Genomic DNA, 115343 nt, shown 5'->3' on the forward strand with positions numbered 1-115343 from the left:
GGTAAGCGTCCAGCACTTGGCGGGACTTTTTGCAGTCGGCGTAATGACGACCGGCACAGATCAAGACGCGCATGATCCTATTCCTTGTAATGCACGGTGGCGGCCGGGCGACGGCCACCGTTTAAACGGCGGGGGAACTCAGTACCACTGCTTGAAGCGGCGGATGTAGAGGGTTTTCATCAGTTGGGCCACGCAGCAATAGCTGAGCAGCGTGCCGACCAGCCACGGGAAGTACGCCAGCGGCAGCGGTTGCAGGCCTACCAGGGCGCCCAGGGGCGAGAACGGTACGTAGATGCCCAGCGCAATCACCACGCCGGTCATCATCAGCACCGGCCATGCCGCCGTGCTCTGGAAGAACGGAATCTTGCGGGTGCGCAGCATATGCACCACCAGGGTTTGCGAAAGCAGGCCCTCGATAAACCAGCCGGACTGGAACAGGGTCTGCATTTCCACGCTGTTGGCGGCGAACACGTACCACATCAGGGCAAAGGTGGTGATGTCGAAGATCGACGAGGTCGGCCCGATCCAGATCATGAAGCGGCCGATGTTCCTGGCGTCCCACTTGCGCGGTTTGGCCAGGTACTCCTTGTCCATCTTGTCCCACGGCAGGGCCAGCTGGGAGATGTCGTACATCAGGTTCTGCAACAGCAGATGGATCGACAGCATCGGCAGGAACGGGATGAATGCACTGGCCACCAGCACCGAAAACACGTTGCCGAAGTTGGAGCTGGCGGTCATGTTCAGGTACTTCATGATATTGCCGAAGGTTTCGCGGCCTTTGAGCACGCCTTCTTCCAGCACCATCAGGCTTTTCTCGAGCAGGATGATGTCGGCCGATTCCTTGGCGATGTCCGTGCCACTGTCCACCGAGATACCCACGTCGGCATCCCGCAATGCCGGTGCGTCGTTGATGCCGTCGCCGAGGAAGCCGACGGTGTGGCCGTTGGCTTGCAGGGCCTTGAGCACCCGGGATTTCTGCAGCGGCGTGAGCTTGGCAAATACCGTGCGTTCTTCCACATGGCGCGCCAGGGTGGCGTCGTCCATAAGCTCGATCTCCACCCCCAGCAGCGGCCGGCCTGGCTCGAGGCCGACCTGGCGGCAGATCTTGCTGGTGACCACGGCGTTGTCGCCGGTGAGGACTTTGACCGCCACGCCGATCTGCTGCAGGGCTGCAATCGCCGGGCCGGCGGTTTCCTTGGGCGGATCGAGGAAGGTCAGGAAGCCCTGGATCACCAGGTTGCGCTCATCGGCGGTGGTGTACTGCTGGCGGGCCAGGGCCTTGGGAATGTTGCGGGTGGCAACCACCAACACGCGGAAGCCGTCTTCGTTGTAGTCATTGGTGATCGCCAGCAACTCCTCGCGGCGGCGCTCATCCAGAGGCACTGCACTGCCGGCCTCCATCACGTGGGTGGCAATGTCCAGCATCTCCTCGACGGCGCCTTTGCACACCAGCAGGTGGTCGTGGGCAGCGTCCTTGACCACGATGGACAGGCGACGGCGTACAAAGTCGAACGGCAATTCATCGACCTTGCTGTAGGCAAACGGCAGCTGGAACCTGGGGTTCTGCTCCGAGAACTGCACCACGGCTTGGTCCATCAGGTTTTTCATGCCGCTCTGGTGGTAGCTGTTGAGCCAGGCCAGGGACAGCACCGCATCATCGCGCTGGCCGAAGGCGTTGATGTGATGCTCGAGGATGATCTTGTCCTGGGTCAGGGTGCCGGTCTTGTCGGTGCACAGCACGTCCATCGAGCCGAAGTTCTGGATCGCGTTGAGGCGCTTGACCACTACTTTGCGCTTGGCCATCGCCGTGGCGCCCTTGGCCAGGTTGGCGCTGACGATCATCGGCAGCATTTCCGGGGTCAGGCCCACGGCGACCGCCAGGGCGAACAAAAATGCATCGCCCCAGTCGCCCTTGGAGAAGCCGTTGAGGAAGAACACGATCGGCACCATCACCAGCATGAAGCGGATCAGCAGCCAGCTGACGCTGTTTACCCCGCGATCGAATGCAGTCTGTACCCGGGAGCCGACAATCGCCTTGGCCAGGGAGCCAAAGTAGGTGCGCGGCCCGGTCGCCACCACCACGGCTTTGGCGCGGCCGCTGACCACATTGGTGCCCATGAAGCAGATGTTCGGCAGGTCGAGCAGGTTGCCCTGGTCGGCGGCGACCGGCCCGGCGGATTTTTGCGTGACGTCGCCGAGGGTGTCGTACTTCTCCACCGGCAAGGCTTCGCCGGTGAGCACCGCCTGGCTGATAAACAGGTCCCGGGACTCGATCAGGCGGATGTCGGCAGGGATCATGTCACCGGCCGACAACTGCACGATATCGCCGGCCACCAGCTCGCGCATCGGCACTTCGCGCAGGGTGGGCTGGCTGCCCACTTGCTCACGGCGCAGCACCGTGGCAGTGGTGCGGACCATGGCTTTCAAGGCTTCGGCGGACTTGGCCGAACGGTGCTCCTGCCAGAAGCGCAGCAGGCTGCTGAGCAGGACCATGGTCATGATGATGACGACCTTGGTGGGGTCGGCTTCTTCACCGTCCTGCATCGGCAGCCAGCAGTCGGTGAAAAAGCTGATGCCGCCCAGGGTCAGCAACACGTAGATGAACGGGTTGTTCAGGGCCTGCAGGAATTGCACGATGGCGTGAGGCGGTTTGTCATGGGCCACTTCGTTGTGGCCTTCCCGTTGCAGGCGGGCAGTGGCGTCCAGTTCGGTCAGGCCATCCTGGGTGGCGCGTACGTTGGCCAAGGTGGCCGACAGGCCGTTGTGGGCTTCGCGGGCGGCACGCATCGACAGTTTGGTGTCGCTGGCGGTGCCGGTTTTCTTCTGCAGTGGCGTGTTTTTTACGGCGCTCATTGTCTGTGCTCCTGTCGCCAATTCTCGACAAAACATACCCGGTACTTACCTGAATACAGGCGAGCGAAAGCATGCCGAGTCGCTGACTTCGCGATCGGTTTAAATAAGGTGCTTGGATAACTTCTACTGGCGCGTTAGTTATAAGGCGCGCAGCGAACTACAACTGGAAAGTTTCATAAAGAACTCCAGGGACTTAATCAGGAAGTTATTGTTTCAGCGGGATTGAACGGCGCGGACGCTCAGCACTATCCCAGGCTGAAAAGCGGCGGTCTCTGCGGGTCTTTGGGGGAGGGGGCAACGCCGGGCGTGCGTCGTGGCAGAAAAACCACGTGGGCATGGCAACGCTTGGCTCGCAAGGCTGCGGCCAGTGTGGGTACATCGGGCAAAGCAAGGGTTGAGAAGGTCATAACACACCTCGGGACCGGACGGGCGACCGGCGAGGCAGTGACGGCGGAGCATCAAGCTCCAGCGCAGCTTACCGGACCGGGGAGGCGAGTCCTGTCATGTTCTGGATTGGGCGCCCGATGCCCGCCAGGGCGGTGCTCGGACAGCGACTAGATACTGTGTCCATTGGCTTCTTTTGTGAGGGTTAAAAAAGGCCCCAGTTGCGGGCAGGGGCAATCTACTCAGGCAGTTACAAAATGTCAACGCATGATTAATTAAATAGCCCGGCGTTCAGAGTTCATTCAGACAAGAGGCACTCGAAAGTTACCCGATATATAACTTCATACGCCCTGTGCGGCGAGAACGGCCAGATAGATCAAGACCAAACCGCAGGCGCCATAACTGATGCGTTGCCACATGGGCGATGCGTTCTTGCGCAGCAGGTTCACCAGTGCGGCGATCAGAAAGCATGACAGCACCGAAGCCAGCATGAAGCCGGCGAAAAACATCAGCGTCTGCCCATGGCTGGGCGTGGCGCCGACGATGCCTGACAGCGCGCTGCCCAGTGCCCCCCAGTAGACGATGTTTTTCGGGTTGGCCAGGGAAATCGCCGCGCCCACGGCCAGCGCGTTTTGCCGAGTACTGGCCGGCGCATCATCGGCTTCGGGCAAGTGCCAGGCGTCGATCAGGCTGCGTACGCCCAGCCACGCCAGGTACAGCGCGCAAATGATTGTCAGCGGCACGCGCACGGCGTCATGCTGGATCAACAGTGCGATGCCGGTGAGGCCGATCACCGCCCACACGGCATCGCCTACCAGCGAGCCAAACTGCACCAGCAAGGCGGGTGTGAAACCGTGGAGCAAGCCTCGGCGCAGGGTCTCCGCCAGCACCGCGCCGGGGGAGAGGCAAAACACAAAGCCGAATACCAGTGCGTAAAAAAAGATCGTCAGCATGCCCGCGTCCTTTCAGGAAAGTGCGAGAGCATACGCTGGCAGAGGGATGGGAATCCATATCGCCGCAGCGGATCCATCCAGCCGTTAGGAGGTGGTCATTTCCAGCAGCGCTATGCGCTCGAGTTCGACCTTCAGCTCGCCAGGGCTGAGGCGGGCAAAGGGCAGGGCGAAAAACGCCCGGCAACGGCTGGCGATGGTCTCCAGCGTGGCATCGAATGCCGCCTGGATGCTGGCCTGGTCACCTTGAACCTCCGAGGGATCTGACAAGCCCCAATGCGCCTTCACCGCCGGCCCGAAATACACCGGGCAGGCTTCCCCCGCCGCCTTGTCGCAGACGGTAATGACCACATCCGGCGGGCTGCCTTCAAACGCGTCATTGCCCTTGCTGTACAAGCCTAAGGTGCTGATGCCCGCTGCCTGCAACGTGCTCAGGCTGCGCGGCAGGACCTGGCCCTTGGGGAAGCTGCCGGAGCTGACCGCGGTAAAACCCTGCGGGGCCAGGTGGTTGAACATCGCTTCGGACAAGATGCTGCGACAGCTGTTGGCGGTGCACATGAACAGGACTTTCATTGCGGTTTCTCCGTTAGATGCTCAGGCGCAACGCGAGGGCGGCGAGGGTGATCAGCAGCACCGGCAAGGTCAGCACAATCCCGACCTTGAAGTAGTAGCCCCAGGTGATGGTGATGCCCTTGCGCGCCAGGATATGCAGCCACAACAGGGTAGCCAGACTGCCGATAGGGGTGATTTTCGGGCCCAGGTCGCTGCCGATCACGTTGGCGTAGATCATCGCGTCCTTGACCACGCCCACGGCATGGCTGGATTCGATGGACAGCGCGCCGATCAATACCGTCGGCAGGTTATTCATCGCCGAGGACAACAAGGCCGTCAGCACGCCGGTGCCCATGGCCGCACCCCACACGCCGTAAGTGGCAAAGGTATCGAGCCAGGTCGCCAGGTAGGTGGTGAGGCCGGCGTTACGCAAGCCGTAGACCACCAGGTACATCCCCAGGGAAAAGATCACGATCTGCCACGGGGCTTCCTTCAGCACCTTGCGCGTGGAGATCTTGTGGCCCTTGGCGGCGATCACCAGCAGGAGCACGGCGCACACCGCGGAAATCGCGCTGATGGGAATGCCCAGGGGTTCCAGGGCAAAGCAACCGATCAGCAGGATGCCGAGCACCCACCAACCGGCGCGGAAGGTGGCGCGGTCGTGGATCGCGCTGGCGGGGTCTGCCAGGTCGGCGGGGTCGTAGGTCTGCGGAATATCGCGGCGAAAGAACCACAGCAGCACCGCCAGGGTGGCGGCGACACTGACGACGTTGACCGGCACCATGACCGCGGCATATTCGTTGAAGCCGATCTTGAAATAGTCCGCCGAGACGATATTCACCAGGTTCGACACCACCAGCGGCAGGCTCGCCGTATCAGCGATAAACCCCGCGCCCATCACAAACGCCAGGGTCGCCGCCGGGGAAAAGCGCAGCGCCAGCAGCATCGACATCACGATGGGGGTGAGGATCAGCGCCGCGCCGTCGTTGGCAAACAGCGCCGACACCAGGGCGCCGAGCAGCACCATATAGGCAAACAAGCGCCGGCCACGCCCGCGCCCCCAGCGCGCCACATGCAGTGCCGTCCAGGCAAAGAACCCGGCTTCGTCCAACAGCAGGCTGATGATGATCAGTGCGACAAACGTCCCGGTGGCATTCCAGATGATGTGCCAGACCGCCGGGATATCCGCCAGGCTGATCACGCCACAGGCCAGGGCCAGGATCGCGCCCATCGTGGCGCTCCAGCCCACTCCGAGACCCTTGGGCTGCCAGATGACCAGGACGATGGTGAAGATAAAAATGGCGACTGCGACAAGCATGAATTAACGCTCCGGTGGCTCAGCAGCAGGTGCTGGCTCGTTGTGGTCTGTCGCCCATGGCATCCAGACGCTGTGTGTCGTTGTGCAGCCATGGCTGGTTGGCTTGCAGGGTGACGTCCAGCACCTGGCTCACCCAATCGGGCAGTGCCGGGTTGACGCGGTAGTAGATCCATTGGCCCTGGCGACGATCCAGCAGCACACCGCAACTGCGCAGTTGCGCCAGGTGACGGGAGATTTTGGGCTGGCTGTCGTCCAAGGCATGGATCAGTTCGCAGACGCAAAGTTCGCCTTCACGCTGAATCAATAGCGTCAGGCGTGCGCGAGTGGCGTCGGCCAGGCATTTGAACAGGGTGGGCGGTGTAAGGGGTTCCGACATGACCATCGCCTAAATACATATGGAAATTCGAATATACGTATGTCCATATGTTTCGGTCAAATCCTGTTTCAATTGATATGGATCAAACCTCGGGAAAACCGCCACAAGTGATTGAAATTAAAATGAAACACGAATGTCCTAAAGTGCCTCCCCATTGCTGATGAAGGAAGACCCGCGTGACCCGAGCCACTCGCAACCTGCGCAAAACCCTGGATTCCGTCGCGGAAAATAACGAAACCGCGGCATTCGACCTGATGCGTGCCGTTGAAAAACTCGGCGATGAAGTGCTGCGCCAGCGCTTGCTCAACACCATTCACCGGCTCAACCAGGACGCTCACGAACTGCGTGAGGCGCGGGACTCGGTGGAGCAGGTGTCGGTCAGGCTCGCCTGAGCAAGATCGTTCAAGACAAGCCCCATCCTACGCTGGCATGCTTGTGGACTGTCTGTCGATGAGCCGTTTCCATGCCTGCTGCCTTACCTCATTACGCCTTCGCTCGCGGTGCAATCGCCGTCATTCCCCTGTCCCTGGCCTGTGCACCCTGGGGGCTGCTGGCCGGCTCCATGGCCATCGATGCGCAATTCACGCCACTGCAAGCCCAGGGCTTGTCCGCCATTGTGTTTGCCGGCGCTGCGCAGTTGGTCGCCATTGGCATGGTCAAGAGCGGTGCGAGCCTGATTTCCATCGTGTTGACTACCTTGCTGCTGACCTCCCAGCACCTGCTGTATGGCATGCACCTGCGCCCGATTCTTTCGCCGCTCAAGACCCGCTGGCGCATGAGCCTGGGCTTTCTGCTGACCGATGAGTTCTTTGCGCTGGTCAACCACTATGACCGTGAAACCTTCAATCGCTGGTACGCCCTGGGCGTTGGCCTGACGTTTTACATCGCCTGGAACCTGTTCACCCTGGCCGGTATCGTGCTTGGCAAAAGCATCCCAGGCCTTGATCAGTTGGGGCTGGAGTTTTCCATCGCCGCCACCTTTATCGCGCTGATCACCCCGGTGGTACGCGATGTGCCGACGGTGGTCTGCGTGGCGGTGTCGTTGTTGTTTTCGGTATGGCTGAGCTTCCTGCACTGGGAGTCGGCGGTGGTGGTGTCGGGTGTGCTCGGCATGAGCGCAGGGTTTTTCTGCAAACGCCTGGGGGTTGGGCAGCGATGATTTACCTGATGATTGTGGCCATGGGCCTGGTGGTTTTTTTCAACCGCTATCTGTTTATCGAGCCGCGCCTGCCGGTGCGCCTCAGCCGTGGGGCACGGGAGTTTCTCGGGTTTGCGGTGCCGGGCATGCTCACGGCGATCTGCGGGCCGATTATTTTCCTGGCTGATCACCAGCTCAACCTGAGCCCGGCCAATCCTTACCTGCTGGCCGGCATCTGCGCCGTGGCGCTGATGTTCTGGACGCGTAACGTATTGATGACCGTGCTGCTGAGCATGGCGTTGTTCTACCTGTTTCGCTGGTGGCTCTGAAGCGCAGGCGAAAAAAAGCCCGCGGGAGGGCGGGCAGAAGGACACTTCTAAAAATGAGCCAGGCCACTATAGGCGGCATATTCTCCCTCCACAGTGAAACAAAATTCATGGAGGCGTCAGTCAGCCTTGCGGCAATGGTACAGTCACGTTTTTTTCAACGAGGCAAGGGCATGCACAAGGTGGTAATGGGCGCATTGGTATTGACGGCACTGGCCGGTTGCGCGGGCTCGAAGATGAACGAGGCACGCCTGGGGGCTCCCTACAAGGCCATGGCATCGGACAAGGCCACGCTGGTGGTTGCCGAGTGCATCCAGTTCGGCTGGCAGGATGAAAGCGTGTTTGGTGTCGACGCCGGTGGCTTCAAAGAGCCGAACGGGGCCGGTGGTTTCACCGTCTATACCACCGGTGGCGATTACTTCGTCGACGTGCAAAGCGCCGGCGCCGGTTCGTCCGTCAAGTACTACGCCGTTGAAGATACGATGCCGGCCAAGCGTCGTTTGGCCGCACTTGCGACCTGTCTGTAATCCGTTGCCTTAGTCATTTCAGGAAACGCCCGGCGGGACAGCCGCCGGACATTCGCTTATGATTCAATCCGCCCGCTCGACATAATGGCTCTTTACCAGTACATGGACGTCGAGGCCTTACCGTCGGGCGGGCACCTTTAGTCCTTATCGCGGCATAAAACCCAAATGCCAGCGCCGGGGAATCTTCAGCGACACCAGCCCCAACACGCCCGCCAATACACCGCTGACCACCAGCGCCCTCAGCCCCATGTGCTGCTCCAGCAGCGCGCCAATCACCGCGCCGACAAACATCCCCGCCCACGGAATCAGTTGCACCCGCCAGCCGTTACGGCGCTCTCCCAGCATCCAGCGCCCCAGTCCGCGCCCAAAGCGTGACAGTGCCCCGGTCACGTAGGTCAGCCCCACCGGCAAGCCGTTGACCTCTTCCACGGCTGCGTTGAGCATGCCCATCGCAATGATCGCCGCCAGCAGCGCCGGCAAGGTGTCGGCGAAGGGCAGCAAGGCTGCGCCGCAGAGCAAGGTGGCGATACACAGCAACAGGGGCAGGGCATGGCGCCGGCTGAGGCGGCCGACCACTACGCCCAAGGCGTTACCGGCGACGAATGTGGCGACCAGCAACAGCAGGCGTGCGGTCAAGCCGAGATCCCCCACACTGATGGCCACTGCCAGGCGCGTGGTGTTGCCGCTCATGAATGAAACAAAGTCGCCGCTGGCCATGAAGCCGATGGCGTCAGTCATGCCCGCCAATACCGAAAGGCTGGCCACCAGCATCAGGCCGACACGGCCGCGCCAGCGCTTTTGATGGGCCAGTGCGGCATTGGCGTAAGGCTTGTTGGGCGAAGGCAGCATAGGGCCGGGTTCCTCGGTGAGATTATCCGGCCACTACCCTAGGACGCTTTGATTGCGCGCGCAATGACCTCAGACACACTCCAGGCGCCAACCCTCAGGTTGCCAGAGCAAGCGGTGGGTTGGCCCGAGCGCCTGCATGAACGCCTCATCATGGGATACAACCATCATTGCCCCGCTGAAGCCCTGCAGCGCCTGTTCAAAGGCGATCACCGATTCCAGGTCCAGGTGGTTGGTGGGCTCATCAAGCAACAGCAGTTGCGCGGGTGTTTCACCCCACAGGGCAATCGCCATCGCGGCTTTCAACCGCTCGCCGCCGCTGAGCTGCGCGGTGGGTTGGGTGACCCGCCGGGCATCCAGTTGCAGCAAGGCCAGGCGCGTACGCAGTTCGGCTTCGGGCAGCGGTGTGTCGAGCAGGTTGAGTTGGTCGACGAGGGAGCGTCGGTCATCCAGCAGCGCCTGGTGCTGGTCGATATACGCGCAGGGCACAGGCACCGAGCACTCACCGCTGGCGGGCTGCAATTGGCCGGCCAGTACCTTGAGCAGGGTGGATTTGCCGCAGCCGTTCGGTCCCTGCACGGCCACGCGCACCGGCCCTGTGAAGTTGAGTGTGAGGGCGGGATGCTCCAGCCAGGGCAACCGGACCTCCGTCAAGGCCACCACTTGACGGCCATTGGGCACGATCGAACCCGGCAAGGCCAACAGGGTCGGCGTTTCATCCACCACGCGCTCGTAGGCTTGGCGCACCTGCTCATCCAGCGCGTGTTTGTACGCGTGATGGGCACTGCGCACGGTGCCGACGACTTCGGTGGCGGCGCTTTTCCAGCGCGCCTTGGTAAACCGATCCACATTGGCCGTCTCGGCGTGATTGCGGGAGCGCGCCGCCTGGCGTTGCAGGCTGTCATGGTCTTTCTGCACGCGCCGGCGTTCGCGGTTGCGCTCAAGGCGTGCGTGCTCCAGCGCCGCGACGGCGGCGTGCTGTTCGGTGTCGCGCTGCAGGCGATAGGCATCATAGTTGCCGCCGTAGACGTGAGGGCCGAGTGGGGACAGTTCAATGATGCGCCCGAGGGTGTTGAGTATTTGCCGGTCATGGCTCACCACCACCAGGCCGCCGCGCCATTCCTGCAACAGGTGCAGCAGCCACCGGCGGCCGGCGCTGTCGAGGTGGTTGGTGGGTTCATCGAGCACCAGCAGTTGCGGTGCGGCCAGCACGGCGCCGATCAGCCTGAGCCGCGCCAGTTGCCCGCCACTGAGTTGATCGGCCGGCGTATCCACACCCAGCTGCGCTAGGCCTGCCGTATCCAGTGCGGCGCGCAGGCGTTCGGCAAGGTCCCAGCGATTGTCGATCAACTCAAGGTCATCGACCTGCGCTGTCCCTGCCGCCATGCGTGCCAGTGCCGCCAGCACGGGCGTGGTGCCCGTAAGGTCAGCGACGGTGTCTTCCGCTGCAAGCGCCATGTCCTGGGGGACATAGGCCACGCTGGCCGAGCGCTTGAGCGAGCCGGAGGAGGGGGACAACACGCCGGCGATCAATTGGGCGAGGATACTTTTGCCCCGTCCATTGCGTCCCACAATCCCGATGGGCGTGTGGTCGATGGACAGGTTCAGGTCGTCCAGCAGGGTCTCGCCATTGGCGAACTGGAAGCACAGATGTTGCAGGGAAACCAATACGGGCAGCCGGTTGACGTCAGTCATCAGCACCTCCAAAAAATGTCGGACAGGCCAACAAGCGCGTCAGGCGGCTTGTTGCAGGTACATTCTGGAAGGCTTAGTAATTCACGTCGGCGGTCGTCCCGGAAGTCAGAAGGGGCCCAGAGCCTAACCCGCCTTGGCATTGCCGGGCAAGTCGGCGGCCAGTTGCTCAAGGAACATCGCCAAGGCGACCTCCTCGGCCTTCAGGCCTTTGCGCACCCGCGGCCTGGGCAACCTGGACAATTCACCCAGGCTGAAATGCTCCAGCACGGCCGGGTGGATATAACACTTGCGGCACACCGCAGGCGTGTTGCCCAGTTGCCTGGCGACATCCTTGACCATCGCCACCACATGCCGCTTGGCGTCGGATTCCGGCTGCCATTCCAACTCCCGCAGCACCGCCAGTGCCATGGCGGTGCCGGCCCAGGTGCGGTAATCCTTGGCAGTGAAGTCGGCACCGCTAAGGTCGTGCAGGTAGGCGTTGACGTCATGGGAGCTGACGGTGTGCCGCTCGCCGTCTTCATCCAGGTACTGGAACAGGTTCTGCCCCGGTAACTCCAGGCAGCGCTTGACCACCGTGGCCAGGCGCCGGTCCTTGACGCTGACCTGGTGCTCCACGCCGCTCTTGCCGCGAAACTGGAACTGGATCTCGCTGCCTTTGACATCCACATGGCGGTTGCGCAGGGTGGTCAGCCCGTAGGATTTGTTGTCTCGCGCATATTGGGTATTGCCGACACGGATCAGCGTGGCGTCCAGCAGCATCACCACCGTGGCCAGGACTTTTTCGCGCGTGAAGCCGGGTTCGGCGATTTGCGCTTCGAGCTGTTTGCGCAGTTTCGGCAGGGCGTTGCCGAACTCCTGCAGCCGCGCGTACTTGTCGCTGTCACGCACCTCACGCCAGCGCGCGTGATAGCGGTATTGCTTGCGTCCACGGGCATCGCGGCCGGTGGCTTGCAGATGGCCGCGCGGGTCGGCGCAGATCCACACATCGGTATACGCCGGAGGGACGGCAAGGGCGTTCAGGCGCTTGATCTCATCGGCATCCCGGATACGTTCGCCCTTGGCGTCGAAGTACTGGAACTTGCCGCGCACTCGCTTGCGGCGGATGCCGGGCTGGGTGTCGTCAACGTAATGCAGGTCGCGGGGCAGGTCGGCGGGCAGCGCGGAGTCGGGCATGGTACGGGTTCCTTGGCAACGGATCAGGCCGGTATTCCTGATTGACCGCAGCCGTGTGCGGTCGTGCCAAAAGGTTTCTTATGCCAGCACGGCCACCGCCTTGATCTGCGCCCACAGCGCCTGACCGGGCCGCAATTGCAACTGGTCGCGGGAGAACCGCGTGATCCGCGCTAGCAACGGCGTGCCGTCCGCGTCCAGGCGCACCAGCACATGGGCGCTGTTATCCGCCGCGATCTCCTGGGTAACCGTTACCGGCAGGCGGTTGAGGATGCTGCTGTGCTCTTCGGCTTGCAGGCTGAGGCTGACGTCGCGCGCCTGTACCTTGACCCGCAACGCCTTGCCCAACGCCAGCGGTGCATGGGCCACGCGCAGGTGCTGGGCGCTGTCGGGCAGTTGCAGCGTAAGCAGACGGTAGTGATCGTCATAGGCGCTGACGCGGCCATTGATCACCACGCCCGCGTCGTCCCCCAACGCCAGGGGCAGGTCGAGCCGTGCCAGGGTTTCGCCGATGGGACCACTGGCCAGGGCCTTGCCGTCGCTGAGCAACACGATGTGATCGGCCAGGCGCGCCACCTCGTCCTGGGCATGGCTGACGTACAGCACGGGGATGTCCAGCTCGTCGTGCAGGCGTTCCAGGTAGGGCAGGATTTCGCTTTTACGCTTGCTGTCGAGGGCGGCCAGGGGTTCATCCATCAACAGGAGTCTTGGGCTGGTGAGCAGGGCACGGGCGATACCGATGCGCTGGCGTTCACCGCCGGACAAGTGTTGGGGGGTGCGCTCCAGCAGATGGCCGATCCCCAGTAACTCTGTGGCCTGAGCCATGTCGACGCGGCGTTGCGGGCGCGGGATGCGTTTGAGACCAAACTCCAGGTTGGCCCGCACCGACAGATGGGGGAACAGGCTGGGCTCCTGGAACACGTAGCCGAGCGCGCGCTTGTGCGGGGGCACGAACAGACCGTTGCGGCTGTCTTGCCAGACTTCATCGTTGATCTGGATAAACCCATCTTCGGCCCGCTCCAGCCCGGCAATGCAGCGCAGGCAGGTGGTCTTGCCGGAGCCGGAATGCCCGTAGAGCGCGGTGACTCCACGGCCGGGCATATGCAGGTCCACGTCCAGGGCAAAGCCTGTGTACTTCAAGTTCAGGCGCACATTGATCATCGGCATCAACTCCAACCCATCCTGGTTTTACGGCTGGAGTAGAGCGCCAGCAACACGAGGAACGCGAACACCACCATGGCGCCGGCCAGCCAATGGGCCTGGGCGTATTCCATGGCTTCGACATGATCGTAGATCTGCACCGAGACCACGCGGGTTTTGTCGGGAATATTGCCGCCGATCATCAACACCACGCCGAACTCACCGACCGTATGGGCAAACCCCAGGATGGAGGCGGTGATAAACCCCGGGCGCGCCAGGGGCAGGATCACCGTGAAGAAGGTATCCCACGGATTGGCGCGCAGGGTCGCGGCCACCTCCAATGGGCGCGTGCCGATGGCGGAAAAGGCGTTCTGCAACGGCTGCACCACGAACGGCATGGAATAGATCACCGAACCGATCACCAACCCGGCGAAGCTGAAGGTGAGGGTGCCCAGGCCCAGCCATTGGGTGAACTGGCCGAAGTAGCCGTGGGGGCCCATGGTCAACAGCAGGTAGAAACCGATGACGGTGGGTGGCAGCACCAATGGCAAGGCTACCACCGCGCCAATGGGGCCGCGCCACCATGAACGGGTGCGCGACAGCCACAGGGCAATCGGAGTGCCGATGACCAGCAGGATCACGGTGGTCAGTGACGCCAGTTTAAGGGTCAACCAGATTGCGGAAAAATCGGCACTCGACAGGGGCATTTACTTGCTCAGTTCATAACCGTAGGACTTGATGACGGCAGCGGCTTTTGGCCCTTTGAGGTAGTCGACCAGTGCCTTGGCTGCAGCGCTGTCCTTGCCCTTGTTGAGGATTACCGCGTCCTGTTTGATCGGGTCGTGCAAGGCGGCCGGAACGATCCAGGCCGAGCCGCTGGTGACTTTGCCGTCTTTATAGATCTGCGACAAGGCCACAAAACCCAACTCGGCGTTGCCGGTGGAAACGAACTGAAAGGCCTGGGTGATGTTCTGGCCTTCGACGAGCTTGTCCTTGACCTGCTCGGTCAACCCTTCCTTGGCCAATACCTGGGTGGCGGCGAGGCCGTAAGGCGCGGCTTTCGGGTTGGCGATGGATAAGTGCTTGAAGTCATTCTTCTTCAATACCTCGCCCTTGGCGTCTACATAACCTTCCTTGGCCGACCACAGCGCCAGGGTGCCCACGGCGTAGGTGAAGCGCGAGCCCTTGACCGTGTCGCCTTCGCTTTCGAGCTTTTGCGGGGTGGTGTCGTCGGCGCTCAGGAACACTTCGAACGGCGCGCCGTTCTTGATCTGGGTGTAGAACTGCCCGGTGGCGCCGTAGGCTGCGACCAGTTTGTGGCCGGTGTCTTTTTCGAAGTCGGCGGCAATCGCCTGGATCGGTGCGGTGAAGTTGGCCGCTACGGCCACCTGGACTTCATCGGCGTGGGCCGCTGCGGTCGCGAGCAACGCAACCAATGCCGCCAGGCACGTGGGTACAAAGCGAGGGGTATTGAAAGTCATGAACGGCTCCGTTTGAGAAGGTGCAGAACCTGGTGCCGATTATAGGGAAGGGCGCTGCCAGGCGCTGTATGTATAGGTATATAGCGTAAAAATGGCAAGCAGAAATCCATCTGCGGAATCAATGTCTGCGCGCGGTCGAGATTTCCTCCCGTCGATACTCCCATGGCTGACAGCCAGGCGCTGGTCGCAACGCGATAGTGAGCGGCGTATTGATCTGAAACGGAAGCACATCATGGGCAAGGAATACGCTTACATCGACGTAGGCGCGACAAACACCGAGAGCAGCGAGGCTTACACGCAGGCATGGATAGAGCGTGTATTGGCTCAATCCACGCTGGAACCCCAGGCCAAGGCACTGATCCGGGCGGACGCCCTGATCCCCGTCGAATTCTCGGTATTCGATACCGATGACAGCCAGCAACAGCCGATCATTGTCGAGCACGAATCGTTGCCGCTGTGGCACATCCTCAACCATCGTTTTCCCTGGAAGGCATATGCCGGCAAGCAGCAAAGCACCGACAGCGTAAAAGCCAAAGTCCTGATGCCGTATTTCTACGGTGAGGTGGCACGAGAGTTGAATTTCACGCGATTTTTTCTCGGTCGCATCCGTGTCGGGGGGCAGATCCACGCGGGCTTTTGGGTACAGCATGAGTTGATGATGCCGTACCAGGCGGTACTCAAGACCGAGGTGGTGGTGCTATCGGTGTGGAACACCCACGCCGAGATAATGGCGGAAATCTGGTTTGACCTTCCTCTCATCTCCCTGGGAGCCAACCAATGGCCTAAGGCGATCAGCCTGGAGTGGCCGGGCATGCGCATTGGTGTGCAGTCGGGCAACCGCTTCGATTATTCAGCGGATACGAGTCAGAACCGGCTGTGGCTCAAACCCTTCGAAGAGCCTGTGGGGGTTGCGATCTTGAGTATCCTTCCGCGGTGGACACTCAAGGACGTGCAGCTGCCAGACACTCACATAGAGCCCAATCAATTGCTCAAGGTGACCCTTGGCAATCTTCCAGGCGGTGCGCCGGCGCTGGAATACTCGATCACCGTCGCCCAGGAATATCGAGCGTCAGGGCGCTGGCAATATTATCTTGCGGTCTATTTGAATCACCGTTGTCCCTGGGTGAACTGCGGGGTGATGGATGAAGAGGGCGTGATCCGCGCACAGAGTGACCAGCAGAATTTCTGGTTCGTGCGCAGCGACGCCTCCCAGGCGTCTTTTTCGATACAGATACTGCCTGGGGACCTGGCACAGTGGCTGGAGGGCGTGCCGACGTCGATACAGCCGGTTACGCCCCCCAAGGCCTGGCAAAAATGGGACAACCTGCTGAGCAGTGTGTGGAACGCCGAACTCTCCAAGGACTATATCCAGAACCTTATCGAGCGCTGCCTGAACAAGTCCGGGCTGCCGCAACGTACCCAGGATCGGTTCAGGGACGAAAAACGATTTCGCTATAAATACCAGGTGGGCTACCCGGTCTATTCGGCGGGCATGACCGCCTATGCGCCACCGCGCTACAAGCACTTTTCGTTCCTGCAAGTGCTGACGGGCGAGCCGCAGCGCACGGCGTATTTCCAGGAAACCATCGCCAACATCCATGTCAGCGGGGAACCGCTGTCGAGCGTGGAAGTGCGCACCCTGGGCCGCTTGCGCGACATCCTGTATGAAACCTTTGTCGCCGATATCGACGAACTGGCGCGCAACACCGACTACAAACAACTGTTTGGCGAAACCTGCGAGGCCTTGGCCAAGGTCCGCGCAGCACAATTCCTGGTCGATGATGCTGAGCAGGATGTGTCCCTGCGTGAACTCGCCCATCGTTTTCTCAAAGGTGAAGTCAAGCCGCGCCTGCTGCTGTTCCGGGAAAAAGTGGTGCCCAATGCGTTGGTGCTCAAGCTCAGTTCACAGAAGGCGCTGCTCATCTCACTGAACATGGCAGAGCTCACTTGGGCGGTGTGGCAGCCCAGCGGCGTGGCGGGGCAACCCAGTGACGACTTGATGCGGTTTATCACGCACCACCTGCCATTTCCGGAAAAACTCAGCGTGGAGCGCTCGGATTTCTATCCGCAGAAAAAGCGCTACGGCTATCACTACCGCCGCGTGCCACCGCAGCCGGTGTCTTTCCGGGAGGTGACGAACATCAACGATGCTCTGTATGAGATCGGTATCAGCGAACTCAAGCACATGATGAATTACGCGGTATTTTCCTCCGGTGAAGAGCGGCGCCTGGCGAAATGGGGCATGTTCAAGGTCGCTACCCGCGCGGTGTCCAGCCTGGTGATAGCGGCGGTCGGTCCCGCATCGGGCGTCGGGGCGTTGCTGTTGTCCGGCGGTGTCGGCCTGATCGCCAATGTCGCGGACGCAAGTTTCTCCTACCAACTGGCCCGCAGCATGGACCGACCCGAGGATTACGCCGCCTATGTGTATGAGTGCAAGTTGGGCGTCTTGCTGGGCGTGGTGGAGCTGGTCGCCGACGTGACCCTGGCCCGGGGGCAACTGCGCACGCTGTTGAAACGGTCGGCCCAGACCGGGAAGTTGCTGTTGCCGGCCTTGAGATCCCGTGAGCGCCCGGCCCCCCCTGTTTCCTTGGAACAGGCGAGCGCCTCCACGTTGTTCCTGCCCACATCGGCGGACCTGCTGGGTATGCGTGGTCGTCTGGAAAAGCTTTATCGCGACGCCAATAAGCTGGCCGAATTGGCGGGCGACGCCGAGGCTTCGAGTACAGGCGGCTTCGTTGAGTCCAAGCGCTGTGCGGACTACCTGTCAAGCCAGTCCTGGGACGTCCAGGCTATCGGCGTCTTGCTGTTTGCCGAACCGGACGACCCGCGTCCCCAGTGCCATTTTGCCCTGTCGGTTCGCAATGAAAGTGATGCGGCGGTGCTGGACACGGGGTTGGGGCGCCTGGACCCTTCGGCGCAGCAACTGGCCTATTTTGATTCCATCGCCGGTTGGGAGCAGCGCGTGCAGCAAGCACCGGCGTCGAGCGGCAAATTGGTGGTCTACAAGCTCTACGCCAACGTCATCGAGGCCAGCCATGAGCTCAATACGGTATTCCGGCTGGGGGTGAGTTGGGGGCGTTTCTTCAATACCGGCAGCTATTCGGTCCTCGCGTGTCCGCAACGCTTTATCACCGCCATCCAACGGCAACTGCCCAGGCTATGGGATGTACTTTCCCGGGAGCTGCCACGGGGCGCGTCGCAACTGACGACGGCGCTGCAAAATACGCCGCAGCCGTTCGATCACGCCGGCCTGTTGCTGCAGGTCAGTAACCTGCGAGGCTTGATCGATGAGTCCGAGGATATGTTGCGCCGTACCGTTGGAGTGCCGGTCGTTGGCAACCTCAGGGCGCAGCTGCTGGGGGCTTTCCGGAGCTGGCGCCACGAGTCGCTGGAAGAGTATGTGGAGCTGATGGACAGCGTTATCGCAGAAGAGGCGGAGTTGGTGCGCGGCGCGTTGGCTCATCTGGACCAGTTGCAATCGGGCCTCGCCAGCCCGATTGCCACGGCGGAGAACGCCCTGGTCGATTGCGTCGACTGGATCGCACTGCGGGCCGGCCAGGAAGACGACGACTGGCGCAGTTTGCTGCGCAGCGAAATCGAACGCTATGTCACGGGGGATCGCGCCCGTGCGGACCTGTGTACAAGGGCGCAACTCGACTACCTGCACCAGACGCTGGCCGCCCATCGCGAAGTGCAGATACACCACGTCCTGGGGGCCAGCTACGAACGACTCTCCATGAGTACCGGCCAGGCGCTGTTTGCTATCGGGTTGAAGTTGATCAACGCCATGGCTACCCATCGGCAGTCCGATTGCTTTTTCGCCCTGATCATGACCTGCCAGCCCTACGAGAACAGTAACGAGCACTTCGCCCGGATCATCTACGGTATCCACGCCCTGCGGCAAAAGCGCTTCATGGTACTGACCCAGGCCCACGAAAACCGCTTGAGCGGGCTGCGACCTGCGGAACCTGTACCGCTCTAGTCCGGCGTGCGGGTAAGCGTCTTGAGGGCTTGCGCGGCCAGCAACGTGGTCAGTTCGCGCGTCGACAGTGCGTGCTTGAGCCCGACGGCCTGCCCAGCCCACTGACTGCCAAAACCGGCCTCATCCTTGGCCTTCAATGGCATCAGCGCGCCGCCTGCCAGGGGGAAGGCCGGCGCCGCCGGGTTCACCGGGCCCAGCTCACGCATCAGGCGATTCAAGAGGCCACGGGCAGGGCGCCCGGTGAACAGGTTGGTCAGCGCTGTGCCACTGGCCTGGGCCGTCAGCAAGGCCAGATGGTGGGCCCGGCTGAGCGTCGCCTCCGGGGTGAACAGGTACGCGGTGCCGATCTGCACCGCCGAGGCCCCGAGGACGAAGGCCGCGGCAATACCGCGCGCATCGCCGATTCCGCCGGCGGCGATTACCGGGACGCGCACTGCGTCCACCACTTGCGGGACCAGGGCCAGCGTGCCGACCTGGCTGCTCAGATCCGACGTCAGGAACATTCCCCGATGCCCGCCGGCCTCATACCCCATGGCGATAATCGCGTCGCAACCGTGCCGCTCCAACCAGATCGCTTCCTCGACTGTGGTGGCTGAGGACAGCACCTTGGCCCCGGTCGCCTTGACACGTTCCAGCAGGCTTTTTTCCGGCAGACCGAAATGAAAGCTCACGACCTCGGGGCGGTGTTGCTCCACCACTTCGCAACTGGCGACGTTGAACGGGGCGCGATTGGAGACCGGAGTCGGCGCATCAAAATCGGCGCCCAGTTCGCGGTAGTAGGGTTCCAGCAAGGCCATCCAGTGGCGATTGCGTTCCTCATCCGGCTCCGGCGGCTGGTGGCAGAAGAAATTGACGTTGATAGGCCCGGTACTGGCATGGCGCACGGTGGCCAGGGTTTCGTGCAGTTGCTCGATGCTCAGCATCGCCGCAGGGATCGAACCCAGCGCGCCGGCCTGGTTGGCGGCAATCACCATGGCGGCGCTGGTCGCACCGGCCATAGGTGCCTGGATGATGGGCACGTCGATGCCCAGCAGGTCGAGAATACGGGTGTCTGGCCAGGTGCTCATGGGACGTGTCTCCAGTATCAGTGAGGCTTATCGCTGTTTTAACAGGGCCCTTGGCACCCGGCCAGTCTGTTTTATTCACTGGACGAGGGACGCTTTTCGTGCGCGTCAGTGGTCTCTTTCACGCTCCAGCAGCTGCCGCTTGCGTTCAACCCCCCAGCGATAGCCGGATAGATCGCCATTGCTGCGCACCACCCGATGACAGGGGATTGCTACCGCCAGGCTGTTCGCCCCGCAGGCCTGGGCCACCGCGCGAAAGGCCTTGGGCGCGCCGATGCGTTGGGCGATCTGCCCATAGCTGGCCGTGCTGCCCACCGGAATCTCGCGCAGGGCCTGCCACACCCGCTCCTGGAACGCGGTGCCACGCAAGTCCAGTGGCAAGTCCAGGCCCAGGGCCGGCGCCTCGATAAAGCCCACCACGTGCGCGATCAATTGTTCGAAACGGCGGTCGGCCCCCACCAGGTTGGCGTTGGGGAATTGGTCCTGCAGGTCGCGCACCAGTTTGTCCGGGTCATCCCCCAGCAGAATCGCACACACGCCACGGGCACTCTGCGCCACCAGGATTGCACCCAGCGAGCATTGCCCGACGGCGAACAGAATATCGTTGTTGGCGCCGCCGGCCTTGTAGTCGCTGGGCGTCATGCCGAGCCGTTGGTTGGCCGACTCATAAAAGCGGCTGTTGGAGTTGAAGCCGGCTTCATACAACGCATCGGTTACCGAATGTGGGCCCTTGAGCCCCTCGCGAACCTTGCGTGAGCGATGGGCGCTGGCGTAACCCTTGGGGGTCAAGCCGGTCACGCCTTTGAACACCCGGTGGAAATGGAACGGGCTCAGGCCGGCCCGGCTCGCCAGCGTGTTGAGGCTGGGCGCGGTGTCGGCGTGTTCGATCTGCCGGCACGCGTCAGCCACCAATTGCGCATGCTGCGCAGCCAGTTGTGTCTGGTCACCGGCTGCGCGTTTGCTGGCGCGATAACCGGCGGCCTCGGCCTGTGCCGGGGTGTCGAAAAACTCGATATTTTCCGGGCGAGGCAATCGCGAGGCGCTGCTCGGGCGGCAATACACACCGGTGGTTTTCACGCCGTAGACGAACAGCCCATCGGCTTTCGGATCGCGGGCAAGAATCGCAGCCCAGCGCGGATCTTGTTCGGTAGTCATGGTTGGCACTCTTGACGGGTCCTGGCCAGATTAGCCGTGCTGCAGTGGCCAGGCACTCCGAAGCTTGCGGTCAAATCAGCCGGCGGTGCGAAAAGTGAGGTTGATACGTTGCGGGCCCATGATCGGGTGCATGCCTTCCTTGATCGGCATCACCCCATGAAAACGCAGCCGATCGACCCCGCCCCAGACCACCACGTCACCATGGAACAGCGAGACCTTGCGGGTCTTGTCGCTGCGGGCGTGGCCACCGAACAGGAAAACTGCCGGCAACCCAAGGGATATCGACACGACGGGCTCGCTGTAGCGACGTTCATTCTTGTCCTGGTGCAAGGACATTTTCGCACCCGGAACATAACGATTGATCAGGCAGGCGTCGGGGGCAAAGTCGACAAACCCGGCGTCTGCCGCGGCTTCTATGGCCAGTTGGCGCAAGGTGTCCGGCAGCGCTGGCCAGGGTTGCCGGGTGCGAGGGTCCAGGGGCGTATAGCGGTAGCCGCTGGTGTCGCTGGTCCAGCCCAGCGCGCCGCAACTGCTCAAGGCGGCCGACATGGTAAAGCCCCCGGGCGTAACCATTTGCCGAAACGGCGATTGCGCCAGCACACGGCGCAGTTCTGGCAGAAGGCGTTCAATCCAGGGCAGGGCATAGCCTCTTAGCACGTAGGACTGTTCGCCGATCTGCTCACGCGCTGCGGGTTGTTGCAGGGCGTCATCGGCGAACAGGTCATCAGTGGGGCCGGGCATTGCCTTACAGCGCCTTGCTCACGTTGATGTCGGTGATGACATCACTGGCATCGTGGATTTTCGCCAAGGCCTGCGAGGCCTCTTCCACGCTATTGCTCGTCAGTTGGGCGAACTCGAAGCGGCGTTCGCCGTTGAGTTTGTACTTGATTACGTATTTGGTGGTAGCGGTCACGGTGATTTCCTGTGGCGTCTTCGAGTCAGCTCAGCTTGGTGCTGGTGCGACGTACGATGCGAATCTTGTGGGACAGCGCGGGCTTGCGGGTGACGCTGATTGCGCGACGCGTCACCACGTCCAGGGTGATGTTCCAGAACCCGGTGCTGGGGGCAGTGATCTTGGCGGGGAATTTGTCGAACGCGCCGCCGTGGTACGTGTGGCGGCCGCCATTCTTGAAACTGCGAAAATTTGCGTCGCTCATCAGGCGAATATTACAAGTCTGCGAGCATTCGATGACGACAATGTCCCCCTCGTTGAGGTGCTCGCGCTGGTGAATAAATTTCATGAGGGTGTCTCCAGAAGGGCTTTTTCTGAAAAATCAGAATGATACGTAGGTTAAGATGGAGTTTATCAGCCCCAGCGCGTTTATTATCGGCCCGTCTTCAACGGCGTCGACAATTTAAAACAGTTATTTACCGAGTTATCAGGGATAAATCCTACGTGGGCGGGAGAAAATTACCATCTCCGCTGTCGTAGGGTCTTTATTGGAGGTTTTGTATGAAGTGGAGTGTGTTGGTTCTGGCCTTGGCGATAGGTGGGTGTGCTTCGGTTGCAGATATCAAGCAGACCCCGCCGACGTTGGTGGTCATTTCCGGGAAAAAACCCCAGGAGTACGCGGCGTGTGTGGTAAGGAAGCTGTCGACCACCCGTCGGCCGCCGCAGATTGAACCGCATAAAGACGGTGTGCAGGTCATCGTACCGCAGAAGTTTTCCGCCGACCCTTCGGCTATTTTCGAAATTGAAGAGCGCTCCAGCGGTAGCAGCATCAAGCTCTACGAGAGCATGTCCAACGTGCCGATCCGCCCGGGAGATGTGAAAAAGGCCGGGGAAGAGTGCATTTCCGGTTGATGCCGCTGGGGAAAGCCGATATGAAGCGTGAACATGTGAAGGCCCGTCATGCCGAGGGTGAAATCTCGGCCACCCATGTCATCCAGAACCCCGCCGACCTGGGCGAGTGGATCGTCTTCTTCAAGAAAAGTGGCGGTCGCAGCTTTTTTCTGGTGGATGATCAGGATGAGGTCGAATCCTTTGCCAGTCTTGACGAGCTGAGCGAAATCCTTCGGGAGTTGGGGATCAAATTCGCCGAGATCCACCTGTAACGCGCGGGGTTACTTGCAGACGACCACCACGCTGCGACTTTTGTAGTTGCCCACGTCCTGGCCCAAGGTCTTGTCGCTTTCCTTCAGCGATGGCGTGCCTTCGGTGCCGACAATGCGATAGCCGGTGCCTGCGCAGGAGGCATCGGCTTTTTCGTAGCAACTGGCCCAGGAGTTGGCTTCGCCTGAACAGTCGATAGTCAGGCCTTGCTCGCCGTTCTTGAGGTAGACATCGGAAGTGGTGGTGCAGCCGGCGAGTGCCAGTACCGCAGTCAGTGCCAGAAATTTGTTCATGTGTGTTCGTCGTCGAGGGTGTGGGAGGGGCGCTGACACTGTCGTGGGGCGTTTGTGGAAGATTATAGCGAACTGCCATCTAGGTACAGGCAAAACCAAAAAAGCCCCGTGAGTCGGGGCTTTTTGCGCAGGGCTGCCGGCTTACTTACCCTTCGGTCTCTTGCTCGACGCGTGGCCCGCTTCGTCAACAAACACTTCGGCGACCGCGATCGCCATGCTTTCGGTCTCGAAAACGCCCGCGACGCTGTCTCCGTGGAAGTTGATCAGGTGCCAGCCGTCTGCTCGCTTGGTGATCAGGTAGCCGTTCACGCCTTTTGGTTCTGACATCTATTAACAATCTCGTGGTCTGATTCAAGGGAGCAATGATAGCCCCAATTGTCCCGGTGCCGCGCAAGTTATTCCAGGTCAGTGTTCTGGCCTGAAAAGCGTGCTAAAAGGGTTGCAGCCCCTTTTAAGCATGAGGAGATGACTTTTCTTAGCGTGGCGGTGAAGTCGCTCTTTGTAAGATCAGCGGAACTTACGCCGACATTTTTTCTCTATGATGACATCGCAACGCCAGCAGGACCCATTGTAAGGTGACTGCGGCCTGATTAGACTGCGCCGAATTCCGTACGCACAGCCCTTTGTAAGGACTTATATGATCAAGAAATGCTTGTTCCCAGCAGCCGGTTACGGCACTCGCTTCTTGCCAGCGACCAAGGCCATGCCCAAAGAGATGCTGCCGGTGGTAAACAAGCCACTGATTCAGTACGGCGTCGAAGAGGCATTGGATGCCGGTCTGAACGAAATCTCTATCGTCACCGGTCGCGGTAAGCGCGCACTGGAAGACCATTTCGACATCAGCTACGAGCTGGAAAACCAAATCAAGGGCACCGACAAGGAAAAATACCTGGTCGGCATCCGCAAGCTGCTGGACGAGTGCTCGTTCTCCTACACCCGTCAGACCCAGATGAAAGGTCTTGGTCACGCCATCCTGACCGGTCGCCCGTTGATCGGTGACGAGCCGTTCGCCGTAGTACTTGCGGACGACCTGTGTGTGAACCTGGAAGGCGACGGCGTACTGACCCAGATGGTCAAGCTGTACCAGAAATACCGCTGCACCATCGTTGCGGTTCAAGAGGTCGATCCTCAAGAGACCAACAAGTACGGCGTGATTGCCGGTGACGACATTGGCGATGGCCTGATCCGCGTACGCGACATGGTCGAGAAGCCGGCGCCTGAAGATGCACCGTCGAACCTGGCGATCATCGGTCGTTACATTCTGACCCCGGACATCTTCAAGTTGATCGAAGAAACCGAGCCAGGCAAGGGTGGCGAGATCCAGATCACCGACGCCCTGTTGAAACAGGCCAAAGACGGTTGCGTGATCGCCTACAAGTTCAAGGGTCGTCGTTTTGACTGCGGTGGCGCCGAAGGCTACATCGAAGCCACCAACTTCTGCTACGAGCACTTCTATAAGACTGGCAAGGCTTACTGATTCACGCAGGCCTGCCTTTGAAAAAGCCACCTTCGGGTGGCTTTTTCGTTTTTCAGCCCCATGTAAGTCGGTATGCTGATGTCCTGCCGAGGAGAATGAAATGGCCTACGATTTTGACCTGTATGTAATTGGCGCCGGTTCCGGCGGTGTTCGCGCGGCGCGCTTTGCTGCGGGCTTTGGGGCCAAGGTGGCCGTGGCGGAAAGTCGCTACCTGGGTGGCACCTGCGTGAACGTTGGCTGCGTGCCGAAGAAACTGCTGGTGTACGGTGCGCATTTTGCCGAGGACTTCGAGCAAGCCAGTGGCTTTGGCTGGTCCCTGGGTGAAGCGAATTTTGATTGGGCGACCCTGATCGCCAACAAGGATCGTGAGATCAATCGCCTCAATGGCATCTACCGCAACCTGCTGGTCAACAGCGGCGTGACCCTGCATGAGGGGCATGCGCGCCTGGTTGATCCGCACCAGGTGGAAATCAATGGCGAGCGCTTTACGGCCAGGCACATCCTGATCGCTACCGGGGGCTGGCCGCAGATTCCGGATATTCCGGGGCGTGAGCACGCCATAGGCTCCAATGAGGCGTTCTTCCTCAAAGAGCTGCCCAAGCGCGTGCTGGTGGTAGGTGGTGGCTATATCGCGGTTGAGTTCGCCGGGATTTTCCATGGCCTGGGCGCGCAGACGTCATTGCTGTATCGCGGTGACCTGTTCCTGCGTGGCTTTGATGGTTCAGTGCGCACACACCTTAAGGAAGAGTTGACCAAGCGCGGCCTCGACCTGCAATTCAATGCGGACATCGAACGCATTGAAAAGCAAGCCGATGGCAGCCTCAAGGCCACCTTGAAAGACGGTCGCGTGCTGGAGGCCGATTGCGTGTTCTATGCCACCGGCCGGCGTCCGATGCTGGATAACCTGGGCTTGGAAAATACCGGCGTGAAACTGGATGAGCGCGGTTTTGTCCAGGTGAACGACCAGTACGAGACTACTGAAGCTTCGATCCTGGCAATTGGTGACGTGATCGGTCGTGTGCAACTGACGCCGGTAGCCCTCGCCGAGGGCATGGCCGTAGCGCGTCGCTTGTTCAAGCCCGAGCACTACCGCCCGGTGGATTACGCAATGATCCCGACAGCGGTATTCAGCCTGCCGAATATCGGCACCGTCGGCCTGACGGAGGAGGAGGCGAAGAAGAACGGGCACAGGGTGCAGATCTTCGAAAGCCGGTTCCGCCCGATGAAGCTGACCTTGACCGAGTGCAAGGAAAAAACCTTGATGAAACTGGTGGTCGACGCGGATACCGACAAGGTGTTGGGCTGCCACATGGTCGGTCCGGATGCGGGCGAAATCGTCCAGGGCCTGGCGATCGCGCTCAAGGCCGGCGCGACCAAGCAGCACTTCGATGAAACCATCGGCGTGCATCCCACGGCGGCGGAAGAGTTCGTCACCATGCGCACGCCTGTGGCCGACTGATCAGGCTGGCGGTGTTGCCTCTGGCGCCGTCGCAACGGCGGCTGCCAGGCGCAACGCCTCGATAGTGGCATGGGCCTTCATAAGCTCCAGTTCCAGGCGCTTGTTGGTGTGCCCGTGCTCAGCCAGCGCTTGTTGGCGTGACTCACTTTCAAGCAAGGCCACCCGCAGGCGCTCCTGAAGGAGAGTGCGCTCGCTGTCGATCTGGCTCACGTGTTCGCTCAGCTTCAATTGCTGGGCCTGGCCTTTGCGGGTTTCCTCCTGCAGCGCAGCCAATTCCTTTGCCGTCACTCGGTGCTCGATCAGCAGGCGCTCGTTGTCGCGGTGCAACTGGGTGATTTCGTCCTGGCGAACCATTGTGCTTTGCTGGGCTTGGCGCAGCTCTGCCTGTACTTGCTGCAGTTGGCCTTCGTGGCGCCGCTGCTCCTGCTCGCGCTGCTCCTTGATCGCATTACGGTAGTGCTCCAGCGCCTCGCGGGCGTGCAGGTGCTTTTCTTCCAGCGAGCGAATCTGTTCGTCCTTGTCGTTGATCCTTAGCTCGTAATCGCTGCAGGCCTGGCTGAGCCCGGCGTTGCGCGTTTGCTCGGTTTGCAGGCTGGTGCTGACGGTTTGCAGGGCGGCGCTTTCTTGCGCCAGTGCAGCCGCCTGAATATCGAATTGTTGCTTGAGTTCGCCGTGTGCTTCTTCAAGTGCCTCGACCTGGGCGAGCAGGGCGGTTTTTTGCTGCTCGAACTGCGCCAGGGCCAGGTCAATCGGCTCTTGAGCCTTGTCTTTCAAGCGCTGCGCCAGGCGTGCAACCAGTTCACCCAGTTCGTCGTCAATCGGCGCTTCGGTGATGGTCAGGCGGGCTTCGCTGTCGTTCAGCTCCTTCAAATAGCGGTGGATCGTGGTTTTCGAGCCGGTATTGCCCATCTCGATGCGTACCGCGTCGATGCTGGGGTTCTCGCCACGGGCAAGGATCGCCAGGCGTGCCGTTTGAACTACTGCTTTATTAATGCCGCCGCGAGCCATGGGGTCTCCGTCGATTTAGTACTGTGGTATGTATTATGTAAATACATACTATATCACGAATAAAAACCTGTTCAAATTCATGATTTAACAGATGGGATATTGGCGTATTATCCCGTGTCATATGCGCCTGGAGCGCTCATACCTCTGCCAGCAGTACGAATAGGCCTCCCATGAGCGATCTGGACCGTTACCTAAACGCCGCCACCCGCGATAACACGCGCCGCAGCTATCGTGCGGCGATCGAACACTTCGAAGTCAGTTGGGGCGGATTTCTGCCGGCCACCAGCGACAGCGTGGCGCGCTATCTGGTGGCGCATGCCGGCGTGCTGGCGGTCAACACCTTGAAGTTGCGGCTCTCGGCATTGGCGCAATGGCATACCAGCCAGGGCTTTCCCGATCCGACGAAAGCGCCGGTGGTGCGCAAGGTGCTCAAGGGGATTCGCGCCGTGCACCCGGCGCAGGAGAAGCAGGCCGAGCCGTTGCAACTCAGGCATCTGGAGCAGGTCGTGGCCTCCCTTGAGGCTGAAGCGCGAGAGGCCGGTGATGCACATGACCAACCGCGATTGCTGCGGGCCAAGCGTGACACTGCACTCATCCTGCTGGGCTTCTGGCGTGGTTTTCGCAGCGATGAGTTGTGTCGCTTGAGCATCGAACACGTACAGGCCACGCCCGGTGCCGGCATCCGCCTGTACCTGCCACGCAGCAAAAGTGACCGCGACAACCTCGGCAAGACCTATCACACGCCGGCGCTGATGCGCCTGTGTCCGGTGCAGGCCTACAGCGAATGGCTCAGCGCCTCGGCCCTGGTGCGCGGTCCGGTATTCCGCGGTATCGATCGCTGGGGAAACCTGGGGGAGGAGGGCTTGCACCCCAACAGCGTGATACCGCTGCTGCGCCAGGCGCTTGAGCGCGCGGGCATCGCCGCCGAGCAGTACACCAGTCACTCGCTGCGTCGGGGCTTTGCCACCTGGGCCCATTCCAGCGGGTGGGACTTGAAGTCGTTGATGAGTTACGTCGGCTGGAGCGACATGAAATCCGCCATGCGCTATGTTGAAGCGACGCCCTTTCTCGGCATGACATTGGCCACTCAACCGCTGCTTTGAGATTTCTTCTATTAATACCGTCACCTGATAGAGAAAACCAATCGTCAGCATCAGGTTTGCCAATGAGCCATCCGCCGGGAGAGTGGGTAGGATTCACCTCATCAACTTCTTAACCCCTGACGGAGAGTCAACGATGCCTATCATCAACAGCCAAGTAAAACCGTTCAAAGCAACTGCATACAAAAACGGCAACTTCGTAGATGTGACCGACGCTGACCTGAAAGGCAAATGGTCGGTCGTGTTCTTCTACCCAGCCGACTTCACCTTCGTTTGCCCAACCGAGCTGGAAGACCTGGCTGACAACTACGCCGAATTCCAGAAGCTGGGCGTGGAAATCTACAGCGTGTCCACCGACACCCACTTTGCCCACGCTGCCTGGCACAACACTTCGCCAGCCATCGGCAAAATCCAGTACACCATGATCGGCGACCCGACCCTGACCATCTCCCGCAACTTCGACGTCCTGATCGAAGAAGCTGGCCTGGCCGACCGCGGTACCTTCGTGATCAACCCGGAAGGTCAGATCAAGATCGTTGAACTGAACGACGGCGGTGTTGGCCGTGACGCTTCCGAGCTGCTGCGCAAGATCAAGGCTGCTCAATATGTAGCCGCTCACCCAGGCGAAGTGTGCCCGGCCAAGTGGAAAGAAGGCGAGGCCACTCTGGCGCCGTCCCTGGACCTGGTCGGCAAGATCTAAGTCTGTGAAGACGTATCAAGGGCGGAACTCCGCACTTAAGTAAGCTGCATCCGCCCTCAGAACGCCCGGGCGATAGTCGCTCGGGCGTTTTTTTGTCTGCAATAAATCGAATTAATAGGAAATCGCCCGTATGTTGGACGCCAATCTTAAAGCTCAGTTGAAGTCATACCTGGAACGGGTCACCCAGCCGATCGAGATCGTCGCCTCCCTCGACGACGGCGCGAAATCCCAGGAAATGCTCGCCCTTTTGCAGGACGTAACCAGCCTCACCACGCTGATTACCCTGAAGACCGATGGCGATGATGCACGTAAGCCCTCGTTCTCCATCAACCGCCCGGGTGCCGATATCAGCCTGCGTTTCGCCGGCATCCCCATGGGCCATGAATTCACTTCGTTGGTGCTGGCCCTGCTGCAAGTCGGTGGCCACCCGTCGAAGGCCAGTGTCGAAGTGATTGAACAGATCCGCGCCCTTAAAGGCGAGTTCAGCTTCGAGACTTACTTCTCGCTGTCCTGCCAGAACTGCCCGGATGTGGTCCAGGCGCTGAACCTGATGGCCGTGCTCAACCCGAACATTCGCCACGTCGCCATCGACGGCGCGTTGTTCCAGGCTGAAGTCGACGAGCGTCAGATCATGGCAGTGCCGAGCGTCTACTTGAATGGCGTGAACTTCGGTCAGGGCCGCATGGGCCTGGAAGAAATCCTCGCCAAGCTCGACACCAGCGGCATTGAAAAAGCCGCCGAGAAAATCAGCGCCAAGGAGGCCTTTGATGTGCTGGTCGTCGGTGGTGGCCCAGCCGGTTCCGCAGCCGCCATCTACGCTGCACGTAAGGGCATTCGCACCGGTGTTGCCGCCGAACGCTTTGGTGGCCAGGTGCTGGACACCATGTCCATCGAGAACTTTATCTCGGTCCAGGAAACCGAAGGGCCGAAACTGGCCAGCGCCCTGGAAGCCCACGTGCGTCAGTACGACGTGGACATCATGAACCTGCAGCGCGCCAGCAGCCTGGTGCCGGCGAAGAATCCCGGTGATCTGCACGAAATTCGCTTTGAAAGCGGTGCGACCCTCAAGTCCAAGACCGTGATCCTGGCCACCGGCGCCCGCTGGCGCGAAATGGGTGTACCGGGCGAGCAGGAATACAAGGCCAAGGGCGTGTGCTTCTGCCCGCACTGCGATGGTCCGTTGTTCAAGGGCAAGCGTGTGGCGGTGATCGGCGGCGGTAACTCCGGCGTTGAAGCGGCTATCGACCTGGCCGGTATCGTCAGCCATGTGACCTTGCTGGAGTTCGACAGCAAGCTGCGCGCCGATGCGGTATTGCAGCGCAAGCTGTACAGCCTGCCTAACGTTGACGTGATCACCAGCGCGCTGACCAGTGAAGTCAAAGGTGATGGACAGAAAGTGACAGGCCTGGCCTACAAGGACCGCGATACCGGTGAGTTCAAGACCCTCGACCTGGAAGGCATCTTTGTACAGATCGGCTTGCTGCCCAACACCGACTGGCTTAAAGGCACTGTGGAACTGACCCCCCGTGGCGAGATCATTGTCGATGCCCGTGGCGAAACTTCACTGCCAGGGGTATTCGCCGCCGGTGACGTGACGACCGTGCCGTACAAGCAGATCGTGATTGCAGTAGGCGAGGGCGCCAAGGCTTCCCTGAGTGCTTTCGATCACTTGATCCGTACCTCAGCGCCCGCGTAAATACGAAGCCACCAATGAAAAACCCCATGATCACTCATGGGGTTTTTTTCGTTACAGCGGCGCTGGCTGAATAATCTCAACCCAGTACCCATCCGGGTCCTTGATGAACGCCAGGCTTTTCATGCGGCCATCGGTCAGGCGTTTCTGGAAATCGCAGCCCAGTGCTTCGAAGCGTTCGCATGCGGCGACAATATCGGGCACCGAGATGCAGATATGGCCAAAACCACGCGGGTCGGTGTTGCCGTTGTGGTAGGCGAAGTCGGCATCGTTTTCGGTGCCGTGGTTGTGGGTCAGTTCCAGGATGCCTGGGATCGACTTCATCCATTGGGTGCGCGCGGCGGCGTCGGCCGGGATCTGGGATTTGTCCACAAGGGCCAGGAAGTACAGGCTGAATTCGGCTTCCGGGAAGTCGCGCTTTTCAACCAGGGAAAAACCCAGGACCCGGGTGTAGAAGTCCAGGGACTTGGTGATGTCCTTGACCCGCAGCATGGTGTGGTTGAACACGAAGTTCGAGGTGGCGGTGTCGGGTTGGGCGGTGACGCCCGGGAAGGTGTTCAGTTCGTGCAGGCTCATGGGCCCTCCAGAGAAAAATGGGGCAAACGCGGCTCCAGGTGCGAGGAGCGTTCCCTTGGCTTGCGGCTGGCGTCCGTGCAGCCGGAGCATGATACGCAAGGCCCGCCTGCTGCGCCAAATGAAAAAGCGCGCGCAGGTCTTGCGACCGGCCGGTGGCGGGGCTCACACTTTGTCGCTTGAACCTTGGGTGTCTTTTGCAATGATCGAATGTCGTATACCGCTGTTGAGCGCTCTGTGTTTGCTGTTGACCAGCCCCTGGGTGTGGGCGGCCGACCCGGAAATTCATTGGCCCAGCGGCTGGCAGGTCGAGGAGGTGGTGCCCGACGGCGACGCGCCGGCCACGCCGCAGCCGGTCTCGCGGCAGCGTGCGATCAAGAACGACGAAAATGGCAACACGTTGATGGTGATGGAGTTGACGGGGACGCCGATCGAAGCCGGGCATAACGTTAATCTTCAGGGCGTATTGTTGGAGATGCGCAAGTCCATCCAGAAGGATTTTGCCCAAGGCGGTTACCAGAGTGTGTGCAGCAAGATGCACTCCACAACACTGAGTCGTCTTGAAGCCGTGGAAACTACCTGTGTGATTACCGAGAATGGACGGCACGTGCTTTCACAAACATTGGTCGGGGCTGTTGATACCGAAAAAGCGTATGTTTTTTCATACGCGGGTCAAGCCGACGCTTACGAAGCCAGCAAGGACGAAGTCAGTTCGGTGCGCGCCAGCCTCAAACTTTAAGTGCGTTTCGCCCGTCGATTCCGAACAAAGTGAAATGTTATTTAAGTTCTGTTTCAAACCCTTGAATAAAAAAGCCCCGCATGTGCGGGGCTCTTTGTTAGTGCGTTGTGATCAGCCGCGAAGCCAGGAGTCTACAGTGGCGGCGCCATACTGTTCTTTCCAGGCCTTGAGGCCACGGTGGTTACCGCCCTTGGTTTCGATCAGTTCGCCAGTGTGCGGGTTGTGGTAAACCTTGACCACGCGCGCACGGCGCTGTTTGGGTGCGCTGGCGGCGGCAGCGCTGGTCTTGCCCGGGTTTGGATCAAGGATCAGGATGATGTCGCGCAGGCCTTTGCCGTAGGTTTTCATCAGTCCTTGAAGCTTTTCTTCGAATTCGATTTCTTTCTTCAGGCCGGCGTCGTTCTTCAGGGACTCCAGCTGGGCAAGCTGCTCTTGAAGGGCTTTTTCTGCTGCGCGAAATTCGGCGAGTCTGGACAAAATCTGTACTCCAATAGTGTATTTGGCTGATGTCAACTACAGACAAAGCTATAAGCCAATAGCGTTAAGGCGACTCACAGAAGAAGTCGTCCTGCGAGTTCTGCACAGGCAAGAAAAATTGTAGTAGTTAATCCGCCACGAGTAAATCATGTCTTTTGTCTTATTAACATTATTTCAACACCGCTAGTGCATGGCTATTCAATGGCTGGCCAGATTTTTAATGAATTCATCGCTGGGTAATGGCTTTCCAAACAGGTAGCCCTGGAGGAAATCCACGCCGTGAGCGGCCAGGTACTCGCATTGCTCGGCGGTCTCTACACCTTCTGCAACGATGCCCAGGTCCAGCTTGCCGGATAATTCGATGATGCTGTCCAGAATATGCCGCGATAGTGCATCGGCCCCGATCATGGCGACAAAACTCTGGTCGATCTTCAAGTAATCCACATTGAAGTTGCGCAAATAGCCCAGGCTGGAATGGCCGGTACCAAAGTCATCGATGGCAATCATCACACCCAGTTGATGCAGGGCGTCGAACAGTCGGCGGGTAATATCCGTGGGCTCGATCAGTTCGCGCTCGGTCAGCTCCAGCACCAAGGTCACCTGGCCCGGTGCAAAGGCGGCGAGAAACTCACGGCAATCCTCCACCAGGGCAAGGTCGTGGCAATGGCGCGCGGTGATATTCACGCCGATATGGAAGCCCGGGCTGAACTGCGTCGCATGGGGCGCCAGTTGGGCTGCGGTCTGGCGCAGCAGGGCGCGGGTCATCGGCACGATCAGGCCGGAGTGTTCAGCCAGCGGGATAAACAGGTCGGGCCGGACCAGGCCTTCCTTGGGGTGCTGCCAGCGCATCAGCACCTCGCAGCCGGCCCACTCGCGGGTGTCACCGCGTACCACCGGCTGGAAGTACGGGATGAACTCATTGGCCCCCAAGGCCCGCTGCAGCTCATGGGTGGGCGCCGAGGAACGCTTTTGCAGCCAGTGCGCAAGCAGGCCCGCGAGCACGCCAAAGAACACCACCAGGCTGAACAGCGCCGGGTAACGCGCCTGCATATAGCGCCACACCTCACCGGCCGGCATGCCGGCGTCGACGCTGTAGCGATAGCGCTCGGACGCCAGATGATGATGGGCCACGGCAAATACCGGGACGGCGGTGTCGTGCACATTGCCGTCCGCGCCTAGCCAGTGAGGCCCGACTTGCAGCACGAGCCGGGCATAGCGGCTGATCAGGCGCAGGGCGTTGGTCAGGTGATAGCCGTCGATGGAGGCAAACGCCGCTTTGTCGCCGTCGACCAGGCGGTAGACCAGCAACGCGGTATCCGGCGTAACCGGGTTGCCGTTCATCAGCCACAGGCGGCCATCGACGTAGTCAGCCGGGTTTACCGGTGACTCGTAGTTGCTGCCGAACAGGGAGCTGCAATAGATGTTTTTCTGCCAGGACAAGGTCGTTGCCCGCACAAACGGCCGGCGGGTGACCTGTTCACGCAGCGCCAGTTGCGCGCCACTGTCACACGGCTGTCCGGCCAGGGGCAGCAAGGCCTGGGCGGCGAGGGCGGTATTGTCGAGCATCAGGTCGAATTGACGTATGGCTTCCTGGGCGGTTTGCGCTGTGCTTTGTTCAAGGGTGCGCTCGGCCTGCCAATACAGGATAGCCGCACCCAGCAGGATCGGCAGCACACCCGCCAACAGGCTGATCGCATAGCGGCTGAGAAGTCTTCGCGGGCCTTTGACAGTGAGGGGCATGGGTTCAGGCCTGTTGCGCAGGGGGCGGGCTTTACCGGCAGGCCGGCGGGGAATGTTCCGATGATAGATGGCCCGTTTGGAATTTGCTCGCCCTGACAAGGTTTTGCGCAATCTCGATAAAGGCCAGGGCGGCCGGTGACGACTGCCGCCGATCCAGCACCGCCAGGCCGATCTGGCGCGGCACACGGGGCGAAAGCGGTCGCTTCACATAGCGCGGATCATGTGCCTGTGGCAGCGACGCTTCGGCGACGATGCTCAGGCCATCGCCACGGCTGACCGCTTCCAGGGTGCTCAGCAGTTGTGCACAGCGGTAACGAATCTTTGGCCGCAGTTGGCCGACGTCGAACAGGCGGGTGACTAACTCCGAGGAGCCGGCTTCGGTCAGGATAAAGGCATCGTCACACAGGTCCGGCAGGGTCAGCGTGTCCCGCGCAGCCAATGGATGATCTGCTGGCAGCAGCGCCACCATCTGGTCCTCGAACACGGCAAAGGTGTCGAAGCGCTCCTGTTCCAGCACCACAAAGCCCACATCGATCCGTCGCTCATCCAGCCACTGCAGCACCTGGCGGTCCGGCCCTTCGTCCACATGCACCTCAATCCCCGGATGGGCGCTGCGAAACTCGCTGAGGATGGTGGGCAGCAGGCGAATCGACGCGGTCGGCCCGAACGAGCCGATGCGCAAAGTACCGCGTCGCATGCCACGGGCATCGGCCGCTTCTTGTTGCAGGGTGTTGGCCAGGCCGAGCATGGCACGGGCACGTCCGAGTAATTGCTGGCCGATGTCGCTGGGTTCCACCAGCGACTGGTGGCGCCGAAACAGCTCTACACCGAGCTCCTGCTCCAGGGCCTTGATGGCATGGGACACCGCCGATTGGCTGATGCCCAGGCGGTGGGCGGCACTGGTGAAGCCCTGCAGCTCGGCGACCAGCGAGAAGATTTCCAATTGGGTCAGGGTCATGAGTGAAAGCTCATTTTACGATGATCAGATATTAGCTGAAGAATACGCCAATTCTCTCCGTACTTAGAGCCATCCCCATGCATCCCGCCTCCGATTACCTGACTTATTGCAAACTCGCCGCCGTCACCATGATCTGGGGCGGTACCTTTGTCGCCGGGCGCTTCCTGGCCGACCACCTCAATCCGCTGCTGGCCGCCAGCCTGCGTTTTATCCTCGCCAGCCTGGCGTTGTTGCTGTTCATGGCCTGCGTGCGTATTCGACTGTTACGCCCGAACCTTCGGCAGTTTGCGCAACTGGCGGTGCTGGGCTTCTGCGGGATTTTTTTCTACAACCTGTGCTTCTTCTATGGGTTGCAGTACATCAATGCGTCGCGGGCTTCGTTGATCGTGGCGTTGAATCCGGCGGTGATCGGCCTGGCGAGCTGGCTGTTATTCAAGGAGCGGCTGAGTCGGATCAAGCTGCTGGGGATCCTGCTTTGCCTGGTCGGTGCCGGGACGGTCATTGTCAGTCGTAACCCGCAGTTGTTGCAGGCCACCGCCGATGCCTGGATCGGCGACCTGCTGATCCTCGGCTGTGTGGCAGGGTGGGGCGTTTATTCGCTGTGTGCCCGTGGGCTCAACCAAAGCCTGGGGCCCTTGCAGACGGTCACCTGGTCGGTGCTGCTGGGTACGTTGATGTTGACCACCAGCGCGTTTGTCACCGCAAGCGTCAGCGTAGAAGCGCTCGCCCGCTTGCAGCTCACCCAGTGGCTCAGTCTGGCCTACCTCGGCGTGTTGGGCTCGGCGCTGGCGTATATCGGTTACTACGACGGCATCCGGCGCATTGGCGCGACGCGCTCCGGGGTGTTTATCGCACTCAACCCACTGACGGCGGTGATCTGCGGTGCCTTGCTGCTGGGGGAGCAACTGACGGCGCCCATGCTGGCGGGCGGAGCCGTCATCCTGCTGGGCATCTACCTGTGCAACAAACCCCTTGCACAGGCCAGGGCAATGGGGATTTGATAAGAGTACGGACAAATACGGTTACGCTGTGTAGAATCGATTTACGCATACAAGAATATGGACTTGCGCTCACGCAAGCCTCGGCCGTCAGAGACTGATGTAACCATGAAGCTACTCGGCTCCCCCCTCATCTTTGGTGACTTCCTCGCCCGCAGTGTGCGAGGCCTATCCTGCGCGCCGCCCTCCGACCTCATCCTTGCTCGCACATAACCAATTGCTACCCACAAGAATGATGAGGCGCCGGCCATGACCGACCACTACGAAAACCCAATGGGCCTGATGGGCTTTGAATTTATCGAATTCGCATCGCCGACCCCCGGCACCCTGGAGCCGATCTTCGAGATCATGGGCTTCACCAAAGTCGCGACTCACCGCTCCAAGAACGTCCAGCTGTTCCGCCAGGGCGAGATCAACCTGATCCTCAACAACGAGCCCAACAGCATCGCCTCCTATTTCGCCGCCGAGCACGGCCCGTCGGTGTGCGGCATGGCGTTCCGCGTCAAGGACTCGCAAAAAGCCTACAACCGCGCCCTGGAACTGGGTGCCCAGCCCATCCATATCGAGACCGGCCCGATGGAGCTGAACCTGCCGGCCATCAAGGGCATCGGCGGCGCGCCGCTGTACCTGATCGACCGTTTTGGTGAGGGCAGCTCGATCTATGACATCGACTTCGTCTACCTCGACGGCGTCGAGCGCAACCCGCAAGGTGCCGGCCTGAAGGTCATCGACCACCTGACCCACAACGTCTACCGCGGGCGCATGGCCTACTGGGCCGGCTTCTACGAGAAACTGTTCAACTTCCGTGAAGCGCGCTACTTCGATATCAAGGGCGAATACACCGGCCTGACGTCCAAGGCCATGAGCGCCCCGGACGGCATGATCCGCATCCCGCTGAACGAAGAGTCGTCCAAGGGCGCCGGGCAGATCGAAGAGTTCCTGATGCAGTTCAATGGCGAGGGCATACAGCACGTTGCGTTCCTCACCGACGACCTGGTCAAGACCTGGGACGCACTCAAGAAGATCGGCATGCGCTTCATGACCGCGCCGCCGGACACCTACTACGAAATGCTCGAAGGTCGCCTGCCGAACCACGGCGAACCGGTGGATCAATTGCAGGCGCGGGGCATCCTGCTGGACGGCTCGTCCATCGAAGGCGACAAGCGCCTGTTGCTGCAGATCTTCTCGGAAACCCTGATGGGCCCGGTGTTCTTCGAGTTCATCCAGCGCAAGGGCGATGATGGGTTTGGCGAGGGCAACTTCAAGGCGCTGTTCGAGTCCATCGAGCGGGACCAGGTACGTCGTGGTGTGTTGACCGCCGACTGAGCATGAAAAAAGCCCGACCGAGGGACGCCTCGGTCGGGCTTTTTGTCGCTTGGCATTCAGGCCCGGCGCTGGCGCACCAAATGCTTGAACCCTTCGAACACCAGGACCATGACCGCCATCCAGATCGGGATGTAAGTCAACCATTCGCCAGCCTTGATGCCTTCACCCAGCAGCAGCGCCACTACCAGCAACAGCACCGGCTCGACATAACTGAGCAGTCCGAACAGGCTGAACGCCAGCAGGCGGCTGGCGATGATATAGCTCACCAGCGCCGAGGCGCTGATCAGGCCCAGCATCGGGATCAACCCGTACAGCTTGGGGTGGGCATCCATCACCGCGAAGCCCTGTTCGCCGCTTTGCACAAACCACCAGGCCACCGGCAGCATCAGCGCCATGTCCAGCCACAGTCCGCCAAGATGGTCGGTCTTGAGGTATTTGCGCGCAATGAAATACAGCGGGTAGCCGATAATCACCACCAGCGTCGCCCAGGAAAAACCGCCGGCCTGGAACAGCTCGTTGAATACCCCAAGGCCGGCAAAAAACACCGCGAGCTTTTGCAGGTAGGACAGCTGTTCGCCCCATACCAGGCGTCCGGTCAGCACCATGGTCAGCGGCAGCAGGAAGTAACCCACCGATACATCCAGGCTGCGCCCGTTCAGCGGCGCCCACATGAACAACCACAACTGCACGCCCAGCAACGCCGACGACAGCACCACACCGCCGATCAGTCGCGGCTTGGCTGCGAGTACTTGCAGCAATTCCCACACCCGCCGCCATTCGCCGCTGACGATCATGAACACCGTCATGCACGGCACGGTCAGCAACATGCGCCAGCCGAAAATTTCCAGGCCGCTCAACGGCGTCAGCAATGACGTGAAGTAATACATCACGGCAAACAACACCGAGGCCGACACCGATAACACGACACCTTTAGACACGTTGTCCTCGCGAAAACCGATTTCAAACAAGTAGAGGGAGTTTCAACAGGGGATTATGGTGCTTTTGAGGCGAGAGGGTCGCGCTGTTTTGGGGCGTTTTTCAGGAAAATATCTCGCTGCCGCTGTCTGGGTCTGCCTGGTAGGGGCAGTCGGGGTGTTGTTGTTGTTGTTGTTGTTGTGGTGGTGAGCGGGCTTGCCCCGCGCTGGGCTGCGAAGCAGCCCCAATAACTGACGACGAGGTTTTCCTGGAAAAACGCGACGGCTTTAAAGGGCTGCTGCGCAGCCCAGCGCGGGGCAAGCCCGCTCACCACAGCAAGCCCGCCCACCACAACAAGCCCGCTCGCCGCAGTAAGGCCGCTGCGCAACCCTTACTTGGTCAATCAGGCTATGCGCGCGCCACTCGGCCCGAGACAAAATGGCCCACATCGTTGAACCCCGGCGTAGAGGAATGCCCCGGCGTTACCAACGAATCAATGAACGCTTCATCCTCAGCCGTGATCTTCACGTCCAGCGCACCGGTGTAGGCGTCCCACTGCGCCTCAGTGCGCGGCCCCACGATCGCCGAGCTCACCGCCGCGTTGTTCAGCACCCAGGCGATGGCAAACTCGACAATGCCCACGCCACGGCCCTGGGTGTATTGCTGGATCTGCTGGGCGATGCGCAACGACTCCATGCGCCATTCGGTTTCCAGGATGCGTTTGTCCTGGCGTGCCGCGCGGCTGCCGGCCTCCGGGGTGACGTCCGGCGCGTATTTACCGCTGAGTACTCCACGCGCCAGTGGGCTGTAAGGCACCACGCCCAGGCCGTATGCGGCGGCGGCAGTGATCTGTTCGACTTCAGCCTGGCGGTTGACGATGTTGTAAAGCGGCTGGCTGATTACCGGCCTGTCCACGCCCAGGCGCTCGGCGACGCGGATCACCTCGGCAATCCGCCAGCCACGATAGTTGGACAGTCCCCAGTAACGGATCTTGCCTTGGCGAATCAGGTCGCCGATGGCCGATACCGTCACCTCCAGCGGGGTGTCGTGATCTTCGCGGTGCAGGTAGTAGATGTCGAGGTAGTCGGTATCGAGGCGGGTGAGGCTGGCTTCCAGCGCGTTGAAGATGCGCTTGCGGCTCAAGCCGCTGCGGTTGGGCAGGCCCTCGGTGGGGCCAATGGCGACTTTCGACGCCACCACCCAATCCTGACGATGGCGAGCGATGGCTTCGCCGACGATTTCCTCGGAGCGCCCTCCGGTGTAGACATCCGCCGTGTCGATGAAATTGATGCCCTGGTCCCAGGCCTTGTCGATGATGCGCAGCGAGTCCTCTGTGTGGGTCTGTTCGCCAAACATCATGGTGCCCAGGGTCAAGGCGCTGACCTTCAAGCCGGACTGGCCCAATGTGCGGTAAATCATGCAAAGCTCCTTGCGGCTGTGAGACACGGCCTATGCAATAGCAGACTCGACGGCTCTGGAACAAGCCCTGCGCGCGTTTCTTCATGCACTCAGCAAGGCCTGGCAACGCACTTGTAGAAACCGGTGCAGCACTTTCACCCGCTCCGACACTTGCAGGCGGTGCGGGCACATCAGGTTGAACGGCGTGGGTTCGCCCTGCCAGTCCGGCAGCAGGTGCACCAACCGTCCGGCCTTGAGGTCCCGGGCGATATCGAGGTTGGCCTTGTAGGCAATCCCGTGGCCGGCCAGTGCCCAACGCCGCACAATCTCGCCGTCATCGCTCAGGTAGTCGCCCGTCACTTCGACTTCCTGCAACGTGGTGCCCTGGCGAAAGTACCAGGTGCTGTTGGCCCGGCCCTGGCGCATGTACCGCAGCGTATTGTGTTGCGCCAACTCCGCCGGGGTGTGCGGCGTGCCGTGGCGCGCCAGGTAGTCGGGGCTGGCGCAGGGCAGGCGTTGGTGATCGGGCACCACCGGCAGCGCCACCAGGCTGGAGTCCCGTGGGACGCCGAAGCGCAGGGCGATGTCGACGGTGTCGCGGAACAGGTCGGCATTGCTGTCGTTGAGCAGTAGTTGCAGGCGGATGTGCGGGTGTTCCAGCTTGAACTCATCCAGCCAGCCCAGCACCACATTGCGGCCGAAATCCGAGGGTGCGGCCAACTGCAACAAGCCGGTCAGGCCCTGGCTCTGCTGCTTGAGCGCTTGCTCGCCTTCGGCCAAGGCGGCCAGGGCCTCGCGCACGCTGTCGAGGTAACGCCGGCCTTCTTCGGTCAGGCGCATGCTGCGGGTGGAGCGTGCCAGCAGTCGGGTACCCAAGCGGCTTTCCAGGCGTTTGAGGGCGATGCTCGCCGCTGCGGGGGTGAGGCCGAGCCCGCGTGCGGCGGCAGACAGGCTGCCGGTGTCGGCGGTGCGCGCGAACACTTCAAGGTCGAGGATTGAGCTCATTTGTAAAAATCCTTTAAAGATCTTGTCGTTTTACCGGGATTTTTCGCCGATTGCCAAGCTGGGAAGATGAACGCTCACTTTCTGACCCAGGACACTACCCCATGAATTCCTCACTCAACGGCAAAACGGTCATCGTCATTGGCGGCAGCAGCGGCATCGGTGCAGCCGTGGCCAAGGCCGCAGCCGCACGCGGTGCCCAGGTGGTGCTGGCGGGGCGGCGGCTATCGTCAGGTAGCGACAACGGCCTGCGCAGCGAACCGGTGGACGTCACCGATGCCGCGTCCCTACAACGGTTGTTCAAAACCGTCGGGCGGTTTGACCATCTGGTGTACACCTCCGGCCCCTCGGTACGCGCCAAGGCCTTGGCCGAAACCGACCTGGGCGAGGCTCAGGACAACTTCAACGTGAAACTCTGGGGCGCCTTGCGGGCGATCCAGCACGCGCTGCCTTTCCTCGATGAGCACGGCAGCATCAGCCTGACCTCCGGGCAACTGGGGCGTAAATGGGTGCCGGGGCAGTTCATCAAAGTCGGTATCAACGCTGCCACTGAAGCCCTGGGCAAGCAGTTGGCCAAGGAGTTGGCGCCGCGTCGGGTCAACGTGGTGAGCCCTGGTGTGATTGATACCCCGGCGTATGCGGGGTTGGCCGAGGACCAGCGCCTGGCGATGTTGGCCAAGGCGGGGGACGCGCTGCCGGTGGGGCGTGTGGGGCAGGCCGAGGACGTGGCGGCGGGGTATGTGCTGGCCATGGAAAATGGCTTTATTACCGGTGCTGTCATTGATATCAACGGCGGCGGCCTGCTGTAAACCCAGACCCATTGTGGGAGGGGGCAAGTCGAATCGACGCACCGCCCTCCCACATGGACCGCGTTAAACCTTCAAGGTCCGCGTCATCCGCAACGCCAGCACACTGCCCGCCACAATCACCGCCGCCAGCAGGTACAGCGCCACATCCGTGGACCCGGTGGCCTCCTTCACAAAACCGACGATATACGGGCTGAGGAAACCGGCCATCTGGCCCATGGAGTTGATCAGCGCCAGGCCGCCGGCGGCTGCGCCCGCGCTGAGCATGGCGGTCGGCACCGGCCAGAACATTGGCAGGCCGGTGAGGGCGCCCATGGTGGCGATGGTCAGGCCGAGTATGGCGATGGCCGGCGTGGTGGCGAAGTTCACCGCGATCACCAGGCCGATGGCGCCCATCAGCATCGGCACCACCAAGTGCCAGCGACGCTCCTTGCGCAAGTCCGCCGAGCGGCCCACCAGTAACATGAATACCGCTGCCAGCAGATACGGAATCGCACTGAGCCAGCCGATCACCAGGTTATCGCTGAAACCCAGGTTCTTGATGATCGACGGCAGCCAGAAGTTGATGGCGTATACGCCGCTCTGGATGCAGAAATAGATCAGGCCGAACGCCCAGATCGCCGGGTTCTTGAACACTTCGGCGAGTGAATCGGTGGTGGTTTTCGGCTTGTTGGCCAGGTCGGTGGCCTGGTCGGCTTCCAGCACGGCGCGTTCGTGGGGCTTGAGCCACTTGGCATGGGCAAAGCTGTCGCTGAGCAGGAAGTAGGCGAGGGCGCCGAGGATCACGGTCGGGATGCCTTGCAGCAGGAACATCCATTGCCAGCCTGCCAGGCCGCCCTGGCCGGCGGCGAAGTGGTTGAGGATCCAGCCGGAAAACGGGCTGCCGAGCAAACCGGACACCGGGATCGCCGACATGAACAGCGCCATGATCCGCCCACGGCGAAACGTCGGGAACCACTGCGAGAGGTACAGCACCACACCCGGAAAGAAGCCGGCTTCAGCCGCACCGGTAAACAGGCGCAAGGTATAGAAATGCGTCGGCGTGGTGACGAACAACAGGCAGGTGGACAGCGTGCCCCAGACGATCATCATCAAGGCAATCCAGCGCCGTGGACCGAATCTGGTCAGCGCCAGGTTGCTCGGCACGCCACACAGCACGTAGCCGATAAAGAAGATCCCGGCACCCAGGCCGTACACGGTTTCGCTGAATTTCAGCGCATCGAGCATCTGCAACTTGGCAAAGCCAACGTTGACCCGGTCGAGGTAGTTGAACAGATAGCAGATGAAAATGAAGGGGATCAGGCGCAGGGTAATGCGCTTGTAGATGGCGTTTTTATCGTCATCGGTGGCCAGTGTGACAGCGGCGCTCTGTGACATGGGAGTCTCTCTTTATTATGATTTTTCGCGATGCGAAGGTAACGTTGATCGCCCAATGAGTCTCGGCCACGTTGCGGGGTGCTGTCTTTGTGCTTGCGCACAGTGATGCATGCTTTGCGCTGTGCCGATGAACAACCACGCTTTCAAGGACTTTCTTTCAAGGAGATGGCCGCATGTTCGAGCTGGATCATGACCTGGCGCAGGATATCGTCAATCGCACCATGGCGATCCTGCCCTATAACGTCAACGTCATGGACAGCCAGGGCCTGATCCTCGGCAGCGGCGAGCCCGAGCGCATCAACACCCGCCACGAAGGCGCACAACTGGTACTGGCCAACGGTCGCGTGGTCGAGATCGACGGGCAGACCGCCAAGCACCTCAAGGGCGTGCAGCCAGGGATCAACCTGCCGCTTATGCACGATCAGCGCTTGATCGGCGTGCTGGGTATCACCGGCGAGCCCGAGCTGTTGCGCACCTATGCCGAATTGGTGCGCATGACCGCCGAAATGCTCGTCAGCCATCGTCATCAGCAAGCCGAGCAGCAATGGCGACGCCAGCGTTGCGATGATCTGTTGGCGTTGCTCCTCGCCGACAGCGGCGACTCACCACGCCTGGTCGACGAAGCCCAGCAATTGGGCCTCAAGCCGCAGCTGGCACGCACGCCGTACCTGTTCGAACTGGGGGCGGGCCAATCGGCGGAGGCCTTGAACACCTGGCTGACCTCGCGCTATCCGGACAGTTGGTGCGTGAGCTCGGCGCAGTTCTCGCTGCTGTGGTGCCGACCGGCGGCGCAGCAGGTGGACAATCCACGGTTACTGGAAAAGCTCCAGGGCCTGGGCTGGAACATCCTGCGGGTGGCCGTCGGCGGGCAGGCGGATGGCCTGGCCGGATTGCGCCGTTGCTATCGTCGCGTCGGCGATTTGCTGGCCTACGGTCGCGATGTACTGCCGCACTCGCGGCTGTTGACCCTCAACCGCTACCGCCTGCCCGTGATGCTCTGGCGTCATCGCAACGACGATGCCCTGGACGAACTGCTCAATCCCTTGCGCAAGGTGCTGGCCAGGGACAGCAACGGCCAACTCCTGGCCACGCTGCGCAGTTGGTGTGAACACGACGGGCAAAGCCAGGCCTGTGCCGACGCCCTCGGCATTCACCGCAACAGCCTGCGTTACCGCATGGAGCGCATCGCCGAACTCAGCGGCGTCGACCCGCTGACCCTGGATGGCATGCTGGCGCTGTACCTCGGCGTGCAGCTATTGCCCCAGGCTTTGTCGGAATGAACAACAAACCTTACCCGCACTTGTGCATCGGACCGGCGTCAGCGGCGGTGCCAACTGGCAGCATGGGCGTGATAAAAACCGGAGAAAGCCCATGAAAATCATCATCGCCCCCGACTCGTTCAAGGACAGCCTGAGTGCCGAGGGCGTCGCCCAGGCCATTGCCGCAGGGTTGGCGCAAGTCTGGCCGGACGCACAGCTGATCCAGTGCCCAATGGCGGACGGTGGTGAAGGCACGGTGGACGCGGTGCTCGCCGCCTGTAACGGCCAATTGCGCCGCCAGGCGGTGCGCGGGCCTTTGGGCACCGCGGTGGAAGCACGTTGGGGCTGGCTGGCCGACAGCCACACCGCGATCATCGAAATGGCCGAAGCCAGCGGCCTGCAATTGGTAGCGCCAGGCCAGCGCGATGCGTGCACCAGCAGCACCTACGGCACTGGCGAACTGATTCGCGCGGCCCTGGACCTGGGTGCCCGGCGCATCATTCTGGCAATTGGCGGCAGCGCCACCAACGACGGCGGCGCGGGGGCGATGCAGGCCCTGGGGGTGCAACTGTTAGACGCTGCGGATCAGGCCTTGCCGCCGGGTGGCCTGGCCTTGTCACGACTGGCGCGTATCAACCTGGAAAAACTCGACCCGCGCCTGGCCCAGGTACGCTTTGAAATCGCCGCCGATGTGAACAACCCGCTGTGCGGCCCCCACGGCGCCTCGGCGATATTCGGCCCGCAAAAAGGCGCCAACCCCGAGCAGGTGCAACAACTGGACGCCGCCCTCGGCCACTTCGCCGATCACTGCGCCAACGTCCTGCCCAAGGACGTGCGCGACGAGCCCGGCAGCGGCGCCGCCGGCGGCCTGGGTTTCGCCGCCAAGGCGTTCCTCGGCGCGCAGTTCCGCGCGGGCGTGGAAGTCGTCGCCGAGCTGGTGGGCCTTGACGACGCCGTACGCGGCGCCGACTTGGTCATCACCGGCGAAGGCCGCTTCGACGCCCAGACCCTGCGCGGCAAAACCCCCTTCGGCGTGGCCTGCATCGCCCGGCAACATGGCGTCCCGGTGATCGTCATCGCCGGCACCCTGGGCGACGGCTACGAGCAGATGTACGCCCATGGCGTGGATGCAGCCTTCGCCTTGCCAAGCGGCCCGATGAGCCTGGAGCAGGCCTGCAGCGAGGCACCGCGTTTGCTGCGCGAGCGCGCGGCGGATATTGCGCGGGTGTGGCGTGTGGCGGCCAAGCGCTGACGCATCACGCCGAACATGGGACAATCCGCGTCATTTTTCGACACGGAGAGTCCCCATGCTGCGCCCCGTACTCCTGGCCCTGCTGCTGACCGGCAGCGCCACCCAGGCCTTCGCTCAACCGCCCGCTGAAACCGTACCGCTGCTGCGGGAAATCAAGAACTGGGTCACCGGGTGCGATAACCTGCGCAATTGTCATGCCCTCAGCGCGCCCAGTGGCGTCGATGAAGAAGACTACAGCTCCCTGACCTTGCATATCTGGCATCAGGCCGGTCCCGAAGGGTATCTGCGCCTGCGCTTCGACCACCGCGGCGAAGCGCTGGACCTGTCGACCTTGCTGTTGGACGGTCAGCCGTTGGGCCTGGAGCTGACCCGGGATCTGCATGTGGAACTGGACGATCAGGGCGGCGATCCCGAGGTGCAGTCTTACGGTGTGATCGAGGACGCTGCGGCGCGGCGCTGGTTGCAGCGTTTGCGCAATGGCCAGCGCCTGCAATTGCCGGGTGATGAGCAGGCCCATGTGTCGCTGAGCGGCCTGAGCGCTTCGCTGCTGTTGATGGATGCGGTGCAGGGGCGGGTGGATAACGTGACGGCCCTGGCACGCCCCGGAAAAGCGCCGGCCCGTGAGGTGCCGCCACGTTTGCCAACACCGGTGCTGCGCAAGTTCCCTGCGCCGCCGGCGTTGACCGCGCAGGAACAGGCCGGCCTGGTGGCCGCTGCTGTGCAGGCCGTGACGCCGGAGGAGGGTGAGCCCGAGGCAAAGGCCGGGGCGCTGACGGCGCAACAGGCGATGACGGTGGTGCGTTACGACTGCGCGGCCTACAACTGTGAGTTCGACGTGGTCAGCCGCCAGCGTCAGGCGCCCTATGCGCAAACGCCGCTGGCGCTTGAGCCCTTGCCGTTGGACGGCGCTGCGCTGCAAGGCTCGGTGGGCTATGACGAAGCCACCGGCACCTTGAGTTATTTCTACAAGCAGCGCGGCATCGGTGACTGCGGCGGTGGTGGTGTCTGGGTGTTTGACGGCAAGGCGTTCCAGCTCAGTGAGTTTCATAGCATGCCGCGCTGCACCGGTGTCGGTTACGGCGACTGGCCGTCGTTATGGACGACCGTGCCGGCGCCCTAGCCAGGGAGCAGGCATGGCCTCTACACTGGCCGGCCACGTGTCTTTCAAAGGATGAAACCCATGCACGCACCTGAACCCCATATCGTGATCCAGCGCTTTACCGAGGCCCACCTTGAAGGTGTGGCGGCGCTCTATAACGAACCGGCCGTGTGCCGGCAGGTGCTGCAGATGCCGTTCCAGTCGGTGGATGTCTGGCGCAAACGCCTGGTCACCGACAACGAGCGGCGCCTGCAACTGGTGGCGGTGCACGGCGGCGAGGTGATCGGCCAACTGGGCCTGGAACAGTACCTGCGCGTACGCCAGGCCCATGTCGGTTCGTTCGGCATGGGTGTGGCGACGGCCTGGCAGGGCAAGGGCGTAGGCTCGCGGCTGTTGACGGCCGCGCTGGACGTGGCCGACAACTGGATGAACCTGCACCGGGTGGAACTCACGGTGTACGCCGACAACGAAGCCGCGCATCACCTGTACCGCAAGTTCGGCTTCGAGGTCGAAGGGCGCTTGCGTGACTACGCCCTGCGCGATGGGGTGTTTGTCGACACCCTGAGCATGGCGCGCCTGCGCCAGTCGGCTTAACCCTCCAGCGCAAACGCCACCGCAGCCTGCGCATGCAGCTCAGTGGTGTCCAGCAGCGGCAGGTCGCTGTGTTCGGGCTTGACCAGCAGGCTGATTTCCGTGCAGCCGAGGATGACCGCCTGGGCACCCCGTGCGGCCAGGGACTCGATGACCCGCAGGTAAACCTGGCGTGATGCATCGCTGATCACGCCGACGCACAATTCCTCATAGATAATCCGGTGCACGGCGCGGCGCTCCTCCGCGTCCGGCACCAGCACGGTGAGGCCCTGGGCGGCCAGGCGCGACGTGAGAAAATCCTGCTCCATGGTGAACGCGGTGCCGAGCAAGCCGACGGTCAGGGTGCCGGCTGCCACCGCCGCCGCAGCGGCCGCATCCGCGATGTGCAGGAAGGGGATCGACACCGCCGCCTCGATACGCGGCGCCACCAAATGCATGGTGTTGGTACACAGCACCACACACTCGGCGCCGCCGGCCTGCAAACGGCGCGCGGCGTCTTCCAGGATCAGCGCGGTGTCATCCCAACGCCCGGCGTGCTGGGCCTGTTCCACCGGGCCGAAGTCCACGCTGTACATCAACAGCTGTGCCGAGCGCAGCGGGCCGAGCTGGTCGCGCACGCGCTGGTTGATGATGCGGTAGTACTCGGCGCTGGACTCCCAGCTCATGCCGCCGATAAGGCCGATGGTACGCATGCGATGCTCCTGACAGGGAAAGTCGCTTCACCTTACCCATCGAAAGCCGATTCGTCATACGCAGTTGCCAACCCATTCACCAGAGCAGTTCAAAAAGCGGTGATTACCAATCACCGCTTACATGCCGAGCTGAGTCGTCCATACCTGTAAGAAATGACAGTATATTTTGAGTCAATGCACGTATCTAATCCGCACGGATGAGGGACCAATACACCTGTCCACTATGCGGGGGTTTTTCCTGGGGCGAACTCCGACAATTCTCATTTCTCAAGATTTGAACTTCGAGCAAGATCGGGCCGGCTGGAAAATGCTCCCGGTGATTTCACCGGCTACGCGGCTTGGCAATAGCCGCCAAGTATCTCTTACTGGAAGTTGATTCAAGAGGACACATCATGGCAGCGGAACTCCTGGAAGGCGCTTCCGGCACCCCCTACGGCGGTCCTTTACCGACGACACAGCTGGTTATTCCCGAGATCCGGCTTCCTTTCGCCAGCCCGCCACCGCGCTCCGACAGTGAACGGTTGCGCACGCATGCTCTCGCCTGGGCCCAGCGGTACGGATTGATCGGACGCCGCGGTGCGCATCGATTGAGCACTACTGCGTTGCTCGACCTGGGAATTGCATTGTGTGGGAGGGCACCCACAGACCACGCCGAGCTTCTGGTGTGCTGGTATCTGTGGGCGCTCACCCTCGATGATCGAATCGATGACGGCCCCTGGGCGGAAAACGGTGCGCTGGATCGTTTCATCACCGCAGTGCAGGCGTTGACCGAGAGCGGCGGTGCTGATCCGTCAAGTGAAACCAGCCGATTCGATGATCCGATGCTCGTTGTTCTGGTCGACGATCTGTGGCCTCAGACCAAGTGTTTGGGCACCGGCCATTGGCGGCATAGGCTCGTGGGACATTTGATCCAACATCTGCGTGCGCAGGCGACGTTGGTACGAGGGCGGGAAACCGACACGGCGTTCACGTTGGCCGAGTACCTGCCTTTGCGCCGGGACTCTTTCGGGGCGCTGTTCTTCTTTGATCTCATCGATGCGGCCGAAACGCTCGACCCGTACGAGAATCCAGCGGACATCGAATGGTGGAACACGCTGCGTGAACACGCTGCCGATATCATCGCCTGGACGAACGACATCCATTCGATTGCCAAGGATGTTGTGTGCGGTGAGCGCTTCAACCTGGTGTCGATACTGGCGGATACCACCGGCACAGACTGGCCTGCCGCGATTGAGTCTGCCCATCAGATGGTGAACACGGCGGTTGCGCAATTCACTGCGGTCGCCACCCAGCATGCAAACCAGCGGCGGTGCGCCGCGACCGACCCGGACCGACTGCGTCAGGTTGTCCGGGCGGCGGGCGACTGGCACCAGAGCGTTTCTCGCTATCACCTGCAAACCGCCGACGCGTCGGCGAAGGACCACCGGAAAGTCGACCTGAAACTGACCCCGCCGACCCTTAAGTCCCGGCTGTTCGAAATCGACCCGTACCCATTGTATGAGCGTTTACGTACCACGTTACCGATCGTTTACGACGAGCCCTCCGATGTGTGGCTGGTCAGTCGGCATGTGGATGTCAAAGCCGCATTGACCCATCCTGGGGCGAGCAATAACAACTACAGTTGGCAGATCGGACCGCTGCTGGGACACACTATTGTCACGATGGACGGGTGCGAGCACGCTCAGCACCGAGCGCTGCTTAGCCCTTCGTTCCGCAGCAAAGCCCTCACAGCGCTTGAAGCATCCATCACCTCGGTGACCACAGACCTTCTGGCGCAGATGCACGGCCGACCTCAGGTGGACCTCATCGCCGATTTCACCGCAGCGCTGCCGGTGCGGGTGATGGCTCGTGCGCTGGGTCTCCCGGCTGAAACCCGCGAGGAGGTGGCGCGGCTAAAGCGTTGGTGTGCCATCGGCTTCGCTTACATGGGCAATTATCGACAGGATCCGGCACTGTTGACCGGCGGGTTATCCAACCGAGACAGTTTCTACGACTTCATCCAGCCGCATATCGACGCCCGCCGTGCAGAACCCTCAGACGATTTGATCTCGCAACTCCTGGCTGCGCAGATTGATGGTCAGCCGTTGCCCGAGACGTTCGTCCGGTCTTACTGCGCAATCCTGATGACGGCGGGTAGCGAGACCAGTCACGGTGCGCTGGCGAATCTCATCGTCAACCTGTTGGACGAGCCTGGCGTCAAAGAGGCGGTGATCGCTAATCCAGACCTGATGGATAATGCGCTCACCGAAACCCTGCGACGCAACCCCCCTTTGCAACTCGTACTCCGGGAGGCCCGTGAGTCGCTGCAACTGCCCTCGGGAACGATTCCTGCGGGCGCGACCCTGGCTTGTCTTATCGGTTCGGCCAACCGTGATCCGGATCAATTCACCGACCCGGACACCTTCAATATGTTGCGCACCGAACAGGCGAGCAGTCATTTCGCCTTCGGCGCGGGTCGTCACTTCTGCCTGGGATCGATGCTGGCGCGGATGGAGATCACGATCAGCGCCCGCATGCTGCTACAGGCCTTTCCTAACGTGCGCTGGGCTCCAGGGTTCAAGCCTGCCGAACGTGGATTCCTCAATCGCTGCCCTGATCAACTGGAGGTCGTACTTTGACCACTATCGATTCCGCCGAGGAAACGGGCTACACCAGCAGTTATCTTGCTGATCAGCACGCCGGCCAATTGGCACGGCTACGCACCTTGGAACGTGCGTTTGACCCGTTGAGCCAAGCGGTTTTTGATCAACTGGATCTTCCGCGCAAGCCTGCCATCCTCGATCTCGGCGCCGGTGCTGGATCGCTCGCCGGCTGGCTGAGCAAGCGATATCCCGATGCGACGGTCACCGCCACTGATATCGACACCCGATTCCTTACCGGTATCCCGGGCATTAGGGTGATCACCCATAATGCGGCGACCGAGAGTTTTCCTGCCGCCTCCTTTGACGTGGTGCACGCTCGGGCGCTTCTGTGTCACCTCAGCGAACGCGAAGACATATTGACACGAGCCGCCACCTGGGTCCGCCCGGGTGGTTGGCTGGTGATCGAGGACGTGAGTCTGCAACCGAGCTTGAGAACGGCGAACCCGGTGTTCCGAAAAGTAGCCCAGGCCGGAGTCACCCTCCTGGAGCGGACCATTGGTTCCGACATGCTCTGGGCCGATACACTTCCCGACCGATTACGTGAACGGAGACTTTCCAACGTAGAGCATCGCACCCTCGAAGGCAGAATCGGTGACAACAGCCCCGCCGATACCTTCTGGGCTGCAACCACCGCACAGGCGGGGCCAGCGCTGCTGAAACTTGAGTTACTCACTCAAGACGACCTTGAAGCCATGGCCAACCTGCGTGCCGATCCAGGCTTCAATGACGCAGCTTTGACGTTCGTCAGCGCCTGGGGACAGGTCCCCTGACTTGGGTAACCCTTGCACACAGGCAACAGTGTGCGGGGGAGGGCGTGGGTAATTGCACCGAGGGGAATACAGCATGACCAATGATGTAGTGTTAGTTGACGCACACGATGTACAGATCGGTATCTGTGACAAATACGCCGCACACTCGGGAAAGGGAAAGCTTCATCGCGCATTTTCAGTGCATCTGATTGACAGTCGCGGGCGTCACCTGCTGCAGCGCCGTGCAGCAGGTAAAATGCTCTGGCCAGGTTTCTGGTCAAATGCTTGCTGCAGTCATCCGGCATCTGGAGAGGCTATTCTGGATGCGGCGTCCCGTCGTCTGCGTGAAGAACTGGGCATCTCTGCCTCCTGCCGTTTTTTATATGGTTTTGAGTACCATGCGCACTTTGGTTCAATCGGTGCGGAACACGAATTTTGTCATGTATTGGTTGCGCAATCTGACGCTGTGATCTGCCCGGCAGCTGAAGAAGTCAGCGAGATCAAGTGGTGGACGCGAGCCGAAATATCAGCGCAACTTTCAGAGTCGCAAGGGCAATTCACGCCTTGGTTTCGAATGGAGTGGCATCGTCTTTTATCGGAGCACCCTTCGTTCGATACACCGGCATTGCAGATCTGCCCGGAGGAGAATTAGACACCGTCAGGACACGTATAAACCTGTTACTTCTGACAGTAGACGGCAAGTAATTTGGCCTTGTTAATAGAGGCCAGGCCTGCGCCTTGGAGGCTTGGTCCATTAACATGATGAGGATTGCGTAATGCCAAATGTATACAAGTTTATTAGCTTCGATGGACTGCCTGCTGCGGTGATTACCCATACCGAGAAAGAGCTCATAGTCACCGCGCCGGCGATTCGTGGGCTAGAAAAGGGACAGGAAGTGGTGTTCTTCTTTCGCACGCATCTGGGGCATGGCATTGCCATCTACCTGACCCTGGAAGAAGGCAGCTTGAAGCAATCCATGGAAGTCGTGGTTGATAAGAGCAAACTTCCCAAATCGAGGGAACTGCACATCGACTACGGCGCCTACGTTAGTCAGCACGCGGTTCACCGTTCGGCCGTGGCGTATTACCCACCCCATGAAACCGCAGCCCAGGGCTAGCACATCAACCGCACCGTCCATTGCAGTCACATTGAGGCCGGGAGTTCATCCAGCTGTAAACGACGACCCGTGCCTCAGGCTGGTGTTTAGTCATACGCCGAGCGGCCGCTTCTGCCATGATCGGGCTTTGTTACGTGGCACACCCAAGGAAATCCGCAATGGACGATGTACAGCAACTGGGCGAGATGCTTCGTCACTACGCCGATAGCGAAGCGCACAAGAAGCAGCAGTTTGATGTGCAGTCGGCCCGTTGGGCGCAAAAGCTCGACGCGTTGTTCGGGCAGATCGAGCAATGGCTGGAGCCGGTCAAGACTGTCGGCCTGCTGGAGGTGCACCGTGAAGCCTATGTCGCCAGCGGGCCGGGCGTACCGGTGGAGACCTCGACCTTCAAGACCGAAAAGCTGCTGGTGCAGATCACCGGCAAGACCGTGGAGTTCGTGCCTGAAGTCATGGGCGTGGGCGGCTTGATCTCGGTGTCGGTGATGGGCTTGACCGCCGCCCGCCACGGCAGTGTGTCGCTGGTGCTGCCGGCCGACAAAAACGACTGGCTGTGGAAGAAAACCAATGGCCTTAAAGACCCGGACACCTTTGGCTTCGACGCCAATTTCCTGGCCTCGCAGTTGCAGAGCCTGATTCCGCGCGAACGCGGCTGAAGCGTCTACTTCAGCGCCGGGTCGCCAGGGTTGAGTTGTTTCCAGTCCAGCATGACCCGTTGCGCCCTGGGTTCCTGGCCACTTTCCAGGTAGTACTGGATCAGCGACAGCCGCGCATTGCGGTGATACGGCTGACGCTGGAGCACGTCTTCCAGTTGCTGGCAGGCCTGCTCGACCTCGGCGCTGTCATGCAAGGCCACTGCCAGGACAAACCCATACTGGGCGTTGGCCGGGTCCAGGCGCGCGGCATTGCGCAGGTAGCCCATGGCTTCTGCGGCAGCGCCGCTACGTATCAGCATCAAACCCTGGGTGTGTTGCAACAGCGCGGCGTCGGGATGCTCGGCCAGTTTCCGGGTGATCAGGCTGCGTGCTTCTTCGGCGCGACCATTGGCTTCCAGCCACTGCGCCAATGTGACCAGCGCCGGGAAAAAATCAGGATCGCGCAGCAGGGCAGTGCGTAGCTGGGCCTCGACCTTGTCATGACGGCCGCTGGCCTGGTAAAGCATCGCCAGGTTGAGGTTGGCTTCGGCGCGTTCCAACAGGCTCGACTGCACCTGCTCGTACTCGGCGATCGCCTTGCCCCAGGCCGCACCCTGGCCTGGCACACTCAACAGATCGCGCGCGGCGAGGATGCGCACTGCACGCACCGGATCCTCGAGCAAGGGGCCAAACAGCGCGACACGTTCTGCTGGCGGCAACAACGCGCTGACCGCGCGCACGGCACTTTCGCGCACTTGCGGGGCGGTGTTGGCCAGGTCCTTGGTCGCCAGTCTCAGCGCGTGTTCACTCGGATAGTTGGGCAACTCCATCAGCATCGTTGCGCGCTGGATCGCCGGCAGGTTGCTGCGCGCCAGCTGATCATGCAGGGCCTGGGCGGCACCCGGCTTGCCGCTGCGAATCACCGCCATGCTGTCTGCGTAGCTGGGGGCGCGCAGCACATCACGCGCGCCGGCGGGGATGCTGAAACTGTGGTCGTGCCGGAAGTCGTTGCCCATGTAAAACTTACCGGGCATATGACAATCGACGCAGAACGAACCGGGTTGGCCAGGCGGCAGTCGTGTGTGTTCGATGGACGCGTAGTCTTTTGCCTGCAAGCCACGTCCGTCCACCGTGGCGATCGGGGTCTTGCCCGCCGGGTTATGGCACTGCAGGCACACTCCATTGCCCGGTGCCTTGAGTTCAGCGCTGTGGGGGTTGTGACAATTGCTGCAGCGCACGCCTTTTTCGGCCATTTTGCTTTGGGCGAAGGAGCCGTGTTCAAACACCTCATCCTTGATCTTGCCGTCCAGGGCATACAGCTCACGGGTCAACACGCTGGGCAGATAGTCGTCCATCAGGCGCTTGCCCACGGTGAACCCATCGCCCAGGGGCGCACGGCGTGCGTGGCAGCGCGCGCAGGTTTCGAGTTCGACGGTGGCGTCCTTGTCTTTCAAATCCACGGCAAACCCGGCGTGCACCGCATCAGTGTTTTTGGCGGTCCACTGCAAGTGATTGGAGGCCGGGCCATGACAGGCCTGGCAGCCCACGCCAAGGCTGTTCCACTGGCTGTCGAAGCGGTTGTTGACCGCATCGAAGTTACGCTTGTAGCCGGTGGTGTGGCATTCCACGCACATGAAGTTGGCGTTCTGGCTGGGTTTGCTCCAGTGCAACGGGTTCTTGAAGGTGACGCCCTGGCCCGGATAGAGATGAAACCAGCGGCCTTTCTGTGTATCCCATGCCACGCCCAGGGCCTGCAAGCGACCGTCGCCGACTTCGAGCAGATATTGCTGCAACGGCGCGATGCCAAAGGTGTAGGCCACCTTGAAGTCGGCCGCCTTGCCATCGCTGCCCGGGGTGTTGACCCAGAACTCATCGCCCCGTTGATAGAACCGCGTGGTTTCACCTTCGGCACTGAACGAGGCGTTGTTGAAATCCGCCGGGACCGTCTGCGGCGTGGCGGGCTGCATCGCCAATTGGTGGTGTGAGCCTTGCCAGTCCCTGGCCTGGGCCTGGTGGCAGCCCTGGCACTGTTGTTCGTCTACCCACTGTGCAGGCGGGGGGATGACCGCCGGCTTGGCCACCACCACGGGCGCCGGAGCCGGTAACCGAGGCGTACTGGCCTGGAGGAAAAACCAGATCCCGGCCATGGTCACCAACAGCAGCACAATCAGGACGGGGTACAGGTAACGACGGGATGAGTCACGGTGGGGTACGACAGGTGCTGGTTTGGGCTTGGGCATTCCGACTTCCGCTGTCTTGATGCATGGACGCTCTACGGCGTGCTTAAGCTTCGTGCAGCTTTGACGCTGGCCGCAGTCCTGTCAAACAGGCAGGCGAAAAAAGCGCTATCTCGCCAGGATTGGCTATACCTACAGCTCAGTGTTCCGATGATGATCGCCAGGGAGTTCAATGATGAAACACAGGCTATTGATCAGCACGTTGTGCCTCGCCTCAATCGCAATGGCAGGCTGTGCCAGCAAGGTTACGCAACCGGACGAGTACTCGGGTTTTCTCTCCAACTACAGCCAGCTCAAGGAAGCCAAGTCACCGTCGGGCGCGGAAGTCATGCGCTGGGTCGATCCCAAGCTGGACCTCAGTCGCTACAACGCGGTGTACATCGAACCGACCCAGTTCTACCCCAAGCCCCAAGCCACCTCGAAAATCCCCGACAGCACCCTCAATGGCATCAACGCCTATTTCAACCAGGCACTCAAACGCGAACTGGGCAAATCATTGCCTCTGGCCAATGCCCCCGGTCCTGGCGTGATTGTGGTGCGCGCGGCGATCACGGCGGTGAGCAGCAAGACCGAGGCCCTCAAGCCGTATGAATACATTCCGGTTGCCCTGGTGGCGGCTGCGGTGAGTACCGGCACCGGCATCCGCGACCAGGAAACCACCCTCGGCACCGAGGCGCAGTTCCTCGACGGCGCCAGTGGCAAGGTGCTCGCCCAAGTCGTGCGCAAAGGCACCGGCAAGCCACTGGCGAACGACTCGCAGGTGATGAAGGCCGACGATGTCAAAAGCGTCATTGATGGCTGGGCATCGGACCTGCATCAGTCTTACCTGAAGCTGAAAAAGCACTGACGCTTAAAACGCATTCCTGGCCGGTTTGTTGTAGTAGCTGAGCAGGGCATCGTAGCGGCGGGTGACGAGGTAATAGTCGTCACTCAGTTGCTGCGGTGGGGCGTGTTCGTGCCAGTGTTGGGTGAGCGTGCGCAAGGCTGACAGGTACGCGTCGGCCGGCTCGTTCAGGGTGTACCAGAGAAAACGGGCTTCTTCGTCGAGCTTGCCGCTCGGATGGGTACGCACATAGGCGCGGGCGCTGTCTGCCGCCTGTTGCACGGTGTCGGCCAAGGCTGCCACGGTAGGCGGCGTCAGGCTGGCGTTGCGCATGCCTTGCTCGATCTGGTTCACGGCCTGGCGCGCGGCGATCATGTAATTGAGCACCTGCCAGTGCATGTCCCGGCCGAAGCGTGCCTCTATCAACGCCAGCTGCGCCGGGCGCACCGCCATGTCGGCCTGCTCCAGCGGCGTGCGCAGGGCGGTCGAGGCCGCCAGGTAGTCCTGGCCTTTCTCGGCCAGTTGCAACGCATACTGTTTTCTCACGGCTTCGACGAGGATTTGCTGCGCGGCAGACGCCCACTCCGGCAGCGTGACCCGATCAGCCAACGAGGTGAAGCTGTTCAGGCTGGCCGCGTAGGTCGCGGCGGGCCCGAGCAGGGGGCTGTCGGGTTGCTGGCGCCGCAGTTTCAGGGTGTACAGCTCAGAGCAGACCGACGCGCGGATATAGCGGGCATCGGGCTCGCTGCGGTCGCCGAATTTATCGTAGCTGCGCACTTCCTCCTGCCCGGTACTCATGAAGTAGTAGGCCAGGCGTGTTTCCCGATCGACGCGGTTTACGCAATCAATGATCGGCGCAATGGCGCTGGCCGCCGCGGTGTAGGGGCTGTCGCGCTGGTCGAGCCACAATTGCGCGTATTGCAGCGGTTTGGTGGCGCCGGCCACGCCGAGCAAGCCCAGGCCGAGCACCAGGCTGATAGGCACCAGCCATTTAGGATTCATTGCGTAGCCTCCTGACCATACCACTGCGCCTCGGTGGCGGGCGCCTGGCACGCGGTGTCGGTGCGCGGCATGCGACTGCACAGGCGTTCGGTCCAGGGTTGCAGGCCCTGGTTGCGGGTGACGCGGTGCTGGCTGTCGAGCAGGGCCAGGCCCGCGTACAGCGCAATCCCCAGGATCACCAACAGTGTCATGCCCAGTGCGGCCCAGCGCGGATTGCGCGCGGTCCACGGGGTGTGGCTGTTCATCAAGGGTCGCTTGATCACGCCGATAAGCGCCAGCACCGCCACCAGTGTCAGGCTGGCAAGCGGGCTGAAGATATACCCCAGCGTGGCCGCGAGGATCAGTCCAGGCAGCAGGTCCCGTATCGGCAACAATGGCAAGTGCGTAGGGCTGAGCCAGCGGGGCAGGCGTTGACTGAGCTGCTCATCCAGCACGCGGTACTGATGGGCCAACGGGCGCCAGGCCTGCCAGGCCACGCCGGCGCCGATCACTGCGGCGAATGCCCACAACACGCCGTAGCCCAGCGTCGGTACCACGTTGCCGGCCAGGGTTTCGGCCTTTGCCAGCGCGCCGACCAGGCAACTCAACACCAGCGCGACGAGCCACGGCCAGGTGTCCATCGCCGTGTCCCAGCCTTGCCAGAAATACACAGTGCCGCCGGGCATCGCCTCGGCTTCGGCCACGTGGTCGGCGTAGATGTCGGCACTGAGCGCCTGGCAGGCTTTCCAGTCGTGCTCGTTGAAGCGCTGGGCGAAGGCACGCCGCTGGCCCAGGCTCAGCGGTGCCAGCAGCAACCGCGCGGCCCGTTGTTGCGGGGTGTTGGGGGCTTCGGCCGCCAGGGCACGCTGGCGTGCCATGAAGATTGGCGCTTGCTGGCGCCGCAACAGCAGCGTCCACTCGTCTGCCGGGCAGTCATGGCCCGCGCCGCCGTGCCAGTGCTGGCCGGCGCAGACTGCCTCGAATACGGCGCTCGACCAGTAGTGACTCTGCGCCAGCAGCCGCGCCAGCCACTGGTTGAACCACTCGGCATGTGGGTGATTGTTCACCCAAGGGTGCTCGTCGCCCGCTGCATAAGCGGCCAGGAACCCCGCCTCATCCTTGTGCTCCAGAGCCTCGCGCAGCGGTTGCTGCAAGGCCGCGCGGTGCTTGCGCTCGAGCTTTTCGACCAGCTCGGCGGGCAACTCCAGGCGCTGCCAGGCGGTCAGCCAGTTGAACGTTTCAAAGGCCCAGCGCGTGTCTTCGGGGTTGAGGTCGCCCTCGATGTCGCGCAACAGCAGGTGGATTTCGAAGTGCAGCGCGCCGCCATTACCGAGCGCCGCCTGGTAACGCTCGGCCAGGGTCTCGCCATGGGTCTCGATGACGACTTCGTCGGCTTCCTGCGGGTCCTCGCTCCACGTCAGCGCGGCCTCATAGGCTTCGCGCAGGCGCTGGAAACCCTCGGGGTCGTCATCCGGCCGGGTCTTCTTCAGCAGCGCAGCGTAAGTGCGCTTGATCGTGCGGCTATCGGCATCCGGTGGCAGGCCAAGGACATTCCAGCAAGTCATGTGCGGTGCAACTCCCTAAACAATCGCGCGCACATTACCTGTTTTACGGGGTGATAAACCAGCGGTAGTAGGGGTTGGCGCTGTCCTGCTGCAGCACATCGCGAATATCCCGGCCCCAGGCGTCACGGTCGCCATCATAGGCATGCAGGCTGGCGCGGTAGAACTGCAGCAGCCGTTGCTGCTCGGCCGCCAGAGTGCGGATGAAGGCCGCATCGGCGTTGACCAGCGGTGCGGGCACGCGCAGGTCGAGCAACGCCGGCAGCACCCGCGTAATTTCTTTGCTGCGTACCCACGGCGCGTACTCGATGCGCGGTTGGTCGTCGGTGACCGGCAGCGCATCGCCGGCAAAACGCTCGAGGCCCTCGTGATCGGTGACCCAGGTGGCGAGGAGCGTGGCGGCCGAATCGATACCGACGTCAGCCAGTGCGCCGCTTAAACCCGGTTGCGCGAACCGTTGGCGAATGCGCTCGGCGTCCAGTTCGATGGGCTCGTGGGAGCCCACCAGCAGCATCTCGTGGAATTCGCTGGTCCACAGCGAGGCGTAGGGGAACACGTTGAGAAAACTGCGCACCAGCGCGCGGGATTCGTCGATGTTTTGCGTCGGCAGCGGCAGCCACTGCGCCAGCAGGCCATGTGTGTCCAGGCGCGTGGCTGCCAGTTGGTAGAAGTCCTGGGAATACAGGTTGACCACGCCGGCGGCGGAGGGCGGTGGTGGCTCCAGGGTGATCAGGTCATAGGTCTGCGGGTTGCGCAGCAGCTCCTGGCGACCGTCGCGCAGGCGTACGTCCAGGGCCGGATCACGGCCGGCGTCGAAATTGCCTTTGAACAGCGACGCGGCCTGCACGACAGATGGCAGCAACTCGGCCACCACCCGCCGTTCCAGCCCCGGGTAGCGCAGCAGAGCACCCGCCGTGATGCCGGTGCCAAAGCCGATCACCAGCGCCGACTTGGGCTCGGCGTTGTGAATCAACAGCGGCAACAAAGCCTGGATGCGCATATAGCGCAACGACGGCATGGCATCACCGGTATTGGACACCCCTTGGATATACAAGCGCTGGAACGCCCTTGCACCTTGGCCCTGGGTGACCACTGCGACCGTCGCGCCACGTCCTTCCTGGTAAAACGCCACGCTGGCATTGCGCGCGCCGGGCAGCAGCTTGGCGAGCCGATCCACCGGCGTCAGCAGCGCCACCGCCAGCGACACCAGCGCCACTGCGACCACGGCCTGGCGCCGGCCTTTTTTCACGCCATGGCCACGGCGCACCGCCAAGTAACCCACGATGCCGGCGACCACGGCCAACAGGCCCAGGGTGCGCACCAGCCCCAGCCAGGGAATCAGCACAAAGCCGCACAGCATCACCCCGACAATCCCACCGAGGGTGTTGAAGGCCACCACCTCACCGACATCGCGCCCGACCTGCTGGTTGCCGACACTCAGGCGCAAGGCCACGGGGAACGCCGCACCGAGCAACAGCGTCGGCACAAACACGATGCACAACGCCGCCAAGGCAAAACGCGCGCTCATCCCGGGCAACTCACTGCCGCCCAGGCTCAACACCAACGCCTCGGCCTGGGTTTGCAGCAGCACCAGCCAACGCCCGAGCAAGGCGATTTCCAGCAGCGCCACCAGCCCCGCGCCGGCAATCAGCAGGCCGAAGACACCCCAGGGATCGCGCAGGCGCTGCACCCGATGGGCCATCAACTGGCTGCCGATAAACAGCCCGCCAAGGTAGGTGGCCAGCACCACGGCAAACGCGTAGGTACGGGTGCTCATGAACTGCACGATGGACTGCGACCACACCACTTCATACCCCAACGCCACGCCCCCGGCGATGGCGTACAACACCAGTGCCAGCCGCGCCGGCTGCACGCGATGGGCCGGCGGCACCCGCGCCGCCACCGGATGACGCACCGACAGCAGTGCACCCAGCGCCGCCACCAGGTTGAGCAGCGCCGCCGCCAGTGCACTGCCGCGTACACCGAGTTGCGCGATCAGCACAAACGCGGTCAGCAAGGTCCCGGCAATCGCGCCCGCGGTATTCGCCGCGTACAGGCGCCCACCGGCCTGGCCCAGGTCCTTGGCGTCGATGTTCAGCGAACGCACCAGTACCGGCAGCGTGCCGCCCATCAGCAGGGCTGGCAAACCGACCAGCAGGAACGGCAGCGCCCAGGCCAGCAGGCCGATGTGCTGCTCCAGCCAGGCGAACGGTTCAGCTGCCATGCCCAGGGCCAGCGTCGCGCCCACCCCGAAGACCGCGACCAGCAATTCAATCCCGGCATACAACAACAGCGGCCGCGCAAAGCGGTCCGCCAGGCGCCCGAACAGCAGCCCGCCCAAGGCCAGCCCGGCGAAAAACGCACTGATCCCGGTGGTGATCGCGTACACCTCCACGCCGACCACCAGCGACAGCTGCTTGATCCACAGCACCTGGTACACCAGGGCGGCGCTGCCGGAGATAAACAGGAGGAGGGCGGGAATGAGGATTGCGGCGGACGAGGTCACTTCAATGGGCTTGCTGGCGGTGCGTGAGGTCATTGCCGAATTCCAAGGTAAGCGCAGGAACCTGTGGGCGCACGCAAGCCGGTGCCCACAGTGATCTCCAGTGATTAACAGAATGTGCCCACCCCATGCGGTGAGCACAGTGTTACCGCTAGCCCGCAGGCGCGGCCTTCATCTTCGCCTCGATTTTCTTGTCCACCGCTTCGCGTATCTGGTCGATGCTGAAGCTGGCCGGCTTCTGGCTGGGCGGGTACTCGATAAAGGTCTCGAGGAACTTCGCCGATTTGGTCACCGCCACCGCACCGAGGTAGACGTTCTTGGTGCTCCAGTCGTAATACTGGTCGGAGACCACGTCTGCGCGTTCATACGGGTCCATCCTCAGGTTGAAGATCTTCGGCACCCGAAGCTGCACGAACGGCTCGCTCCAGACGCGGAAACCACCCGGTTGGCGCTGCTCGGCGAACACTACTTTCCAGTTGTCGAAGCGGACCGCCACCAGCGCGCCGTCATCGTTGAAGTAGAAGAACTCGTTACGCGCGCCCTTGGGTTGCTGGCCGGTGATGTACGGCAGTTGGTTGTAGCCATCCAGGTGCACCTTGAAGTTGGTGCCGCCTGCCGTCGGCGCCCAGCCCTTGAGCAGCTTGTCCTTGACGTCGCCATCACCGGCGGCGGCCAGCAGGGTCGGGAACCAGTCCAGCCCCGAGACCATTTCGTTTGACACTTCACCTGCCTTGACCTTGCCCGGCCAACGGATGATCGCCGGCACCCGGTAGGCGCCTTCCCAGTTGGAGTCTTTCTCGTTGCGGAACGGCGTGGTCGCCGCGTCCGGCCAGGAGAACTGGTTCGGCCCGTTGTCGGTGGTGTAGACGACGATGGTGTTGTCGGCGATTTTCAGCTCGTCGAGGGTTTGCAGGAGCTTGCCCACATCGCCATCGTGTTCGAGCATGCCATCGGCGTACTCGTTGCCGGGCATGCCGCTTTGGCCCTTCATCGAGTCACGCACGTGCGTGAATACGTGCATGCGCGTAGTGTTCATCCACACGAAGAACGGCTTGTTGGCTTCGGCCTGTTTCTTGATGAACGCCTGGGCCGCCGCGGTGGTTTCATCGTCGATGGTTTCCATGCGTTTGGTGGTCAAGGCGCCGGTGTCTTCGATCTTGCCGTCGGCGAAGCTGTGGATCACCCCGCGCGGCGTGTTGGCCTTGACGAACTCCGCGTCGTCCTTGGGCCAGTAGGGGCGCTCGGGTTCTTCTTCGGCATTGAGGTGGTACAGGTTGCCGAAGAACTCATCGAAACCGTGGTTGGTGGGCAGGTATTCGTCGCGGTCACCGAGGTGGTTCTTGCCGAACTGCCCGGTGGAGTAGCCCAGCGACTTCAGCGCCTGGGCGATGGTGATATCGCGCTTTTGCAGGCCGATTGGCGCCCCCGGGATGCCCACCTTCGACAGGCCGGTGCGCAACGGCGTCTGGCCAGTGATAAAGGACGAGCGCCCGGCCGTGCAGCTGTTCTCCGCGTAGTAGTCGGTGAACATCATGCCTTCTTTAGCGATACGGTCGATATTCGGGGTCTTGTAGCCCACCACGCCCATGGAATAGGCGCTGATATTGGTCTGCCCGATATCATCGCCGAATATCACCAGGATATTCGGCTTGTCGGCGGCCCAGGCGGATGCCGAGGCCCCCAGCACCGAAGCCGCCACCAGGGCGAGCTTCGGCAGCCACTTACGTATGCGAGTCATAAGACTTGCTCCTTCTAGGGCTTGAGTCGCATTGCCTGCGACCAACGTTTTTTACAGTCCATCGCTACGTCTTGCTTATTGCACCTTCACTTGCACAGCCGGTTCGAAGGGGTAGATGCGGCGCCATTCGCTCGCCATGTCCACCACGGTCCAGTGCTGTGTCCTGGCCAGGTCCAGGGCCTTGTCCAGGCGCCCCACCTGAGAATTGCGGTCATAGGCCCACTCGCGCCGGGCATCGGTGTGATGCACCAGGCCCATCAGGCGCTTGCCCTGCCCAGCGGCGGTCCACTGCAGCATTTGCAGGTCGCCGTCGGAGTTGCCGAAGGCCAGGATCGGCCGGCGGCCGATGATCGAGTCGATGCTTTCCGGCTTGCCTGGGCCGTCGTCGTTATGCGCCAGCTTGGCCGTACGCAAGACCTGTGGCTGGCCGTCCTTGAGCTGGAACTGGGTGACAAAATTCGAGCCGATCACCTGTTCCGGCGGCACGCCATACACCTCTTCGGCAAAGGCGCGCATGAACGCGGTGTCACCACCGGAGACGATGTAGGTCTTGAACTGCTGGCTGCGCAGGTAGTCGAGCATTTCCAGCATCGGCTGGTAGATCATCTGCTCGAACGGCTTGCCGGTTTTAGGGTGACGGGCCTGTTTCAGCCAGTTTTTCGCGTTATCGATAAAGGCTTCGGTGCTGACCCCGGTGTGGGTCGCGCCGATGATTTTCAGCAGGCCGTCCATGCCGCTGCGGGCCAGGGCCTGATGGTCGTTCTCAAGCACGGCCTGGAAGGGCTGGGTGGTCTTCCATTCCTGGTGCCGGGGCGCCAGGCGCTTGACTTCATCGAAGGCAAACAATACTTCGAAGTACGCCGGTTGCTCGGTCCATAGCGTGCCGTCGTTGTCGAACACGGCGATGCGTTCGGCGGGGTTTACATAGTCCTTGGAGCCTTCGATCGTCACGGCCTGGACGAACTCGATGATCTGTTTTTTGCTCGGGCCTTCGTTCCATGAGGGCAGCGGGTCGGCCGCGAGGACGGGCAGGTTCAACAGAAGCAGCAGGGGCAGGGCAGAACGCAGCGACGTCATGGGAAGTCCTTTTCGTGACGAGGGTTCAGTGCAAGCAAGCGTAGTCGACGACACACCCAACGCAATGTCGCGCACAGCGTTCGCCACAGCGGTGGAACACGTGGCCACAGGCCATGTAGCAGGTAGCCGGCCAGCACCAACAGCACCCCGGCGGCGATCCACACCATCCACTGCCGCGACAGCTGCCAGCGGCTGTGCTGCCCGAGGGCCTTGAGGTCCTCGGCGACGGAAAACGTCGGCGTGTAGGCGCTCGCCGCCTGGGCGTCGAAGGTCAGCGCCGGAAGCTGCGCGAGTTGCAGGCGATGGTGACGGCTGTCCCACCATTTCACGCTGATCGCTGGCAGGCTGAAGTGACCGCCCTGTTGCACGCGGTACACCAACCGATCGATACGCTGGCCGCCGGTAATAGCACCCCGGCCGTCATCCAGATTGCTGATGATCGGCGCTTGCGGGTACAGGCGCAGGCCACTGACATCTGCGGCACTGGGGGGTGGGAGCGACAGCGCGGGGGTGTCGTCGGCTTGCAGGGTCAGGGTACGCGTGAGGCTGTCGCCGACACGCAGGCCGGTGGCCGCCAGGGTCTGGCTCAGGCGCAGGTCGCTGGCAACCAGCACGGGTTCGCCGGGGGCAAAGCCTGGAGGCTGGGTGGCCTCGAACGTCAGCGGCGCACTCTGCGCACTCAGGGGCGCGCTGGCCTGGCCGGGTTGGGCGCTGACGGTCAACGCGGGCACCGTGAAACGTTGCGCCACGTTTGGAGTGATTCGGTACGCGTAGCGCATGCCGTAGAAAGTCTTGCCGTCGATCACCTGGGTGGTGTGCTCGGCCTCACCGCCGGGCGCTTGCACGCGTGCGCCGTCGAGTTTGAGCGGCGGCAACGTCGCGGCGGCGGTGAACCAGGTGTCGGTCAGTACGTCGACCTGGACTTGCAATTGCTCGCCCACCACTACGGACGCACCCGGTATCAGCTGGGCTTGCACCCGCAGTTGCGGCTCGGCCGCCCATAACGGTCCCGCAAGCAACAGCAGCACGGCGCAATAACCCTTCATGGCTGCGTCTCCTGATCCTGCAGGCTGAATTTGCGCCGCAAAAACGTGGCCGGCGAGGTGGTCAGGTTCTGCAGCCACAACGCATCGTTACGGGCTTGCTCGGTCTGGATCGTCTTGCTCTGGCCTTTGCCGGATGCCTTGTCGAACTTGACCTCATCGGGCTTGGCCTCGGGCGCGTTATTCGCCGCGCTCTCGGTGTCTTTTTTCAGCGCGATGGCCAGCGCGAGGTTGGCGCTGGCCTCGGGAAACACCGGCTGCAACTGCAACGCGTGTTGATAGGCGACGATGGCGTCATCGAACTTGAAGCGGCGCACGTGGATATTGCCCAGGTAGAAGGCGGCCGGCGCGGTGTCGAGGGTCGCGAAGGTGGCCTGGGCCAAGTCGTAGTCGGCGGCGTTGTAGGCGGCGATACCTTTCCAGTACGGGTCGACAAACAGCGCCGCCGCCTCGGGGTAGTGGTGGTGCTCGAAGGCCCAGCGGCCTTGCTGGTCCGGCGTGAGGAACGGATTGGCCTTGGCCTGGGTCGGTTGCAGCAACACGCCCAACAGCAACACGGCTGTCCAGTTCAGGCTCCAACCCCGCCGCACGCTCAACAGCGCCAACAGCAACAGCGGCCAGCACAGCCAGTAACCGGCGTCTTTCCATTGCAGCAGGCGCTGCTGCTCGTCGGCGTTCTGGAAGTGCACCTGGGCGTGCAGTTCGATCCAGTCGAGGTCATCGTCATTCAGCGTAAGGCTGCCCAGCGGCGCGTCAGTGGCCGAGGCCAATGCCTTGAGCGTGGGACTGCTACCCAGGGCCAGCACCAGCACTTGCAGCGGGCTGTCGGCCAGATGCTGCTTGAGGCTCGGCAATTGCGCGGTGTCAGCGCCGTCGGTGACCAGCAGCAGCGTGCCGGGTGCGTTGTCCAGCAAGCGCTTGGCCTGGTCGATCACGGCGGCCACATTCTTGCCGGGCTGGCTGATCAAGTCGGTGGCCAACGCCTGGATGAACGTGTCGAGCAATGCCGGGTCATCAGTGGGTGGCAGTACCAGGTGGGCGCTGCCGGCGTACACCAGCAGCGCAGTGCGTGCGCCTTTGCGCCGCTGCACCAGGTCGTGCAGCGTGTGCTGGGCCGCGCGCAGGCGTGTCGGCGGCACATCGGCGGTGTCCATCGAGGGCGACAGGTCGACGGCGATAATCAGCGGTGCGCGGTTTTCGAGGAAGTCCGGGCGATCCTGTTCCCAGGTCGGCCCGGCAGCGGCGATGGCGCCGAGCATCAGCAGGGCGCTGAGCACGTGCACCGGGCGCAGGCGATGGCGATCTGTAGGAGTCAGCAGTAAGTGCGGCAACAGATGGGGCGCGATATTTGCGCGCAGGCGCCGCTGCCAGTCGCGGCTGCGCCGCCAGATCAACGGCAGCAACACGCCTACAAGCGCCAGCAGCAGCCAGGCGGGGCGCAGGAAATGGAAGTCAGCGAGATTCATCTGCGACCCTCCGATGCGGCCAGCCGGCGGCGATCAGGTGATACAACGCCAACATCGCCAGCGCCGCCGCCAACGGCCACCAGAACAGATCGCGCTTGGGCTGGTGGCTCAGCGTCTTGACCTGATGCGGGGTGATTTTATCCAGGGTGGCGTAGACCTGGGCCAGGCTGTCACGGTCCTCGGCGCGGAAATAGCGGCCGCCGGTGGCCGAGGCAATCGCTTGCAGCGCGCTCAGGTCGACCTTGGCTTCGCCGCTGGCCTGCGGGTCGCCAATCGCAATGGTGTGGATTATCACGCCCTTGGCGGCGGCCATGTCGGCGGCGTGGTCGGGCGGGATTTTGCTGCTGGTGTCGTTGCCGTCGGTGAGCAGGATCAGCACTTTCTGCGGCTCATGGGCCTGGTCCAGCAGCTTCAGGCCCAGCCCGATGGCATCGCCGATGGCGGTATTCGGCCCGGCCATGCCGATGCCGCTGTCGTCCAGCAGCAGCGCCAGGCTGGTGTGGTCCATAGTCAGCGGCGCCTGGGGATAGGCGCCGCTGCCGAACAGGATCAGGCCGATGCGGTCATCCTTGCGCTGCTGGATAAAGCCATGCACAACCTGCTTGACGGCGGCCAGGCGATCGATCCTGTGCCCGTTGGCGTCGTTGAAGTCCTGGGTTTCCATGGATTGGGAAATATCGATGGCGAGCATCAGGTCGCGCACCGGTTGCTGACGTTCGATGGGCTTTTCGACCCACACCGGGCGGGCGATGGCCGCCACCAGAAAGGCCCAGACCAGCACGTTCAGCAGCAGTTGGGCGCGATTGTGCTGCGCGCCGCCGTTGGACGGTACAGCGCCGATGGCCTGGGTCATACTCTTGAAAAACGGCACACGCACGGCGCTGCGGGCTTCACGGTAGTGCGGCAAATAGCGGTAGGCCAGCCATGGCAATGGCAGCAACAGCAACAGCCAGGGGTAATCAAGCTGCCACATGGTGATGCTCCACCCAGGCTTTGCACTGGGCCAGCAAGTGTTCGTCCGCCGGCGCGGTGCCGTAGGCCAGTTCAGCCAGGCGCTGGCTGAGATCATCGGCCACGGGGGCACCGGCATGGCGTTGCAGGAAGGCTTGCCATTCGACGCCACTCAAGGTCGGCACGCGCTGGCGTTCCTCTGCGCCCAGCGGCATCGACAGTGCGACGCGCTTGAGCAGTTCGGGCAGCTCGCGCATATCCTGCAGGACGTTCAAGCGCGCCAGGGCTTCGCGCCGATACGCATCCCGTCGCCAACGCAGCCACCTGCGGCCGGCCAGTATCAGCACACCCAGCACGAGCGCGCCCAGCAGCACGCCCCAGCCCCAGGTCTGCGGCCAATAACTGACCGGCGCAGGCAAGTCCAACTCCTGGAGCTGCTCGATACTCGGCACCGACGTGGTCACCGGCGTTTCCCCAGCGCGCTGCGCAATTGATCGGCGGCGGGCAGGGCGGTGCTGATCGCCAGCAGGGGCACCCGACTGCGGCGCAACAAGCTCGCAACCGCTTGCAAACGCCCGCCGAGAAAATCGCCCAGGGGTTGGCGCACCTGGCGCCGGCTCACCTGCAGCGCAACCTGCAACTGGCCCTGGGTCACGAGCAATTGCCCGCGACTGGGCACGTTGAGCGCCAACGGGTCGTACACTTGCAGCGCCACCACATCGTTGTGGGCAGACAACTGCTGCAGCAACTGCGCCGTCCGCGGCCCGGCACCGGCGAAGTCACTGACCAGGCAGATCAAGTGATCGTGGCCCGCCAGCGCCAGGCACTGTTGCAAGACCTTGTCCAACTGGTTGTCACCGTCGACGTCGGCATTGCTCGCCGCTAACGCGCCATTCTGTTCGGCGATACGGCTGCACAGCGCCTCCACACGCTTGCGGCTGCGCAACGGCGCGACACTGTCAATGCGTACGTCATTGAACACCAGGCCGCCGACCCGATCCCCGGCGCCAAACACCATCCACGCTGCCAGCGCTCCCACTTCGGCGGCGACCGCCGACTTGAAGCTGCGCGCCGAGCCAAAAAACATCGACATGCGCTGGTCCACCACAATCAGCGCCGGGCGGTCACGCTCTTCGGTAAAGGTGCGCACCACCGGTTTGCCGGTGCGCAGGGACGCGCGCCAGTCCAGATGGCGCAGGTCGTCTCCCGCCTGGTAACGGCGCAGCTCGTCGAAATTCAAGCCGCGCCCGCGCAGGCGTGAGGCATGGTTGCCGGCCAGGATACTGCCCTGGGGCTGGCGCGCGACAAAACTCAGGTTCCGCACCTGGCATTGCAAGGCCATCAGTTGCGCCAGGCTGACGTAGACGAAGCCATCGGCGTTCATGCGGGGATCGCCACTTTGCTCAGCAGGCGGTCGAGTACCTGATCGGCGCTGACACCATCGGCCACGGCGTCGTAGCTCAGTTGCAAGCGATGACGCAGCACCGGGTGCGCCACCGCCTGCACATTCGCCGGGGTGACAAAGGCCTGGCCCTGCAACCAGGCGTCGGCCCGCGCGCAGCGGTCCAGGCCGATGCCACCCCGGGGGCTGGCGCCGAGGCTGATCCAGCGCGCCAGGTCGGCATCGTAGTCGGCGGGGTGGCGAGTGGCGTTGATCAGATCGACCAGGTAACGGTCGATGGCGGGCGACACTTGAATGGCGCCGACCTCTCGGCGGGCCGTAAATATCACCTCCTGTGCCAGGGTAAAACCCACGACGACCTGGGCTGAAGCGGCTTGTTCTTCTCTGCGCAGCAGGCGCAGCACCTGGCTTTCATGCTCGGCACTGGGGTAGTCCAACAGTACCTTCATCACGAAGCGGTCCATCTGCGCTTCCGGCAGCGGGTAAGTGCCTTCCTGTTCAATGGGGTTTTGCGTGGCGACCACGATAAACAGTTCCGGCAACGCGTGACTGGCGCCGGCCACGGTGATTTGCCGTTCTTCCATGGCCTCCAGCAGCGCCGCCTGGACCTTGGCAGGGGCCCGGTTGATCTCGTCGGCAAGGATCAGGTTGCCGAACAGGGGGCCAGGCTGGAAGCGGATCTGGTTCTGGCCGTCGACCTGGTGCAGCACTTCGGCACCGGTGATGTCCGAGGGCAGCAGGTCAGGGGTGAACTGGATACGGCTCATTTTTGCGTCCAGGTGCCGGGCCAGCGCCTTGACCGTGCGGGTCTTGGCCAGCCCCGGCAGGCTTTCGAGCAACAGGTGCCCATTGGCGAGCAGGCCGATCAGGATCTGGCGGATCACGTGTTCCTGGCCGAGGACACTCTCGGCGATGCTGGCCTGCAGGGCTGTCAAATCGTTGAGCGCGGTCATGGCAATCATCCTTGAGGCGTTTCATGGCGCAGCGGTCGTTGTCACCATACGTACTGCAGGCGCAAGGTCCAGGTGTTCACATCCGGCGAGCCGCGGCGCTCGGAGACCGTGTCGGAGTAGGCGAGCAATCCGCCGAACTGCGGTGACAACATAAAGCCCAGGCTGGCACCGAGCAGGCCATTTTCCTGTTTGTTGTCCTGCCAGTCGCCGTCTATGCGGCTTTCGCCGCCACGGCTATAGGTCGCGTCCAGGGATGCCCATAGTGCGCGGTTGAGGGTGTAGCTGTAGTGGCCTTCGATGGCGTACAGCGGCTTTTGCTCAAGCTTGCTGTCGCCGTGGTAGTCCTTGTTGTCGCCGAACAACGAGACCCAGGTGTTGATCTCCAGCCAGGTCGGACCGATCGGAGTGCCGAAGCCCAGCTCGGGCTTGACTACCCAGCGGTTGGAACCGATGTTGATTACGCGGTCCTTGTCGTAGTCGCCGGTGGGCGCGGTGATCCACAGCGCTCCGGTGAGGAAGGTCTCGGGTTTCCAGCTGGCGAACTCCTCGGCGGTCAATGCCGGGCCGCCAAAGATGTTATGCGCGAAGACCACCTGGGCATCGCCCATGCCGCCGTTGTGCTTGGTGCCATCGAAGAAGCGCGCATTGTCGAAAGAGGCCGAGACATCGGCATACGGCTGGATGAACTGGATGGCGCTGTTGCGTCCATCAATGCCAAACGAGCGGGCGTAGCGAAACAGATAGAGGTCGGCATTCAACGACAGACCCGTGATCGGCAGCGTGGTGTCGATGGGAGTATTGGTGTCGACCCGATTGTAGTAGCCGAACACCATGTTCAAGTCGGTGGGCGTGTTCTGCCAGTCCCTGGCGTTATCGGCAAATCCCAAGCCTGGCACCAGGGCCAGTGTCGAAGCACAAACCGCACTCAGTCGGGCACGTGAAACCATGGCACTACTCCTTGTCGGCCTGATATCGGGATGTCACGTGCCCGGTCGCAACCGGACGCGTTGTGTTATTTAAGCGGCGTCAGGGGCGGCAACGTCCATTGACCGTTACCCACCTCAGGCTTGGGCAGGTAAATCCGCAGTACCGCGTAAAACGGACCGGGTGGGGCCGGCAGCCAGTTGCTCTGCTCGGCCTTCGGTGGTTCGTGATGCTGCAACGCCAGGGTCAGCCCGCCGTCGGCGTCGCGCTTGAGGCCGGGCAACATGTGCGAGTTGATCAGGTAGCGTTTCTTGTGGTTTGGCACCAGCAGCTTGGTCTTGGCGTCGTACATGGTCAGCGACCAGAACGCATCGGCCGGTGGCAGTTGGTCCTTGGCGAAGTGCACGGTGTAGCTATGGCGTGCCCCATTGGCGGGCTTGCCCTCGCTGTCGACGAAGTAGCTCAGGTAGGCGGCTTCATCGCTGGAGTTGCCGAAAATCCCCATGTCGGCACCGGCATAGCGGTACAGGTAGTTATTGTTCAAGTGCTCGCGACTGCCGAACAAATCGCCGCTGGAAACCTGATGGGTGTCGACCTTGTCCTTTTTGAACGCGGCAAACTCGGCGCGGGCATCGGAGATCCCGTCTTCCAGGGCCTTGCGCTGTTCCGCGGTCAGCTGGTTGACCTTGAAGGGCGCGCCTGGCGCGATGCCGATCCTGGCAAAGCGCGCGAGCAGGTCTTTTTCACTGTCCTGGGGCGCCGCGAAGGCCAGCATGAAGTTCAGGTAGCGAAACAGCTGCGGGCCTTCGGTCATGGTCGCCATGGGCTTGGGCCATGCCACTTTCGCAGCCTTGGCCGGCGCGGCTTGCTTCACGTAGCTGCTCAGGGGCTGCACTTTGTAGCCGTTCTGGATCTGCTTGACCTTGTTCAGGTCCTTCTCGTCGAACAACTGCGTACGGTAGAGGGCATAGGCGATGTTGCTTTCGCTGTACACCACCCGGTCCACGTTGACCGGTTGCTGACCTTTCCAGTCAGGGCCGGCGATCATGTAGTGGCCGCCATTGTTGCCGGTGCTGCGGGTGCCCAGGTAGGCAATGTTCTGCGTATAGAGGTCGATCAACTGCACTGAGTAGTAACGGTTGTCTTCGATCTTGGGCAGGGTCAGGACCTGGGGCTCGCTGCGCAGGTCCAGCCAGACGAACGAGTAGGGCGTGTCCGAGTTCGGGGTGACGAAAGCGGTGTCCTTGGGCGTGAAGACCTGGGCGGTGTTGCCGATGTGGTTGAACGGTGCCTTGAAGTTGGCACCGCCCTTGTCGACGGCTTGGGTGTAGAGCGTCTTGTACATTTCCACCACCGGGTAGCCATACAAGTAGGCTTCCTTGGCAATGGCCCGGGCTTCGCTGGGGGTTGCGGTGAAATCGGCCCAGACGCCGGTACTCATGAGTATCGAGAGGCTCGCCAACAGCAGGCGCGTCGGTTTTCTGATCATGTTGTTGCGTCTCTTAGGGAACTGGGGTGATGTCGTCGAGTTTCCAGCTTTTATCGAAGTAGGCCTCGGTCGGCGCATACAGTCGGAAATAGCTGAACCAATGTTTGCCGGGCAGAGTTTGCACCCAGTTGCGCTCGAAGTCTTTTGGCGCGTGCGGTCCGAAGTAAAGATCGATGGATCCATCGGGATTTTTCTGCAAATCCTGGCGTGAAGATAGGTCGGCCTTGCGTTGCGGGTTGTCGATCAGGCAGCGGCTGTCGATGTCGTAGACCGTCATCGACCAGAATTGCCTGGCCGGTGGGTTGGCGCCCACGTGCAATTTATAGTGCTTGCCGCCGTCGAGCCACTGACCGTTTTTATCGGTGTAGGCACCCAGGTAAGTCTGGCCGAGCCCCGGTGTTTTCGAGACCATACCCTTGGTATTGGTGACGGCCTCATAGAACCAGGCGCTGCGCTCCCAAAGCTGGTCGTAATAGCCCAGGCGCTGGGAGGGCTCGGCGATATTGAGCACGGTGTCCCATTGCCGGTCCTTCCAGTATTGGGCCTGGGGGAAACGCTTGGCGAACGCATTGGCCTTGGCGATCAGCTCGCCCATCTGCACACCTTGCTCCAGGGCCTGGCGCTGGTGGTCGTTGGGGTTGAACGGGCGGCCTTTTTCAATACCCAGGCTGGCGAGCATGGCCATGTAGAACCGGTCACGTTCGTTGACCGGTTCTTTTTGGATGATCCCGTGCAGGCGCTGCCAATAGGCCATGCCCCGTGGCTGGGTGCCGGACCAGGTTTTTCCACCCGGGGACAACAAACGGGTCGGCCCGGGTTTGGCGCGCTGGGCGTAGGGGTACATCTTGAATCGCTCAACCAGTGCCTTGCCCTTGGCCTGGTCGGGGTCCAGCACGCGGAACCCGACCAGTATGTTCATGGTTTCTGATTTGGCCACGTAATACGTGTCTGCATCGGCAGGGGGCTGTTGGCCTGGAGGTATCACCAGGTATCTGCCGCCCTTGCCTTGATCCGGGCCGGTCTGGCCCATGTCGATAATTGCGCGTTGCCAGAAATCGCCAATGCCACCAGCGGTGGGCCCTGGCGGTAGCTCAATCACCAGCGGGCCGGTCTCATTCAGGTCGACAAAGCCGAGGATATAAGGCGTGGTCGCGTTGGCGGTGATCACACCGAGTTTGTCTTCGTAGCTATTGAGCACCATCAGGTCGCCACTTCGGGCACCCAGTTTATGGCTGAACTCTTCCTGCCACTGAGCGTAGGACACCAATGGCAACGCCCACAGATAACTCTGGGTTGCCTGTTGAAAGTCCAACTCGCCAAACAACTTGGCTATTTCACTGCGCGCCGGTAGCTCACCTTCCATGGTGATCGCCCCGATGCGGGTCTCCAGGGCCTGTGCCTGCACGCCCGCAGCGCAGCCCGCCGACAGGGCCAGGAGGCTGAAACCGGCATTACGAAACAAAGCGTTCATGTAATTTCCTTATTTTCCGAACGTGACGTTGATCCCGGCAAATACGGTGAACTGCGGCAGGCCCTCGCCCTTGCGGGCCACTGTCCACTGCGGTTCGACGAAGGCATTGAAGATGTTGCTGCCGGTTTTCCAGGCCTTGCCGGCCCCCAATCCGATGGGGATGTAGTGGGTATCGTTTTTCAGGTCGAAGGTCCAGGTGCCGGTGGAGCGCAGGTACCAGCCCTTGGGCAGGTTGTGGATGATGAAGGGTTGGAAGGTGGCGCTTTCCACATGGGCGCGGTCGTGGTCACCGGCGAATGAACTCTGGTACTGCACCAGCGCACCCAGCAGGCCCCGGGGCGAGGAATCAATGGCGATGGCCGCCAGCCCGGCCTGCCATTTGCCGGTGCCCAATTCATCCTGCTCGGCGGTGGGAGCGGTGATCTGTGGGCCGATGCCCAACTGCACGCCATCGGTCTTGAGCAGGAAGATATCGAACAGGTTCAGGTCGCCGATACCGGTGCTGTAGCCATGGTGGGGATCCGGCCGGGTGCTGAGGGGCAAGGTGGCGCGCAGCAATTGCGGTACACCGATAAAGTCCGAAGGGGCGATGGGCAAGGTGCCACGCAACAGCAGGTCGTTGGTATGCACGTTGCTGTCGTACAGCTTTGGGGTGTAGTAGTCCTGCAGGTTAGCGCCTGGCGCCAGGTTCAACGGGTTGTTGCTTTTGTTTGCGGTATCGGCGTTATCCGCGAGTGCAGAAAACGCCGGCAATACGAAAACAGCCAGCATCGATGCCGGAGCAAGCGGTGACCTGAGCATGACGACTCCCCAATTCCATGGCGACTTACCCGAAAACGTCTTTGCGCTCGAGCTGTCCTGACTGACAAAGGCTGTAGGACATGTCGATTGAAGTTAGCAGGGAAACTCAGATGCGCTAGCGATCCGAATGAATCAGTTGTGGGCCGGGCAGTCATTCATCGCGGTTGGCGATAAAGGCAAGCGAGGGCGGCAGCAAGGATGCAGGACTCAGGCGAGCATCGATTTGACTTTGTCGCGCAATTGATCGATGGAGAACGGTTTGGCGATCACCTGCATGCCGGCAGGTACATCGATGTTCTCGGCATAGCCGCTGGCAAACAGGATCGGCAGGGTGGGCCGCACTTCACGCACCTTGGCTGCCAATTGCTTACCGTCCATATCCGGCAGGCCGACGTCGGTCATCATCAGGTCGAGGTGCTGCGCGGCATTTTCGACAATCTTCAAGGCTTCTTCAGCGTCTGCAGCTTCAAGCACCAGGAACTCCAACTCTTCGAGCACATCAACGATCAACATGCGCACGATGGCATCGTCTTCGACGACAAGGAGGGTGGAGGGGGCTGCGGACATAATGAGGGTTCCCGAAAAAATGGAGGTGCAGGTCTTTAGCGGTTGAAAGACCATTCTCTAATGAGTCGCGTCAATCTCGGCAAGTTCCCGCAGCAGGCGAGTATTGTGACGGCAACCGGTCAGAATGTCCCGTTCGGGAAAGAGAAGCAGGGGCATTTTTTGACTGACTGAGCATGGGCCCCATCAATGTTCGCCGCGCACCTACGCCTCACTCCTTCAAGCGAGGCGAGGAGGCTCAGCGGACTCAATGCCCGAAACCGTACTTCATAGCGGCGTAAAGACCAGATGCGCTACGGCCAAGTCGTCAACCTTGTCGTAAACCACGTCGCGAGAATGGAACTCACTGACGTTGTACTCGATCGTCCCGCGTTTTGTGCCATAGGGATTTCGTGTTGGGGCAGTCAATCCGCTACTTAACACTTTATCCAATCCCTCTTGCATGGATTGCAATGTTTGAAACTTTACCAATCCCGCGTTTGGGTCGTAGAAAAACCAATCCGTAGTCCCATCCTTGACCCTGATGCCGGCAATTAATCCATGGTCTTTTTCACCGATTCTGAGTGTCTTCGATGTAGGGGAGTTGGTGAGATCCTCAATGATCTGCGCGACATTCAATTTCTTGAAGGGTTGATCTAAGTGATAACTTATCTTATGACCAGCGACGTCCTGGAAAGACCTCAGCGTCTTGATGAATTTTTGCGATTGCTGCGTGAGCGGAGAGGCCGCTGCGCGGTAAAGATTCGTCAGGAATAGATCCTCCTTTCCTTGCTCGATAGCCATGGCCATCGTATTTGCCATTGCGGCGCATTCGCCCCGTGACGCGGGGTCGACATGGGCGAGGTAGTGATGCTGTGAGGCAGGAGTCAACTGCACACCCGGAGCCTTGACGTCGGCATTAAGCAGTTGAGAGGCGTACTTGGCTTCCTCAATTGCCTTTAATTTTATTTGCTTGGCGAGTATGCCAATCTCCTCCGCTGTCAGGCTTGGGTCGGAAATCAGCTCGATGAGACCACTGCCGCTGATATTGGAATGGTAATTACGAAGTTTTGTCACTTCCCCATGGTCGTAGCCGCGATTAAAGTCGGAACGATTCTGCGGCTGTTGCGCCCGTTCCAGGTTTTGCTTGAACCCCTCATGATGAGACCCGTTCAGAGGGGTAGCATCGTTGATAGTTGTCACCCTGCCATTAATGGGGGTGAAGTCTTGCAAGGGGGCGCCAAAGGGTTGCTGCTTGACCGCGTCGTACGCATACCAGTTCCCGTCCCGGTGTACGGCGATCCCGTCGATATTACCCTCGGCAGCCTTGAACGATCCGATGGTTGCGGTGCCGTATTCCTTGTTTGCGGCCTTCAACAGGTCATAGCTTCCGGATGCGCCACGCACCTTGTTGATCAGTACCTGCCCGGAATCGCCGAGAAATCTTGCGCCGCGCGTGGCGAGCTTGGCGGCTCCCGTCGCCGCGCCCCTCACTCCGCTCAACGGGTTGAGCGAGCTGATAAGGCTACTGCCGATGATGCGACCCGCCTGCAATGCCTTTACGGCAGCGGACGCCGAGGATGCAGCCACCTTGGCGAGCTTTGCGGCAGCACCGTAACCCATGGTCAGCAGCCCGAGAGCATCCAGGCCGAGGTCGAAAAGCCCGGCTTCATAGTCACCGTCACGAAAGTTGACAATGGCCGATCTCAAGGGAATCAAGTTGAGAGAAAACTGCTTGAGTCGCTCATCACTTTCTTTCTGCTGATCGAGTGTCGTGCTTCCCCTGGCTTGCTGCCATTGGTTCCTGATACCAAGGTGCTCAAAAAAAGCGCCTGCCAGGTCGTGTGTTCGGGTAGAGGTGAAACTCGATGGGGGACGAGAAGGGTCCTCCGGCGGCTGTTCTCGCTCGAGCCGGTCCTTGTGCTCAGGGTCGAACTTTTCTACTTCGGTCGATATATTCGCGTCGCGCCATCCACCCCGCGTAATGGCTGCCTCACTCTGTCGCTTGACGATGCGTTTGTTCCGGATATCGATCTCATAAACATTGACCTGGGTTTCTCCGTCAACCTGCCTTTCGGTTCTTACCAGCAATTCATTGAGCCTGGATTGGAAGGTGGCCGGGTTTATGAAACCCCTTCCAATCTTGTATTGATTGTATTGAAATAATTCGATTTTACCGAACTCCAGGTTTTTCCGATCTTCCAGTGGCAGCTCGGAAATCATGTGTTTTACCTGGGTCTGAATGCCTTCTTCGAGTGATTTGATCGCCGATTCGTATTGCTCTAGAAATATCCCATTGACGTTGAGCCGGGGTTGCTGATTGATCAGATCGATCGGAAGGTCAGGGTCGTCGGTTTTCCAGTTGACGTTGATGCCCATCATGGCCATGTCCAGCATCGAGTGCTTGCCATCCAGTTGCTTGGCTTTGTCATCGGTGACAGTTGAGAGACTTTTCGACTCAAAGTCCGTGCGCTCACCAAAATGCTCCTTGAGTTTTTCCAGGGCGATGGCTTTTCTACTTGGAATCTCGGCAGTGATTAATTGGGAGGCCTTGATTCTGGCGCTTAACTGCTCATTGAACGCGGTCCGGATGCTGTCCACTTCCTCAGGGGTGTAGAGGGCATCGTCCTTCTTTTCGACCAGACCATTGGACACGCCCCAATCCAGTAACAACGGCGTGATGGCGTGTTCCGCAGGACCATTCAAGGCTTGTGCGGCACTCATGACCTGGCCGTAGCTCATCTGCGATGCGGTCCCCGGCGCACTCGCTTCGACCTTGGCCACCGCAAGGCAGAAACTCACCCAGGCCTGGCTGCCGTTCACCAGTGTGTCGGGAATGTCCTTGACCAGGAACTGGGGCGCTGTGCGTGACAGCAACAGGTGGGTGGCCAGCTTGGCCGTGGCCGTCGTGGCCCTGCCTTTAGTCACCAGATGTTTACTGAGCCCCTGGACGATGGCTGACGGTGGCAGGCCCCAATAGTTTTGATGGCCCAAGTCAAAGCCGGCGATTGAATTTCTCACAGGCAACACGACGGACTCACGATCGAGACCGATGTGAAGGGCGGCCAACACGTAATCGCTGATACTGGCTGGCGTGGCGATACCATTCAGCCCGTCCTGGACCCCTTGCCCTATTGTCTGGGCCATCGGGGACTTGAGCAGGGTGTCCAGCGCCCTGGCCGGGTCTTGCAGTTCGACCTCCGAAAGAGCGCTGGCCTTGATAAGCGCACCCAGCGCCCCTTTGGCCAGCTCCGCCCGGAGTAAGGCGGGCTCGGTCCGGATATTGCCGCGCAGGATGCTGGACTCGACGATGACCCGTATCTTGTGCCGTTGTTCCTGGGTCAGGGGAAGGGGCCAGGATAAGCCCCCACCGAGATCACCCAGCGGCGGTTCCAGGGCGCGGGCGTTCGCGGCATCAGCCAAGTGAACCAGGTCGGCTCGGGTTTCAGGGATAGGTAAATCATGGTGCTTGATAAAGCTTTCCAGGTTGACAGTGGAGTCGCTGCCCGGAGCGCCGGACGCGTGAAAGGCCGAGTGTGGATCAATGACTGTTTGAGTGGTTTTCAAATGTGACAACACGGCGGCTGGAGCCGCGTCCTCTCCCAGGCTCTTCGTCACCTCGGTGAGCTGGTGCGCGAGGTTTTTCCAGTTCTGTGCGTTTGCCTGTGCGCGTGCTTGTGGTGAAAGAGGCAGCGACTCATCCGAGGAGCGTCGTGCAGGTGTGGAAGTTGGGTCGCTGTTTATGGACAGGGTGTTACCAGGGGTGGCCTGCGACTGAGCAGGCGTCGATGCAATGAAGTGATCTATAACCTGGGGCCGTGGCTGGAGGCTCAATGAGGATGCCATCTTCATTACCTTTGGTTGTTGGTCCTCCCTGGACCCGACTCAGACCTCTATTGAGTGTCGGGGACGCACCCAGGTGTTCCTCCGGCATTGGTTCCATAAATGTCGGGCATCGGCGGTGGCAAGTTTGGGGTGTTCATGTGTTTAAACCTTAATCCGCGTCAGAAACGTAGCCCTCTACCGGCACTTTGGGGCAAACTCCCGGTTTTTCCCTATTTGGCCAAGGCATGCCCATGACTCCCGCGTCGTCCGTCGATGAAAAGAGCTTTCGTACACTGCTCAGCCGAAACGTGGCATTGCCCCTGGGTGTGGGCGTGCTCAGCGCGGTGTTTTTCGTCTGTCTGATCAGCTATTTGCTCTCGGTGATCCAGTGGGTGGAACACACGGACCGGGTCATCAACAACCTCAACGAGTCGTCCAAGCTGACCGTCGATCTTGAAACCGGCATGCGTGGTTTCCTGATCACCGGGGACGAGCACTTCCTCGACCCGTACGAAGTGGCCAAGCCGCGCATCATTGCCGACCTGCGTAACCTGCAGGAGCTGGTGGCGGACAACCCGCAACAGGTGGACCGTCTGAAACGCCTGGAAGCCCTGCAAGCCGAATGGAACAAATACGCCCAGTCGATGATCAACCTGCAACGCGAAAGCGGTGACTACCGCAATGCCGTCAAGTCCGGCCGGGGCAAGCGCCTGACCGACGAAATTCGCAAGGAATACGAAGACGCGGTGGCGATGGAGCAACAGTTCCGGATCACTCGCAACGAACAAGTCACGCGCACCACGGTGATCAGCGTCACCCTCTATCTGTTGTTCGTTCTCGGCCTGAGCGGGATCCTGGCCTATATCGGTAGAAAAAATTTAATCGCCCTGTCAGATAGTTACAGCGCAAACCTCGCGTCACAACAGAAGATCGCACAACGCCTGGAGCGGCAGGCGTGGCTGCGTAACGGCCAGACCGAACTGGCCGAACAGGTGCTCGGCCAACTGACCTTGAACATGCTCGGACGCAATATCCTGCAGTTCTTTGCCCAATACATGGGCTCGGCGGTGGCGGCGCTGTATGTGCGCGAAGAGCACGGCGGCCTCAAGCGTGTGGCCACCTATGGCTTCTCCCGCGAGCAGGAACAGCTGGAGCAGTCGATCTACAGCGATGAGGGCATCGTCGGGCAGGCCGCCCAGCTCGATCGCCTGATTCGCCTGGACGACGTGCCGGTGGACTACTTCAAGGTCAGTTCCGGCCTGGGGGAAGGCTCGACCCGCAGCGTGCTGGTGGTTCCCACCAGCGATGACGACCGCGTCAACGGTGTGATCGAACTGGGCTTTTTGCGCCCGCTGGAGGAGCGCGACGTCGAACTGCTGGAGCTGATCGCCGGCAATATCGGCACCTCCATCGAAGCCGCCCGTTATCGCCAACGCCTGCAGGAAGTGCTGGCCGAAACCCAGCAACTGAACGAAGAACTGCAGGTACAGCAGGAAGAACTCAAGACCGCCAACGAAGAACTCGAAGAACAGTCGCGCATTCTCAAGGAGTCCCAGGCTCACCTGGAAACCCAGCAGGCCGAGCTGGAGCAGACCAACGAGCAACTGGCCGAACAGACCCAGACCCTGGCCGAACAGCGCGACGCCATGGACCGCAAGAACGTCGAGCTCAACCAGGCCCAGCTGGAGCTGGAAGATCGCGCCGATGAATTGCAGCGCTCCAGCAAGTACAAGTCCGAATTCCTCGCCAATATGTCCCACGAACTGCGCACGCCGCTGAACAGTTCGTTGATCCTGGCCAAGTTGCTGGCGGAAAACCCCCAGGAAAACCTCAGCGCCGAACAGGTCAAGTTTGCCGAGTCGATCTATTCGGCGGGCAATGACCTGCTCAACCTGATCAACGACATCCTGGATATTTCCAAGGTGGAAGCCGGCAAGCTGGAAGTGCGGCCGGAAAACTCAAGCGTCACGCGCCTGGTCGATGGCCTGCGCGGGATGTTCGAACCGTTGGCCGCCGACCGTAAGCTGGGGTTCCAGGTACAGGTGCAGGCCGATGCACCGATCATGCTGTTCACCGACCGCCAGCGCCTGGAGCAGATCCTCAAGAACCTGCTCTCCAACGCGATCAAGTTCACCGAGCAAGGCGAGGTCAGCCTCTCGGTGTCCCGCGCGCCGGGGGAAGGCATCGCCTTTACCGTGCGCGATTCGGGCATCGGGATTGCCCCGGACCAGCAGGAAAGCATCTTCGAGGCGTTCCGCCAGGCCGATGGCACCACCAACCGCCGTTACGGCGGCACGGGCCTGGGCCTGTCGATTTCCCGCGACTTGGCCGCGTTGCTTGGCGGCTATATCAGCGTGACCAGTGAGCCTGGCAAAGGCAGCACCTTCACCCTGGTGTTGCCGGAGCAGTATGTCGAACGCGAGGAAGATGCCGCGCCGATCGAGCAACCGCGCCAAGTGGTGACAGCGCCCGCACCCACGCCCATCGCAATTTCGCCGCTGCCGGTGGCCGACGCCAGGCAGATCCCGCGCTTCGCCGATGACCGCGATAAAGCGCCGTTCACCACCCGCTGCATCCTGGTGGTGGAGGACGAACCGAACTTTGCCCGCATCCTGTTCGACCTGGCCCATGAGCTGGGTTACCAGTGCCTGGTGGCCCATGGCGCGGACGAGGGCTACAGCCTGGCCGAGGAGTACATTCCCGATGCAATCCTGCTGGACATGCGCCTGCCGGACCATTCCGGGCTGACCGTGCTGCAACGCCTCAAGGAGCACGCCAACACGCGCCATATCCCGGTGCACGTGATTTCCGTGGAAGACCGCGTCGAAGCCGCCATGCACATGGGCGCCATCGGCTACGCGGTAAAACCGACGACGCGCGAAGAGCTCAAGGACGTGTTTGCGCGCCTTGAGGCCAAGCTGACCCAGAAGGTCAAACGCGTGCTGCTGGTGGAGGACGATGACCTGCAGCGCGACAGCATTGCCCGCCTGATCGGCGACGATGACATCGAGATCACCGATGTCGGCTACGCCCAGGCCGCCCTGGAGCTGCTGCGCACCAACGTCTATGACTGCATGATCATCGACCTCAAGCTGCCGGACATGCTGGGCAACGAGTTGCTCAAGCGCATGGCCACCGAAGATATCTGCTCGTTCCCGCCGGTGATCGTCTACACCGGGCGTAACCTGACCCGCGATGAAGAGGCCGAACTGCGCAAGTATTCGCGCTCGATCATCATCAAGGGCGCCCGTTCGCCAGAGCGCCTGCTCGATGAAGTCACACTCTTTCTGCACAAAGTCGAATCCCAGCTGTCCCATGACCGCCAGAAGATGCTCAAGACCGCCCGCAGCCGCGACAAGGTCTTCGAAGGGCGCAAGATCCTGTTGGTGGACGACGATGTGCGTAACATCTTCGCCCTGACCAGCGCCCTGGAGCACAAAGGTGCCGTGGTGGTGATCGGGCGTAACGGCCGCGAAGCCATCGAGAGACTCAATGAAGTCGACGATATCGACCTGGTGCTGATGGACGTGATGATGCCGGAGATGGACGGCTACGAGGCCACCGCCTTGATCCGCCAGGACCCGCGCTGGAAGAAACTGCCGATCATCGCGGTCACGGCCAAGGCCATGAAAGACGACCAGGAGCGCTGCCTCGCGGCGGGTTCCAACGACTACCTGGCCAAGCCGATCGACCTGGATCGCCTGTTTTCGCTGATTCGCGTGTGGCTACCGAAGATGGAACGCATTTAAGTGGAGCAACGTTTTTTGGAGAAGAGCAGCGATATTGAGCTGCGCCTGTTGATCGAGGCGATTTACCTCAAGTACAGCTACGACTTTCGCGACTACTCCGGTGCGTCGGTCAAACGCCGCGTAGCCCACGCCTTGCGCCAGTTCGACTGCGCCACGATTTCAGCGCTGCAGGAGCGGGTGCTGCACGACCCGGCGGCGTTCATGCAGTTGCTGCAGTTCCTGACGATCCCGGTGAGCGAGATGTTTCGCGACCCGTCGCACTTCCTTGCCATTCGCCAGGAAGTGGTGCCGCTGCTCAAGACCTACCCGTCGATCAAGATCTGGATTGCCGGCTGCAGCACAGGGGAGGAGGTGTACTCCATGGCCATCCTGCTGCGTGAGGAAGGGCTGCTGGAACGTACGATCATCTATGCCACCGATATCAACCCCGCGTCCCTGGATAAAGCCAAGCAAGGCATCTTCTCCCTGGAGAACGTGCGGGCCTACACCGCCAATTATCAGCAGGCCGGGGGGCAGCGTTCATTTGCCGACTACTACACGGCGGCTTACGATTACGCGATCTTCGACAAATCGCTGCGTGAGAATGTGACGTTTGCCGACCACAGCCTGGCGACCGATAGTGTATTCTCAGAAACTCAATTAATTTCATGCCGTAACGTACTGATTTACTTCAATAAAAAATTGCAGGATCGAGCGTTTGGGTTGTTTCACGAGTCGCTGTGCCATCGCGGCTTCCTGGTCCTGGGCAGTAAGGAAACCCTGGACTTTTCCGCCTACAGCAAGCAATTCGAACCCTTGGTCAAGCAGGAACGGATCTACCGCAAATCATGAACGACGTTGCCGCCAACCCTATTCGCGGGATTGAAGCCATCGTCGTCGGCGCCTCCGCCGGCGGCGTCGAGGCGTTGCTGAGTATTTTCAGCGAACTGCCCGACACCTTCGGCCTGCCGATCATTGCCGTATTGCACCTGCCGGATGAGCGCCGCAGCCAACTGGCGGAAGTCTTTGCGCGACGCCTCCCGATTCCGGTAAGGGAAGGGCAGGACAAGGAAGCGATCCAGGCGGGCACGTTGTATTTCGCCGGGCCTGGTTATCACCTTTCGGTCGAGCATGACCGCAGCCTGTCCCTCAGCCAGGAAGAGCGGGTACACCATTCCCGGCCGGCGATCGACTACCTGTTTGCCTCCGCCGCCGATGCCTATGGCAAGGGCCTGCTGGCGATTTTGTTGACGGGGGCCAACCAGGACGGCGCCCACGGGCTGGCCCATGTCAAGCATTCGGGCGGCACCACGGTGGTCCAGGACCCCAGCGAAGCACGGATTGCCGTGATGCCGCGGGCGGCCCTGGCCCTGCACACCCCTGACCATATTCTGACCCTGAGCCGCATTGCCGCATTGCTGGCTTCCCTGGAATCCTCCCCATGTTAAGTACTGTCCAGGCCAAACTGCTGATCGTCGACGATCTGCCGGAAAACCTGCTGGCCCTCGAAGCGTTGATCAAGCGCGAGGACCGTCAGGTCTTCAAGGCATTGAGCGCCGATGAAGCCTTGTCCCTGTTGCTGGAACACGAGTTCGCCATGGCGATTCTCGATGTGCAGATGCCCGGCATGAACGGGTTCGAGCTGGCCGAACTGATGCGCGGCACCGAGAAAACCAAGAACATTCCGATTGTGTTCGTCAGCGCCGCCGGCCGTGAACTCAACTATGCGTTCAAGGGCTATGAAAGTGGCGCCGTGGACTTTCTGCACAAGCCGCTGGATATCCACGCGGTCAAGAGCAAGGTCAATGTGTTTGTCGACCTGTACCGCCAGAGCAAGGCGATGAAGCAGCAAGTCGAAGCCCTGGAGCGCAGCCGCCGCGAGCAGGAGCTGTTGCTCACGCGCCTGCAGGCCACCCAGGCCGAACTGGAGCAGGCGGTGCGCATGCGCGACGACTTTATGTCGATCGTCGCCCATGAGGTGCGTACGCCGCTTAACGGCCTGATCCTCGAAACCCAGCTGCGCAAGATGCACCTGGCCCGGGATAACGCCGCCGCGTTCACCCTGGACAAGATGCACGCCATGGTCGACCGCGATGAGCGCCAGATCCAGAGCCTGATCCGCCTGATCGAAGACATGCTCGACGTCTCGCGTATCCGCACCGGCAAGCTGTCGATACGCCCGGGGCGTTTCGACCTGGCGCAATTGGTGAGCAACCTGGTGGAGAATTTCGCACCGCAAGTGGCGGCCGCCGAATCGTCGATGCACCTCGCGGCCGAGGGGCCGGTGGTGGGCAACTGGGATGAGTTCCGTATCGAGCAGGTGATCACCAATCTGCTGACCAACGCCCTGCGCTACGGGGCCAAGAGTCCGGTCGAGGTGCGCGTGTATACCGAGCATGGCGAAGCCAGGGTAGAAGTGCGTGACCACGGGATCGGCATCAGCGAAGAGAACCAGAAGCGTATTTTCCAGCAGTTCGAACGTGTGTCAGCCAGCCAGGTTGCCGCGGGACTGGGCCTTGGGTTGTTTATTTCCGAACAGATCGTGGCCGCCCATGGCGGCACCATCGAGGTCGAGAGCCAGATAGGCGAGGGTGCCTTGTTCCGGGTGTGCCTGCCCCTTGAACCGTCGGCATGAAATCAATCGTCATCCCGACGCAACCTCTACGTGACCCCATGGTCGTAATTGCAGCAATTGACCGGACAAAGGCTTCCCATGAGTGAAGATGCACAAGATGTCGTACTGATCGTCGAAGACGACGAATCCATTATGTTTGTGCTGGGTGAGTACCTGGCCGGCCTGGGGTATCGGGTATTGAAGGCGATCAACGGGGAGCAGGCCTTTGAAATCCTCGCCACCAAGCCGCACCTGGACCTGATGGTCACCGACTACCGTTTGCCCGGTGGGATTTCCGGCGTGCAGATCGCCGAGCCGGCGATCAAGTTGCGCCCGGAATTGAAGGTGATCTTTATCAGCGGCTACCCCCAGGAAATTCTCGACTGCAACAGCCCGATCACGCGCAATGCACCGATCCTGGCCAAGCCGTTTGACCTGGATACCTTGCAGGAGCATATACAGCGGTTGTTGGCCTGAAGGGCCAGGTGGTGCATCAGGCTCTTCCTGAGCCTGAATGACACTGCTTGGATAATGGCCATTTACGCCCGAATCATCTCCCGCACCTTCGCCGTCAACAAATCAAAGGTAAACGGCTTGGTGATCAACTGCATCCCCGGATCCAGGAACCCCCCACGCACCGCCGCATGCTCGGCATATCCGGTAATGAACAGCACTTTCAAGTCCGGTCGAACTTGCCTACCGATCTCTGCCAGTTGTCGCCCATTCATGCCGGGCAAGCCTACGTCGCTGATCATCAGGTCAATGCGTTGGCTGGATTCGATAATCGGCAGTGCGCCATTGGCATCGCCCGCTTCAACAAAAGCGTAGCCCAGCTCACTCAACACCTGGCTGACGAGCACGCGCACCGCCGGGTCGTCCTCGACGATCAGCACGGTTTCCCCGCTGTTGGCAATCGGCAACAGGGCAGGGTCCACGGTCACATCGGGGATGATTTCGCCGACAAAACGTGGCAGGAACAGGCTCACCGTGGTGCCTTTGCCTACCTCGCTGTGGAGAGTCACATGCCCGCGCGACTGGCGCGCGAAACCGTAGATCATCGACAAGCCCAGGCCGGTGCCCTGGCCAATGGGCTTGGTGGTGAAGAAGGGGTCGAAGACCCGGCCCATCAGGCTTTCCGGAATACCGCAGCCGGTGTCGCTGACGCTCAATTCAACGTAGTCGCCGGGCTTGAGCGTGCCGTAGGCGGCAGTGAAGACGCTATCGAGGTGGCGGTTGCAGGTTTCGACAACCAGGCGGCCCCCACTCGGCATGGCATCCCGGGCGTTGAGCGCCAGGTTGAGCAGGGCACTTTCCAGTTGATTGGGGTCGGCCTCGGCGGTCCACAACTGAGTGTCCAGGCGCATGTCCAAGGCGATGCTTTCGTTGAGGCTGCGTTGCAGCAGCTCGCCCATGGACGTCACCAGCTGGTTGATCTGTACCGGCTTGGAGTCCAGCGACTGGCGCCGCGAGAACGCCAGCAGGCGGTGGGTGAGGCCGGCGGCGCGGTTGGCGGAGGTCACGCCGAGGTCGATCAGGCTGTCCAGATCGTCCAGCTTGCCGCGGGACACGCGCCTTCGCAGCAGCTCCAGGCTGCCAATAATACCGGTGAGCATGTTGTTGAAGTCATGGGCGATACCGCCGGTCAACTGGCCGACGGCTTCCATCTTCTGGGATTGGCGCAAGGCTTCTTCGTTGCTGCGCAACTGCGCCGTGCGTTCTTCGACTTGCTGTTCCAGCGTCTCAAGGGTGCGCTGCAGACGCAGTTCGCTCTCGCTCAGATCGATCAACCTGTCCCGTGCTTCATATTGCCGACGCCGTCCGCGCAGGGCGGCGCTCACCAGGCTGATCAAGGTCACGGGGTGGAAGGGGCGCTCCAGGAACGTCACGTTGCCCAGCAGGCCGCTGAGGTGGGATGAACCGTTCTGCTCGCTGCCGCCGTGATGGGTCATCAGCACGATGGGCAAGTCGGACCAGGCGGGCTGCTGGTGCAGGTATTCCAGCAGGGGCTCCAGGTCCGCGCCGCGCAGGGCTTCGGCTGCGATGATCAGCATCCCGGCGCCTTGCTCCACGGCCTCGCACAATGCGGGCAGGCTGCTGGCAACCATGCCGGTGTAGCCAGCTTCCTTGAGCATCATCAGCGCCAACGAACCATCACGGCCCATGGGCGCCAGGACGATTGCGCGTTCGGATACGGGGGAAAGGGTGGTCACACGGCCTCATCCTTGAGCAAAGGCGAACCGGCGCCCATGTAGGTCGGGATGCCGCGCAAAACCCCCTGGAAATTGTCCAACGGTTCCCCGACGGTCATGCCGCGGCTGCTGATACGGTATTCACGGATAGTCGACTCGTGGGCGCCGGTGCGTTTCTTGATAATCGAGATGGCGCGGCGCACCTTGCCCAGCGCCTCGAAATAACGCAGCAGAATCACGGTGTCGGCCAGGTAAGTGATGTCGACAGGGGCCTGCATGTCGCCCACCAGTCCATGTTGCGCGACAGTCATGAACGTCGCCGCGCCACGGCGGTTGAGGTACAGCAGCAGTTCATGCATATGCAGGATCAGCGCGTTTTCTTCCGGCATCGCCGCCTGGTAGCCGTTGATACTGTCAATGACCACCGTCTTGATCCCGCGCTCGTCCACGCAACGACGCACGCGGTGGGAAAACTCGCCAGGGGACAGCTCGGCTGCGTCCACCTGTTCGATCAGCAGGTTGCCGGTGGCCTGCAGGGCGGCGAGGTCGATGCCCATATTGTTCATGCGCTCGAACAGCAAACCCAATTCTTCATCGAAGATAAACAGCGCGGCCTTTTCGCCACGGCCTACCGCCGCTGCGGCGAAGATCATCGAGATCAGCGACTTGCCGGTACCGGCCGGGCCGAGAATCAGGCTGCTGGAGCCGGTCTCGACGCCGCCGCCCATCAGGGCATCCAGCTCGCGAATGCCACTGCTCAAGGTCTGGCGTATGTAACCGCCACGATGCTCGGCCGCGACCAGGCGCGGGAATACGTGGATGCCATCGTGCATGATGGTGAAGTCGTGAAACCCACCCCGATATTTCTGCCCGCGATATTTCACCACCCGCACGCGACGGCGTTCGGCACCGTAGTTGGGGGTCAGTTCTTCCAGGCGAATCACCCCGTGGGCCACGCTGTGCACGGTTTTGTCGAGGGATTCGGTAGTCAGGTCGTCGAGCAGCAGCACGGTGGCGTCGTAGCGCACGAAGTAATGCTTGATCGCCAGGATCTGGCGGCGATAGCGCAGCGAGCTTTGCGCGAGCAGGCGGATTTCCGAGAGGCTGTCGATGACCACGCGGGTCGGCTTGACCCGCTCCACCACTTCGAAGATCTGCCGGGTTGCTTCGCCCAGTTCCAGGTCCGAAGAGTACAACAGGCTCTGCTGATGCTCGGCATCCAGCAGGCTCTCCGGCGGGGTCAGTTCGAAGATATGAATATTGTCGTCCAAGTCCCAACCGTGGGACTCGGCGCCCTGGCGCAACTCACGCTCGGTTTCGGACAGTGTGATGTAGAGCGTTCGCTCACCCGCTTTCGCCCCGGCCTGCAGGAAGTGCAGGGCGACCGTGGTTTTACCGGTGCCAGGTTCACCTTCCAGCAGGAACAGGTGGCTGCGCGATAGCCCTCCGGCAAGAATGTCGTCGAGACCTTCGATGCCGATGGCTGCTTTTTCGGTTAACAACGCTTTGGATGTAGACAAGAAGTGCCCTCAGGTCACATACGAGTAGAGGATGCGCATCCAGGTGGACGCGCCATGTTCTCTTGACCGTAGCGCTTTGTGGCGGTTCAAACTGATGCACGATTATTGTGCCTACAGGCCTTGCTGCAGTGCCGGATCGTCAGGGTTTTGCTGTTCGAGTTGGGCGAGCAGCACCTGCACATTCTGCAATTGGCCGCTTTCTTTCCAATAATTGACTAGCAGCACCCGCGCCTTGCGATTGGCCGGGTGGCGCTGGACGATTTCCTCCAACTGGCGCTGGGCCGCCTCCAATTCCTGCTGGGCATGCAGGGTCGTGGCGAGGTCGTAGCGGTAATCCTGATTGTCCGGCTCCAGCTCCACGGCCTTGGACAGGCCGAGCAACGCATAGGGGCGCTCGCCATGGTGCAGCAGCCACATACCCAGGGCATGTTGCAGGTAGGCCGACTCAGGGTGCGCCGCCAATTGCCGGGCCAGCAATTGGCGGGACTCATCGGTCTTGCCCTGTTTATCCAGCAACTCGATCTGCGCGACCACCGCTTGCAGGTTGTCCGGCTGCAAGCGCATGGCCTGTTCCAAGGCGTTTTGCGCTTCCGGCAGCAGGGCGCTGTGAATGTACAGGCGCGCCAGTTGAATCCAGCCTTCGGCCGTTTCCGGTTGGGCCTTGAGCTTTTTCACGAACTCGTCCAATACCTGCTGCAATGGCCCGAAGTACAGGCCCAAGGTGTCGGGCGACAGGCCGAGCAGGGCATTGGCGGCGGCAAAGCGTACGCTTTGTTCGGGGTCATCGAGCACCGGGCCGAGCAGCAGGGTGCGCTGGCCGCTGGGCACCAGGCCGACAATGCTGTGGATGGCCGCTTCGCGCACCAACGCTGAGTCGCTGGTGAGGTCTTTGTCGGCGAGCTTCAAGGCCTGGGGGCTGGGGTAGTTGGGCAATTCGGCATGCAGCGCGGCGCGGCGTTCGGGTGACAGGTCCGGCCGGCCCAGTTGCTGATACAGCACGCGCGCGGCGCCCGGCTCGCCGTTATGCGCCTGTTTCAAGGCTTTTGAGTAACCGTGGGCAATGGCAGGAGGCACGGCCACCTGGGCGGTGCGGGAGAAATACCAGGTGATCAGCACAATCAACAACAGGGCGCACAGGCCGATGATGGAGTAACGGCGTGACTTTGACATGCAGGCGTCCGAAAAGCTGAAGAAGCAAAGCCGCAAGCTTCGGCCAGACCACGGCAGGTGTCAAACCCGCATCAGGTCAGCACGTATTCCACCGGTTCCAGGGCCGGCGGCAGGTCGGGTTCGCCGAGGGCGGCCAGCAGCTCACGCTCCAGGGTGCGCAGGATCGCATTGCAGGGCAGGTCGTTTTCGTCAAAGCCGAAAGGGTCTTCCAGGTCGTCGCCGATCTCATCGAGGCCGAAGAAGGTGTAGCTGACAATGGCGGTAAACACCGGCGTCAGCCAGCCGAGGGGTTCGGCCATGGCGAACGGCAAGAGGATGCAGAACAGGTAAATGGTGCGGTGCAGCAGCAAGGTGTAGGGGAAGGGCAGCGGCGTGCTTTTGATGCGCTCGCACGCGGCCTGTACCTGGCTGAGGCTGACCAGGCGGGTTTCCAACTGGGTGTAACGCCATTCGCTGAGGGCGCCTTGCTCGGCCAGGGCGGAAAATCCCGCGCCAATCTGTTGCAGCACCCGGTCAGGCAGGTTGGGATGACTCGCTTCCACACTGGCCCAGGGCTGGATCGCCCGGGCTTCGTCTTCGTGGCGCAAGCGCGCGACCAGCCCGTGGGCGAAGCCGCCCAGGCCCCGTAGCAGGCGCCCACGCTCCGTCGGGTCAGTGAGCACCTGGGTCTCGCGAATCAGCGAGCGCACCTCAATGATCATCTGCCCCAGTTGCTTGCGGCCTTCCCACCAGCGGTCATAGCAGGCGTTATTGCGAAAACTCATGAAGATCGACAGCGACAGCCCGAGCAACGTAAAGGGCGTGGCGTTGACCTTGGAGAAATAGGCCGGGTGCAGGGTTTCCACCAACACGATCACCGACGCCAGCAGCGTGACCAGCAGGCTGCGCAGGGCGATGCGCTTGGCAATCGAGCCCTTGAGGGAAAACAGGATGCCCAGCAGGTTCGGTTTGGGACGTACGATCATCGCGGGGAGGACTTCTTCGGTGGCGCAGGCCCTCAGGTTAGGAGCTTGCACGACGCACGTCCAATCGCTTGGACTGACCGGCCGATCAGCACGGTCGATGATTGGCCAAACCAGTCAGCCATGTTGAAGGCTTTGACCATTGCTGCCGTGGCGTTGCAGAGCGACTATTTCGACGATCTCGACCGTTCAAGGAAACAATAATGCAGATTGAGAACAAGGTTTTTCTGGTCAGCGGCGGCGCGTCCGGCCTCGGTGCGGCCACCGCAGATATGCTGGTCGCGGCCGGCGCCAAGGTCATGCTGGTGGATTTGAATGCCGACGCCGTGGCGGCCAAGGCCAGGCAGCTCGGCGGCAACGCCCGCAGCGCAGTAGCGGATATCAGCCAGGAAGCGGCTGCCGAAGCCGCCGTGCAGGCAACCGTCGCGGCGTTTGGCGGTTTGCATGGCTTGGTCAACTGCGCGGGGGTGGTACGCGGTGAAAAGATCCTCGGCAAGACTGGCCCCCACGGGCTGGCCAGCTTTGCCCAGGTGATCAACGTCAACCTGATCGGCAGCTTTAACCTGCTGCGCCTGGCGGCGGCGGCCATCGCCGAAACGGAAGCGAACGCCGACGGCGAGCGCGGGGTGATCATCAATACCGCGTCGGTGGCTGCGTTCGACGGGCAGATCGGCCAGGCCGCGTACGCGGCGTCCAAAGGCGCGATAGCCAGCCTGACCTTGCCCGCTGCACGGGAGCTGGCGCGCTTCGGCATTCGCGTGATGACCATCGCCCCGGGCATTTTCGAAACCCCGATGATGGCCGGCATGACCCCGGAAGTACGCGACTCCCTGGCCGCCGGCGTGCCGTTTCCGCCACGCCTGGGCAAGCCTGCCGAATACGCCGCGCTGGTGCGGCACATCATTGAAAACAGCATGCTCAACGGCGAGGTGATCCGTCTCGACGGCGCCTTGCGCATGGCGGCCAAGTAAGGAGGATGAGCCATGAATGATCCCATCGTGATTGTCAGCGCCGTGCGCACGCCCATGGGCGGGTTCCAGGGCGACCTCAAGGGCCTGACTGCGCCGCAACTGGGCTCTGCCGCCATCCGTGCGGCGGTCGAGCGTGCCGGCATCGCCGCTGACGCCGTGGATGAGGTGTTGTTTGGGTGCGTGCTGCCCGCCGGCCTGGGCCAGGCGCCTGCGCGTCAAGCCGCCTTGGGCGCCGGGTTGGATAAGTCCACGCGTTGCACCACCCTCAACAAAATGTGCGGCTCGGGCATGGAAGCGGCGATCCTCGCCCATGATTCCCTGCTGGCCGGCAGCGTCGACGTGGTGATCGCCGGCGGCATGGAAAGCATGTCCAACGCGCCCTACCTGCTGGACCGCGCACGCAGCGGCTATCGCATGGGCCATGGCCGCGTCATCGATCACATGTTCCTCGACGGCCTGGAAGATGCGTATGAAAAGGGCCGCCTGATGGGCACCTTTGCCGAGGAGTGCGCGCAGCTCAACGGCTTCAGCCGTGAGGCGCAGGATGCGTTTGCCATCGCGTCGCTGACCCGTGCGCAGGAGGCAATCACCCATGGCAGCTTTGCTGCCGAAATTGTCCCGGTACAGGTCACCGTCGGCAAAGAGCAGAAAACCATCCTGCATGACGAACAACCGCCCAAGGCCAAGCCGGAAAAAATCCCCGGCCTCAAACCGGCGTTCCGCGAAGGCGGCACGGTGACGGCGGCCAATTCCAGCTCGATTTCCGACGGCGCGGCAGCGTTGCTGCTGATGCGTGAGTCCGAGGCGCAAAAGCGTGGGCTCAAGCCGCTGGCGGTGATCCACGGGCATGCGGCGTTTGCCGATGAACCGGGGCTGTTTCCGGTGGCGCCGGTGGGCGCGATTCGCAAGCTGATGAGCAAGACCGGCTGGAGCCTCGACGACGTCGATCTGTTTGAAATCAACGAAGCCTTTGCCGTGGTCAGCCTGGTGACCATGAGCAAGCTGGAAATCCCCCACGCCAAGGTCAACGTCCACGGTGGTGCCTGTGCCCTGGGCCACCCGATTGGCGCGTCCGGCGCGCGGATCCTGGTCACCCTGCTCTCGGCCCTGCGCCAGAAAGGCCTCAAGCGGGGTGTCGCCGCCATTTGTATCGGCGGCGGTGAAGCCACGGCCATGGCCGTCGAATGCCTGTATTAAGGACTGAGCCCAATGCTGCCCAATGACGAACAACTGCAGATCAGCGACGCCGCCCGGCAATTTGCCCAGGAGCGGCTCAAACCGTTTGCCGCCGAGTGGGACCGCGAACACCGCTTTCCCAAGGAAACCATCGGCGAAATGGCCGAACTGGGCTTTTTCGGCATGCTGGTGCCGGAACAGTGGGGCGGGTGCGACACCGGTTACCTGGCCTACGCCATGGCCCTGGAAGAAATCGCCGCCGGTGACGGCGCCTGCTCCACCATCATGAGCGTGCACAACTCGGTGGGCTGCGTGCCGATCCTGAGCTTCGGCAACGATCAGCAGAAAGAGCAATTCCTCAAGCCCCTGGCCAGCGGCGCCATGCTCGGTGCTTTCGCCCTGACTGAGCCGCAAGCCGGTTCGGATGCCAGTGGCCTGAAAACCCGCGCTCGCCGTGAAGGCGATCATTACATGCTCAATGGCTGCAAACAGTTCATCACTTCCGGCCAGAATGCCGGGGTGGTGATTGTGTTCGCGGTGACCGACCCCGCAGCGGGCAAGCGTGGCATCAGCGCGTTTATCGTGCCCACCGATTCGCCGGGCTACAGCGTGGCGCGGGTCGAGGACAAGCTCGGCCAGCATGCCTCCGATACCTGCCAGATCCTGTTCGAGGATGTAAAGGTGCCGGTGGCTAACCGCCTTGGGGAGGAGGGCGAGGGCTACAGGATCGCCCTGGCCAACCTTGAAGGCGGTCGCGTCGGCATCGCCTCGCAATCGGTGGGCATGGCCCGCGCCGCTTTCGAGGCTGCACGCGACTACGCCCGCGAGCGTGAAAGCTTCGGCAAACCGATCATTGAACACCAGGCCGTGGCCTTTCGCCTGGCGGACATGGCCACGCAAATCGCCGTGGCACGGCAGATGGTGCACTACGCCGCCGCCCTGCGGGACAGCGGCAAGCCGGCGTTGGTCGAAGCTTCCATGGCCAAGCTGTTCGCCTCGGAAATGGCTGAGAAAGTCTGTTCCGCCGCCTTGCAAACCCTCGGCGGTTACGGTTACCTGAGCGACTTCCCCGTGGAGCGGATCTACCGCGATGTGCGGGTCTGCCAGATTTACGAAGGCACCAGCGATATTCAACGCATGGTCATCTCACGCAATCTCTAAGGAGCCGATACATGAGTTACGACACCATTTTGCTCGAAGTCCAAGGCCGCGTCGGGCTGATTACCCTCAACCGCCCGCAAGCCCTGAATGCCCTGAATGCGCAGTTGGTCAGTGAGTTGAACCAGGCCCTGGATGGCCTGGAAGCCAACCCGGAAATCGGCTGCATCGTGCTGACCGGCTCGAAAAAAGCCTTCGCCGCCGGCGCCGACATCAAGGAAATGGCCGAGCTGACCTACCCGCAGATCTACCTCGACGACCTGTTCAGTGACAGCGACCGCGTGGCCAACCGCCGCAAGCCGATCATCGCCGCGGTCAACGGCTTCGCCCTCGGCGGTGGCTGCGAGCTGGCGCTGATGTGCGACTTTATCCTGGCCGGTGACGGCGCCAAGTTCGGCCAGCCGGAAATCAACCTCGGCGTGCTGCCGGGCATGGGCGGCACCCAGCGCCTGACCCGCGCGGTGGGCAAGGCCAAGGCCATGGAAATGTGCCTGACCGGGCGGTTTATCGATGCGGTGGAAGCCGAGCGCTGCGGGATTGTCGCGCGCATCGTGCCCGCCGATGAACTGCTCGACGAGGCGCTGAAAGTCGCCACGCTGATTGCCGGCAAATCGGTGCCGATCAGCATGATGGTCAAGGAAAGTGTGAACCGCGCGTTTGAAGTGAGCCTGTCGGAAGGCGTGCGCTTTGAGCGCCGGGTGTTCCATGCCGCGTTCGCCACGCAGGACCAGAAGGAAGGCATGGCGGCGTTTGTGGCCAAGCGCGCGCCTGAGTTCAAGGATAAGTAGTCGTTGCCAGCTGTATAGCTTCAAGCTGCAAGCTGCAAGTAATCGCCAATGCGCTTTTACTTGAAGCTTGCAGCTTAAGACTTGCAGCTCCTACAGCTGGTAGTTTTTGAGTTCCCGGGCAATGACCATCCGCTGTATCTCGCTGGTCCCTTCGTAAATCTGCGTGATCCGCGCATCCCGGTAGTAACGCTCCACCGGGTAATCCTCCAGATAGCCATAGCCGCCATGAATCTGCATTGCGCTGGAGCAGACTTTCTCGGCCATTTCCGAGGCGAACAGCTTGGCCTGGGACGCTTCCGAGAGGCAGGGCTTGCCGGCGCTGCGCAGGCGCGCCGCGTGCAGGATCAGTAAACGGGCAGCGTTCAAGCGGGTTTGCATGTCCGCCAGCAGGTTGGCCATGCTTTGGTGTTCGATAATCGCCTTGTCGAATTGCACTCGGTCGCGGGCATAGGCCAGTGCCGCCTCAAAGGCCGCACGGGCGATGCCCAGGGCTTGGGCGGCAATGCCGATGCGGCCGCCTTCCAGGTTGGACAGGGCGATGGCCAGGCCTTTGCCGCGCTCGCCGAGCAGGTTGGCCTCGGGCACGCTGCAGTGGTTGAGGGTCACCGCGCAGGTGTCCGAGGCTCGAATACCCATCTTGTGCTCGGTGCGGTCGACCACAAAACCCGGGGTGTCGGTGGGTACCAGGAACGCGGAAATGCCTTTCTTGCCCAGGTCCGGGTCGGTCACGGCAAATACAATCGCCAGCTTGGCGCGCTTGCCGTTGCTGACGAACTGCTTGGCGCCATGGATGACCCACTGGCCATCGCGCAGTTCGGCGCGCGTACGCAGGTTGTGGGCCTCGGAGCCGGCCTGGGGTTCGGTCAGGCAGAAGCAGCCAATCGCCTGGCCACTGGCGAGGTCGGCCAGCCAGGTGTGTTTCTGGGCATCGGTGCCGTAGTTGAGGACTGGCCCGCAACCCACTGAATTATGGATACTCATCAGTGCGCCGGTGGCGCCATCGCCGGCCGAGATCTCTTCCACGGCCAGGGCATACGCCACGTAGTCGACATAGGTGCCGCCCCATTCTTCCGGCACTACCATGCCCAACAGGCCCAGTTCGCCCATCTTCGCCACCAGGGCGTCGTCGATCCAGCCGGCTTTTTCCCAGGCTTGGGCATGGGGGGCAATTTCGCCACGGGCGAAGTCGCGCGCCATGTCGCGGATCATTACCTGTTCTTCAGTATATTCAATGTCTTGCATGGCTTATTTCGCAACCTGCTCGAAGTGATGGAAGAAGCTGTCGACGTGGCTTTTGTCCAGTCCATGGAGCGTCGGCGGGTTCCAGCGAGGGTTCTTGTCCTTGTCGATGATCAGCGCGCGGACCCCTTCGATCAGGTCGCCGCGTTCGAACCATTGGCGGTCAAGGTGCAGCTCCAGGGCAAAGCACTGTTCCAACGGCAGGCGTCGGCCGCGTCGCAGCATTTCCAGGGTCACGGCCATGGCCAGGGGCGAGCGGGTTTGCATCAGGTGGACGGTGTTCAGTGCCCACTCATGGCTGTCGGCGACAGTGACTTCCTGAAGTTGCTCGACGATGCTCGGAATGTCCGGCAGGCCGAAGAAGTGGTCGATCGCCGGACGCAACGCGGCCAGCGGCGGGTCGGGCAGGCGCTGCACCGCCAGCTTGGCCAGCACGCCTTGCAGGTCTTTGAGGGGCGATTCATGCCATTGCAGGCTGTCGAGTTTCTGGTCGAGGCTGGCCAGCTTGGCGCTGTCCAGGTACCAGTTGGCCAACCCGCAATACAGGGCGTCTGCCGCGCGAACCTGCACGCCGGTCACGCCGAGGTAAATGCCCAGCTCGCCGGGAATGCGCGGCAGGAAATAGCTGCCACCGACGTCCGGAAAATAACCGATCGCCACCTCCGGCATCGCCAGGCGGCTGCGTTCGGTGACGACGCGCAAATCCGCACCCTGCACCAGGCCCATGCCGCCGCCCAGGACAAACCCGTCCATCAGGGCCAGTACGGGTTTGCGGTAATGATGGATGGCCAGGTCCAGCGCGTACTCCTCGACGAAGAAGTCTTCATGCAGGGTGTCGCCGCGTTTGAAACTCTCATACAGGGAGCGGATATCGCCGCCGGCACAAAATGCCTTTTCGCCCGCACCGCGCAGGACTACGGCATGCACCTGCGGGTCGTCTGACCAGGCTTGCAGCTGTTGCGACAGGCTGCGGACCATGTCCAGGGTGATGGCATTCAAGCCGGCGGGGCGATTGAGGGTGAGGTGACCGATATGGTTGCGTACTTCGGCCAGTACGTCGTCCTGACGCCTATCGGCGCTGCTTGCTTCGCTTGAAACCTGAGCAGTCATCTGTAACTCCCTGCTTTTATTGTTCTTTATCAAGATGGTCGTGCGCAAATACTCCCGTGATCGTACCAGTGCAAATTTGCACAGTACAACCCGGAATCATGCAGGTCGTTTTTGCATTTATGCAGGGTATCGGACCCGGCCTCAGGTCACGCGGGTTGCCAGTACTTCACCGATGCTGCGGCGCCGCGCGTGGGTTTCTGCAGCGTGGATCAATTGTTCCAGCTCCGTCGGGGCCACGTCGTAGAATTGCTCCATGTCCGCCAGCGCCAGCTTCAAGTCGGCGGCCGTAATAGCGGGGTCTCGGGCGGCCCTGGGGTCAGGCAGGACAGACGTCGACGTCTCGACAGCTCCCTTGGGGTAGCGCGTTCGCGTCGCATTATTGTAGGCCAGTGCGCAGGCCAGCAAGGCGCCGGCACCGAGTAATACGGCCCCCAATTCGTGCCAGCCCAGGGCGGCGGAGGCAGGATCGGCCAGGACCAGGCTCATGGCCAGTCCACCGGCGGGCGGGTGCAGGCACCGCAGCCAGCACATCAGCACCACGGCCATGCCGGCCGCCAGGCAGGCACCACCCAGGGTGCGCCCCAGGACGCGGGCCACCAGCAATGCCACGACACCGGCGCACAGGTAGCTGCCGATGATCGACCAGGGTTGTGCCAGCGCACCGGACGAGACCGCAAACAACAACACCGCCGAAGCCCCCAGCGGGCCCAGCAGGTGCAGCGCCACCTCCATGCCAAAGACCTGGGCGCAGAGCCACACACTGAAGAATGTACCCAAGGCCATGCCAATCGCGGCACGGCTCCATTCGGTGGGGCGGGTGTTGATAGCAGCGGGAAACCAGCGAGAGCGCATTGAAAGGAAATCCATAAACGGCGGGCAAAAAAAAGGCTTGTCTGGTCGCCCGGAAAAGCCCTTTGAAAGTTCCTGCATTTGGGGGAGGAACCCGCGCAGTGTGCCGTGCCTGCCAGGGCACCGCCAATGCATATTAATGAGGGTTAAATACAAAAATAATGAGTTTATCAGGGCATGACGGGAGAATTGAGCTTGCCCAGCACACGAATATCGGTCTCTTCATTGAACAAATGTTTTTGCAGGTTTTCCTGCAACCCTGGCTCCCCGGCCAGTGGACCTTTGAGGGCCACCAGGGCATTTCGCAGCCACATCAGCCGATCCAGTGGCGCCATGGGCACGTAGCCAATATGGATTTCATTACGGGTCAGTGAAGCTGGGGTATACGGTAAACGGTCATCCGGCACGGTTTGTCCTCTCACGAAGTAAGCCGCGGTGCTGGCTGCGGCTCCTGTCGTCCTTGTTGTTATCCATGGCCTGTGGCGGTAGACAGTTACCGCGCGTGGCCATCGAGTTTACAGTTGGGTTTCAGACGCGGGAAAGGGAAATGACACCAGCCATTACGCATAGCTGCGTAGGATCTTTCTGCGTCGCAACTCAAGGCTAAGGGGCTTTGGCCAGGTACAGCAGCACATAGGGGTTTCGGTCGAACTCACCGCTCAGGGTTGGAGTAATTGCACGCAGGCGCGGGTCCTGCAAACCGTCGAAATCCGCCTGGCTCATCACCAGCCACGCCGGCCCTTGCAGCGGTGCCAGGTCAGAGGCTTGTTGGGTAAACAACGGCACCTGGTCGCAGTCGAGGTTGACCATGTATTTGATCGCCTTGGCGTCTTTGCCCAAGCCGTGCAATACCACGGGGGCGCGCTGTTGCTTGACCTGCTCATGCACTTGCAGGGTAAAGGTGCGGGTGTCGTAGACGCTGCGCTCGAGCGGTTCGACCACGGCAACATAGGTTGCCCACACCGCAAGCACGGCGGCAAGCGCCGGACCCAGCGGCCGCAGGCGAGCCCTGAACAACGCCAGCAATGCCAAGGCTTGCAGCACGCCGAGAACGGCGAACACCGGCCCCAGCTCGCTCAACTGCTGCGGATAGCGTGGCCGCGCGAATACCAGCCCGACGATCAGCAGGCCTGGCAGCAGCGTCCATAGGCCCAGCATCAGCCCACGCAACCCTGCAAACAACCGCCCCTCAACGGCCTGGAACGGGTACGCCGCAATGATCGCCGCCATCGGCAACATCGGCAGCACATAGCGGGCCTTCTTTGCCTGGGGAATCGACAGGCCCAGCATCACCAGCAAGCCTGCGGCGGCGCAATACAGCACCAGTTGCAACGCCGGCGTCGGCACGCGGCGCCCACCGACCGCAACCGCCAGCAGCACCAGCAGCGCCACGGGATAGGCGAGGGCGTAGTTGCCCAGCGAGCTGGTGAAGTAATACAACGCGCCGCTGGAGCCTTCACTGCCGTCCATGCGCCCCAGGAACTGCATGCGGATCACATCCTGCATGAAGCTCTCGCCGCCACTGAGCTTGGCCATCAGCAACAGCAGGCCGACACAGGCCCCCAGCAGCGCCAGGGCCAGCAGGCCAAAGCTGAACAGTTGGCGCCATTGCCGGTTGATCAGGTAGTAACTGCACAGCACGCCCGTGGGAATGACCAGCCCGATCGGCCCGCGAATCGCAAAGCCGAGGATCAGCAGCAGGTACAGCCAGTACAGGCGTTTGCCCGCACCGAAGTGGTCATGGGCATAACCGAGGTAGAACACCGCCAGGGCGATGGCGGCGAGCATCTGGTCGAGCGATACCGCACGGGTTTCACTGATGAAGGTACTGCTCAGCAACAACAGTGCGATGCTCAGCAGGCCCCAACGCTGGGAGTAGGGCGCCGTCAGGCGATACACCAGGATGACGATCACTGCCGAGGCAATCGACGTGGGCAGCCAGGCCGTGAGGCTGGTGACCTGGCCCAGGGGCAGGGACAACAGCCAGGTCATCAGCGTCGAGGTGGCCAGGTAATCGGCATACGGCTGTCCGTAGGTGGTGGGGAAAAAGCCCGGCCCATGGCGCAGCATCTCCTGGGCAAACACCACGAAGCGTGAGTCGAAACCGATAATCGCCTGGTGCCAGCTGCCGGCGATGAACAACAACAGCGCCAGCAATCCCAAGCCGAGGGATTGGCGACGGATCGTCGGGCTGAGCAGGGACGGTTGAGCTTTGTTCACGACTCAGGCTTCCACGACCCGGGGCATCCACTGTTGCTGGGGGATCGGCAACTGGCAGGAATCGCCACGGCCGATCGGGTAGTACTGGAAGCCTTTGCGCGCCAGGCGCTCACCGTCATACAGGTTGCGGCCGTCGAAGATCACTGGGGTTTTCAGGCGCTGGTGGATCAGCTCGAAGTCGGGCGCCTTGAACTGCTGCCATTCGGTGCAGACGATCAACGCATCGGCGCCGAGCAACGTGGATTCCGGCGTGCCCATCAGCATCAGCCGCTCCTCGTCAGCGTAGATGCGCTGGGTTTCCTGCATGGCTTCCGGGTCGAACGCCCGCACATTGGCGCCGGCGGCCCACAACGCTTCCATCAGCACGCGGCTGGGTGCATCGCGCATGTCGTCGGTGTTGGGCTTGAACGCCAGGCCCCACAGGGCAAAGGTCTTGCCGCGCAGGTTGCCCTGGAAGAACGCATTGATACGTTCGAACAGCTTGCTCTTCTGGCGCTGGTTGATGGCTTCCACGGCTTCCAGCAGGTCGCTGGAGCAGTTGGCCTGCTTGGCGCTGTGGATCAAGGCGCGCATGTCCTTGGGGAAGCACGAGCCGCCGTAGCCGCAGCCGGGGTAGATAAAGTGGTAGCCGATGCGCGAGTCGGCGCCGATGCCCAGGCGCACGGCTTCGATATCGGCGCCCAGGTGTTCGGCCAGTTCGGCGATCTGGTTGATGAAGCTGATCTTGGTCGCCAGCATGCAGTTGGCGGCGTATTTGGTCAGTTCGGCGCTGCGCAGGTCCATGAAGATGATGCGGTCATGGTTGCGGTTGAACGGCGCGTACAGGTCGCGCATCACGTCGCGCACTTCTTCACGCTCGCAGCCGATGATGATGCGGTCCGGGCGGCGGCAGTCGGCAACGGCCGAGCCTTCCTTGAGGAATTCCGGGTTGGAGACGATATCGAACTCCAGGTGTCGGCCGGCCAGGTGCAGGGCTTTTTCGATATGGGCGCGCAGGGTGTCGCCGGTGCCCACCGGGACGGTGGATTTCTCCACCAGGATCACCGGGTCGATACGGTGGCGGGCCACCGCGTCGCCCACCGACAGCACGTACTTGAGGTCGGCCGAGCCGTCTTCATCCGACGGCGTACCCACCGCGATAAACAGCACTTCGCCGTGTTCGACGGCAAGCTTTTCGTCAAAGGTGAAGTGCAGTCGCCCGCTCTCCAGGTTTTCCTTGACCATGGCCGCCAGCCCCGGCTCGAAGATGCTCACATGGCCTTGCTGCAGGAGCTTGACCTTGTTCTGATCGACGTCCATGCAGATGACATCGTGACCGACTTCGGCTAATACGGTGGCCTGTACCAGACCGACGTAACCACTACCAAATACACTGATTTTCATGGGGCATTCCTGGCGCTTGCAGCGCTAGCACGGCGAGAGTTAATAACCAGCACACCAAGGATGACAAGCGCCACCCCCAGGGTTTTCGAGAGAGAAAAATGTTCGTTGAACACCGGCAGGCTGGCGGCCAGCAGGTACACCAGCGCATAGCTGATGCTCAGCAGCGAATAGGCGCGGCCCAGGGGCAGGTGCTTGAGGGCGCCGAGCCAGCAGAGCATCGACAGCGCGTAGGCCAGGATCGCCAGGCTCACTACGCCCAACGCGGCGAAGTCGATGGCGTTGCTGTTGAACGCCGTCAGCCATTCGGTAGGCAAGGGCAGGCGCGTCATGCTCCAGCGCATGCCCAACTGGGCGGCGCTGACCAGGCCAACGCTGCCCAGGGCCAGGGCAAAACCACGCACGCGGCTCATACCTGGCGCCCCAGCAGCACCACACCGGCAATCACCAGCACCACGCCCAGCCAATGCCGTGTGTCGATGGGTTCCTTGAACACACCGCGCGCCACCAGGGTGACCAGGACAAAATTGAGGCTGAGCATCGGGTAGGCGATGCCGACTTCCAGGCGCTGCAACACCAGCAACCACACCAGCAAACCAAAACCCAGGCACAACAGGGCCGACCACAACCACGGCGAGCGCAGTTTCAGCGCCCAGCCGTCGGGCTGGTCGCGCCAGCCTTCTACGGCGAATTTCTGCGAGACCTGGCCCATGCATGTCAGCAGGCAGGCCGCCAATAACAGGAGCAGTGTGATCATGGCGCAACCTGCGGGAACACCAGGATCACGATATTGCCTTGCTCGTAGCGCTTGCCGTCCTTGGGCAGCAAGTCCACTTCGGCGATTTCGTCGTCACCCTTGACGCGCATCACCACACCGACCGCGCCGTGTTTGCGCGCGTCGCTCATCCATTGCTGGACCTGTGTGGTGTCGACCTTGTGATGGGCCGCATCGTCGAAGGCCAAGCCATATTTCACTTCGCCGACAGTGTTATAGAGGGTCACGTCCGGGCGCTTGACGCGCCACGCCAGGGCGGAGGCCGCGCCAAGGTCGTTGCTCAGCAACGCGCTGGTCTGGCTCAACTCCTGGAGGTGATCGATGATGAACTGGTCCGGGGTCTTGTTATAAACCACCGAATGGGGCAATGCGGCCGGGACCAGCGCCACCAGCAACCAGCTGCCGATCACCGGCGCTGCCCACAAGCGCAGCGGGCGCGAGGCCTGCAACAGGTTGGCAACGATCCAGCCGAACAGGAAGACAAACACCAGCACCAGGCTGAGGGTTTCACTGCCGTGCTCGTACACCGGTTTTTTCAGTTGGAACCAGGTCAGGGCCAGTAACGCCACAACGCCAATCACCAGGTTCAGCCAGCCGTTGATGCGCAACACGCGCCCACGGGCCTGGGCCAGTTTGTCGGCCAGGGTGTGGCCCATCAGCAACGCCAGCGGCAGCAGGCACGGCATGATGTAGGAGGGCAACTTGCCCTTGGCCAGGCTGAAAAACGCCAGGGGCATCAGCAGCCACAACAACAGGAAGGCGGTTTTCGCCGCGCGTTTTTCCTGCCACGCCTGTTTCAGGGTGGACGGCAACAGCGCCACCCACGGCAGGCAGAAGGCGATCAGCAGCGGCAGGTAGTACCAGAACGGTTCGGCGTGCTGGGCATCCTCGCCGGCAAAGCGCTGAATATGCTCGTGCCAAAAGAAGAAGTTCCAGTAGTCCGGCTCCTGCAGGTGCACGGCCAGGGCCCACGGTAGGCTCACCGCAATGGCCACGACCACGGCGACCAGGCCGTAGCCGAGCAGTTCGCGAAAGCGCTTCTGCCAGATCGCGTAGGGCAGGGCGATCAATACCGGCAACAGCCACGCCAGGAAGCCCTTGGTCATAAAGCCCATGCCACAGGCGAACCCGAGCAGCGCCCAGGCCCCCAGGCGGCCGTTGCGGGTGGTGCTGTCGAAGCAGAACCACAGGGCGACGCCGGTCAGGTTGACCCAGAACGTGAACTGCGGATCGAGGTTGGCATAGCCGCCCAAGGCCGCCACGCTGACAAAACTCATGTACAGCACGCTGCTGACCAGGCTTTTTTGCGGGTCATTCCACAACCGGCGCGACACCAGGTAAACCAGCAGGATGCTCAAGCCGGTGCTCAGCGCCGAGGCGAAGCGCACGCCAAACAGGTTTTGCCCAAAGATCGCCTGGCCCAGCGCGATCATCCAGTAACCGGCAGCCGGTTTTTCGAAATAGCGGATCCCCATGAAGTGCGGCGAGGCCCACTTGCCGGTCAGCAGCATTTCCTGGCTGATCTGTGCATAGCGGGTTTCATCCGGAATCCACAGGCCGTGGGTAGTCAGCGGCAACAGGTAAAACACACCGAACGCCAGCAGGAGCAGGGGCAAGGCCCAACGCCGGATCATGCCTGCTGCACTCCGAGCCAACCCTCACGGCCGCTCAAGGCGCCGCGCACCAGGTGTTGCCGGGGCAGGGTGGTCAGGTCCGCAGGCAGCAAGTCGCCCAGGGGGTTGAAGTCGATGCCGCGCTGCCCTGCCTGGGCGAGCAACTGGCGAAAATCATTGGCCATCAGAATCCCTTCTACTTCTGCGTGGATCGTGTAGACGTTGAGCTTCGACTCGGCAAACCGGTCAAGAATGAAACCGTTGAAGTCCTTGGCGGCCACCACCGGCCCGACGACTTCGTCGAAGGTCGGCAGGTCCACCGGAATTTGGGGCGTACCCGCGCTGCCATCGGCCAATGTCGGCCGAAACAGGCTGGTACCCCGGCAATCGCTGTTGTAGCGAAAGTTGAAACCTTGCTTGGCCTGCACCACCCGCTCATCGGCACGCCAACCAGCAGCCGCCGAACAGTCGATGCGCTCGCCGAGGATGTCGCTCAAGGTCTCCACGCCGCGTCGAATCTGCTCCACCAGCTGTGCATCGCTCCAACGCCCGGTGTTGGCCTGCCAGCCGTGGTGATCCCAGGCGTGCAGGCCGACTTCATGCCCCGCCGCCTTGGCCTGGCGCATCAAGTGCCCCAGGTCACGGCCGATCGGCTTGCCTGGCCAGGCGGTGCCGGCCAGCAGGATGTCCCAGCCGTACAGGCCGGCCGCGTTGGAACGCAGCATCTTCCACAGGAACTGCGGGCGGATCAGGCGCCACAAGTGGCGCCCCATGTTGTCCGGCCCGACACTGAAGAAGAACGTCGCCTTGACCCCGGCCTCATCCAGGGATTCGAGCAACCGTGGCACGCCTTCACGGGTGCCGCGGTAGGTATCGACGTCGATGCGCAAGCCTGCCTTCATTACTTTTTGTCCGCGATTTCGAGCATGGCTTCACGCAGGAAGAAGTCCAGCGTGTTGCCGATGGTTTCGCTCATTTCCACGGTCGGCTCCCAGTTCAGCAGGCGCTTGGCGTTTTCGATGCTTGGCTTGCGGTGTGCCACGTCCTGGTAACCGGTGCCGTAGAACGCCTTGCTCTCGACGTCACGGAAACCGGCGAACGGCGGGAAGTTACCGCGCAGCGGGTGCGCCTCGAACTGACGTAGCAACTCTTCGCCCAACTGGCGGATGCTGGCTTCGTTTTCCGGGTTGCCGATGTTGATGATCTGGCCGTTGCAGGCATCGTTGTCGTTATCGATGATGCGCGCCAGGGCTTCGATACCGTCGGCGATGTCAGTGAAGCAACGCTTCTGCTCGCCACCGTCGAACAGGCGGATTGGCGTACCTTCCACCAGGTTCAGGATCAGCTGGGTGATCGCCCGGGAGCTGCCGATACGCGCCGAATCCAGGCGGTCCAGGCGCGGGCCCATCCAGTTGAACGGACGGAACAGAGTGAAATTCAGGCCCTTGGCGCCGTAGGCCCAGATCACGCGGTCCAGCAGTTGCTTGGAGACCGAGTAGATCCAGCGCTGTTTGTTGACCGGGCCGACCACCAGGTTGGAGGTGTCTTCATCGAAATACTGGTCCTGGCACATGCCATAGACTTCGGAGGTCGACGGGAAGATCACGCGCTTGTTGTACTTGACGCAGTAGCGCACCAGCTTGAGGTTTTCTTCGAAGTCCAGCTCGAACACGCGCAGCGGGTTGCGGGTGTATTCGATCGGTGTGGCGATGGCCACCAGCGGCAGAACCACGTCGCACTTCTTGATGTGGTACTCGATCCACTCGGTGTGGATGCTGATGTCGCCTTCGACGTAATGGAAGTTCGGGTGGCTGCGCAGGCGCTCGATGGCGTCGGAGCCGATGTCCAGGCCGTAGACTTCATAACGGTCGTCACGCAGCAGGCGCTCGGACAGGTGGTTACCGATAAAGCCGTTCACACCCAGAATCAGCACGCGGGTCCGGCGCGGCTTGCGGCCGGACTCGGCACCGCGCAGTACGGAGCCGTCGACCAGGCCCAGTTCGTTGGCCAGTGACGGGCCGGCCAGGTACAGGCCGTTGTCGTTGCGCTGGCCGAACTTGACCACCAGAGAGTCTTCGCCGCAGGCGATGCGCAGCGGATTGACGCTGATCACACGGCCCGGCGCCTGGCCTTCATTGCCCTTGACCACTTCGGCTTGCCAGACGATGAGCTTGTGCTCGCCGACGGCGCAGAACGCGCCTGGGTACGGTTGAGTCACCGCGCGCACCAGGTTGAATAGTTCTTCAGCGGGTTTTTTCCACTCCAGCTTGCCGTCGGCTGCCGTACGGCGACCAAAGTAGGTGGCCTGGCTTTCGTCCTGGGCCGTCTCGCTCAGCTTGCCCGCAGCCAGTTGCGGCAGGGCGTCGCGCAGCAGGCTGGTGGCCGCATCACGCAGCTTGGCGTGCAGGGTCAGGCCGGTGTCGGTGCGCTCGATCCCGACTTTTTGCTGGGCCAGGATCGCGCCGGCATCGGCGCGCTTGACCATGCGGTGCAGGGTCACGCCGGTTTCGGTTTCGCCGTTGACCAGCACCCAGTTGGCCGGGGCACGGCCACGGTATTTAGGCAGCAACGAGCCGTGCAGGTTGAACGCGCCTTTGCTGGCGGTGGCCAACAGCGGCTCGCTCAGCAGGTTGCGGTAGTAGAAAGAAAAAATGTAGTCCGGGTTCAGCTTGGCGATGCGCTCGATCCACAGCGGGTGGTTGGCGTCTTCCGGCGCGTGTACCGGGATGCCGTTGCGCGCGCAGAGTTGGGCGACGGAGCCGTAGAAATTGTTTTCCTTGGGGTCGTCGGCATGGGTGAACACGGCGGCAATGTCGTAGCCGGCAGTCAGCAGGGCTTCAATGCCCGCACAGCCAATATCGTGGTAAGCGAAGACAACGGCTTTTGAATTCATGACGAAACCTGATCGGAAGGAAAAGTAGTGGTGGAATGGGAAGACACCAGGCCGTCGACGACGACCACGGGTGCCGGTGCTGCCGGTTGGTTGCGCAGCACTTTTTCAATAAAGAAGCGTGGGCGGGCGCGCACGTCGCTGTACATGCGGCCCAGGTATTCACCCAGCAGGCCCATGCCGATGAACTGGCCGCCGGTGAACACGAACAGCACCGCGAACAGTACGAACATGCCATCGCCGGCCCATTGGGCACCGAAGGCCAGGCGCAGGATGATCAGCGCGAAGGCGAACAGCACGCCCAGGCCCGCGAGGCTGAAGCCGACAATGGACAATAGGCGCAGCGGGGTGGTGGTCATGCAGGTCAGCAGGTCGAACATCAGGCTGATCAGGCGCATGGCGCTGTATTTGGATTCGCCGTGTTCACGCTCGGCGTGGTGCACCAGGATCTCGGTGGTGTGACGGGCAAAGCCGTTGGCCAGGATCGGGATGAAGGTGCTGCGCTCGCGGCAGGCGAGCATGGCGTCGACGATGGTGCGCCGGTAAGCGCGCAACATGCAGCCGTAGTCGCTCATGGCCACGCCGGTGGAGCGTTGCACGGCGAGGTTGATCAGGCGCGAAGGCCAGCGGCGAAAGGCTGAGTCCTGGCGATTGTTGCGCACCGTGGCGACCACGTCGTAGCCCAGGGCGGCCTGTTCAACCAGGCGCGGGATTTCTTCGGGGGGGTTCTGCAGGTCGGCGTCGAGGGTAATCACCACGTCGCCCCGGCACTGCTCGAAACCGGCCATGATCGCCGCATGCTGCCCGTAGTTGCGATTGAGGATCACCGCCACCACGTTGCTGCCGTCTTGCGCGGCGGCGTCTTCGAGCAATTGGGCGGAGTTGTCGCGGCTACCGTCATCCACCAGGATGATTTCGTATTCGTAGGCCAGTTGCTTGCAGGCGGCAGTGGTACGACGCAGCAGTTCAGGCAGGCTTTCTTGTTCGTTGTAGACCGGGATAACGATCGACACGCAATGAATAGGGTAGGGTTTCAAAGATTCATGACCTCGGGGCTGGAGCAACTTGGCGCGTGAAAGCAGTAGTAATCATTGGACGAACACCTGGCCCGCACTTAAAAAGCGGCACTAAAGATGAAGCGTAATCAACAGCTTAGCTGGTGTTGTGGAATTCGCTCTGAAGTTTCACGTTCAAGATTAAGCGCAAAAATGTTGAACAGATATGAAAGGCAGATGAAAAACTCGTTTATTTGACAGGTAGACAGCTAGGGTTCAGCTACATAACTAAGGTATGGCAGGGTAAGGTCCGCAGGCTGAATAGGCGTTGTCTGCTGGTGAGGCGCTTTAATCCGCCAGTCCTTGGTCTTAATTGAAGAATCTTCTCTGCAATGCGCTTCAAGTGCCGGTAAAGTAAGCCATCTCTTGCCAGGGTACTCGGATGAATAGCGTGCAGCGTATAAGCGGCCAATGGCGGCCCGTTTTGATCGGATTGTTGATGACGGCGGCCTGCGTCAGCGCCGTACGGGCAGATGATGGCGTGGCGCTCACCGCGCTCGCTCAAGTGCCTGAGGGTGTTGAAGTGCGCGGCAGGCAGGTCGCCGCCTATACCTGGGACGACCGCCAGGGCAAGAACCTGCTGGTGCTCTCCGAGCAGGTCAGCGAACGCGAGGATGACGGTACCCAGTCGGCGTTTGTCTACGCGGCCCAATACCTGATCGACGGTGACCGTCCCAAGCGCATGTGGATGCTCTACGACGACGTGCAGCATTGCCAGTTCGATGCGGCGCTGCGCTTCGACATGGCCGCGACCAAGGTCACCGACCTCACCGGCGATGGCGTCACCCAGGCCACCGTGGGCTATTCGCGCACCTGCACCAGCGATGTCAGCCCCAACGAATTCAAGCTGATCATGCATGTCGGCAAGTCGCAGAAGTATCGCCTGCGCGGGGTCGACCGGGTCGGCGCAGCCTGGTGGGATGAAGAGGCCGGGGCCCTGCGTGGCATGCCGCTGCCCAAGGATTGCAGCGTGGCCGGGCAGCAGGCGCTGGTCAGCCAGTACAAGGAGCAGGGTACGGAGTTGCCGTTGCCGGGTTGCTATGGCGATGAGAAGGACTTTGCCAAGGCGCCGGAAGCTTACCTGGCCTTTATGCGTCAGCACTGGTTCGCCCTGATGCAGAAGCAGGATGCCGAATGGAGCCAGGCCCAGACCCAGCCCCAGGCGCCCACCGAGGATGAAGACACGGCACCGTGATTTTGTGCCAGGGCTTTTCCTGGGTTAGACTCGGTCTTCGCCAATTCACTAAATACCTCGATTAAACAATGAGTTGTTCGAGGTATTTAATCCAAAGGCTGATCTACCTTGACCGAGTCTATCCGCAACCCGTTGACCCTCTACCTCACCCGCCTGGCCCCCTCCAGCCAACTGACCATGCGCTACGTGCTGCAGGACGCCGCCGACCGCCTGGGCTTCGAAGACATCAACCTCGAAGACATCGACTGGCACCTGCTGCAACCCGAACATGTCATCGCGCTGGTCGCAGCGTTGCGTGAAGACGGCTACGCACCGAATACCTCATCCTTGTATGTGAATGCCGTGCGCGGGGTGATGAACGAAGCCTGGCGCATGAGCCTGATCAGCCAGGAACATCTCCTGAAAATGCGCACGGTCAAGGCCACCCCCGGCACGCGCCTGGGCCAGGGCCGCAATCTGCGTCGCACGTTGATCCGGGAGATGATGGAAGTCTGCGCCGCCGACCCTCGCCCCCAGGGCCTGCGTGATGCAGCGGTCATCGGCATCCTGTACGGCTCGGGCATGCGCAAGTCCGAGTCGGTCAACCTCGACCTGGCGCAGATCAATTTCGAGGAACGCAGCCTGCGGGTAATCGGCAAGGGCAACAAGGAGCTGGTCAAGTATGCACCGGACTGGGCTTTCGCCAAGTTGCAGGCCTGGTTGGCCTTCAGGCGTGAACAGCTCAAGGAAGGCGAGCAGGACGACAGCTTCCTGTTCAACCGCATACGCCGGGGCAGCCATATCACCCGCGAACGTATCACCAAGCACGCGATTTACTACATCGCCCGCCAGCGGGGTGAGCAGGTCGGGGTGAAGATCATGCCCCACGACTTTCGCCGCTCGTTTATCACGCGGGTGATCGAGGAGCATGACCTGTCGATTGCACAAAAGCTGGCGCACCACACCAATATCCAGACCACTGCCAGCTATGACGTGCGTGACGACAACGAGCGGCGGCGGGCGGTGGATCGGTTTGATCTGTAGAAGAACAGCTGCGGACCTACAGAATCGGTTTGCCGCCGGTGACCGCATAACGCGACCCCGAGATATAGCTGGCCTCGTCCGATGCCAGCAGCACATAAATCGGCGCCACCTCCACCGGTTGGCCGGGGCGGCCCAGTGGGGTTTCGCTGCCGAAACTCTGCACGTCGTCATCGGTCATGGTCGCCACGATCAACGGCGTCCAGATCGGGCCGGGCGCGACGCTGTTGACGCGGATGCCCTTGCTGCCGAGTAATTGCGCCAAGCCACCGGTGAAGTTAGCGATTGCGCCCTTGGTGGCGGCATAGGTCAGCAGGGTCGGCTTGGGCATGTCGGAATTGACCGAGCTGGTGTTGATGATCGAACTGCCGGCCTTCATATGCGGCAGCGCGGCCTTGCAGAGGCGAAACATCGCGGTGATGTTGATATCGAAGGTCTTGACCCATTCCTCATCCTCGATCTCTTCGAGCGTCTCGTGGGTCATCTGGAATGCCGCGTTATTGACCAGCACGTCAATGCGCCCGAACTGTTCCACGGTCTTGTCGACCAGCGCCTGGCAGGTGGCTTTTTGCGCGATGTCGCCGGGCAGCAATAGGCATTGACGACCCGCTTCCTCGACCCAGCGCGCGGTTTCCCTGGCGTCTTCGTGTTCGTCCAGGTAGGCGATGGCCACATCGGCACCTTCACGGGCGAAGGCGATGGCCACTGCGCGGCCAATGCCGCTGTCGGCGCCGGTGATCAGGGCGATCTTGTTGGCCAGCCGGCCGGACCCCTTGTAACTCTGTTCCCCACAGTCCGGGTACGGGTCCATGGTGCGTTGGGTACCGGGCACGTTTTGCGCCTGGGGGGCGAAGGGCGGGCGTGGGTAGTCAGTCATTTCCAATCTCCATAGGTTTCGAACGGTGCTATGGGATTAGTAGTTTCATGACCGGCGATAGTTGTAATGGATGCCGGCCAGGCCCGACGAGCGGTATCGCTCAGCCGTGGGGCGGGGCGCTCGCCAGGTGTGCCGGCAGACGGCGCAAGGTCCACAGGGTGGTGAGCATCGCCGCGAGCGCACACAGCGCGATACCGATGAGCATCGGCGCCGGTGTGTGGTCGGCGAACACTCCGACCAGGGTCATGGACACGGCAGCGGTGATCATCTGGATCGCGCCCAACAGGGCGGAGGCAGATCCCGCCACAGCACCATGATCCTCCAGGGATAACACGCCCGCCGCCGGCAACAGCAGGCCGAGGAAACCGAAGCCGATAAACAGCAACGCCATCATCAAGGCCAGGCTGTCGACCCATAGCGTGCTCGCGGCCAGCAAGACCATCACGGCGGCTACGGCGACCACCGACCAACGAATCAGTGGCGCCAGGCCAAAGCGCGCGCTCAAGCGTGCAGTGAGTTGGCTCATGGCGAAAAACGACGCGGCGTTCAGGGCGAAACACAGGCTGAACTGGGTAGGCGTAAGGCCGAAGTATTCGATATACACGAAGGGCGCACTGCCGATAAACACGAAGAACGTCGCCAGCCCGAACCCGCACACCACTGACAGACCGATGAAGACCGGGTCACGCAGCAGTGCGCCGTAGCTGCTGAACGCCGTGCCCAAGGTCTTGCCCAGCCGGCGCTCGGCGGGATGGGTTTCGGGCAGCTGCACAATTGTCATCACCAGGCACAGCACGGCCACCACCGCGAGCACGGCGAACACTTCGCGCCAGCTCCACAACGAAATCACCAGGCTGCCGGCCAGCGGCGCGAGAATCGGCGACACACTCATCACCAGCATCAGCAACGCCATCAACCGCGCGGCTTCATGGCCGGTGTACAGGTCGCGCACGATCGCCCGGGGAATGACCATCCCGGCACAGGCGCCGAAGGCCTGCACGGCACGAAAGCCGATCAGCACTTCAATGGTGGGCGCCAGCGCGCAGCCGATACTGCCCACGGCAAAGATCACCAGCCCCGCATAAATCGGCGGCTTGCGCCCGAATACATCGCTGATCGGGCCGTAGAACAGCTGGCACACCCCAATGACCATGAAGAACACGGTGAGGCTCATCTGTACCGCCGCCGGCGAGGCGTGCAGGCTGGCGCCCAGGGTAGGCAGGGCGGGCAGGTAGATGTCGATGGCGAACGGGCCGACGGCGGTGATCAACCCCAGCAGCAACGCAAGGTGGGCAATACTTCGGGACATGGGCGGTTTCCGGCAGCGCAAAAGTCGATCAGCTTAAGGGATCCGCGCAGATCCGCAAACTTAGGCTTCACTAACAGGGATTGATGCCGATAACGGTAAGAACGTTGCTTCGACGGTTGGGTATGGGGATGTCAGCATGACGATCAAATTACGCTTGATGCTGTTGATTGCCACTGGGTTGCTCACGGCTCTGGTCATGAGCCTGGCCGGCTACCTGGGGAATGTTCGGATGAGCGAGGCCGTACAGGATAGCGAGGTGAGCATGACGGTCCTGCGCAATCATATGGAAGCCGACATGATGCACGACGCACTGCGTGCCGACGTGCTGTCTGCCATGCTCGTGGGGTTGGGCAAAAGCACCAGCAGCAAGGATGAGGTCAACACCTCGTTGAAGGAACACGCCGAGCATTTCCGTCAGGTACTGGGCGACAACCTCAAGTTGCCGCTGGATGCCACGATCAAGACCGGCCTGGAAAAAATCAGACCCAGCCTGGACACCTATATCAGTGCCGGCGAGCGAATCGTTGCGCTGGCACTGGAGAATCCCGAGGCCGCTCGCGGGGAACTGGACACCTTCAACAAGGCGTTTTCCCAGCTGGAAGATCAAATGGCGGCGATGAGCGAGCTGATCGAAAGCAATACCCAGGAGACCAGCGCCAGCACGCGGCAGACCATCAGCCACGCCAATTTGACCTTGGGCGCCGTATTGCTCGCCAGCCTGTTGCTGCTGCTGGCCCAGGGGCGCTGGGTGTTGTCGAGCATCATGGCGCCGCTGCAGGCCGCCAGCCGCATTGCCGCCAGTATCGCCCGGGGTAACCTGAGCGAGCCGATTGTCGAACCCAAGCGCAAGGACGAAGCCAGCTCATTGATCCGTAGCCTTGCCACCATGCAGCGAGATCTGCGCGGCATGATCGAGGTGGTGCGCAGCAATGCCCACGGCGTCAATGGCATGAGCGAACGCTTGAGCCAGGGCTGCCATGACGTTGCCGGCAGCAGTCAGCAGCAAAGCGCGGCCGCCAGCACCATGGCGGCGGCGGCCAGTGAAATGACCGCCAGTATCGAAGAGATCACCCGGCATGCCGGACGCGCCCTGGACATGGCCAACCAAGCCGAAGCCCTGGCCAAGGATGGCGGCCGGGTGATCCACCAGGTGGTGAAGGATATGGATGGTATTGCTCGCTCAGCGCAGCAATCGGCCCAGGTCATTCGTACGCTGGACAAGGAGTCCGAGGCGATCTTCAGCATTATCCAAGTGATCAAGGGCATCGCTGACCAAACCAACCTGTTGGCCCTGAACGCCGCGATTGAAGCCGCCCGCGCCGGCGAGCAGGGACGCGGCTTTGCGGTGGTCGCCGATGAAGTGCGCAGCCTGGCGGGCCGCACCAGCGCCTCGACCCAGGAAATTGCCAGCATGGTCGGGCGTATCCAGCAGAACACCCGGGAAGCGGTGACCAGCATGGAGGAGGGCGTTACTCAAGTGGACAAAGGCATGGCGGTGACTGCCGAGGTGGAGCGAGCGATCCGCGATATTCTGCAGGCCACCCTGAATACCACCGAGTTGGTGAACGACATCTCGCGCACCATCGGTGAACAGAGCCTGGCCAGCAACGAGATCTCCCACCAGGTGGAGATGATTGCGGGGATGTCGGAAAACAACAGCCGCATCATCGGCGAAACCGCCTCGACCACCGATGAACTGGCCGGTCTGGCCGGCAAGTTGTCGCAATCCGTGGATCGCTTCAGCCTGTAACACCGCACAGACCTGATACACGCTTTATGGACCGGCCCCCTGTGGGTCGGTTTTTTTTGCCCGGTCCACCGGCCCATCCGCAGCGCTCATTGACCGGGCTTTGCAAAAAAAAGATTGAATATTCACACCTAATGTTATTTAAATAACAAAACAAGAGCGCCACGACCTGCCTGGTCGGGGTGCAACAAGGTGGAATAGCAATGAGCAAGATCGCAGTCATCGGCAGCAATATGGTGGATTTGATCACCTACATCGACCGCATGCCGGCCCAGGGCGAAACCCTGGAAGCGCCTGGTTTTGCCCTCGGGTGTGGCGGCAAGGGGGCAAACCAGGCGGTGGCGGCAGCCAAGCTTGGGGCCCAGGTGCTGATGTTGAGCAAGGTCGGCGACGACATGTTTGCCGACAACACCCTGGCCAACTTCCAGCGTTTTGGTATCGACACCCGTCATGTGCAGCGGGTGCCTGGGGTTTCCAGCGGTGTCGCGCCGATTTTTGTGCGGGCCGACTCCCACAACAGCATTCTGATCGTCAAAGGCGCCAATGCGCATTTGTTGCCGGCGGACATCGACGCGGCGGCCGCCGACCTGCGCGAGTGCACGCTGATCGTGCTGCAGTTGGAGATCAATCTGGAGACGGTCTACTACGCCATCGAATTTGCGCACCGGCACGGCATCGCGGTGCTGCTCAACCCGGCACCGGCCCTGGCCGGCCTGAGCGGGGAGCACCTGGCGCAGCTGGATTTCCTGATCCCCAATGAATCGGAACTGGCGTTGATCACCGGCCAGGTCGTGGACTCGCCGGACGCCGCCCAACGCGCCGCGCGCACGCTGGTGGCCAGCGGTATTCGCCACGTGATCGTCACCCTCGGTGAACACGGTGCGTTGTACGTGGGAGAGGAGGGCGAATTCCGGGT

Annotated in this window: 104 protein-coding genes and 1 pseudogene (2 of these 105 running past the window's edge); 40 read left to right on the forward strand and 65 right to left on the reverse strand. The window is 61.6% G+C overall.

Going from position 1 to position 115343, the window contains the following annotated elements; genetic code table 11:
- The 6 genes from AC07OT_RS00760 to AC07OT_RS00785 all read right to left on the reverse strand — a co-directional run.
- A protein-coding gene (locus AC07OT_RS00760; protein ID WP_065927468.1) for a DUF2493 domain-containing protein crosses the window boundary here: on the reverse strand, positions 1-73 show its 5' end (the start). It extends 275 nt beyond the left edge of the window; the window shows 73 of its 348 coding nt (coding positions 1-73); the start codon lies at positions 71-73; its stop codon lies off the left edge, out of view.
- 65 nt (positions 74-138) lie between these two features.
- The gene (gene mgtA / locus AC07OT_RS00765) at positions 139-2853 is read right to left on the reverse strand and encodes a magnesium-translocating P-type ATPase (protein ID WP_495107140.1); all 2715 of its coding nucleotides are present in this window, start codon (positions 2851-2853) and stop codon (positions 139-141) included.
- Between the two features lie 725 nt (positions 2854-3578).
- Positions 3579-4190 carry a LysE family transporter gene (locus tag AC07OT_RS00770; RefSeq protein ID WP_027606610.1) on the reverse strand — a complete coding sequence of 204 codons (612 nt, stop codon included), beginning with the start codon at positions 4188-4190 and terminating at the stop codon, positions 3579-3581.
- Positions 4191-4274: 84 nt separating this feature from the next.
- Complete coding sequence (locus AC07OT_RS00775) at positions 4275-4760, reverse strand: arsenate reductase ArsC (protein ID WP_495107141.1); 486 nt, start codon at positions 4758-4760, stop codon at positions 4275-4277.
- 13 nt (positions 4761-4773) lie between these two features.
- Positions 4774-6057, reverse strand: a complete 1284-nt coding sequence (locus AC07OT_RS00780; protein ID WP_253489998.1) for an arsenic transporter — start codon at positions 6055-6057, stop codon at positions 4774-4776.
- Between the two features lie 19 nt (positions 6058-6076).
- Positions 6077-6433 carry a metalloregulator ArsR/SmtB family transcription factor gene (locus AC07OT_RS00785; RefSeq protein WP_495107142.1) on the reverse strand — a complete coding sequence of 119 codons (357 nt, stop codon included), beginning with the start codon at positions 6431-6433 and terminating at the stop codon, positions 6077-6079.
- 176 nt (positions 6434-6609) lie between these two features.
- Here AC07OT_RS00785 and AC07OT_RS00790 point away from each other — a divergent pair, with 176 nt between their 5' ends.
- The 4 genes from AC07OT_RS00790 (at position 6610) to AC07OT_RS00805 (ending at position 8424) form a co-directional block, all read left to right on the forward strand.
- Positions 6610-6825 carry a hypothetical protein gene (locus tag AC07OT_RS00790; protein ID WP_025856028.1) on the forward strand — a complete coding sequence of 72 codons (216 nt, stop codon included), beginning with the start codon at positions 6610-6612 and terminating at the stop codon, positions 6823-6825.
- A gap of 71 nt (positions 6826-6896) precedes the next feature.
- Positions 6897-7592, forward strand: coding sequence for an AzlC family ABC transporter permease (locus AC07OT_RS00795; protein ID WP_027606606.1), 696 nt, complete (start codon positions 6897-6899; stop codon positions 7590-7592).
- Positions 7589-7900: an AzlD domain-containing protein gene (locus tag AC07OT_RS00800; protein WP_027606605.1), complete on the forward strand. Its 312-nt coding sequence runs from the start codon at positions 7589-7591 to the stop codon at positions 7898-7900. The genes AC07OT_RS00795 and AC07OT_RS00800 overlap by 4 nt, the downstream gene beginning before the upstream one ends.
- A gap of 170 nt (positions 7901-8070) precedes the next feature.
- Complete coding sequence (locus tag AC07OT_RS00805; RefSeq protein ID WP_027606604.1) at positions 8071-8424, forward strand: hypothetical protein; 354 nt, start codon at positions 8071-8073, stop codon at positions 8422-8424.
- 144 nt (positions 8425-8568) lie between these two features.
- Here AC07OT_RS00805 and AC07OT_RS00810 read toward each other — a convergent pair whose 3' ends face one another.
- The 6 genes from AC07OT_RS00810 to modA all read right to left on the reverse strand — a co-directional run bounded on the left by AC07OT_RS00810 (position 8569) and on the right by modA (position 14756).
- On the reverse strand, positions 8569-9273 hold the full coding sequence (locus AC07OT_RS00810) for a YoaK family protein (RefSeq protein ID WP_027606603.1): 705 nt from the start codon (positions 9271-9273) through the stop codon (positions 8569-8571).
- 69 nt (positions 9274-9342) lie between these two features.
- A complete protein-coding gene (locus tag AC07OT_RS00815) occupies positions 9343-10965 on the reverse strand; it encodes an ABC-F family ATP-binding cassette domain-containing protein (RefSeq protein ID WP_495107143.1) in 1623 nt (540 codons plus the stop codon).
- 123 nt (positions 10966-11088) lie between these two features.
- Positions 11089-12138, reverse strand: coding sequence for a DNA topoisomerase IB (locus AC07OT_RS00820; RefSeq protein ID WP_495107144.1), 1050 nt, complete (start codon positions 12136-12138; stop codon positions 11089-11091).
- 78 nt (positions 12139-12216) lie between these two features.
- Positions 12217-13296 carry a molybdenum ABC transporter ATP-binding protein gene (modC, locus tag AC07OT_RS00825; RefSeq protein ID WP_495107511.1) on the reverse strand — a complete coding sequence of 360 codons (1080 nt, stop codon included), beginning with the start codon at positions 13294-13296 and terminating at the stop codon, positions 12217-12219.
- Positions 13297-13301: 5 nt separating this feature from the next.
- Positions 13302-13982, reverse strand: a complete 681-nt coding sequence (gene modB, locus AC07OT_RS00830) for a molybdate ABC transporter permease subunit (RefSeq protein WP_065927477.1) — start codon at positions 13980-13982, stop codon at positions 13302-13304.
- On the reverse strand, positions 13983-14756 hold the full coding sequence (gene modA / locus AC07OT_RS00835) for a molybdate ABC transporter substrate-binding protein (protein ID WP_065941572.1): 774 nt from the start codon (positions 14754-14756) through the stop codon (positions 13983-13985). It lies immediately after the preceding gene.
- A gap of 232 nt (positions 14757-14988) precedes the next feature.
- Between modA and AC07OT_RS00840 the strand changes: the two genes are divergently transcribed.
- Positions 14989-18738 carry a hypothetical protein gene (locus AC07OT_RS00840; protein WP_495107145.1) on the forward strand — a complete coding sequence of 1250 codons (3750 nt, stop codon included), beginning with the start codon at positions 14989-14991 and terminating at the stop codon, positions 18736-18738.
- Here the strand turns inward: AC07OT_RS00840 and AC07OT_RS00845 are convergent.
- The 5 genes from AC07OT_RS00845 to AC07OT_RS00865 all read right to left on the reverse strand — a co-directional run bounded on the left by AC07OT_RS00845 (position 18735) and on the right by AC07OT_RS00865 (position 22198).
- Positions 18735-19805, reverse strand: coding sequence for an NAD(P)H-dependent flavin oxidoreductase (locus AC07OT_RS00845; RefSeq protein WP_495107146.1), 1071 nt, complete (start codon positions 19803-19805; stop codon positions 18735-18737). The genes AC07OT_RS00840 and AC07OT_RS00845 overlap by 4 nt on opposite strands.
- A 105-nt stretch (positions 19806-19910) precedes the next feature.
- On the reverse strand, positions 19911-20957 hold the full coding sequence (gene ada / locus AC07OT_RS00850; protein ID WP_495107147.1) for a bifunctional DNA-binding transcriptional regulator/O6-methylguanine-DNA methyltransferase Ada: 1047 nt from the start codon (positions 20955-20957) through the stop codon (positions 19911-19913).
- Between the two features lie 75 nt (positions 20958-21032).
- Positions 21033-21698 carry a DNA oxidative demethylase AlkB gene (gene alkB / locus AC07OT_RS00855; protein ID WP_495107148.1) on the reverse strand — a complete coding sequence of 222 codons (666 nt, stop codon included), beginning with the start codon at positions 21696-21698 and terminating at the stop codon, positions 21033-21035.
- 4 nt (positions 21699-21702) lie between these two features.
- Positions 21703-21870, reverse strand: coding sequence for a hypothetical protein (locus AC07OT_RS00860; RefSeq protein ID WP_168209027.1), 168 nt, complete (start codon positions 21868-21870; stop codon positions 21703-21705).
- A gap of 25 nt (positions 21871-21895) precedes the next feature.
- On the reverse strand, positions 21896-22198 hold the full coding sequence (locus AC07OT_RS00865; RefSeq protein WP_003173824.1) for a DUF1883 domain-containing protein: 303 nt from the start codon (positions 22196-22198) through the stop codon (positions 21896-21898).
- A gap of 212 nt (positions 22199-22410) precedes the next feature.
- Between AC07OT_RS00865 and AC07OT_RS00870 the strand changes: the two genes are divergently transcribed.
- Both AC07OT_RS00870 and AC07OT_RS00875 read left to right on the forward strand, forming a co-directional pair.
- Positions 22411-22761, forward strand: a complete 351-nt coding sequence (locus AC07OT_RS00870; RefSeq protein WP_065941567.1) for a hypothetical protein — start codon at positions 22411-22413, stop codon at positions 22759-22761.
- Between the two features lie 20 nt (positions 22762-22781).
- Positions 22782-23012, forward strand: a complete 231-nt coding sequence (locus AC07OT_RS00875) for a hypothetical protein (protein WP_027606591.1) — start codon at positions 22782-22784, stop codon at positions 23010-23012.
- Positions 23013-23021: 9 nt separating this feature from the next.
- Here AC07OT_RS00875 and AC07OT_RS00880 read toward each other — a convergent pair whose 3' ends face one another.
- Positions 23022-23303, reverse strand: coding sequence for a hypothetical protein (locus tag AC07OT_RS00880; protein WP_027606590.1), 282 nt, complete (start codon positions 23301-23303; stop codon positions 23022-23024).
- Positions 23304-23444: 141 nt separating this feature from the next.
- Positions 23445-23630, reverse strand: a complete 186-nt coding sequence (locus tag AC07OT_RS00885) for a hypothetical protein (protein WP_017528082.1) — start codon at positions 23628-23630, stop codon at positions 23445-23447.
- A gap of 310 nt (positions 23631-23940) precedes the next feature.
- Between AC07OT_RS00885 and galU the strand changes: the two genes are divergently transcribed.
- Both galU and gorA read left to right on the forward strand, forming a co-directional pair.
- Positions 23941-24780 (forward strand): UTP--glucose-1-phosphate uridylyltransferase GalU, encoded by an 840-nt coding sequence (gene galU, locus AC07OT_RS00890; RefSeq protein WP_003212579.1) that lies wholly within the window; start codon positions 23941-23943, stop codon positions 24778-24780.
- A 100-nt stretch (positions 24781-24880) separates the two neighbouring features.
- Positions 24881-26239 carry a glutathione-disulfide reductase gene (gene gorA, locus AC07OT_RS00895; RefSeq protein ID WP_495107149.1) on the forward strand — a complete coding sequence of 453 codons (1359 nt, stop codon included), beginning with the start codon at positions 24881-24883 and terminating at the stop codon, positions 26237-26239.
- Here gorA and AC07OT_RS00900 read toward each other — a convergent pair whose 3' ends face one another.
- Positions 26240-27247, reverse strand: a complete 1008-nt coding sequence (locus AC07OT_RS00900; RefSeq protein ID WP_495107150.1) for a DNA-binding protein — start codon at positions 27245-27247, stop codon at positions 26240-26242.
- Between the two features lie 170 nt (positions 27248-27417).
- On the opposite strand from AC07OT_RS00900, the gene AC07OT_RS00905 reads away from it, so the two are divergent.
- The 3 genes from AC07OT_RS00905 (at position 27418) to ahpF (ending at position 30743) form a co-directional block, all read left to right on the forward strand.
- Positions 27418-28350 (forward strand): site-specific integrase, encoded by a 933-nt coding sequence (locus AC07OT_RS00905; RefSeq protein WP_495107151.1) that lies wholly within the window; start codon positions 27418-27420, stop codon positions 28348-28350.
- A gap of 133 nt (positions 28351-28483) precedes the next feature.
- Positions 28484-29047, forward strand: coding sequence for an alkyl hydroperoxide reductase subunit C (gene ahpC, locus AC07OT_RS00910; RefSeq protein ID WP_003173835.1), 564 nt, complete (start codon positions 28484-28486; stop codon positions 29045-29047).
- Between the two features lie 130 nt (positions 29048-29177).
- Positions 29178-30743, forward strand: a complete 1566-nt coding sequence (gene ahpF, locus AC07OT_RS00915; RefSeq protein WP_027606586.1) for an alkyl hydroperoxide reductase subunit F — start codon at positions 29178-29180, stop codon at positions 30741-30743.
- Between the two features lie 51 nt (positions 30744-30794).
- Here the strand turns inward: ahpF and gloA are convergent, their stop codons facing one another.
- Positions 30795-31316 (reverse strand): lactoylglutathione lyase, encoded by a 522-nt coding sequence (gloA, locus tag AC07OT_RS00920; RefSeq protein ID WP_115487281.1) that lies wholly within the window; start codon positions 31314-31316, stop codon positions 30795-30797.
- Positions 31317-31515: 199 nt separating this feature from the next.
- On the opposite strand from gloA, the gene AC07OT_RS00925 reads away from it, so the two are divergent.
- Positions 31516-32052 (forward strand): DUF4946 domain-containing protein, encoded by a 537-nt coding sequence (locus AC07OT_RS00925; protein WP_495107512.1) that lies wholly within the window; start codon positions 31516-31518, stop codon positions 32050-32052.
- A gap of 111 nt (positions 32053-32163) precedes the next feature.
- On the opposite strand, the gene AC07OT_RS00930 is transcribed toward AC07OT_RS00925, so the two are convergent.
- From AC07OT_RS00930 to AC07OT_RS00940, 3 genes are all read right to left on the reverse strand, one after another.
- Positions 32164-32529 (reverse strand): histone-like nucleoid-structuring protein, MvaT/MvaU family, encoded by a 366-nt coding sequence (locus AC07OT_RS00930; protein ID WP_027606583.1) that lies wholly within the window; start codon positions 32527-32529, stop codon positions 32164-32166.
- Positions 32530-32727: 198 nt separating this feature from the next.
- Entirely contained in the window at positions 32728-34269 is a 1542-nt protein-coding gene (locus tag AC07OT_RS00935) for an EAL domain-containing protein (RefSeq protein ID WP_495107152.1), read from the reverse strand.
- Between the two features lie 31 nt (positions 34270-34300).
- On the reverse strand, positions 34301-35227 hold the full coding sequence (locus AC07OT_RS00940) for a LysR family transcriptional regulator (RefSeq protein ID WP_495107153.1): 927 nt from the start codon (positions 35225-35227) through the stop codon (positions 34301-34303).
- Positions 35228-35304: 77 nt separating this feature from the next.
- On the opposite strand from AC07OT_RS00940, the gene AC07OT_RS00945 reads away from it, so the two are divergent.
- Positions 35305-36228, forward strand: a complete 924-nt coding sequence (locus AC07OT_RS00945; RefSeq protein WP_495107154.1) for a DMT family transporter — start codon at positions 35305-35307, stop codon at positions 36226-36228.
- Between the two features lie 246 nt (positions 36229-36474).
- Positions 36475-37551, forward strand: a complete 1077-nt coding sequence (gene hppD, locus AC07OT_RS00950; protein WP_065941558.1) for a 4-hydroxyphenylpyruvate dioxygenase — start codon at positions 36475-36477, stop codon at positions 37549-37551.
- A 56-nt stretch (positions 37552-37607) separates the two neighbouring features.
- On the opposite strand, the gene rarD is transcribed toward hppD, so the two are convergent.
- From rarD to AC07OT_RS00965, 3 genes are all read right to left on the reverse strand, one after another.
- Positions 37608-38489, reverse strand: a complete 882-nt coding sequence (gene rarD / locus AC07OT_RS00955) for an EamA family transporter RarD (RefSeq protein WP_495107155.1) — start codon at positions 38487-38489, stop codon at positions 37608-37610.
- A gap of 385 nt (positions 38490-38874) precedes the next feature.
- Entirely contained in the window at positions 38875-39885 is a 1011-nt protein-coding gene (locus AC07OT_RS00960) for an aldo/keto reductase (protein WP_141157790.1), read from the reverse strand.
- Positions 39886-39966: 81 nt separating this feature from the next.
- The gene (locus AC07OT_RS00965; RefSeq protein WP_495102105.1) at positions 39967-40869 is read right to left on the reverse strand and encodes a LysR family transcriptional regulator; all 903 of its coding nucleotides are present in this window, start codon (positions 40867-40869) and stop codon (positions 39967-39969) included.
- 101 nt (positions 40870-40970) lie between these two features.
- Between AC07OT_RS00965 and AC07OT_RS00970 the strand changes: the two genes are divergently transcribed.
- Positions 40971-41675, forward strand: a complete 705-nt coding sequence (locus tag AC07OT_RS00970; RefSeq protein ID WP_495107156.1) for an SDR family oxidoreductase — start codon at positions 40971-40973, stop codon at positions 41673-41675.
- A gap of 63 nt (positions 41676-41738) precedes the next feature.
- On the opposite strand, the gene AC07OT_RS00975 is transcribed toward AC07OT_RS00970, so the two are convergent.
- Positions 41739-43049 carry an MFS transporter gene (locus AC07OT_RS00975; RefSeq protein WP_495107157.1) on the reverse strand — a complete coding sequence of 437 codons (1311 nt, stop codon included), beginning with the start codon at positions 43047-43049 and terminating at the stop codon, positions 41739-41741.
- A gap of 173 nt (positions 43050-43222) precedes the next feature.
- On the opposite strand from AC07OT_RS00975, the gene AC07OT_RS00980 reads away from it, so the two are divergent.
- The 4 genes from AC07OT_RS00980 to AC07OT_RS00995 all read left to right on the forward strand — a co-directional run bounded on the left by AC07OT_RS00980 (position 43223) and on the right by AC07OT_RS00995 (position 47253).
- Positions 43223-44329: a sugar diacid recognition domain-containing protein gene (locus AC07OT_RS00980; protein WP_495107158.1), complete on the forward strand. Its 1107-nt coding sequence runs from the start codon at positions 43223-43225 to the stop codon at positions 44327-44329.
- A 91-nt stretch (positions 44330-44420) separates the two neighbouring features.
- The gene (locus tag AC07OT_RS00985) at positions 44421-45560 is read left to right on the forward strand and encodes a glycerate kinase (RefSeq protein ID WP_495107159.1); all 1140 of its coding nucleotides are present in this window, start codon (positions 44421-44423) and stop codon (positions 45558-45560) included.
- Positions 45561-45615: 55 nt separating this feature from the next.
- The gene (locus AC07OT_RS00990) at positions 45616-46680 is read left to right on the forward strand and encodes a DUF1176 domain-containing protein (RefSeq protein WP_495107160.1); all 1065 of its coding nucleotides are present in this window, start codon (positions 45616-45618) and stop codon (positions 46678-46680) included.
- A 60-nt stretch (positions 46681-46740) separates the two neighbouring features.
- The gene (locus tag AC07OT_RS00995) at positions 46741-47253 is read left to right on the forward strand and encodes a GNAT family N-acetyltransferase (protein ID WP_098479481.1); all 513 of its coding nucleotides are present in this window, start codon (positions 46741-46743) and stop codon (positions 47251-47253) included.
- Here the strand turns inward: AC07OT_RS00995 and AC07OT_RS01000 are convergent.
- On the reverse strand, positions 47250-47942 hold the full coding sequence (locus AC07OT_RS01000; protein WP_065941549.1) for an aspartate/glutamate racemase family protein: 693 nt from the start codon (positions 47940-47942) through the stop codon (positions 47250-47252). The genes AC07OT_RS00995 and AC07OT_RS01000 overlap by 4 nt on opposite strands.
- Positions 47943-48334: 392 nt before the next feature.
- Here AC07OT_RS01000 and AC07OT_RS01005 point away from each other — a divergent pair, with 392 nt between their 5' ends.
- The 5 genes from AC07OT_RS01005 (at position 48335) to AC07OT_RS01025 (ending at position 53104) form a co-directional block, all read left to right on the forward strand.
- A complete protein-coding gene (locus AC07OT_RS01005) occupies positions 48335-50560 on the forward strand; it encodes a cytochrome P450 (RefSeq protein WP_495107161.1) in 2226 nt (741 codons plus the stop codon).
- A complete protein-coding gene (locus AC07OT_RS01010; protein WP_495107162.1) occupies positions 50557-51354 on the forward strand; it encodes a class I SAM-dependent methyltransferase in 798 nt (265 codons plus the stop codon). The genes AC07OT_RS01005 and AC07OT_RS01010 overlap by 4 nt, the downstream gene beginning before the upstream one ends.
- 73 nt (positions 51355-51427) lie before the next feature.
- Entirely contained in the window at positions 51428-51985 is a 558-nt protein-coding gene (gene idi / locus AC07OT_RS01015; protein WP_495107163.1) for an isopentenyl-diphosphate Delta-isomerase, read from the forward strand.
- Positions 51986-52109: 124 nt separating this feature from the next.
- Complete coding sequence (locus AC07OT_RS01020) at positions 52110-52451, forward strand: hypothetical protein (RefSeq protein ID WP_495107164.1); 342 nt, start codon at positions 52110-52112, stop codon at positions 52449-52451.
- 158 nt (positions 52452-52609) lie between these two features.
- Complete coding sequence (locus tag AC07OT_RS01025) at positions 52610-53104, forward strand: hypothetical protein (protein ID WP_495107165.1); 495 nt, start codon at positions 52610-52612, stop codon at positions 53102-53104.
- A 5-nt stretch (positions 53105-53109) separates the two neighbouring features.
- Here AC07OT_RS01025 and AC07OT_RS01030 read toward each other — a convergent pair whose 3' ends face one another.
- The gene (locus tag AC07OT_RS01030; RefSeq protein WP_495107166.1) at positions 53110-55323 is read right to left on the reverse strand and encodes a multiheme c-type cytochrome; all 2214 of its coding nucleotides are present in this window, start codon (positions 55321-55323) and stop codon (positions 53110-53112) included.
- A gap of 172 nt (positions 55324-55495) precedes the next feature.
- On the opposite strand from AC07OT_RS01030, the gene AC07OT_RS01035 reads away from it, so the two are divergent.
- Positions 55496-56167: a DUF3313 domain-containing protein gene (locus AC07OT_RS01035; RefSeq protein ID WP_495107167.1), complete on the forward strand. Its 672-nt coding sequence runs from the start codon at positions 55496-55498 to the stop codon at positions 56165-56167.
- Positions 56168-56170: 3 nt separating this feature from the next.
- Here the strand turns inward: AC07OT_RS01035 and AC07OT_RS01040 are convergent, their stop codons facing one another.
- From AC07OT_RS01040 to AC07OT_RS01120, 17 genes are all read right to left on the reverse strand, one after another.
- On the reverse strand, positions 56171-57145 hold the full coding sequence (locus tag AC07OT_RS01040) for a DUF3829 domain-containing protein (RefSeq protein WP_495107168.1): 975 nt from the start codon (positions 57143-57145) through the stop codon (positions 56171-56173).
- Complete coding sequence (locus tag AC07OT_RS01045; protein WP_495107169.1) at positions 57142-58689, reverse strand: J domain-containing protein; 1548 nt, start codon at positions 58687-58689, stop codon at positions 57142-57144. The genes AC07OT_RS01040 and AC07OT_RS01045 overlap by 4 nt, the downstream gene beginning before the upstream one ends.
- 43 nt (positions 58690-58732) lie before the next feature.
- Positions 58733-61225 carry a spermidine synthase gene (locus AC07OT_RS01050; RefSeq protein ID WP_495107170.1) on the reverse strand — a complete coding sequence of 831 codons (2493 nt, stop codon included), beginning with the start codon at positions 61223-61225 and terminating at the stop codon, positions 58733-58735.
- Between the two features lie 115 nt (positions 61226-61340).
- Positions 61341-62927, reverse strand: coding sequence for an arylsulfatase (locus AC07OT_RS01055; RefSeq protein WP_495107171.1), 1587 nt, complete (start codon positions 62925-62927; stop codon positions 61341-61343).
- 75 nt (positions 62928-63002) lie between these two features.
- Positions 63003-64004 (reverse strand): HAD family hydrolase, encoded by a 1002-nt coding sequence (locus AC07OT_RS01060; protein WP_495107172.1) that lies wholly within the window; start codon positions 64002-64004, stop codon positions 63003-63005.
- On the reverse strand, positions 64001-65050 hold the full coding sequence (locus tag AC07OT_RS01065; protein WP_495107173.1) for a hypothetical protein: 1050 nt from the start codon (positions 65048-65050) through the stop codon (positions 64001-64003). The genes AC07OT_RS01060 and AC07OT_RS01065 overlap by 4 nt, the downstream gene beginning before the upstream one ends.
- On the reverse strand, positions 65047-66513 hold the full coding sequence (locus AC07OT_RS01070) for a vWA domain-containing protein (protein ID WP_495107174.1): 1467 nt from the start codon (positions 66511-66513) through the stop codon (positions 65047-65049). Before AC07OT_RS01070 ends, AC07OT_RS01065 begins: the two co-directional genes overlap by 4 nt.
- Positions 66500-67486 carry a vWA domain-containing protein gene (locus AC07OT_RS01075; protein ID WP_495107175.1) on the reverse strand — a complete coding sequence of 329 codons (987 nt, stop codon included), beginning with the start codon at positions 67484-67486 and terminating at the stop codon, positions 66500-66502. Before AC07OT_RS01075 ends, AC07OT_RS01070 begins: the two co-directional genes overlap by 14 nt.
- Entirely contained in the window at positions 67473-67928 is a 456-nt protein-coding gene (locus AC07OT_RS01080; protein ID WP_495107176.1) for a DUF4381 domain-containing protein, read from the reverse strand. Before AC07OT_RS01080 ends, AC07OT_RS01075 begins: the two co-directional genes overlap by 14 nt.
- Positions 67925-68848, reverse strand: a complete 924-nt coding sequence (locus tag AC07OT_RS01085) for a DUF58 domain-containing protein (protein WP_495107177.1) — start codon at positions 68846-68848, stop codon at positions 67925-67927. The genes AC07OT_RS01080 and AC07OT_RS01085 overlap by 4 nt, the downstream gene beginning before the upstream one ends.
- Complete coding sequence (locus AC07OT_RS01090) at positions 68845-69819, reverse strand: AAA family ATPase (protein ID WP_495107178.1); 975 nt, start codon at positions 69817-69819, stop codon at positions 68845-68847. The genes AC07OT_RS01085 and AC07OT_RS01090 overlap by 4 nt, the downstream gene beginning before the upstream one ends.
- A 41-nt stretch (positions 69820-69860) precedes the next feature.
- On the reverse strand, positions 69861-70766 hold the full coding sequence (locus AC07OT_RS01095) for a transporter (protein WP_098479497.1): 906 nt from the start codon (positions 70764-70766) through the stop codon (positions 69861-69863).
- Between the two features lie 65 nt (positions 70767-70831).
- Positions 70832-72232: a DUF1254 domain-containing protein gene (locus AC07OT_RS01100; protein WP_495107179.1), complete on the reverse strand. Its 1401-nt coding sequence runs from the start codon at positions 72230-72232 to the stop codon at positions 70832-70834.
- 13 nt (positions 72233-72245) lie between these two features.
- On the reverse strand, positions 72246-73703 hold the full coding sequence (locus AC07OT_RS01105) for a DUF1254 domain-containing protein (protein WP_495107180.1): 1458 nt from the start codon (positions 73701-73703) through the stop codon (positions 72246-72248).
- Between the two features lie 9 nt (positions 73704-73712).
- Positions 73713-74504 (reverse strand): hypothetical protein, encoded by a 792-nt coding sequence (locus AC07OT_RS01110; RefSeq protein ID WP_495107181.1) that lies wholly within the window; start codon positions 74502-74504, stop codon positions 73713-73715.
- 207 nt (positions 74505-74711) lie between these two features.
- Positions 74712-75071, reverse strand: coding sequence for a response regulator (locus AC07OT_RS01115; RefSeq protein WP_495107182.1), 360 nt, complete (start codon positions 75069-75071; stop codon positions 74712-74714).
- A gap of 264 nt (positions 75072-75335) precedes the next feature.
- Entirely contained in the window at positions 75336-78893 is a 3558-nt protein-coding gene (locus AC07OT_RS01120) for an Mcf1 protease effector domain-containing protein (protein ID WP_495107183.1), read from the reverse strand.
- A gap of 230 nt (positions 78894-79123) precedes the next feature.
- On the opposite strand from AC07OT_RS01120, the gene AC07OT_RS01125 reads away from it, so the two are divergent.
- From AC07OT_RS01125 to AC07OT_RS01145, 5 genes are all read left to right on the forward strand, one after another.
- Positions 79124-82621 (forward strand): response regulator, encoded by a 3498-nt coding sequence (locus AC07OT_RS01125; RefSeq protein ID WP_495107184.1) that lies wholly within the window; start codon positions 79124-79126, stop codon positions 82619-82621.
- Positions 82622-83452, forward strand: coding sequence for a CheR family methyltransferase (locus AC07OT_RS01130; RefSeq protein ID WP_174562736.1), 831 nt, complete (start codon positions 82622-82624; stop codon positions 83450-83452).
- Positions 83449-84048 (forward strand): chemotaxis protein CheB, encoded by a 600-nt coding sequence (locus tag AC07OT_RS01135; protein WP_141157775.1) that lies wholly within the window; start codon positions 83449-83451, stop codon positions 84046-84048. The genes AC07OT_RS01130 and AC07OT_RS01135 overlap by 4 nt, the downstream gene beginning before the upstream one ends.
- On the forward strand, positions 84042-85235 hold the full coding sequence (locus tag AC07OT_RS01140; RefSeq protein ID WP_495107185.1) for a hybrid sensor histidine kinase/response regulator: 1194 nt from the start codon (positions 84042-84044) through the stop codon (positions 85233-85235). Before AC07OT_RS01135 ends, AC07OT_RS01140 begins: the two co-directional genes overlap by 7 nt.
- A gap of 78 nt (positions 85236-85313) precedes the next feature.
- Positions 85314-85691: a response regulator gene (locus tag AC07OT_RS01145; RefSeq protein ID WP_027605876.1), complete on the forward strand. Its 378-nt coding sequence runs from the start codon at positions 85314-85316 to the stop codon at positions 85689-85691.
- A gap of 62 nt (positions 85692-85753) precedes the next feature.
- Here the strand turns inward: AC07OT_RS01145 and AC07OT_RS01150 are convergent, their stop codons facing one another.
- The 4 genes from AC07OT_RS01150 to AC07OT_RS01165 form a co-directional block, all read right to left on the reverse strand.
- Entirely contained in the window at positions 85754-87424 is a 1671-nt protein-coding gene (locus AC07OT_RS01150) for a response regulator (protein ID WP_495107186.1), read from the reverse strand.
- A complete protein-coding gene (locus tag AC07OT_RS01155; RefSeq protein WP_065941535.1) occupies positions 87421-88923 on the reverse strand; it encodes an ATPase domain-containing protein in 1503 nt (500 codons plus the stop codon). Before AC07OT_RS01155 ends, AC07OT_RS01150 begins: the two co-directional genes overlap by 4 nt.
- Positions 88924-89034: 111 nt before the next feature.
- Positions 89035-90093: a tetratricopeptide repeat protein gene (locus tag AC07OT_RS01160; RefSeq protein ID WP_092357999.1), complete on the reverse strand. Its 1059-nt coding sequence runs from the start codon at positions 90091-90093 to the stop codon at positions 89035-89037.
- 71 nt (positions 90094-90164) lie between these two features.
- Positions 90165-91058, reverse strand: a complete 894-nt coding sequence (locus AC07OT_RS01165) for a bestrophin family protein (RefSeq protein ID WP_098479504.1) — start codon at positions 91056-91058, stop codon at positions 90165-90167.
- Positions 91059-91258: 200 nt separating this feature from the next.
- Here AC07OT_RS01165 and AC07OT_RS01170 point away from each other — a divergent pair, with 200 nt between their 5' ends.
- The 4 genes from AC07OT_RS01170 to AC07OT_RS01185 are packed head-to-tail and all read left to right on the forward strand — an operon-like array spanning position 91259 to position 95148.
- Entirely contained in the window at positions 91259-92026 is a 768-nt protein-coding gene (locus tag AC07OT_RS01170) for an SDR family NAD(P)-dependent oxidoreductase (protein WP_495107187.1), read from the forward strand.
- A 12-nt stretch (positions 92027-92038) separates the two neighbouring features.
- Positions 92039-93223 (forward strand): acetyl-CoA C-acyltransferase, encoded by a 1185-nt coding sequence (locus tag AC07OT_RS01175; protein ID WP_414887200.1) that lies wholly within the window; start codon positions 92039-92041, stop codon positions 93221-93223.
- 12 nt (positions 93224-93235) lie between these two features.
- Positions 93236-94363 (forward strand): acyl-CoA dehydrogenase, encoded by a 1128-nt coding sequence (locus AC07OT_RS01180; RefSeq protein WP_495107188.1) that lies wholly within the window; start codon positions 93236-93238, stop codon positions 94361-94363.
- 11 nt (positions 94364-94374) lie between these two features.
- On the forward strand, positions 94375-95148 hold the full coding sequence (locus AC07OT_RS01185; RefSeq protein WP_115487314.1) for an enoyl-CoA hydratase: 774 nt from the start codon (positions 94375-94377) through the stop codon (positions 95146-95148).
- Positions 95149-95238: 90 nt separating this feature from the next.
- Here the strand turns inward: AC07OT_RS01185 and AC07OT_RS01190 are convergent, their stop codons facing one another.
- From AC07OT_RS01190 to arnC, 12 genes are all read right to left on the reverse strand, one after another.
- On the reverse strand, positions 95239-96390 hold the full coding sequence (locus AC07OT_RS01190) for an acyl-CoA dehydrogenase family protein (RefSeq protein WP_495107189.1): 1152 nt from the start codon (positions 96388-96390) through the stop codon (positions 95239-95241).
- 3 nt (positions 96391-96393) lie between these two features.
- The gene (locus AC07OT_RS01195; protein ID WP_115487316.1) at positions 96394-97497 is read right to left on the reverse strand and encodes an enoyl-CoA hydratase/isomerase family protein; all 1104 of its coding nucleotides are present in this window, start codon (positions 97495-97497) and stop codon (positions 96394-96396) included.
- Between the two features lie 141 nt (positions 97498-97638).
- Entirely contained in the window at positions 97639-98349 is a 711-nt protein-coding gene (locus AC07OT_RS01200; protein WP_141157766.1) for an HPP family protein, read from the reverse strand.
- 167 nt (positions 98350-98516) lie between these two features.
- Positions 98517-98753, reverse strand: a complete 237-nt coding sequence (locus AC07OT_RS01205) for a hypothetical protein (RefSeq protein ID WP_495107524.1) — start codon at positions 98751-98753, stop codon at positions 98517-98519.
- Positions 98754-98949: 196 nt separating this feature from the next.
- Positions 98950-100566, reverse strand: coding sequence for an ArnT family glycosyltransferase (locus AC07OT_RS01210; protein WP_495107190.1), 1617 nt, complete (start codon positions 100564-100566; stop codon positions 98950-98952).
- Positions 100567-100569: 3 nt separating this feature from the next.
- Entirely contained in the window at positions 100570-101949 is a 1380-nt protein-coding gene (locus tag AC07OT_RS01215; protein WP_495107191.1) for a UDP-glucose dehydrogenase family protein, read from the reverse strand.
- Positions 101946-102359: a 4-amino-4-deoxy-L-arabinose-phosphoundecaprenol flippase subunit ArnF gene (gene arnF / locus AC07OT_RS01220; RefSeq protein WP_090404084.1), complete on the reverse strand. Its 414-nt coding sequence runs from the start codon at positions 102357-102359 to the stop codon at positions 101946-101948. Before arnF ends, AC07OT_RS01215 begins: the two co-directional genes overlap by 4 nt.
- Positions 102356-102703, reverse strand: a complete 348-nt coding sequence (arnE, locus tag AC07OT_RS01225; protein ID WP_027605861.1) for a 4-amino-4-deoxy-L-arabinose-phosphoundecaprenol flippase subunit ArnE — start codon at positions 102701-102703, stop codon at positions 102356-102358. The genes arnF and arnE overlap by 4 nt, the downstream gene beginning before the upstream one ends.
- Positions 102700-104355 carry a lipid IV(A) 4-amino-4-deoxy-L-arabinosyltransferase gene (arnT, locus tag AC07OT_RS01230; protein ID WP_495107192.1) on the reverse strand — a complete coding sequence of 552 codons (1656 nt, stop codon included), beginning with the start codon at positions 104353-104355 and terminating at the stop codon, positions 102700-102702. Before arnT ends, arnE begins: the two co-directional genes overlap by 4 nt.
- The gene (gene arnD, locus AC07OT_RS01235; protein ID WP_027605859.1) at positions 104352-105236 is read right to left on the reverse strand and encodes a 4-deoxy-4-formamido-L-arabinose-phosphoundecaprenol deformylase; all 885 of its coding nucleotides are present in this window, start codon (positions 105234-105236) and stop codon (positions 104352-104354) included. The genes arnT and arnD overlap by 4 nt, the downstream gene beginning before the upstream one ends.
- On the reverse strand, positions 105236-107227 hold the full coding sequence (arnA, locus tag AC07OT_RS01240) for a bifunctional UDP-4-amino-4-deoxy-L-arabinose formyltransferase/UDP-glucuronic acid oxidase ArnA (RefSeq protein ID WP_495107193.1): 1992 nt from the start codon (positions 107225-107227) through the stop codon (positions 105236-105238). Before arnA ends, arnD begins: the two co-directional genes overlap by 1 nt.
- Entirely contained in the window at positions 107224-108261 is a 1038-nt protein-coding gene (gene arnC / locus AC07OT_RS01245) for an undecaprenyl-phosphate 4-deoxy-4-formamido-L-arabinose transferase (protein WP_495102071.1), read from the reverse strand. The genes arnA and arnC overlap by 4 nt, the downstream gene beginning before the upstream one ends.
- 400 nt (positions 108262-108661) lie before the next feature.
- On the opposite strand from arnC, the gene AC07OT_RS01250 reads away from it, so the two are divergent.
- Entirely contained in the window at positions 108662-109474 is an 813-nt protein-coding gene (locus AC07OT_RS01250; protein ID WP_253490086.1) for a M949_RS01915 family surface polysaccharide biosynthesis protein, read from the forward strand.
- 108 nt (positions 109475-109582) lie between these two features.
- On the forward strand, positions 109583-110497 hold the full coding sequence (locus AC07OT_RS01255; RefSeq protein ID WP_495107194.1) for a site-specific integrase: 915 nt from the start codon (positions 109583-109585) through the stop codon (positions 110495-110497).
- A 16-nt stretch (positions 110498-110513) separates the two neighbouring features.
- Here AC07OT_RS01255 and AC07OT_RS01260 read toward each other — a convergent pair whose 3' ends face one another.
- Together AC07OT_RS01260 and AC07OT_RS01265 are read right to left on the reverse strand one after the other, a co-directional pair.
- Positions 110514-111371, reverse strand: coding sequence for an SDR family oxidoreductase (locus tag AC07OT_RS01260; protein ID WP_495107195.1), 858 nt, complete (start codon positions 111369-111371; stop codon positions 110514-110516).
- A gap of 100 nt (positions 111372-111471) precedes the next feature.
- Positions 111472-112680 carry a multidrug effflux MFS transporter gene (locus AC07OT_RS01265; RefSeq protein ID WP_495107196.1) on the reverse strand — a complete coding sequence of 403 codons (1209 nt, stop codon included), beginning with the start codon at positions 112678-112680 and terminating at the stop codon, positions 111472-111474.
- A gap of 136 nt (positions 112681-112816) precedes the next feature.
- Here AC07OT_RS01265 and AC07OT_RS01270 point away from each other — a divergent pair.
- The 3 genes and pseudogenes from AC07OT_RS01270 to rbsK all read left to right on the forward strand — a co-directional run.
- Positions 112817-113572, forward strand: a pseudogene (locus tag AC07OT_RS01270) (MCP four helix bundle domain-containing protein); the annotation flags it as partial.
- A gap of 132 nt (positions 113573-113704) precedes the next feature.
- A complete protein-coding gene (locus tag AC07OT_RS01275) occupies positions 113705-114430 on the forward strand; it encodes a methyl-accepting chemotaxis protein (RefSeq protein WP_370671277.1) in 726 nt (241 codons plus the stop codon).
- Positions 114431-114630: 200 nt separating this feature from the next.
- On the forward strand, positions 114631-115343 hold the 5' portion of the coding sequence (rbsK, locus tag AC07OT_RS01280) for a ribokinase (protein ID WP_141157757.1). The gene runs 208 nt beyond the window's last position; 713 of the gene's 921 nt are visible here — the first part of the coding sequence; the start codon lies at positions 114631-114633; its stop codon lies beyond the right edge, outside the window.

It is taken from the genome of Pseudomonas sp. GW821-FHT09C10, from assembly GCF_059418085.1.

Bases quoted from the DNA above. Each gene is read 5' to 3' on its own strand.
- AC07OT_RS00875 (WP_027606591.1), top strand. From the start codon at position 22,782: ATGAAGCGTGAACATGTGAAGGCCCGTCATGCCGAGGGTGAAATCTCG.
- AC07OT_RS00815 (WP_495107143.1), bottom strand. From the start codon at position 10,965: ATGACTGACGTCAACCGGCTGCCCGTATTGGTTTCCCTGCAACATCTG.
- AC07OT_RS01075 (WP_495107175.1), bottom strand. From the start codon at position 67,486: ATGTGGCAGCTTGATTACCCCTGGCTGTTGCTGTTGCTGCCATTGCCA.
- AC07OT_RS00925 (WP_495107512.1), top strand. From the start codon at position 31,516: ATGATCGAATGTCGTATACCGCTGTTGAGCGCTCTGTGTTTGCTGTTG.
- AC07OT_RS00885 (WP_017528082.1), bottom strand. From the start codon at position 23,630: ATGTCAGAACCAAAAGGCGTGAACGGCTACCTGATCACCAAGCGAGCA.
- AC07OT_RS00940 (WP_495107153.1), bottom strand. From the start codon at position 35,227: ATGACCCTGACCCAATTGGAAATCTTCTCGCTGGTCGCCGAGCTGCAG.
- AC07OT_RS00775 (WP_495107141.1), bottom strand. From the start codon at position 4,760: ATGAAAGTCCTGTTCATGTGCACCGCCAACAGCTGTCGCAGCATCTTG.
- AC07OT_RS01085 (WP_495107177.1), bottom strand. From the start codon at position 68,848: ATGAACGCCGATGGCTTCGTCTACGTCAGCCTGGCGCAACTGATGGCC.
- AC07OT_RS00960 (WP_141157790.1), bottom strand. From the start codon at position 39,885: ATGATTTACCGCACATTGGGCCAGTCCGGCTTGAAGGTCAGCGCCTTG.
- AC07OT_RS00980 (WP_495107158.1), top strand. From the start codon at position 43,223: ATGTTCGAGCTGGATCATGACCTGGCGCAGGATATCGTCAATCGCACC.
- AC07OT_RS01250 (WP_253490086.1), top strand. From the start codon at position 108,662: ATGAATAGCGTGCAGCGTATAAGCGGCCAATGGCGGCCCGTTTTGATC.
- ahpC (WP_003173835.1), top strand. From the start codon at position 28,484: ATGCCTATCATCAACAGCCAAGTAAAACCGTTCAAAGCAACTGCATAC.
- hppD (WP_065941558.1), top strand. From the start codon at position 36,475: ATGACCGACCACTACGAAAACCCAATGGGCCTGATGGGCTTTGAATTT.
- arnF (WP_090404084.1), bottom strand. From the start codon at position 102,359: ATGAGCCGCGTGCGTGGTTTTGCCCTGGCCCTGGGCAGCGTTGGCCTG.
- AC07OT_RS01265 (WP_495107196.1), bottom strand. From the start codon at position 112,680: ATGTCCCGAAGTATTGCCCACCTTGCGTTGCTGCTGGGGTTGATCACC.
- ahpF (WP_027606586.1), top strand. From the start codon at position 29,178: ATGTTGGACGCCAATCTTAAAGCTCAGTTGAAGTCATACCTGGAACGG.
- AC07OT_RS00990 (WP_495107160.1), top strand. From the start codon at position 45,616: ATGCTGCGCCCCGTACTCCTGGCCCTGCTGCTGACCGGCAGCGCCACC.
- AC07OT_RS01185 (WP_115487314.1), top strand. From the start codon at position 94,375: ATGAGTTACGACACCATTTTGCTCGAAGTCCAAGGCCGCGTCGGGCTG.
- AC07OT_RS00985 (WP_495107159.1), top strand. From the start codon at position 44,421: ATGAAAATCATCATCGCCCCCGACTCGTTCAAGGACAGCCTGAGTGCC.
- arnE (WP_027605861.1), bottom strand. From the start codon at position 102,703: ATGATCACACTGCTCCTGTTATTGGCGGCCTGCCTGCTGACATGCATG.
- AC07OT_RS01050 (WP_495107170.1), bottom strand. From the start codon at position 61,225: ATGACCTCACGCACCGCCAGCAAGCCCATTGAAGTGACCTCGTCCGCC.
- AC07OT_RS01135 (WP_141157775.1), top strand. From the start codon at position 83,449: ATGAACGACGTTGCCGCCAACCCTATTCGCGGGATTGAAGCCATCGTC.
- AC07OT_RS01090 (WP_495107178.1), bottom strand. From the start codon at position 69,819: ATGACCGCGCTCAACGATTTGACAGCCCTGCAGGCCAGCATCGCCGAG.
- AC07OT_RS00785 (WP_495107142.1), bottom strand. From the start codon at position 6,433: ATGTCGGAACCCCTTACACCGCCCACCCTGTTCAAATGCCTGGCCGAC.
- AC07OT_RS01125 (WP_495107184.1), top strand. From the start codon at position 79,124: ATGACTCCCGCGTCGTCCGTCGATGAAAAGAGCTTTCGTACACTGCTC.
- AC07OT_RS01275 (WP_370671277.1), top strand. From the start codon at position 113,705: ATGGCGGCGGCGGCCAGTGAAATGACCGCCAGTATCGAAGAGATCACC.
- AC07OT_RS01170 (WP_495107187.1), top strand. From the start codon at position 91,259: ATGCAGATTGAGAACAAGGTTTTTCTGGTCAGCGGCGGCGCGTCCGGC.
- AC07OT_RS01070 (WP_495107174.1), bottom strand. From the start codon at position 66,513: ATGAATCTCGCTGACTTCCATTTCCTGCGCCCCGCCTGGCTGCTGCTG.
- AC07OT_RS00965 (WP_495102105.1), bottom strand. From the start codon at position 40,869: ATGAGCTCAATCCTCGACCTTGAAGTGTTCGCGCGCACCGCCGACACC.
- AC07OT_RS00840 (WP_495107145.1), top strand. From the start codon at position 14,989: ATGGGCAAGGAATACGCTTACATCGACGTAGGCGCGACAAACACCGAG.
- AC07OT_RS00935 (WP_495107152.1), bottom strand. From the start codon at position 34,269: ATGCCCCTCACTGTCAAAGGCCCGCGAAGACTTCTCAGCCGCTATGCG.
- AC07OT_RS01200 (WP_141157766.1), bottom strand. From the start codon at position 98,349: ATGCGCTCTCGCTGGTTTCCCGCTGCTATCAACACCCGCCCCACCGAA.
- AC07OT_RS01115 (WP_495107182.1), bottom strand. From the start codon at position 75,071: ATGTCCGCAGCCCCCTCCACCCTCCTTGTCGTCGAAGACGATGCCATC.
- arnA (WP_495107193.1), bottom strand. From the start codon at position 107,227: ATGAATTCAAAAGCCGTTGTCTTCGCTTACCACGATATTGGCTGTGCG.
- AC07OT_RS01190 (WP_495107189.1), bottom strand. From the start codon at position 96,390: ATGCAAGACATTGAATATACTGAAGAACAGGTAATGATCCGCGACATG.
- AC07OT_RS00810 (WP_027606603.1), bottom strand. From the start codon at position 9,273: ATGCTGCCTTCGCCCAACAAGCCTTACGCCAATGCCGCACTGGCCCAT.
- AC07OT_RS00945 (WP_495107154.1), top strand. From the start codon at position 35,305: ATGCATCCCGCCTCCGATTACCTGACTTATTGCAAACTCGCCGCCGTC.
- ada (WP_495107147.1), bottom strand. From the start codon at position 20,957: ATGACTACCGAACAAGATCCGCGCTGGGCTGCGATTCTTGCCCGCGAT.
- AC07OT_RS01000 (WP_065941549.1), bottom strand. From the start codon at position 47,942: ATGCGTACCATCGGCCTTATCGGCGGCATGAGCTGGGAGTCCAGCGCC.
- gloA (WP_115487281.1), bottom strand. From the start codon at position 31,316: ATGAGCCTGCACGAACTGAACACCTTCCCGGGCGTCACCGCCCAACCC.
- AC07OT_RS00800 (WP_027606605.1), top strand. From the start codon at position 7,589: ATGATTTACCTGATGATTGTGGCCATGGGCCTGGTGGTTTTTTTCAAC.
- arnD (WP_027605859.1), bottom strand. From the start codon at position 105,236: ATGAAGGCAGGCTTGCGCATCGACGTCGATACCTACCGCGGCACCCGT.
- AC07OT_RS01055 (WP_495107171.1), bottom strand. From the start codon at position 62,927: ATGACTCGCATACGTAAGTGGCTGCCGAAGCTCGCCCTGGTGGCGGCT.
- AC07OT_RS00770 (WP_027606610.1), bottom strand. From the start codon at position 4,190: ATGCTGACGATCTTTTTTTACGCACTGGTATTCGGCTTTGTGTTTTGC.
- AC07OT_RS01120 (WP_495107183.1), bottom strand. From the start codon at position 78,893: ATGGCATCCTCATTGAGCCTCCAGCCACGGCCCCAGGTTATAGATCAC.
- AC07OT_RS01110 (WP_495107181.1), bottom strand. From the start codon at position 74,504: ATGCTCAGGTCACCGCTTGCTCCGGCATCGATGCTGGCTGTTTTCGTA.
- AC07OT_RS01005 (WP_495107161.1), top strand. From the start codon at position 48,335: ATGGCAGCGGAACTCCTGGAAGGCGCTTCCGGCACCCCCTACGGCGGT.
- AC07OT_RS00870 (WP_065941567.1), top strand. From the start codon at position 22,411: ATGAAGTGGAGTGTGTTGGTTCTGGCCTTGGCGATAGGTGGGTGTGCT.
- AC07OT_RS00900 (WP_495107150.1), bottom strand. From the start codon at position 27,247: ATGGCTCGCGGCGGCATTAATAAAGCAGTAGTTCAAACGGCACGCCTG.
- AC07OT_RS00865 (WP_003173824.1), bottom strand. From the start codon at position 22,198: ATGAAATTTATTCACCAGCGCGAGCACCTCAACGAGGGGGACATTGTC.
- AC07OT_RS01040 (WP_495107168.1), bottom strand. From the start codon at position 57,145: ATGAATCCTAAATGGCTGGTGCCTATCAGCCTGGTGCTCGGCCTGGGC.
- modA (WP_065941572.1), bottom strand. From the start codon at position 14,756: ATGACTTTCAATACCCCTCGCTTTGTACCCACGTGCCTGGCGGCATTG.
- AC07OT_RS00845 (WP_495107146.1), bottom strand. From the start codon at position 19,805: ATGAGCACCTGGCCAGACACCCGTATTCTCGACCTGCTGGGCATCGAC.
- gorA (WP_495107149.1), top strand. From the start codon at position 24,881: ATGGCCTACGATTTTGACCTGTATGTAATTGGCGCCGGTTCCGGCGGT.
- arnT (WP_495107192.1), bottom strand. From the start codon at position 104,355: ATGATCCGGCGTTGGGCCTTGCCCCTGCTCCTGCTGGCGTTCGGTGTG.
- mgtA (WP_495107140.1), bottom strand. From the start codon at position 2,853: ATGAGCGCCGTAAAAAACACGCCACTGCAGAAGAAAACCGGCACCGCC.
- AC07OT_RS01160 (WP_092357999.1), bottom strand. From the start codon at position 90,093: ATGTCAAAGTCACGCCGTTACTCCATCATCGGCCTGTGCGCCCTGTTG.
- AC07OT_RS00995 (WP_098479481.1), top strand. From the start codon at position 46,741: ATGCACGCACCTGAACCCCATATCGTGATCCAGCGCTTTACCGAGGCC.
- AC07OT_RS00880 (WP_027606590.1), bottom strand. From the start codon at position 23,303: ATGAACAAATTTCTGGCACTGACTGCGGTACTGGCACTCGCCGGCTGC.
- AC07OT_RS01260 (WP_495107195.1), bottom strand. From the start codon at position 111,371: ATGACTGACTACCCACGCCCGCCCTTCGCCCCCCAGGCGCAAAACGTG.
- AC07OT_RS00820 (WP_495107144.1), bottom strand. From the start codon at position 12,138: ATGCCCGACTCCGCGCTGCCCGCCGACCTGCCCCGCGACCTGCATTAC.
- AC07OT_RS01195 (WP_115487316.1), bottom strand. From the start codon at position 97,497: ATGACTGCTCAGGTTTCAAGCGAAGCAAGCAGCGCCGATAGGCGTCAG.
- AC07OT_RS01215 (WP_495107191.1), bottom strand. From the start codon at position 101,949: ATGAAAATCAGTGTATTTGGTAGTGGTTACGTCGGTCTGGTACAGGCC.
- AC07OT_RS00975 (WP_495107157.1), bottom strand. From the start codon at position 43,049: ATGTCACAGAGCGCCGCTGTCACACTGGCCACCGATGACGATAAAAAC.
- AC07OT_RS01105 (WP_495107180.1), bottom strand. From the start codon at position 73,703: ATGAACGCTTTGTTTCGTAATGCCGGTTTCAGCCTCCTGGCCCTGTCG.
- AC07OT_RS01020 (WP_495107164.1), top strand. From the start codon at position 52,110: ATGCCAAATGTATACAAGTTTATTAGCTTCGATGGACTGCCTGCTGCG.
- AC07OT_RS00905 (WP_495107151.1), top strand. From the start codon at position 27,418: ATGAGCGATCTGGACCGTTACCTAAACGCCGCCACCCGCGATAACACG.
- AC07OT_RS01065 (WP_495107173.1), bottom strand. From the start codon at position 65,050: ATGAAGGGTTATTGCGCCGTGCTGCTGTTGCTTGCGGGACCGTTATGG.
- AC07OT_RS01165 (WP_098479504.1), bottom strand. From the start codon at position 91,058: ATGATCGTACGTCCCAAACCGAACCTGCTGGGCATCCTGTTTTCCCTC.
- AC07OT_RS01175 (WP_414887200.1), top strand. From the start codon at position 92,039: ATGAATGATCCCATCGTGATTGTCAGCGCCGTGCGCACGCCCATGGGC.
- modC (WP_495107511.1), bottom strand. From the start codon at position 13,296: ATGATCAATGTGCGCCTGAACTTGAAGTACACAGGCTTTGCCCTGGAC.
- AC07OT_RS01060 (WP_495107172.1), bottom strand. From the start codon at position 64,004: ATGACGTCGCTGCGTTCTGCCCTGCCCCTGCTGCTTCTGTTGAACCTG.
- AC07OT_RS00780 (WP_253489998.1), bottom strand. From the start codon at position 6,057: ATGCTTGTCGCAGTCGCCATTTTTATCTTCACCATCGTCCTGGTCATC.
- AC07OT_RS01095 (WP_098479497.1), bottom strand. From the start codon at position 70,766: ATGGTTTCACGTGCCCGACTGAGTGCGGTTTGTGCTTCGACACTGGCC.
- galU (WP_003212579.1), top strand. From the start codon at position 23,941: ATGATCAAGAAATGCTTGTTCCCAGCAGCCGGTTACGGCACTCGCTTC.
- AC07OT_RS01025 (WP_495107165.1), top strand. From the start codon at position 52,610: ATGGACGATGTACAGCAACTGGGCGAGATGCTTCGTCACTACGCCGAT.
- AC07OT_RS01100 (WP_495107179.1), bottom strand. From the start codon at position 72,232: ATGATCAGAAAACCGACGCGCCTGCTGTTGGCGAGCCTCTCGATACTC.
- AC07OT_RS00795 (WP_027606606.1), top strand. From the start codon at position 6,897: ATGCCTGCTGCCTTACCTCATTACGCCTTCGCTCGCGGTGCAATCGCC.
- modB (WP_065927477.1), bottom strand. From the start codon at position 13,982: ATGCCCCTGTCGAGTGCCGATTTTTCCGCAATCTGGTTGACCCTTAAA.
- AC07OT_RS01180 (WP_495107188.1), top strand. From the start codon at position 93,236: ATGCTGCCCAATGACGAACAACTGCAGATCAGCGACGCCGCCCGGCAA.
- AC07OT_RS01035 (WP_495107167.1), top strand. From the start codon at position 55,496: ATGAAACACAGGCTATTGATCAGCACGTTGTGCCTCGCCTCAATCGCA.
- AC07OT_RS01045 (WP_495107169.1), bottom strand. From the start codon at position 58,689: ATGACTTGCTGGAATGTCCTTGGCCTGCCACCGGATGCCGATAGCCGC.
- AC07OT_RS00970 (WP_495107156.1), top strand. From the start codon at position 40,971: ATGAATTCCTCACTCAACGGCAAAACGGTCATCGTCATTGGCGGCAGC.
- AC07OT_RS00805 (WP_027606604.1), top strand. From the start codon at position 8,071: ATGCACAAGGTGGTAATGGGCGCATTGGTATTGACGGCACTGGCCGGT.
- idi (WP_495107163.1), top strand. From the start codon at position 51,428: ATGACCAATGATGTAGTGTTAGTTGACGCACACGATGTACAGATCGGT.
- AC07OT_RS01145 (WP_027605876.1), top strand. From the start codon at position 85,314: ATGAGTGAAGATGCACAAGATGTCGTACTGATCGTCGAAGACGACGAA.
- AC07OT_RS01030 (WP_495107166.1), bottom strand. From the start codon at position 55,323: ATGCCCAAGCCCAAACCAGCACCTGTCGTACCCCACCGTGACTCATCC.
- alkB (WP_495107148.1), bottom strand. From the start codon at position 21,698: ATGCCCGGCCCCACTGATGACCTGTTCGCCGATGACGCCCTGCAACAA.
- AC07OT_RS01140 (WP_495107185.1), top strand. From the start codon at position 84,042: ATGTTAAGTACTGTCCAGGCCAAACTGCTGATCGTCGACGATCTGCCG.